At 52.7% G+C, this 115343-nt stretch carries 93 protein-coding genes (1 of these 93 running past the window's edge); 42 read left to right on the forward strand and 51 right to left on the reverse strand.

The window, feature by feature from the left end:
- The coding region (locus tag CRP01_RS17875; protein WP_143473427.1) for a hypothetical protein at window positions 1–614 on the reverse strand (614 nt) is incomplete at its 3' end.
- Window positions 615–784: 170 nt separating this feature from the next.
- The gene (locus CRP01_RS17880; RefSeq protein ID WP_170110427.1) at window positions 785–3775 is read right to left on the reverse strand and encodes an ATP-binding protein; all 2991 of its coding nucleotides are present in this window, start codon (window positions 3773–3775) and stop codon (window positions 785–787) included.
- Window positions 3776–3886: 111 nt separating this feature from the next.
- Between CRP01_RS17880 and CRP01_RS17885 the strand changes: the two genes are divergently transcribed.
- The 9 genes from CRP01_RS17885 (at window position 3887) to CRP01_RS17925 (ending at window position 11729) form a co-directional block, all read left to right on the forward strand.
- Entirely contained in the window at window positions 3887–5164 is a 1278-nt protein-coding gene (locus CRP01_RS17885) for a dihydroorotase (protein WP_099151456.1), read from the forward strand.
- Window positions 5165–5243: 79 nt separating this feature from the next.
- Window positions 5244–5816: a DUF4199 domain-containing protein gene (locus CRP01_RS17890; protein ID WP_099151457.1), complete on the forward strand. Its 573-nt coding sequence runs from the start codon at window positions 5244–5246 to the stop codon at window positions 5814–5816.
- A gap of 96 nt (window positions 5817–5912) precedes the next feature.
- Entirely contained in the window at window positions 5913–6359 is a 447-nt protein-coding gene (locus CRP01_RS17895) for a DUF4199 domain-containing protein (protein WP_099151458.1), read from the forward strand.
- A 52-nt stretch (window positions 6360–6411) separates the two neighbouring features.
- On the forward strand, window positions 6412–7365 hold the full coding sequence (locus tag CRP01_RS17900; protein ID WP_099151459.1) for a glycosyltransferase family 2 protein: 954 nt from the start codon (window positions 6412–6414) through the stop codon (window positions 7363–7365).
- A gap of 76 nt (window positions 7366–7441) precedes the next feature.
- Window positions 7442–8482, forward strand: a complete 1041-nt coding sequence (locus CRP01_RS17905) for an NAD-dependent epimerase/dehydratase family protein (protein ID WP_099151460.1) — start codon at window positions 7442–7444, stop codon at window positions 8480–8482.
- Window positions 8483–8552: 70 nt separating this feature from the next.
- Window positions 8553–9854, forward strand: a complete 1302-nt coding sequence (locus CRP01_RS17910) for a glycosyltransferase (protein ID WP_099151461.1) — start codon at window positions 8553–8555, stop codon at window positions 9852–9854.
- Window positions 9829–10323, forward strand: coding sequence for a hypothetical protein (locus CRP01_RS17915; RefSeq protein ID WP_099151462.1), 495 nt, complete (start codon window positions 9829–9831; stop codon window positions 10321–10323). Before CRP01_RS17910 ends, CRP01_RS17915 begins: the two co-directional genes overlap by 26 nt.
- Window positions 10324–10487: 164 nt before the next feature.
- Window positions 10488–11081: a D-sedoheptulose-7-phosphate isomerase gene (locus tag CRP01_RS17920; protein WP_099151463.1), complete on the forward strand. Its 594-nt coding sequence runs from the start codon at window positions 10488–10490 to the stop codon at window positions 11079–11081.
- A gap of 141 nt (window positions 11082–11222) precedes the next feature.
- Entirely contained in the window at window positions 11223–11729 is a 507-nt protein-coding gene (locus CRP01_RS17925) for a hypothetical protein (protein ID WP_170110428.1), read from the forward strand.
- A 9-nt stretch (window positions 11730–11738) separates the two neighbouring features.
- Here CRP01_RS17925 and CRP01_RS17930 read toward each other — a convergent pair whose 3' ends face one another.
- The 8 genes from CRP01_RS17930 to CRP01_RS17965 all read right to left on the reverse strand — a co-directional run bounded on the left by CRP01_RS17930 (window position 11739) and on the right by CRP01_RS17965 (window position 25514).
- Entirely contained in the window at window positions 11739–14195 is a 2457-nt protein-coding gene (locus CRP01_RS17930; RefSeq protein ID WP_170110429.1) for a penicillin-binding protein 1A, read from the reverse strand.
- 365 nt (window positions 14196–14560) lie between these two features.
- Complete coding sequence (locus CRP01_RS17935; protein WP_099151465.1) at window positions 14561–16513, reverse strand: alginate lyase family protein; 1953 nt, start codon at window positions 16511–16513, stop codon at window positions 14561–14563.
- Between the two features lie 78 nt (window positions 16514–16591).
- Window positions 16592–18697: a polysaccharide lyase 8 family protein gene (locus CRP01_RS17940; protein WP_170110430.1), complete on the reverse strand. Its 2106-nt coding sequence runs from the start codon at window positions 18695–18697 to the stop codon at window positions 16592–16594.
- 109 nt (window positions 18698–18806) lie between these two features.
- Window positions 18807–19541, reverse strand: coding sequence for a LytR/AlgR family response regulator transcription factor (locus tag CRP01_RS17945; RefSeq protein WP_099151467.1), 735 nt, complete (start codon window positions 19539–19541; stop codon window positions 18807–18809).
- Window positions 19542–19571: 30 nt separating this feature from the next.
- A complete protein-coding gene (locus CRP01_RS17950) occupies window positions 19572–20681 on the reverse strand; it encodes a sensor histidine kinase (protein ID WP_099151468.1) in 1110 nt (369 codons plus the stop codon).
- Between the two features lie 139 nt (window positions 20682–20820).
- Window positions 20821–23151, reverse strand: a complete 2331-nt coding sequence (locus tag CRP01_RS17955; protein ID WP_099151469.1) for an FG-GAP repeat domain-containing protein — start codon at window positions 23149–23151, stop codon at window positions 20821–20823.
- A 105-nt stretch (window positions 23152–23256) separates the two neighbouring features.
- Window positions 23257–24054 (reverse strand): SDR family NAD(P)-dependent oxidoreductase, encoded by a 798-nt coding sequence (locus CRP01_RS17960; protein WP_099151470.1) that lies wholly within the window; start codon window positions 24052–24054, stop codon window positions 23257–23259.
- Window positions 24055–24461: 407 nt separating this feature from the next.
- Complete coding sequence (locus tag CRP01_RS17965) at window positions 24462–25514, reverse strand: hypothetical protein (protein WP_099151471.1); 1053 nt, start codon at window positions 25512–25514, stop codon at window positions 24462–24464.
- Between the two features lie 166 nt (window positions 25515–25680).
- On the opposite strand from CRP01_RS17965, the gene CRP01_RS17970 reads away from it, so the two are divergent.
- The 9 genes from CRP01_RS17970 to CRP01_RS18010 all read left to right on the forward strand — a co-directional run bounded on the left by CRP01_RS17970 (window position 25681) and on the right by CRP01_RS18010 (window position 34409).
- A complete protein-coding gene (locus CRP01_RS17970) occupies window positions 25681–26550 on the forward strand; it encodes an AraC family transcriptional regulator (protein ID WP_099151472.1) in 870 nt (289 codons plus the stop codon).
- 21 nt (window positions 26551–26571) lie between these two features.
- Window positions 26572–27450 (forward strand): 5-oxoprolinase subunit C family protein, encoded by an 879-nt coding sequence (locus CRP01_RS17975; RefSeq protein ID WP_099151473.1) that lies wholly within the window; start codon window positions 26572–26574, stop codon window positions 27448–27450.
- 419 nt (window positions 27451–27869) lie between these two features.
- Window positions 27870–29315, forward strand: a complete 1446-nt coding sequence (gene sufB / locus CRP01_RS17980) for a Fe-S cluster assembly protein SufB (RefSeq protein WP_099151474.1) — start codon at window positions 27870–27872, stop codon at window positions 29313–29315.
- Window positions 29316–29389: 74 nt separating this feature from the next.
- Window positions 29390–30148, forward strand: a complete 759-nt coding sequence (gene sufC / locus CRP01_RS17985; RefSeq protein ID WP_099151475.1) for a Fe-S cluster assembly ATPase SufC — start codon at window positions 29390–29392, stop codon at window positions 30146–30148.
- A gap of 197 nt (window positions 30149–30345) precedes the next feature.
- Complete coding sequence (sufD, locus tag CRP01_RS17990; RefSeq protein ID WP_099151476.1) at window positions 30346–31686, forward strand: Fe-S cluster assembly protein SufD; 1341 nt, start codon at window positions 30346–30348, stop codon at window positions 31684–31686.
- Window positions 31687–31825: 139 nt separating this feature from the next.
- Window positions 31826–33076: an aminotransferase class V-fold PLP-dependent enzyme gene (locus CRP01_RS17995; RefSeq protein WP_099151477.1), complete on the forward strand. Its 1251-nt coding sequence runs from the start codon at window positions 31826–31828 to the stop codon at window positions 33074–33076.
- Between the two features lie 47 nt (window positions 33077–33123).
- Complete coding sequence (locus CRP01_RS18000) at window positions 33124–33543, forward strand: SufE family protein (RefSeq protein ID WP_099151478.1); 420 nt, start codon at window positions 33124–33126, stop codon at window positions 33541–33543.
- A 4-nt stretch (window positions 33544–33547) separates the two neighbouring features.
- Window positions 33548–33862, forward strand: a complete 315-nt coding sequence (locus tag CRP01_RS18005) for an SUF system Fe-S cluster assembly protein (protein WP_099151479.1) — start codon at window positions 33548–33550, stop codon at window positions 33860–33862.
- Between the two features lie 79 nt (window positions 33863–33941).
- Entirely contained in the window at window positions 33942–34409 is a 468-nt protein-coding gene (locus CRP01_RS18010) for an RrF2 family transcriptional regulator (RefSeq protein ID WP_099151480.1), read from the forward strand.
- Window positions 34410–34461: 52 nt separating this feature from the next.
- Here CRP01_RS18010 and CRP01_RS18015 read toward each other — a convergent pair whose 3' ends face one another.
- On the reverse strand, window positions 34462–34980 hold the full coding sequence (locus CRP01_RS18015; protein ID WP_099151481.1) for a GAF domain-containing protein: 519 nt from the start codon (window positions 34978–34980) through the stop codon (window positions 34462–34464).
- A gap of 279 nt (window positions 34981–35259) precedes the next feature.
- A complete protein-coding gene (mnmA, locus tag CRP01_RS18020) occupies window positions 35260–36366 on the reverse strand; it encodes a tRNA 2-thiouridine(34) synthase MnmA (protein ID WP_099151482.1) in 1107 nt (368 codons plus the stop codon).
- Between the two features lie 478 nt (window positions 36367–36844).
- Between mnmA and CRP01_RS18025 the strand changes: the two genes are divergently transcribed.
- Window positions 36845–37768 (forward strand): septal ring lytic transglycosylase RlpA family protein, encoded by a 924-nt coding sequence (locus CRP01_RS18025; RefSeq protein WP_099151483.1) that lies wholly within the window; start codon window positions 36845–36847, stop codon window positions 37766–37768.
- Between the two features lie 62 nt (window positions 37769–37830).
- Here the strand turns inward: CRP01_RS18025 and CRP01_RS18030 are convergent, their stop codons facing one another.
- Together CRP01_RS18030 and CRP01_RS18035 are read right to left on the reverse strand one after the other, a co-directional pair.
- Complete coding sequence (locus CRP01_RS18030; protein ID WP_099151484.1) at window positions 37831–38487, reverse strand: hypothetical protein; 657 nt, start codon at window positions 38485–38487, stop codon at window positions 37831–37833.
- 55 nt (window positions 38488–38542) lie between these two features.
- Window positions 38543–39235, reverse strand: coding sequence for an RluA family pseudouridine synthase (locus CRP01_RS18035; protein WP_099151485.1), 693 nt, complete (start codon window positions 39233–39235; stop codon window positions 38543–38545).
- A 226-nt stretch (window positions 39236–39461) separates the two neighbouring features.
- On the opposite strand from CRP01_RS18035, the gene CRP01_RS18040 reads away from it, so the two are divergent.
- Window positions 39462–40289, forward strand: a complete 828-nt coding sequence (locus CRP01_RS18040; RefSeq protein WP_099151698.1) for a menaquinone biosynthesis family protein — start codon at window positions 39462–39464, stop codon at window positions 40287–40289.
- A 57-nt stretch (window positions 40290–40346) separates the two neighbouring features.
- On the forward strand, window positions 40347–40883 hold the full coding sequence (locus CRP01_RS18045; RefSeq protein ID WP_099151486.1) for a DinB family protein: 537 nt from the start codon (window positions 40347–40349) through the stop codon (window positions 40881–40883).
- A gap of 2 nt (window positions 40884–40885) precedes the next feature.
- On the opposite strand, the gene CRP01_RS18050 is transcribed toward CRP01_RS18045, so the two are convergent.
- Window positions 40886–42214 (reverse strand): NupC/NupG family nucleoside CNT transporter, encoded by a 1329-nt coding sequence (locus CRP01_RS18050; RefSeq protein ID WP_099151487.1) that lies wholly within the window; start codon window positions 42212–42214, stop codon window positions 40886–40888.
- A 263-nt stretch (window positions 42215–42477) separates the two neighbouring features.
- On the opposite strand from CRP01_RS18050, the gene CRP01_RS18060 reads away from it, so the two are divergent.
- Window positions 42478–43125 carry a uridine kinase family protein gene (locus CRP01_RS18060; protein WP_099151489.1) on the forward strand — a complete coding sequence of 216 codons (648 nt, stop codon included), beginning with the start codon at window positions 42478–42480 and terminating at the stop codon, window positions 43123–43125.
- Between the two features lie 44 nt (window positions 43126–43169).
- Here the strand turns inward: CRP01_RS18060 and CRP01_RS18065 are convergent, their stop codons facing one another.
- Both CRP01_RS18065 and CRP01_RS18070 read right to left on the reverse strand, forming a co-directional pair.
- Window positions 43170–44015 carry an HAD-IIA family hydrolase gene (locus CRP01_RS18065; protein ID WP_099151490.1) on the reverse strand — a complete coding sequence of 282 codons (846 nt, stop codon included), beginning with the start codon at window positions 44013–44015 and terminating at the stop codon, window positions 43170–43172.
- Window positions 44016–44017: 2 nt separating this feature from the next.
- Window positions 44018–45061, reverse strand: coding sequence for an aminoglycoside phosphotransferase/kinase family protein (locus CRP01_RS18070; protein ID WP_099151491.1), 1044 nt, complete (start codon window positions 45059–45061; stop codon window positions 44018–44020).
- 106 nt (window positions 45062–45167) lie between these two features.
- Between CRP01_RS18070 and CRP01_RS18075 the strand changes: the two genes are divergently transcribed.
- Window positions 45168–45800 (forward strand): polyphosphate polymerase domain-containing protein, encoded by a 633-nt coding sequence (locus tag CRP01_RS18075; protein ID WP_099151492.1) that lies wholly within the window; start codon window positions 45168–45170, stop codon window positions 45798–45800.
- Between the two features lie 49 nt (window positions 45801–45849).
- On the opposite strand, the gene CRP01_RS18080 is transcribed toward CRP01_RS18075, so the two are convergent.
- Window positions 45850–47247, reverse strand: a complete 1398-nt coding sequence (locus tag CRP01_RS18080) for a PQQ-dependent sugar dehydrogenase (protein WP_099151493.1) — start codon at window positions 47245–47247, stop codon at window positions 45850–45852.
- Between the two features lie 265 nt (window positions 47248–47512).
- Here CRP01_RS18080 and CRP01_RS18085 point away from each other — a divergent pair, with 265 nt between their 5' ends.
- From CRP01_RS18085 to CRP01_RS18095, 3 genes are all read left to right on the forward strand, one after another.
- Window positions 47513–48412, forward strand: coding sequence for a TolB-like translocation protein (locus CRP01_RS18085; RefSeq protein ID WP_099151494.1), 900 nt, complete (start codon window positions 47513–47515; stop codon window positions 48410–48412).
- 840 nt (window positions 48413–49252) lie between these two features.
- A complete protein-coding gene (locus tag CRP01_RS18090; protein ID WP_099151495.1) occupies window positions 49253–50221 on the forward strand; it encodes a PorP/SprF family type IX secretion system membrane protein in 969 nt (322 codons plus the stop codon).
- 82 nt (window positions 50222–50303) lie between these two features.
- Entirely contained in the window at window positions 50304–56174 is a 5871-nt protein-coding gene (locus tag CRP01_RS18095) for a cohesin domain-containing protein (protein ID WP_170110431.1), read from the forward strand.
- Between the two features lie 444 nt (window positions 56175–56618).
- On the opposite strand, the gene dnaK is transcribed toward CRP01_RS18095, so the two are convergent.
- The 4 genes from dnaK to CRP01_RS18115 form a co-directional block, all read right to left on the reverse strand.
- Complete coding sequence (gene dnaK, locus CRP01_RS18100; protein WP_099151497.1) at window positions 56619–58550, reverse strand: molecular chaperone DnaK; 1932 nt, start codon at window positions 58548–58550, stop codon at window positions 56619–56621.
- Window positions 58551–58771: 221 nt separating this feature from the next.
- Window positions 58772–59113 carry a transthyretin-like family protein gene (locus CRP01_RS18105; RefSeq protein WP_099151498.1) on the reverse strand — a complete coding sequence of 114 codons (342 nt, stop codon included), beginning with the start codon at window positions 59111–59113 and terminating at the stop codon, window positions 58772–58774.
- Window positions 59114–60466 carry an Nramp family divalent metal transporter gene (locus tag CRP01_RS18110; RefSeq protein ID WP_099151499.1) on the reverse strand — a complete coding sequence of 451 codons (1353 nt, stop codon included), beginning with the start codon at window positions 60464–60466 and terminating at the stop codon, window positions 59114–59116.
- Window positions 60467–60524: 58 nt separating this feature from the next.
- Window positions 60525–61736, reverse strand: coding sequence for a redoxin domain-containing protein (locus CRP01_RS18115; RefSeq protein WP_099151500.1), 1212 nt, complete (start codon window positions 61734–61736; stop codon window positions 60525–60527).
- A 384-nt stretch (window positions 61737–62120) separates the two neighbouring features.
- On the opposite strand from CRP01_RS18115, the gene CRP01_RS18120 reads away from it, so the two are divergent.
- Together CRP01_RS18120 and CRP01_RS18125 are read left to right on the forward strand one after the other, a co-directional pair.
- On the forward strand, window positions 62121–63056 hold the full coding sequence (locus CRP01_RS18120) for a dihydrodipicolinate synthase family protein (RefSeq protein WP_099151501.1): 936 nt from the start codon (window positions 62121–62123) through the stop codon (window positions 63054–63056).
- Window positions 63057–63157: 101 nt separating this feature from the next.
- Window positions 63158–64789, forward strand: coding sequence for a sialidase family protein (locus tag CRP01_RS18125; protein ID WP_143473428.1), 1632 nt, complete (start codon window positions 63158–63160; stop codon window positions 64787–64789).
- A gap of 53 nt (window positions 64790–64842) precedes the next feature.
- Here the strand turns inward: CRP01_RS18125 and CRP01_RS18130 are convergent, their stop codons facing one another.
- Window positions 64843–67482: a T9SS type A sorting domain-containing protein gene (locus CRP01_RS18130; protein WP_170110432.1), complete on the reverse strand. Its 2640-nt coding sequence runs from the start codon at window positions 67480–67482 to the stop codon at window positions 64843–64845.
- Between the two features lie 455 nt (window positions 67483–67937).
- Here CRP01_RS18130 and CRP01_RS18140 point away from each other — a divergent pair, with 455 nt between their 5' ends.
- Both CRP01_RS18140 and CRP01_RS18145 read left to right on the forward strand, forming a co-directional pair.
- Window positions 67938–68675: a LytR/AlgR family response regulator transcription factor gene (locus CRP01_RS18140; protein ID WP_222845766.1), complete on the forward strand. Its 738-nt coding sequence runs from the start codon at window positions 67938–67940 to the stop codon at window positions 68673–68675.
- A 6-nt stretch (window positions 68676–68681) separates the two neighbouring features.
- Window positions 68682–70637 (forward strand): tetratricopeptide repeat-containing sensor histidine kinase, encoded by a 1956-nt coding sequence (locus CRP01_RS18145; RefSeq protein ID WP_099151505.1) that lies wholly within the window; start codon window positions 68682–68684, stop codon window positions 70635–70637.
- A gap of 10 nt (window positions 70638–70647) precedes the next feature.
- Here the strand turns inward: CRP01_RS18145 and xerD are convergent, their stop codons facing one another.
- Complete coding sequence (xerD, locus tag CRP01_RS18150; RefSeq protein ID WP_099151506.1) at window positions 70648–71562, reverse strand: site-specific tyrosine recombinase XerD; 915 nt, start codon at window positions 71560–71562, stop codon at window positions 70648–70650.
- 253 nt (window positions 71563–71815) lie between these two features.
- A complete protein-coding gene (locus CRP01_RS18155) occupies window positions 71816–72721 on the reverse strand; it encodes a mechanosensitive ion channel family protein (protein WP_099151507.1) in 906 nt (301 codons plus the stop codon).
- 221 nt (window positions 72722–72942) lie between these two features.
- On the opposite strand from CRP01_RS18155, the gene CRP01_RS18160 reads away from it, so the two are divergent.
- Complete coding sequence (locus CRP01_RS18160; RefSeq protein ID WP_099151508.1) at window positions 72943–73962, forward strand: threonine aldolase family protein; 1020 nt, start codon at window positions 72943–72945, stop codon at window positions 73960–73962.
- Between the two features lie 150 nt (window positions 73963–74112).
- On the opposite strand, the gene CRP01_RS18165 is transcribed toward CRP01_RS18160, so the two are convergent.
- The 7 genes from CRP01_RS18165 to CRP01_RS18195 form a co-directional block, all read right to left on the reverse strand.
- Window positions 74113–75120, reverse strand: coding sequence for a hypothetical protein (locus CRP01_RS18165; RefSeq protein WP_143473429.1), 1008 nt, complete (start codon window positions 75118–75120; stop codon window positions 74113–74115).
- Between the two features lie 252 nt (window positions 75121–75372).
- Complete coding sequence (pgeF, locus tag CRP01_RS18170; RefSeq protein ID WP_099151510.1) at window positions 75373–76134, reverse strand: peptidoglycan editing factor PgeF; 762 nt, start codon at window positions 76132–76134, stop codon at window positions 75373–75375.
- A 12-nt stretch (window positions 76135–76146) separates the two neighbouring features.
- Window positions 76147–76962 carry a universal stress protein gene (locus CRP01_RS18175; RefSeq protein ID WP_099151511.1) on the reverse strand — a complete coding sequence of 272 codons (816 nt, stop codon included), beginning with the start codon at window positions 76960–76962 and terminating at the stop codon, window positions 76147–76149.
- 9 nt (window positions 76963–76971) lie between these two features.
- Window positions 76972–77670, reverse strand: coding sequence for an SDR family NAD(P)-dependent oxidoreductase (locus CRP01_RS18180; protein ID WP_099151512.1), 699 nt, complete (start codon window positions 77668–77670; stop codon window positions 76972–76974).
- A gap of 138 nt (window positions 77671–77808) precedes the next feature.
- Window positions 77809–78408 carry an OmpH family outer membrane protein gene (locus tag CRP01_RS18185; protein ID WP_099151513.1) on the reverse strand — a complete coding sequence of 200 codons (600 nt, stop codon included), beginning with the start codon at window positions 78406–78408 and terminating at the stop codon, window positions 77809–77811.
- A 118-nt stretch (window positions 78409–78526) separates the two neighbouring features.
- Window positions 78527–79771 carry an S-adenosylmethionine:tRNA ribosyltransferase-isomerase gene (locus tag CRP01_RS18190; protein ID WP_099151514.1) on the reverse strand — a complete coding sequence of 415 codons (1245 nt, stop codon included), beginning with the start codon at window positions 79769–79771 and terminating at the stop codon, window positions 78527–78529.
- A gap of 110 nt (window positions 79772–79881) precedes the next feature.
- A complete protein-coding gene (locus CRP01_RS18195) occupies window positions 79882–80799 on the reverse strand; it encodes a hypothetical protein (protein WP_099151515.1) in 918 nt (305 codons plus the stop codon).
- 213 nt (window positions 80800–81012) lie between these two features.
- On the opposite strand from CRP01_RS18195, the gene CRP01_RS18200 reads away from it, so the two are divergent.
- On the forward strand, window positions 81013–81555 hold the full coding sequence (locus CRP01_RS18200) for an NUDIX hydrolase (RefSeq protein ID WP_099151516.1): 543 nt from the start codon (window positions 81013–81015) through the stop codon (window positions 81553–81555).
- A 352-nt stretch (window positions 81556–81907) separates the two neighbouring features.
- On the opposite strand, the gene CRP01_RS18205 is transcribed toward CRP01_RS18200, so the two are convergent.
- Both CRP01_RS18205 and CRP01_RS18210 read right to left on the reverse strand, forming a co-directional pair.
- Window positions 81908–82852, reverse strand: coding sequence for a DMT family transporter (locus tag CRP01_RS18205; protein WP_099151517.1), 945 nt, complete (start codon window positions 82850–82852; stop codon window positions 81908–81910).
- A gap of 52 nt (window positions 82853–82904) precedes the next feature.
- Window positions 82905–84167, reverse strand: coding sequence for a cation:proton antiporter (locus CRP01_RS18210; protein ID WP_099151518.1), 1263 nt, complete (start codon window positions 84165–84167; stop codon window positions 82905–82907).
- Window positions 84168–84402: 235 nt separating this feature from the next.
- On the opposite strand from CRP01_RS18210, the gene CRP01_RS18215 reads away from it, so the two are divergent.
- The 3 genes from CRP01_RS18215 to CRP01_RS18225 all read left to right on the forward strand — a co-directional run bounded on the left by CRP01_RS18215 (window position 84403) and on the right by CRP01_RS18225 (window position 87805).
- A complete protein-coding gene (locus tag CRP01_RS18215; RefSeq protein ID WP_099151519.1) occupies window positions 84403–85347 on the forward strand; it encodes a bifunctional helix-turn-helix transcriptional regulator/GNAT family N-acetyltransferase in 945 nt (314 codons plus the stop codon).
- Window positions 85348–85889: 542 nt separating this feature from the next.
- Window positions 85890–86426, forward strand: coding sequence for an RNA polymerase sigma factor (locus CRP01_RS18220; RefSeq protein ID WP_099151520.1), 537 nt, complete (start codon window positions 85890–85892; stop codon window positions 86424–86426).
- Window positions 86423–87805 carry a hypothetical protein gene (locus CRP01_RS18225; RefSeq protein WP_099151521.1) on the forward strand — a complete coding sequence of 461 codons (1383 nt, stop codon included), beginning with the start codon at window positions 86423–86425 and terminating at the stop codon, window positions 87803–87805. The genes CRP01_RS18220 and CRP01_RS18225 overlap by 4 nt, the downstream gene beginning before the upstream one ends.
- Window positions 87806–87916: 111 nt before the next feature.
- Here the strand turns inward: CRP01_RS18225 and CRP01_RS18230 are convergent, their stop codons facing one another.
- From CRP01_RS18230 to CRP01_RS18270, 9 genes are all read right to left on the reverse strand, one after another.
- Complete coding sequence (locus CRP01_RS18230; RefSeq protein WP_099151522.1) at window positions 87917–88810, reverse strand: DMT family transporter; 894 nt, start codon at window positions 88808–88810, stop codon at window positions 87917–87919.
- Window positions 88811–89023: 213 nt separating this feature from the next.
- Window positions 89024–89575: a GNAT family N-acetyltransferase gene (locus CRP01_RS18235; RefSeq protein WP_099151523.1), complete on the reverse strand. Its 552-nt coding sequence runs from the start codon at window positions 89573–89575 to the stop codon at window positions 89024–89026.
- Between the two features lie 204 nt (window positions 89576–89779).
- The gene (locus tag CRP01_RS18240; protein WP_099151524.1) at window positions 89780–90703 is read right to left on the reverse strand and encodes an SMP-30/gluconolactonase/LRE family protein; all 924 of its coding nucleotides are present in this window, start codon (window positions 90701–90703) and stop codon (window positions 89780–89782) included.
- Window positions 90704–90769: 66 nt separating this feature from the next.
- The gene (locus CRP01_RS18245) at window positions 90770–91555 is read right to left on the reverse strand and encodes an SDR family NAD(P)-dependent oxidoreductase (protein WP_099151525.1); all 786 of its coding nucleotides are present in this window, start codon (window positions 91553–91555) and stop codon (window positions 90770–90772) included.
- A gap of 142 nt (window positions 91556–91697) precedes the next feature.
- The gene (locus tag CRP01_RS18250) at window positions 91698–94226 is read right to left on the reverse strand and encodes a DUF7133 domain-containing protein (protein WP_099151526.1); all 2529 of its coding nucleotides are present in this window, start codon (window positions 94224–94226) and stop codon (window positions 91698–91700) included.
- Between the two features lie 32 nt (window positions 94227–94258).
- On the reverse strand, window positions 94259–95011 hold the full coding sequence (locus CRP01_RS18255; protein WP_099151527.1) for an SDR family oxidoreductase: 753 nt from the start codon (window positions 95009–95011) through the stop codon (window positions 94259–94261).
- The gene (gene denD, locus CRP01_RS18260; RefSeq protein ID WP_099151528.1) at window positions 95008–95982 is read right to left on the reverse strand and encodes a D-erythronate dehydrogenase; all 975 of its coding nucleotides are present in this window, start codon (window positions 95980–95982) and stop codon (window positions 95008–95010) included. Before denD ends, CRP01_RS18255 begins: the two co-directional genes overlap by 4 nt.
- Window positions 95983–96130: 148 nt before the next feature.
- The gene (locus tag CRP01_RS18265) at window positions 96131–97519 is read right to left on the reverse strand and encodes a GntP family permease (protein ID WP_317048818.1); all 1389 of its coding nucleotides are present in this window, start codon (window positions 97517–97519) and stop codon (window positions 96131–96133) included.
- A 21-nt stretch (window positions 97520–97540) separates the two neighbouring features.
- The gene (locus CRP01_RS18270) at window positions 97541–98359 is read right to left on the reverse strand and encodes an arylamine N-acetyltransferase family protein (RefSeq protein WP_099151530.1); all 819 of its coding nucleotides are present in this window, start codon (window positions 98357–98359) and stop codon (window positions 97541–97543) included.
- 216 nt (window positions 98360–98575) lie between these two features.
- Between CRP01_RS18270 and CRP01_RS18275 the strand changes: the two genes are divergently transcribed.
- The gene (locus CRP01_RS18275) at window positions 98576–98914 is read left to right on the forward strand and encodes a hypothetical protein (protein ID WP_099151531.1); all 339 of its coding nucleotides are present in this window, start codon (window positions 98576–98578) and stop codon (window positions 98912–98914) included.
- Between the two features lie 28 nt (window positions 98915–98942).
- Here the strand turns inward: CRP01_RS18275 and CRP01_RS18280 are convergent, their stop codons facing one another.
- The 3 genes from CRP01_RS18280 to CRP01_RS18290 form a co-directional block, all read right to left on the reverse strand.
- A complete protein-coding gene (locus tag CRP01_RS18280) occupies window positions 98943–99890 on the reverse strand; it encodes a nitrilase family protein (RefSeq protein WP_099151532.1) in 948 nt (315 codons plus the stop codon).
- A 199-nt stretch (window positions 99891–100089) separates the two neighbouring features.
- The gene (locus CRP01_RS18285; protein WP_099151533.1) at window positions 100090–100479 is read right to left on the reverse strand and encodes a VOC family protein; all 390 of its coding nucleotides are present in this window, start codon (window positions 100477–100479) and stop codon (window positions 100090–100092) included.
- 155 nt (window positions 100480–100634) lie between these two features.
- On the reverse strand, window positions 100635–101579 hold the full coding sequence (locus tag CRP01_RS18290) for a hypothetical protein (RefSeq protein ID WP_143473430.1): 945 nt from the start codon (window positions 101577–101579) through the stop codon (window positions 100635–100637).
- Between the two features lie 220 nt (window positions 101580–101799).
- Here CRP01_RS18290 and CRP01_RS18295 point away from each other — a divergent pair, with 220 nt between their 5' ends.
- Both CRP01_RS18295 and CRP01_RS18300 read left to right on the forward strand, forming a co-directional pair.
- Window positions 101800–103854, forward strand: a complete 2055-nt coding sequence (locus tag CRP01_RS18295; RefSeq protein WP_099151535.1) for a hypothetical protein — start codon at window positions 101800–101802, stop codon at window positions 103852–103854.
- Between the two features lie 414 nt (window positions 103855–104268).
- Window positions 104269–105807: a carboxylesterase/lipase family protein gene (locus tag CRP01_RS18300; protein WP_099151536.1), complete on the forward strand. Its 1539-nt coding sequence runs from the start codon at window positions 104269–104271 to the stop codon at window positions 105805–105807.
- 11 nt (window positions 105808–105818) lie between these two features.
- On the opposite strand, the gene CRP01_RS18305 is transcribed toward CRP01_RS18300, so the two are convergent.
- Window positions 105819–106550, reverse strand: coding sequence for a LytR/AlgR family response regulator transcription factor (locus CRP01_RS18305; RefSeq protein ID WP_099151537.1), 732 nt, complete (start codon window positions 106548–106550; stop codon window positions 105819–105821).
- Window positions 106547–107596, reverse strand: coding sequence for a sensor histidine kinase (locus tag CRP01_RS18310; RefSeq protein ID WP_170110433.1), 1050 nt, complete (start codon window positions 107594–107596; stop codon window positions 106547–106549). Before CRP01_RS18310 ends, CRP01_RS18305 begins: the two co-directional genes overlap by 4 nt.
- A 257-nt stretch (window positions 107597–107853) precedes the next feature.
- Here CRP01_RS18310 and CRP01_RS18315 point away from each other — a divergent pair, with 257 nt between their 5' ends.
- Both CRP01_RS18315 and CRP01_RS18320 read left to right on the forward strand, forming a co-directional pair.
- A complete protein-coding gene (locus CRP01_RS18315; RefSeq protein ID WP_099151539.1) occupies window positions 107854–108279 on the forward strand; it encodes a hypothetical protein in 426 nt (141 codons plus the stop codon).
- Between the two features lie 124 nt (window positions 108280–108403).
- Complete coding sequence (locus tag CRP01_RS18320) at window positions 108404–111175, forward strand: outer membrane beta-barrel protein (RefSeq protein WP_099151540.1); 2772 nt, start codon at window positions 108404–108406, stop codon at window positions 111173–111175.
- A 95-nt stretch (window positions 111176–111270) separates the two neighbouring features.
- Here the strand turns inward: CRP01_RS18320 and CRP01_RS42345 are convergent, their stop codons facing one another.
- From CRP01_RS42345 to CRP01_RS18330, 3 genes are all read right to left on the reverse strand, one after another.
- Entirely contained in the window at window positions 111271–111420 is a 150-nt protein-coding gene (locus CRP01_RS42345; RefSeq protein ID WP_170110434.1) for a hypothetical protein, read from the reverse strand.
- 69 nt (window positions 111421–111489) lie between these two features.
- Window positions 111490–112959 carry an aldehyde dehydrogenase (NADP(+)) gene (locus CRP01_RS18325; RefSeq protein WP_099151541.1) on the reverse strand — a complete coding sequence of 490 codons (1470 nt, stop codon included), beginning with the start codon at window positions 112957–112959 and terminating at the stop codon, window positions 111490–111492.
- A 363-nt stretch (window positions 112960–113322) separates the two neighbouring features.
- Window positions 113323–114246 carry a dihydrodipicolinate synthase family protein gene (locus tag CRP01_RS18330; protein ID WP_099151542.1) on the reverse strand — a complete coding sequence of 308 codons (924 nt, stop codon included), beginning with the start codon at window positions 114244–114246 and terminating at the stop codon, window positions 113323–113325.
- A 275-nt stretch (window positions 114247–114521) separates the two neighbouring features.
- Between CRP01_RS18330 and CRP01_RS18340 the strand changes: the two genes are divergently transcribed.
- On the forward strand, window positions 114522–114935 hold the full coding sequence (locus tag CRP01_RS18340) for a transposase (RefSeq protein WP_170110435.1): 414 nt from the start codon (window positions 114522–114524) through the stop codon (window positions 114933–114935).
- Window positions 114936–114937: 2 nt separating this feature from the next.
- Window positions 114938–115343 carry the 5' end (the start) of an IS3 family transposase gene (locus CRP01_RS18345; RefSeq protein ID WP_170110436.1) on the forward strand. It continues 464 nt past the right edge of the window, so 406 of the gene's 870 nt are visible here — the first part of the coding sequence; the start codon lies at window positions 114938–114940; the stop codon falls past the right edge of the window.

Genomic DNA, 115343 nt, shown 5'->3' on the forward strand with positions numbered 1-115343 from the left:
TTACTGCAATTATCAGAGATGCCATAGACGATCTCTAAGTCATAGGCCTTCACCTTGTGCTTAATCTTTTGGGCCAGTTGGGCTGAACTCCACGAGGGCTGGACTCCCAGATCCAATACTTTTACATCCTCCATCGTCAAGGGCTCGATCGGGCTATAAACTTCTATTGGCACCACATAGAGTAAAGCCAGACGCTCCCGACCGATCTCTATACTTTCATCACTGATCAATACGTATTTACCTTTTGCCAAGGGTTGGTTTAAACAATATAGTCCAAACTTCAAGCACCAGTTTCTAACACTCATATGGCTGAGCTTAGGAAGGGATAAGCCGTATAGCTCCCCTAACTTCACTACGCTTTGGCTGACCCCTCTCAAGCTAACATTAAAATTAATGTGCATCAAAATAGATATCCATATCAATTCTAATGGATAACTATAGTTCCTCACTGGCCTGACTGATTGCGCTTTTTTCAATTCATAATAGGCCGATCGCCATTTTGTAGCCTTAAGCTTTTGACGCTTTAGCTCTTGCTTGGCCCTGTTTAATTGTTTACCTCGCAATACCGCTTTTTCTTTCCAAACTTTATTACTAGCTTTAGATGGTGTTCTCATAATGGTGACTTGTGATTTGGCGATTTCAAGATCACTAATTTTGAGAACATTTTTTTTAAAACCAACCGCAACTTTTACCCCTCAGATTGTACACCCTACCTCTCTGAGGTCATACACCGCCTTTTGTAAAATCCGGGGTGATTCATGTTTAAAAATTCACTACCGGCCGCTCAACCCAGATAAGTGGAGGGGCGTCGCCCGAAGCGATTGTGGAACAGGTCCGAAAAATATTCCTGGCTACTGAAGCCGACCGCCCTGGAAACCGCTTTCACACTTTTCACCTGGCCCGATTCCAACAATTGGCGGGCGTGGTGGAGGCGGATCTCCTTGATGTATTCCGAGGGCGTCAGACCGGTGGTTTTTTTGATGTGGCGCTGAAAATTCCGCTCACTCATGTTGGCGTAATTGCTAAGGAAACTGACGCTAAACTGGCTGTCCGCAATGTGCTTGACGGCGTATGCTTCCAGATCTTTCAACCATTTCAGTTGCTCTCCATCCAGTGACGACCGGTTCTGACCGATCCCCTTGGGGCTGGGATTATCGTGCCGGGCATCTCCGGCCGTCGGATACTGCTGGGCTTTCTCCCGGTTGCGGGTGATCAGGTTTTTGATCCGAATGAGTAATTCCTGATTGTCAAACGGCTTTACCAGATAATCGTCAACCCCTACGGCGAGTGCCTTCAACCGCTCGGATCGTTCCCGGTGGGCGGTCAGCATGATCACCGGAATGCTGTGGTACTGTTCATTCTCTTTCAGTACCTGCAGCAGTTCGAACCCATCCATCACCGGCATCATGAGGTCCGAAATGATCAGGGCCTGACCGGGGATGAGCAGGGGAGAATCTATCGCCGAGATCAGATCGATGGCTTCCTGTCCGTTGGAAGCGGTATAGACCTGAAAATAACGACCCAGCAGTTTGGCCAGATAATTACGTAGTTCCGCATGGTCTTCCACGATCAGGATGTGGTTGGAATGCTTGTCGAGGCTTTCCATCTCACTGAAAATATCCTGGGTGATCATTTTGCTTTTATCGGTCTCTTCGCTGCCGTTTTGCTGGTGCGGCAGATCGGATGTTTCCGCCAGTGGAAGGGTGAGGCAGAAGGTACTGCCCGTGCCGCGTGCACTTTCCACGGTAAGTTTGCCGTCCATCAGATGGGCCAGTTCCCAACTTAGAGACAGGCCGATCCCGGTACTGTTGTTGCGGTGTACGTCCTTATGGCTGGACTGGTGAAAGCGATTGAAAATATTGGGCAGGTCATCCGGATAAATACCGGGACCCTGGTCCTTTACCGAGAGGATGGCCACGCCGTTCTGAGCCTGGAGATTGACTGTGATGGAGGTAGCCGTACTGGAGAATTTGATCGCATTACTGAGCAAATTACTGAGGATCTTCTGGAATGCACCCTGATCGGTCCAGGCCATTACCGGCGAGTTTTCGGGGCCTTGCCAGATCAGGTCAATTTCATTGGACTGTGCGAGCGGTCGGAAGCTTTCCAGGAGTTGAAGTATTAGTACTTCCAGATCGTACGGGCGCAGGTTCAAGCGGGATTTTCCGGATTCGATCTTACTGAAATCCAGGAGTTCGTTCACGAGTTGTTCCAGGCGACTGGTATTGCTGAGCGCAGTATTCAGAAAAAAATCACCACCCTGGCTGATGCTGAATTGTTTTTGCAGGTATTCCAAAGGAGCTTTGATCAGGGCCAGGGGCGTTTTTAACTCGTGCGATATATTGGTGAAAAACTGAGATTTCATATCGTCCAGTTCTTCCAGTTGCTGTTTTTGCTGGATGATAATGGCATTGCGGGTGCGCAGCTCATTCCGGTTTTTGCGGGCCTTGAGGAAGCTGTAGAGCAACAGACCAAGTAATACGATCAGGATCAGGGTGCCCGCCAGCAGTTGCCGGTAATAATCGTTCTGTTTGATCAATTCCTGCTGCTTTTCAAGGATCTCCTGTTGCTTTTCTTCCAATCCATACTGGGCTTCCATACCCATCAGGAGGCGGTTCCGATCGTCGATGCCTCCCTGTTTTTCCAGTTGGAATAAGGTTTCGTGGGCGGCCAGCGCCTCGGCGGGATTATTGAGGCCTTTTTGGGTAGCGTGCAGCAATGTATAGATATCCTTCAGGTCCATGATCGATCCCACAATGGGGGCGAGATCGAGGGCAGACATCAGTTGCGACAAGGCCGCCGCAAATTGCCCCTGCCGGTGTAAGACATCCCCGAGGAAGTAGTGGGTTTGCATCATCCGGGTGGTGTCCGTGTTTTGGGTGAACTGATCCAGAGCGACCTGAAAGGTATCGAGGGCTGCCGCATAATTCCCCCTTTTGGTGAGCAGCTGCCCCCGGAGGTACCAGTTCTGGGCGCGAAAGTCATCGTAGATGCTATCCGGCGTGATGTACATGGACGCCGTATCGAGATAGGCTTCCTCCCGCGGGAAGATGGTATCAATGGCCAGATTGATGGAGGTGATAAAGTAAAGATTGAGCAGGGTGGCATTGGTATCTTTCCGGGCGGCATTTTCCCGGAAAGAGTATTTGTGGTATTCCAGAGCGTCCCGGTAATAAGATATTTCGTTAGGCGGTTCCAGATAATAATCGCGGCGGATATTGCCTTTGCAGTTCAGACAATGGGCGAGTGGGAACCAGGCCTCCAGCTTTCGGGCGAGCAGTATGCAGCTGTCGGTAGCCGGAATGGCTGATTCCAGATCCTGCAGGAACAGCGATAAAGCGGCAATTCTTTCCAGGATAAGCAGTCGCAGGGGGGCAGCCTGAGCGGGCAATTGCCTTCTGGCTTTCCGGTAGTGGGCCAGCGCTAATTCAAACTTTTGCAGATTGACATTCAGGAACTCTCCGATCAGGAAACTGGTAGCAGCGGGTACGAGCGGATCGTGGGAAGAAAGGCCGTAGAGAGCTTCTTCCAGGTATTGTACCGTCAGGGAATTCATGCGTTTGGCATTGTCCCTGGCCAAATCCAGCAGGACCGGGAATTGCTGGCTTGGATCGGTCTGGTTGATAATAAGCTGCAAGCGAATATCCAGAGAGTCAGCGGTGTTTTCCTGATCACTGGATTGTCCCCTTAAAAAGCTACTACTGGGAATTAGTATGCAAATTATTATCCCCCAAATAAGATGGTTGCGCTTTTGGTAGAATTGGCTTATTTGCACGGGATTTCTGGGTTTAACCAAACAAAGGTACATTTCTGGGGCTATTAAAACGAAAGTCACTCTTACTAATCAGCCCCTTTTTACTATTTTTGGCCAAATTTTTGGACTTTTATGAAGTTGCTAATTCGCAATGCCACCATTACCGATCCCAACTCTTCCCACCAGGGAGAACAACTGGATCTACTGATCGACCAGGGCGTGATCACCCGGGTCGGCACCGGAATTTCCGTTTCCGACGCTGATGATTCCTGGGACCTGAAAGGGGCTTTGCTTTCTCCGGGCTGGCTGGATATCGGAGCCCAAACCGGAGACCCGGGACTAGAGCACCGGGAAGACCTGGAACACGCCGCCGAAGCCGCCATGGCGGGTGGTTATACCGGGGTGGCCAGTTTCCCGAATACGCAACCCTGTGTGCATTCCAAATCGGAAGTGCACTACATTCTCCAGCGCACCCGCGATTTTTTGGTGGATTTTTATCCGATCGGAGCGGTCTCCCAGGACTGTGCCGGTAAGGAGATCACCGAGATGCTCGATATGCAGGCTGCCGGTGCGGTGGCTTTTTCGGACGGCAAATTGCCCGTGGCCCACGCCGGCCTGCTCATGCGCGCCCTTTTGTACGCCAAGGCATTCGGAGGCGTTATCCTCAATCATCCCCACGAGACGAGTATCATTCCCGGCGGACAGATGCACGAAGGGGTCGTGAGTACCCAATTGGGCATGAAAGGCATACCCGCCCTGGCCGAATCCCTGATGGTACAGCGCGATATCGATATTCTGGCTTACAGCGAATCCCGCCTGCACCTGCACAACATCTCAACCACCCGGGCGGTATCCCTGATCCGGCAGGCCAAGAAGGAAGGGCTGCAAATAAGCTGTTCGGTGCCCGCCCTCAACCTGTTTTTTACCGAAGAGGATCTCAAGGGTTTTGACTCTATGCTGAAGGTGCTGCCGCCCCTGCGCACGGAAGAAGACCGGGATGCACTTATCGCCGGATTGCAGGACGGAACGATCGATCTGATCACCAGCAACCACGTACCGCTGGAGGTGGAAGCCAAGCAACTTGAGTTCTCCTACGCCAAGTTCGGGGCGGTGGGCCTCGGAACGGCCTACGCGGCCGCCCGTACGGCACTGGCCGGCAGGCTGGATGCGACCCAGCTCGTGGAGAAGTTCAGTATTGCTCCACGAAAATTGCTGGGATTGCCGGTACCCGTGATCGCGGAAGGCGAAACGGCCAACCTGACGGCTTTCGATCCGGAAATGAACTGGACGCTGGAGAAAAAAGATATTCGGTCCAGGTCCAAGAACTCTCCTTTTATTGGCCGGGAACTGACCGGCCGGGCTCTGGCGGTTGTCAGAGGCGATCAATCAAGGATTTTGGTGGATTGGTAGAATTAATTGGCGAGGCGCTAAATAATTGCGAAATTGATGGGGAAATCTATCTTTCACACACACATCAAATTCCTAAATTATGAACACTTTGGATAATCCGAATATGATTGATCCGAGCACCGTTCCTTATGCGAAAAAAGCTTTCACTCAGGGGCTCATTGCCTCTTTGATCCTGATCGCACTGAATTTGTTACTATCTATTACCGGACTGGTTAAACCCGGGGACACGGGGGCTATGACCTGGATCAGTAACATTCTGATCTGGGGATTGATCGCTTATTTCATCTATGCCGCCCAGACCAGCCACCGCGATGAGGATCTGGGAGGATACATCAGCTACGGCCGCGCCTTCAGCGTTGGAGGGATCGTCGTACTGGCCATTACCCTCATCACCATCGTTTGGAGTTACATCTATTTCTCCTTTATCGATCCGGATATTTTCAATACCATCCGGGAGACGTCCATGGAGCAAATGATCAACCAGCAGGGGATGTCCGAGGAAGAAGCAGAAAATGCCATGGAAATGATGAGCTTTATGTGGAATCCGGGTATGATGTCTATCTTTGCGGGCATTGGAACCGTAGTAGCCGGTCTGATCATTGACCTCATCGTTTCGGCGGTGGTTAAAAGAGACAATCCGGCCTTTGCCTAACGTGAACGATGGGTGGTAAGTGATGACTGATGGAGCGCTCCGGCGGAGCAATGACCATCGCTTATCACGCATCATTTATCATTCATCATTTATGACATGAAGCACAGACAAGGAATAATTAATGGAATCATAGCAGGAGTACTCACCGTAGGGTATTTCCTGCTGTTTTATTTTATAGACCGGGCTTACCTGCTCAACCCCTGGATCTGGTGGGGCTCGCTGGTGATCTACCTGGTATTTATGTTCAGAGCCGTCCAGCAGGTGGACACTACTGCTTTCCGACGCAGCCTGCAGTCGGCTTTTTTGGTTTTTGTGATCGCAAATGCCATCTTTTACCTTTTTTATTACCTCCTTTTTAGTGTTTTCGATCCCGGACTGGTAGATTTGCAGCGCGAATTGCTGGCGGAAAATCCGCTGTGGCAGGGCGACAATACGGAGCTGGACCTTTCCGTTACAATTGGTCGGGTTTTCTTAAGCTACGCCTATAGCCTGATCGGTGGCTTTATTCTGAGTTTGCTGGTCGGTGCGGTAGCGCGGAAATAAGCGGTTGCCGTTTCATCGCCATTCAAATGAATCTATTCTGATATTAAAATTTATGGATCTCTCTATTGTTATTCCCTTATATAATGAGGAAGAATCCCTGCCGGAACTGGAGGCCTGGATTCGACGGGTTGTGGAGCGCGAGCAATACCAATATGAGATCATCATGGTGGATGACGGGAGTAGTGACACTTCCTGGTCTGTGATCGAAGAACTGGCCCGGAACAACCCGAATGTCGTTGGCATTAAATTCCGGCGCAATTACGGTAAATCAGCCGCCCTGAACACGGGATTTGCGGCCGCCAAAGGAAAGGTGGTCATAACGATGGACGCGGATATGCAGGACAGCCCGGATGAGATACCGGCCCTGCAAAAAATGATCAGTGAAGAAGGTTACGATCTGATCTCCGGCTGGAAAAAGGAGCGGCACGATCCGATCTCCAAAACCATTCCTTCCAAATTTTTCAACCGCATCACCCGCTGGATCAGCGGTATCGAGCTGCACGATTTCAACTGCGGTCTGAAGGCCTACCGGCACGAAGTGATCAAGGGGATCGAAGTTTACGGAGAGATGCACCGCTACATTCCCTTATTGGCCAAATGGTCCGGTTTTCAGAAAATCGGTGAAAAAGTGGTGGAACACCGCGCCCGCAAATACGGCACCACCAAATTCGGACTGGAACGCTTCGTGAACGGTTTCCTGGATCTGCTCTCGATCACTTTTGTCGGGCGTTTCGGCAAACGTCCCATGCACCTGTTCGGTACCCTGGGAACGGCTATATTTATTCTGGGACTTTGTTCCTCCCTCTACATCGGGGTCAATAAGCTGTACCGGCTCAACGCCAACCTGCCGACCATCCTGATCACCGACAACCCCTATTTCTTTATTGCTCTGACCTGTATGATCATCGGAACGTTTTTGTTCCTGACCGGCTTCCTGGCCGAACTGGTTTCCCGGAATGCACCGGATCGGAACCTGTACCTGATTGAAAAGAAAATTAATGGATAAGGACGCTGCATAGGGCGTCTCTGCCCGCGGCAATGCATACGACCGTTGCCCGGTAGCTCAAGACCAAATAGCACAGATGAAAAAAACACATTTAGTAAGCGGGGGCTGCGGATTTGTCGGCCGGAATATGGTGAAACGCCTCTACGCGACCACTGAGGATCGTATCGTTTTTGTGGATGACCTCTCCGTTGGGACCCACCCCAGCACCTGGCTGGATGCCGAAATGGGCGAAACTTCCGGCAACGCCACCTTTTTCGGTGAGTCGAACCGGCTGATCTTTATTCAGCAGGATTTCCGGGAAACGCTGCGGGACCTGGCCGATACTCCAAAATATTTCAAAGATCGCTTCGGTATCGAACTGGAGCGCTTCAGCGATGTCTTCCACTTTGCGGCCATTGTCGGCGGAAGGGCCAAGATCGACGGCGATCCGATGATGGTGGCCCTGGATCTGGCTATCGACGCTGAATTCTTTTTCTGGATCTGTCGCCACCAACCCGAGCGGGTCCTGTACCCCAGCTCCAGCGCGGCTTACCCCGTTGATCTGCAAACGGAAAGCGACGCCATCGCTCTGAAGGAAAGCGACATCAATTTCAAACGCATGGGCCAGCCGGATATGACCTACGGATGGAGCAAGCTCACCGGGGAGTACCTGGCGCATATCGCGGCTACCTACTACAATGTTTCGGTAACCTGCATTCGTCCGTTTTCTGGCTACGGAGAGGACCAGGACCTGACTTACCCGATCCCGGCTATCGCCGCCCGTGCGGCCCGTAAAGAGGATCCTTTCGAAGTCTGGGGTTCCGGTCATCAGGGGCGGGATTTCGTGCACATCGACGATGTGCTGGACTGCATCCTATTGGCCATGGATCACATTCACGACGGCACGGCCATCAATATCGGCATGGGCCGGCTGACCAGTTTCCGGGAGATCATCGGTATTTTCACCGAATTTGCCGGCTACAACCCGGAGATCAAACAATTGCTCGATAAACCGGTAGGGGTGCATTCCCGCTATTGCAACATGGATTTTGTGAAGGAGAAACTGGGGTGGGAAGCGAAGATCTCCCTGCGGGAAGGCCTGCGCCGGGTGTACGATAAAGCCGTGGAAAACAACTGATGCCGGATCTCGTGACGGAGCGATCACGCCAATGCAATAACCGAAAATTACCACTTTACCTGATTACCGTATGAAGATCATTTGCTTCGGTCCCGGACCAAAATTTAAAGGCGGTATTTCCAATTACAATACTTCGCTGGCCAAATCACTGGATAGCCAGCCGGATACCGAAGTACACATCGTTTCCTGGACGCAGCAATACCCGGCCATCATACCGCGGGAGTTTGTCGATAAAACCAGCAAGCAGGATTTTTTGGAAGGCACCGATATCGAAGTGCACTACATTACGAACTACAACAATCCACTGAGCTGGTACCAGACCTACCGCCTGATGTTGGACCTGGAGCCGGATAAGGTGGTCTTCCAGTGGTCGATCGCCGTCCAGGGATTGCCGATCGGGCGGATCATCAACTGGCTGGGCAAACACCCGGAAATTGAGGTGATCGTGGATTTGCACTTCGTCGTTCAGAAAGAGAACAGTAGCCTCGATCGCTTTTTTACCAAAATGGGCATCGGCGCGGCGGATACCTACATCGTGCACGCACTGAAGACTTTTCGCGAGTTAAAGACCCTGTTCCCGAACAAACAATTCTACCTCAACGAGGACGGCAGCCGGGAAAATACCGGCAAGACTCATACCGTGCTGAAGCTGTACCATCCGATCTACGATCTGTTCCAGCCCCAGCCGGATTTTGATATAGAGGCCTTTAAAAAAGCGCACGGCCTGCGGGAGCATGTCTTTTTGTTTTTCGGATTCATCCGGAAGTATAAGGGCCTGCACCAGGTGATCCCGGCCTTTAAAAAAGTGGCCGAACAACGGGACGATGTTTCGCTACTGATCTGCGGAGAATCTTTTTGGCAGACGCTGGACAATACCAAGCTTTCCACCAAAGTGAAAACGGCGCTTTTCGGCCTGGCCAAAAGCCTCTTCCTGAAAAACCAGGACAATGAACGGGATTACCGGCCGCTGGAACTGGTGCAGGAGCTGGGACTGGAGGACCGGGTGGCCGTCTTCAACGAATTCATCCCGAACGAAGATGTCCATAAATACTTCCAGGTGAGCGATGTGGTGGTGTTGTACTACGAAACGGCTACTCCTTCCGGGATTGAATCGCTGAGTTATAATTTTTCTCTGCCTATATTGGCCACTAAAGTCGGGCATTTCCCGGAGACCATTCAGGACGGGTACAATGGATACCTGGCCGAAGGGGGCGATATCGACTCCATGGCCGAACAGATGATCCGGTTCCTGGATAAACCGCTGCCGCGGGAACACGTGGCCGAAAAGGCCAAAGACCTGAGCTGGGACAATTATGCCAAAACCGTATTAGGGAAAAAAGCAGATAATGGAAGCGAATCAACTTCTGAATAAACAGGTCTTACTCAAGACCATTTTAATCTCTTCGGTCCTGCTGGGATCACTCCTGTTCGCACTGGACGGGATCTTTCACAACTGGATCGGCGAACTGAACCGCTTCGGCCGGGGTATGAAAGTGGGCCTGAGCCTGCTGATCTTCTGGCTGATCGTTACCGCCTCACTGCGTTCGATCAACCGCCTGGCCGAGGATATTCCCGCCTTCAGTTTACTCATTGGGGGCGTCGCCATTGCAGTTTTGGGCACCTTGCTCGGCCAGCTCATCCTGCAGATCCTGACCTGGTTCGAAGAACCCTGGGCGCCCGAACCCAACTATCGTACCTTCATGTTCTACGGGGTTGGCGGACTGGTCGCTTCGGTTATTTCCCTCATCAATTTGCGGGTAAAGGACAAAACGGTGGGCAATGTGCTGGAGCTGATCTTTATCGTGGTGGTGGCCCTGCTGTTCTTTTATTTTGCCCGTTAGGCATCCGGACGGCCGCGGAGTACCGTCCCGGAAGATTATTTACCGGATCGGCGCACGGCTTGTAGGGGCTGCCGATGGTTTTTCTCGTAATCTTAGCAGCACGCTATTATTGTGCAACCGGAGCTCAATCCCTCTCAAATTCCGGTCATTTACCAACAAATTTTATGAAAGACCTGATCCAGAAAGTCATTAACGATAGTATTTCCGTCAAACAGTCCATTCTGCAGGATGAACAATTATTGGCCACAGTGGAGCGGATTGTTGATATCTGCACCGAAAGCCTGCGGGCCAGGGGAAAGATCTTGTTTGCCGGCAACGGGGGCAGTGCGGCGGATGCCCAACACCTGGCGGCTGAGCTGTCCGGCCGTTTTTACATCGATCGCGAGCCGCTTTTTGCGGAAGCCCTGCATGTCAATACTTCCTACGTGACGGCTGTTGCCAACGATTATGCTTACGATGAGATCTACGCCCGTCTGGTACGGGCCATGGGGCAGCCGGGAGATGTGCTGTTTGCGATCTCCACCTCCGGCAATTCTTCCAACATTATCAAAGCGGTCGAAGCGGCCAGAAAGATCGGCTTCACGGTAGTAGCCATGACCGGGGCAGATGGCGGTAAACTCCTGCCACTGGCTGATCACCTGATCAACATACCGAGTAAAACTACACCGCGCATCCAGGAAGGCCATATGTTGCTGGGACATTTGATCTGTGAGCTGATCGAAGAGAAAATGTTCGGCGAAGCTGCTTCGGCAGTTTGAGACTTCGGGGAAATGGTTAAATTTAGGGCAGAGGGGGTGATTGTTCAATGATCTGATTATTTGATGATCTAATGATTCAAAGATTTGATGATCTTTCCGAAGGCCTGATCTTATTCGTCCGATTATTTTAAGTGAATTATTATGAGCGAAGAAAAACCTGATCTCGAACCGGTATTAAAGCAGCTTTATAACAGCCTCTTCATGTTGTTGGGTCTGGCCGCAGTGGTCCTATGCGTAGTGCTGCTCTATGCGATCGTTGCTCCGAGTATGGATTTTTCCAGTCCTCAGCCGGCGGCTAATCCGCAAAACCAGGGTACGCCCGTTGCCGCAGCCCCCGCCGGAGTAGAGGAAGAGGAGATCGTTGATGGCGTGCACGTCGCCAGCGGACTGATCGTGGCGGAAGGTTTTGAAACGGTACGGGCCCAGTGTACGGCCTGCCATAGTGGGAAACTGGTAGCCCAGAACCGCGCCACCCGGACGGGATGGAAGGAAATGATCACCTGGATGCAAAATACCCAGGGACTCTGGCCGCTGGGCGACAACGAACCCATCATTCTGGATTATCTGGCCACCAATTACGGTCCGGAAGAGACCGGTCGCCGGGCCAATCTGGAAGAAGTGGAATGGTATATTCTGGAATTGGACTGATAAAGAAGTCTATCGATTCCCCAGATCCGTCGGATCGTTCGGCTCCAGAGGCGGCAAGGTTTCAACCTGCAGACTATCGATCACCAACTGATCAAGACTATCCTGCCGGGCTTGGGCGATGGAATCCGCCAGCATTTCTTCCGGTGATTTGATCCGCATCGGACAACCCAGACGCTGCCTTTGCTCCGGGCTCAACTCCGGAAATTCTCCTCCCTGCCATTCCTCATACTCCGCTTTTCGAAGGATATCCTGCATATACAGGGCCCATACCGGTAAAGCCGTGGCGGCGCCCTGTCCATTCTCAAAGTTGCGGAAGCGCACCAGGGGCGAATCACCACCTACCCACACGCCGCTGACCAGCTTGGGCGTGTAGCCGATGAACCAGCCGTCGGCGTGGTTTTGGGAGGTACCCGTTTTTCCCGCAATGGGAAATCCATACAGGCGGTATTTCCAGCGCAGCCGGGCGGCCGTACCCATGGTGGAAACGGATTCCAGCATCTTGGTGATAACCGCTGCGGTTTCCGGTTCGATCACCTGCTCCTGGGGTACCTGCTCGCTGAAATCGACCAGTACATTCCCTTCGTGATCGAGGATCTGACTGATGACCCGCGGGTGGACCATTTTACCTTTATTGGCCAGAATGGCAAAAGCCCGGGTTAGATCGTAAACGGACATGGACGCGGCACCCAGGGCAATGGACGGCTCCTGCGGGATGTCTCCGGTAATACCCATATCCCGGGCCAGTTGAATGACGGAATCCACGCCGATGCGCATGATCAGGTCCACCGTGATGGTGTTGACCGAATTGGTGAGCGCTCCTTCCATGGAATAACTGCCGCCGTATTTACCATCGGCGTTCTGGGGGATCCAGTCGTCAAGGTCCGTTCCGTCGGTATCGAAGTGAGGTTCGGGATCGTCCCGCCGGTAGTCTTTAATACCCCAGTCGTATTTGGCATATTCGTGGTACACCCGCAGCCGGTTATCGATCTGCTGACAGGGATTTATCCCGCTGCGGAGGGCCTGGGTATACACCACGGGTTTGAATACCGAACCGGATTGTCGTTTGGCGCGGACGTGATCGTACTGGAAAAAATCATAGTCTATGCCACCGACCCAGGCGCGGATAAAACCGGTTTCGGGTTCCATGGAAAGGAAGCCTACCTGCAATAAGCCCAGGTGGTATTTGATGCGGTCCAGCGGACTCATGACTTCTTCCCGGGCGCCATCCCAGGTGAAGATCGTCAGGGTATCCTTTTCGTTGAACTTCTCGACAATTTCTTCATCGTTGAGATTCTGCGCCTTCAACTGCTGGTAATAAAGCGAGTTGCGCATGGCGAAATCAATGGTATTGACATCGTGCCAGGGAGCGGTATAGCCTTTCCAGTGCTGGTTGAATTCATTCTGTACGGCCGTCAGGTGCTCCCGGATGGCTTCTTCGGCCTCGTGCTGTAGGCCGGCGTCCAGAGTCGTGTAGATCTTCAATCCATCCGTATAGAGATCGTAGGGATCTCCGTCGGGATTTTCCATATTGGCCAGCATCTCTTCGATCTGCCTTTTTACGTATTCCCGGAAATAAGGGGCCAGACCTTCACTTTGTACTTCCCGGTTGTACACCAGATTGAGTGGAGTCTCCATCAGGGAATCCCGTTCCGCTTCGGTGATGTATTGGTTTTTGGCCATCTGCTGAAAGACCACGTTGCGACGTTGCAGGGCCCGCTCCTCATTGCGGACGGGATGATAAAAGGACGTGCCTTTTAGCGTGCCCACCAAAAGGGCACCTTCTTCGGGACTCAGACTGGCCGCCGACTTACTGAAAAAGCGCTGGGCCGCTACATCGATGCCGAACATATTGTCCGGAAAAGAAACGGTATTGAGGTACAGCGCCAGCAGTTGTTTTTTATTGTAAACCCGTTCCAGCCGGGTGGCCGTTACGATCTCCCGGGATTTATTGACCAGTAGGGAAAGCAGGAAAAAATCCTTGCGGGGCAACAGGTTTTTGGCCAATTGCTGGGAAATGGTACTTCCGCCGCCACCGGAACGATCTCCCATCAGCACGGACCGGTACAACACACGCCCCCAGGAACGATAGTCGATACCGCGGTGCTCGTAGAAGCGTTCGTCTTCGGTAGCCACCAGGGCGTCAATCACAAAATCGGGGATACTGTCGTAGGGGACCAGCAATCGGTATTGATCGTAATACCGGCCGATAAGTACACTGTCGGCGGTATAGATCTCGGAAGCCACGTCCGTCTGCAGTTGCCGGAGTTGCCGGGCCGTCGGGACGGTCAGGGATATAATGAAAATAAAGAGCCAGAATGCAAAGAAGAGGCAAATGATACTTACTCCGGTCCACTTGATAAATTTGGCAAGCCTGGGCTTCTTTTCGGCAAACCCCTGCCATTTTTGCCGATAGGGGCGCAGGAAACTTCGGATCGAGGTTCCAAATTTGCGGAGTTGAGTATTCATTTTTTGGAGTAGCGTTCTCATGTATTTCTCCAAGTCGTTATAGGGTTGGAGGGATACAAAAGTCTGTGAATTTGAGTTTAGACCTTTGCAATACCGATCTGAGCCGGCATTTGTTCGCTCGGGCTTATCGATCGATATGTATTCCCTTCACCGGAGTAGCCCAGGGCCAGGGGACTCGGTGCTCCGGTGGAATCAGTTCGGGAGGTATTTGCTTAAAAACGCTAAATCTCCCGGTTTTAATACATGAAAATACACAAATAAAAGATCGGGGGCTGCTTAATGGGCCGTAATTTCAACTGTTATCCCATGAAATTTACCGCCGTGTCGCCTAAATCAACCCGATATTCGTTGTATGCTGCCAGTGCTTACTCCAATTCATAGCTGATCACACTGACCTTGTTGCCCTCCGTGATCTCCACCTTAAAGCTATCTCCTGTAGTATTTTCATCTTCCAGAATGCGAACCTGTAAATCCGGTACTTTCGCCCGGAAGGGGACCACGAGGCTTACAAAACGGATCGCGCTCTGGCCGGCGTTCTTTATCCGGCGGTAGCGAAAAGCGGGGCGATCTTCCTTTTGGGTATAAATGAAGGATACATGCCCCTCTTCTTCGGCCAGACTGAGCCCTTCCCGTACCAATGGCCGGACGAGCACGTTCCAGCCCTCCGAAAACCCGGAAGCCACCTGGAGTTGTTCTTGGTCGAAGACCGCTTTGCCCGGTGCCAGTTGGAAATGAAGGTCTACCTCTCCGGCGGCTTCACCGATGGCATCATCTACGATTACGAAATAGCTTTTATCCACAAAAATTACCGCCCGCCGGTGGGTGAGCCCTTCGTAGCTCTCGTTCTGTACCACCAGAATATCCAGATCTTCACCCGGTTCCCAGAGCAGGAGGCTGGGGGCATATTCCGAGTTGGCGCCGTTGAGCGTTAGCGTCTGGTGGACGCTGGTTTGCCGGAACCAGGCACGGCCTTCCGGATTGCCGCTGTAGATATAGCTGCCCCCGTCGGGCATGAGGTTGCGCCCACCGGCGTATAGGTCAAAAGTTCCGTTGTCGGGTTGGCAGTGGCCGCCACCATCGGGGCCGCATTTGAGTACGAGACAGATCGCATCCTGGTCCCAACCGCTGCGCAGAGAATACAGGCCGCTTTCGGGCAGCGCATAAGCTGTCTCGGCCGGGGGCGTACCCTCGGCCCCCTCGGTAGCCAGATAGAGAAAGTCATCCCGCTCGAACAGCTCCGACCAGGTTTTGAAACGATCCCGGTGCTGACCGGGCTTACCGGCCCAGGCGTCGCCAAACTGTACATTGGTGCCGTCGGGCAGACACAGCTTCATCGGTACTTCGCTCATCTTTTCGATCCGTTCCAGATAACTGGCCGGAAAGGCGTCCGTCAGTCCGTTCATCTGGGCCAGCTCGTACGTACGGATGAACCACTGAATGCAGCCCAGATGGTAACCCATGGCCAGCTCGCGCTGGTGTCCGTCGGGATAGACCTGAAGATTAATCTCCTTATTCAGGCGACGGAATGCTTCTTCCCGCCAAACCGCTGCTTCTTTAAATTCCGGAAAGGTGATCGCAATGAAGGCCAGTCCTTCGGCTTCCATGAGCCCCCAGTTGCTGCCGGAGCGGTACTTCGTCATCAGAAAAGAGGCATGGTCATAGCAACTGTTGAGAAAAGCGACCAGCACTTCGGGAGTGAAGGAAGGCGAATCGATAAAATACTGGAACAAACCCGTCCAGCGGTATCCGCGGATGCCCGTTTCGATCGAACGCCAGGCGTAATCGTGCGCAGCATCATTCGGATTTTTTTCGGTCCAGTCGAACAGTTGTTCGCCCCATTCCCGGGCGTATTTTTCGTCGCCGGTATGCCAGTAGGCGCGGGCCATGGCATCCCAGAAATACATGCGGTTCAGTTGCCAGACCCATTCATTGTCCGGAACGGGGCGACTGTTCCAATTGATATCCTCACCGCAAAAGTGCGGCGGGTAGGCCGGCTGACCGACGAAAATATGGTCCAGCGCATTGTTGGCCGTCGTGAGATCCGCTTCGGAAGCGGCTTTTCCCCGCTGGCCCGCTTTTTCCGCTCTGACGACGGGATGCTGCACGGATTGCCGTTTCCTGTAGTAGGAGAGGAGTGCTTTGGCCGCCCGCTTTTTGCTTTTGAATGCTTTGGCGTAATCGGCCAGTCCTGGAGCGTCGGTATCCAGGCGGGAAAGCAGTTGTTCTATCGCCGGGTCGGGAGCGTTCCCATTATTGTGGGCGCTGGTGATCTGGGGAAGAAATGAGATGCAGCAAGCAATGAGCAGGATCTTTTTCATGTGTAGAGGTTGGTCAGGCACCGCCCACCGGCGGCCCTTCTTTTTCGCAAATTGGAATTCATGAGCGTTAATGGGTACTTATCGGTGCGTCAGAGTAACGTTAATCGTACTGCCGGCCGCTTCGTCCTGCGGCAACGGTACGGTCAGCTGGGTCTGTCCGCCAGAATTGGTAGCGTACGGCCCATTGTAATCTCCGGAGATAGTCAAATGCAGCTCTTCTAATTGCTGGGTCGGATCCGCTACGGATACCTGTAACTGCCCCTTATCTTTTTTCAAGAGTACGATGCAGGCTTGGTCCGCCCGGATGCCTCCGAAAAGATCGCTGCTTCCGGCTTCGTAAAAGATGATACCCGCCTGATTGCCCTTCGCCGTGCTGACACTTTGGACCGCCGCCTCATTGCGGATCGTGAAGGGCGCTTTTCGACTCAACTTTTTCAACACTTTTTCTTTGGCCCCGGGCACCAGGATATACTGGTAATTTTCATTCTGAGGATCAGTTCCGTGTTCCATCCACAATTTGAAGATCGGTGCCGTCTGATAATCTTCCGGATAGCGGATGGCCACCCGGTGCCAGGAACCGCTTACTGGTTTCGTTTCCAGTCGGACCTGCCCTCCCGCCGGGAAGAGGTAGCCGAGCTTATCGTGCAGGATCCAGTCCGGATCCTGTAGCGCTTCGGATGCACCGGCGGTATGTTTTTGCTTGCCCGCCCGAACGAGTACATCGCCCTGCAGGTGGGCTTGGTTGATGGCGGTGGTAACGGAGAATTCCGTATCCGCAGTGATGCCGTTGCCCAGGCAGACCACTTTATCATCCAGCATAAACCAGGCTTTATTGGCGCGCAGTCCGTCCCGGTTGTAAGCCAGTACCGCCACCCCCGAACTACCGTCGGAAAGGCCGCCCACAAAATCACTGTCGATGTGATAACCGCTGCAGGTGAGCACGGGTAAGTCTTCATCGCTTTGGATGATGGTCGTACCGGGTACTTTTTTCCAATCCCAAAAGGGAAAGATGTTGGTGTATTCGGTACCACTCTGGTACAGCAGTCCGACGCCGTCTCCCATGTGGTAACCCAGCATATTCTCGGAATTACAGGATTCGGCACCGCTAACCCGTTTGGAACACATCTTTACCGAAAAGTAATAAGCCGGATTGCGGATCACCTGAAAATCAGACCGCCAGAAATGTTTGTGGCCGCTGAGGGTCTCGTAACGGTTGGCATCGCGATAGGCGGCGGCAAATTCCGGGTCCAGTTGCCCCATTTTTGCCGTTGTGGTGGCCAGGCTGCCGGCTTTTTGACTGGGAGAATCAATAAACAACTGCCGGCCACAGGCGCTGATGTCCATTTTGTCTTTCCAGCTCACCCAGCGTTGGCCGTCCAGCAGATAATTGCGCAGGATATAGACCTTTTCTTCGTCGAACTGAAAAGGCGTATTACGGAGTATTGCCAGCCATTTGGCCATATCCGCTGCGTAACTCAGCCCGTAATTGCCGAATTGTAACTGCGGCCCGTGCTGGTGGTAGGACCAGTCGGGCTGAACACCCTCAGACATACTCACCACCAGTTCCTCCCGGATGGACGCAGCGGCTTTGTCCACCATTTCCACGTCTCCGGTCAGTAGTGTCCGGAACAGCACATTGCCGGAAAGCCAGACTTTATTTTGTCCGGTCTTGCCGATCTCCGAACGGTTGAGGATATATACGCCGCGTTCCAGTTGCGTTTCACTCAGTTCGTCTTCCAGCAGGATGAGGATCGGCCCCAGTACCATCGGTACGCCAATATCCGGATACCACCAGTTGGGACTCTGAAAATCATTTTCCAGCCAGTAATTCAGCGCCAGGTGGATCTTGCGGGAGATCTCTTTTTGCTGGTAATAGCGGTTGCCGGGGCTGCGATAGGCCCGGGTGATGTCCAGCAGGCGGCTCAGGTGTTCCCGGGGTTGCCAGGCACCGCGCTCTTTACTGCTGTAATCAATATGGGGCCAGGTGCCCCGCCCATCCAGGGCATGGAGCGATTCCTCTACCTCCGCCATATCGGGCGGGCGATCGCCGAGGATGTATTGCCAGACGTTGGCGTGTAGTTGGGTTAATTTCACTGGTTTATCCGTGCTCACCTGACCGGAAGCGGCCGGGAGCATACCCAGGATAAACAGCAAGGATGGAAGTAAGGCATGGATTGTCTTCATAGCTATCCGTAGGACGAGCCCTGAAATCCGTACCATTAATGCGGAGAGGTAAAGTGTTGATCCGGTCCCGAAAAGGCAACCGGATTGCCGGGAGCCGCCGGCCTTACAACTAGACCTGGTTGAAACCCTCCAGATATTCCAGGAAGGCGTTTTTGTACATGCTGCCGATGGGGATCTCTTCGCCCATGATCTGGACGTGGTTCTTTCCGAAAGCCTCCAGTTTATCCAGTGCAATGATGTAGGATTTGTGGATCCGGAAAAAACGCGGATGGGGTAGGGCTTCCTCCATCTTTCCGATAGTCTGCATGGTCATAATGCGGCGTTCCGCGCAGTAGAGGCGGGAATAATCTTTCATACCGGCAATGTAGTAGATCTCATCCAGCCGCACCTTTACCATCTTGTATTCTGATCGCACCATGATGAAATCGGTATGGATCTGTTCTTCGTGGGTGATGATCTTGGTCGTCTCGCCGTGTTTTTGCCGCAACTGGTACTGTTGTTTGGCGCGCTCGCAGGCCAGTTGAAAACGGGAGAAATCGATGGGTTTGAGCAGGTAATCGAGTACATCCATTTCGTAGCCCTTCAGGGCGTACTCATCGTAGGCGGTGGTCATGATCACCATCGGTCGATCCTTGAGTACTTCCAGCAACTGGATGCCGGTCAGTTCCTCCATTTGAATATCCAGGAAGATCAGATCGACCGAATCCTTGCGCAGGAAGTTGATGGTGTCGATCGCATTATCAAAATCGGCTACCATTTCCAGGTAGGGGATGCGTTCGATATAATTGCGCATTTTCACCAATGCCAGAGGCTCATCATCTACCGCGATACATCTAATCTTCATATTGTAAATTTTGTGCGCCGGATCATCGTTCTACTTTTCGATCACCAGATGCTGATCCAGCGTAATGGCCGATTGTCGGGCCTGTAGTATTTCTCCTGATTTTTTAACCTGTTGGGGCAGGGTGAGCCGTACCTGGTAGGTGCCGTCTATTTCCGTTACGTCCAGTTGGTAATCTTCACCGTAGATCAGATCCAGCCGGCGGCGTACGTTTTGCAAACCTACTCCGGAAGGGACCTCGTAGGGTACGCTGGTTTTGCGCAGGCGGTTGCTCACTTTTAGAAAGTAGCTGTCATCCGTTACATGCAAAAAGATCGAAATGCCGGGGGCAGCGCCCTGCAGACTTCCGTGCTTGAAGGTGTTTTCCACAAAGGGCAGAAACAACATGGCCGGTACCAGATGGCCCTGGGTATTGCCCTGTACCTCAAACTCCACGAAATCCGGATTTTTCATCCGCAGGCGGTGCAGGTCGATAAAGTTTTGCAGACAGGCGATCTCCTTTTCCAGCGGTACCTGCTCGGCATTCGCATCGTACAACATATAGCGCATGATGCTGGATAACTTGACGATACTTTCGGAAGCTTTGTGCTGATCCTCAAAAACGAGGGTGTCAATATTGTTGAGGGTATTAAACAAAAAGTGAGGATTCACCTGGGCCCGCAGCAGGGCCAGTTCACTTTTCAGATGTTGTTTTTCCAGTTCCTGCTGTTCTTCCCGGTTGGTTTTCCAGACGCGGTATAGTTTTAGTCCGGAAAAGAGAAAAGTCACGTAATACAGACCGATACCGACCTGGATGATCCCCGGGCCGTAGAGCCAGGCGGGAGGCACCTGATCGGGATACACGGTGGGGATGATGGTATAATAGAAGACCGTCCAGCCGATGAGTGAAAAAACGACAGCGGAAAGCACCAGCAGAAGCCCCGCCATCCAGTAGCGTTTCTTCAACAGGAATTGCTCAACGATAACGTAGTAGGTAAAATAGGTGGTAAGCATGTCACTGGGGAGCTGCCGCACCAGAATGTATCCGAAGAGCTCGGGTTTGCCCCGCGTGGCTTCAATACTGTAGTACAACAAAACGATGGCCGTCCAAAATAGTAAATGGCGGCCGATGCTCTGTTGCTTAGGGCTGAGTCTAATTTTCACGCTTTTGTCCGGATTAAATGAAGATCAAATATACGTTAAGCCGCTCATAATCATTTTTTTGATCTACGAACGGGGAACGGATACCTACCAAACGGAATTTTTTGCGTCACTTAAATACCGGACGAAAGCTTCTTTCAGCCTATTTGTTAGATCCCTCGTTGATCCAGATATCGAGCCGCGGCGCTTCCCAGGTGTAGGGCTTGCCCAGCACATCCAGATCTCCGTCGCCATCCAGATCGATAAGTCTGCCTTCGTGGACCCCGAAGCCTCGGGCGACCACATGTTTCGAGAAGTTTCCTTTGCCGTCTCCCAAAAGAATGCGGATCTCCGCTTTCGGGTTCCCGCCATTCAGGCCCATTTCGGCATTGAAGATATCCAGATGCCCGTCACCGTTAAAGTCGACAATATCCAGCGTGTGGCCATTGTCTACATTTTCCAGGAGGATCGTGCTTTTCCAGAAACCATTATCCCAGTGGTACATGACCAGCGGCCCAACGCCGTCGCCCACCACCATCACCACTTCCGGGCGTTCTCCTTCGATCAATTGCCCGGCCACCGAGCGGGTGAAGGTATAGCCGGCATCGATGATGTGGATCAGGAAATTCTCGTCCCGGAATTCAAACCAGCGCCCGCCGCCGACGATGTCATCCACACCATCACCGTTCATGTCCATGGCGTACAGGCCCTCGTGTTCGTGGGTACGCCGCCAGCCCGGATAACTGCTGCGGGGCTCCATTTCTCCCTCATCAGTGTAGGTGTAGATCGGCAGATAATCCCATTCTTCCGCCTTTTTGGGATTGCGCGGTATTTCGGCGTAATAAATGCCTTTGGCCTGCTGGTTCCAGAAAACAAATTCCATCTGGCCATCGCCATCAAAGTCGATGAAGGCCTGATCGTGGTGTTTGTTGTAGCCACTGTCTTTGATCAGGTATCTTTTCCAGGGTTTGTCGGGTTGGAGATCGGGGTAGGGATTTTCCCACCACCAGATCTGATTGCTGCGTCCTTCTCCGCCGAAAACGATATCCATATCGCCATCGCCGTCGATGTCGTGGGCGGCCGAGCCGGCCTCAATGCGCAACGGTGAATCGTCGATGATGTGCCGTTCCCAGCCGTCCTTGGTATAGATCAGTCCGATGACCGAGGGAGAGACGGTCCGGTCGGTAATAAAAATATCGTTGGCGCCATCCTGATTGACATCGACCACCAGGGATGCAGTTTGCTGATCGCCGCCGTTGGTCATGGGCAGGTCACCCGTTGTGGTGCTCAGGTGGCGCCATTGGAAGCGCTGGTCGGTGAAGTCATTTCGCCAGAGGTGCATCTGTGCGTAATTGTCCCAGGCGGCACCGACCAGGTCGAGATCCCCGTCATTATCCAGGTCGGCCAGTTGGGTGCCGAGGTGGTTTTCCTTGCCGCTGTCGATGATCTTTTTGGTGAAATTCCCCTTGCCGTCGTTTTGCCAGATCTGGGTTTCCAGCCGGGGGCCTTTGTGTTCATTGGTGATCAGGTCCAGGTCATTGTCCTGATCAATATCGGCAAGGTCCAGATTATTCATGGAATACTGCGTGACGATGTGTTGCCGCGGCCATTTCCCGGCTTTGGCGTCGGCCGGTTGCTGGAACCAGAACAGGTTGGCATCGGGCTCCAGGCCGGGCCAGCGCTCTTCCGAGACGATAATGTCGGCCTTGCCGTCTCCGTTGAGATCGCCCACTTCTACCCGGTCTACCGGGTGGTTGCTGGTACCGATCTCCGTAGCCGGCCAGGCGGCGGTGGTATCCCCGTTATTCTCAAACCAGACGACCAGTAGAGGTTCGTCGCCTCCCTCGGGTCGGCGTCCGGCGGCGATATCGAGGTCACCGTCACCGTCAATATCTCCCAGTCCGATGCCTTCATCGCTGGTATTCTCTCCGATCAGCCGGATGGGCCAGGTACCGGTTTCCGGGAAACCGGGGATCTCGATCAGATAAATGTTGCCGTTGCCCGCCATTACGAGTTCTTCTTTCCCCCCGGCGATCAATTGTCCCTTTTCGAATCCCTGGCTGTTGGTATGGCTGGTAGCGGGAATTTCCCCGATCTTCCGGCCGCGCCAGCTTTTACCGGTCGCATCCATCGCTTCGAACCACCAGATATCCGGCAGGGCCTGGGCGATGAGATCCGCATAGGGATCCTGATCGACGTCTACGATGAAAATGCCGTCGACGTTTTGCGGGAGCTCCACACGTTCCCAGCGGCCCGTCATATCGCCGGCCGGATTCAGATAGAGATATTTGCCGGAAAGCACGTCCCGGTAGCCGTCACTATTAACATCGCCCATATCCAGGCCGAAATATCGCAGCCAGTTGGGTTGCCCCTCATCGCCCCATTTTCCCTTGCGATTATCGATCTGAATGTATTGCCAGTCATTGACTATGGCGCTTTGGGAAAAAACGAATACACTGCTCAGCAACAGCAGCAGGGAAAGAGTGATTCTCATGTTACGAAATTTTCATTTTGACTGCTTCAATATTCCGTATACCCGGGAATGGAAGGAGGTGACAAAATAGTCAGCCCCGATCAGCTTCCCCGGAGATTCCGGGATTTATTTTTTGAGCTGGGAGTGGATCACCACCTCGGGATTATTGCTAACCCCCGACCAGCCACCATCCACGACCACCGTCTGTCCCGTGATATGACGGGCATCGCCGGAGAGCAGAAAAAGGGCCGGTGCTGCCATATCCGCGGGCATACCCACTTTACCGATCGGGATCCGTTCGCTCCAGACCTCGGCGTAGGCCGGATCTTCCAACTCCGTACGTTCCGTCAGGGTGGCTCCCGGAGCGATGGCATTGATGTTGATCCCGTGCGGAGATAATTCCAGCACCAGACTGCGGGCCATGGTGCTGATCGCCGCCTTGGTCATGGAGTAGGCCGTAAGATAGGGATAAGCCCGCTGACCGATATTGGAGGACATCAGTAAGATCCGTCCGCCGGTGGCTTGCCGTTTCATCTGGCGGGCAGCCGCCTGGGTGAGAAAGAAGGCTCCCTGCAGGTTGAGGTTCATGATCCGCTGGAAATCCGCCGGACTGAATTCAAAGAAGTCGGCAAAGAGGGTCAGCCCCGCATTGGCCACCACCATATCCACGCGGCCGAAGTGGTCAATAGCGTGATCAACCAGCGCCTGGATCACCGGCAAGGAACCGGCGTCGCCGGGCAGGGGCAGGCAGTGCCCCCGGTACTCCGAACTGATGCGCGCGGCAGCGTTCACCGCCTGCTCGGCATCAACATCATTGAGGATGACAAAAGCTCCTTCGCGGGCCAATTGCCGGGCGATCTCAAATCCGATACCCGCGGCGGCACCCGTCACGATGGCCACCTGATCGATAAATCTTCGGTTCATTAAATATGCGATTTCAAGCGAGGATTCAAATTCCTATATATTTGAGGTGCTCCTGAAAGAGTCTTTAAACAAAAATCAACTCCACCATCCAAACAAGCCCCCCTGACCCCTAGGGCTGTTTAGTTCTCAAATTATTGAATATAAAAAATGGCAATTTCAATGGCAATAGTAATTTCAATAGCTCAAAATCAGGCGAAAAAGTCAAAATCGGAGCAGAAAGCTGCCTTTTACTTGCTATTGCTATTGTGCTTGACATTGTAATTGAAAAATTCGCATTGCGTTTTTATAGAACTGAACAGCCCTGCCCCCCTGACCCCCGACACCTCTCCCCTGACACCTGGCAACTCCCCCCTGACACCTGACCCCTCTAACCCTGACCCCTAACAACTCCTCTGACCCCTCACCCCTCAAATCCCCACCACCCAAACCCCATGGATCGTCACATCCGAATTATGCGGAACCAGGCACAACGCCCCCGAAGGATAATCATCCGCTTCCAACCCTTCCACATCCCATTCCGCCGGTTCGGTATCGTCGGCCATCCATTGTTTAAATCGGTAGCGGGTACGACCATCGGCCAGCGTGGCCACCTGTGTCTTGACGTACATTGGCCGGCCGAGCGTCAATCGGTTCCAGCGGGCAGCGTATTGCTGCGGTTTGTCCCGTCCGCCGTCGAAGAGGATCCGGAACTGGCAGCTGTCTTTATTTTCCCGAATGAGAAATTCCCCCTGAGCGCCCAGCGGGTACCATTTGCGACTCGGTTGCCGGTCATCGGCATGGTGACCCCGCCACCGCATCGCTACTCCGAAGTGGGTAACATTGTAGGTCGGCGGCCCCGGCTCGGAGGGCGTATAATCATGGATCGTCAGGTGAACGGTGATCTCATAATTGGTCCAGGAAGTATCGCCCATACTGAGTACCCGGTCGTAATAGCGTTCGAGTGTCCGGACGCCATCGGCTTCCAGTGCCCAGTGACCGTCTACAACCTGGACGACATCCGCTAAGCGATCCACCTGGGAAAAATCAATACGATAGGGTAGGGGCCAGGTATTGCCCCGTTCTACCTGGATAATCATGCTGTCGGTGTAGGCAGTTCCCTTCCGCGGATAGGCGGTTACCCGGAGGTGGTTATCTCCCGATTGTAATTCGCCCCAGTCCAGCTCGACGTTGAAATCACCGGTACGGGCCAGACGGTGGAGATCACTGCCCAGACTCAACGGGCGCTCCGGCCCCCGATTGAGGGAGAAACTGGCGGAATCGAGGGACTCACTTTCGGCAATATTACCCAGCACGTTGATCCAGCGTTGCGGTTCGCCCAACCGGCCGAAAGTCTGTTTCGGTCCGTACCAAAAATGGATCTCTGCCGGTGCGGCTGCCTGCTGGGGCGTACTTTGACAATGGCTGCCCAGAATGAGCTGCAGACCGGCAAGCAATAAACAGAAAAGACGACTATAGTGCATGGATCAGGCCCCGATTTGGTTAGGCAATAGGGAAGATGGTTGTCTTTGGTAAAATTAGTAGACTACCGGACAGCGCTTTTTCACTCATTTTGCCAATTTTTGAACTATATTGAATCTTTACTCAATAATTATCCGAATTGTCCGCCATTAAGTACAATTTGCAGTCATGCATCCCATTTTAGAAAAAGTACAGCCGACCTCCCGCCAGTCCTTCGCGATCAAGGAGGAGATATTGCCGTACATCCGGATCGGCTGGCATTTTCATCCGGAATACGAACTGACGCTCTTCACCCACAGCACCGGTCGGCGGCTCACCGGTGATCATATCGGGAATTTTGGACCCGGAGACCTGCTGTTGATCGGCCCGAATCTTCCGCATTATATGCGCAACGATGAGCTCTATTACGAGGAAAGGCCGGATCACTACATCCGCGCCATCGTCGTTCATTTTGCCGAAGACTTTCTGGGCGCGGATTTCTTTTCCCGACCGGAACTCTGGGAGATCCGAAAGTTGCTGGCCCAATCCGCCCGCGGGCTGCACATGCACGGGGCGGTCCAGGCGGCAGTTGCTCCCCTGATGGAATCCCTGTTGGCGCAGGACGGCTACGAACGCCTGCGGACGCTGTTGGACATTTTACAACTCATCGCCCAGTCCGACGAGCGCAGCGCATTGGCCTCGGTAGGTTACGAAAATGCGATCCCCGAAAAGGATGCCCGGCGGATCAATATCGTTTATGATTACCTCTTTCAACATTTTGCAGAGGATGTCAGTTTGGGAGAAGTGGCCGCTCTGGTTCGCATGAATCCTTCGGCATTTTGTAAGTTTTTGAAAAAGCGCAGTGGCAAGACCTTTTCGCAGTTGCTGAATGAATTGCGGATCGGGCACGCCTGCAAGCTGTTGCTGGAAGAACGATTGCCGGTTTCGGAAGTTTGTTATCGCTGTGGCTACAACAGCCTGAGCTATTTTAACCGTAAATTCAAGGCGGCGACGGGCTATTCGCCCCTGCGGTATCAGCAGAAGGTATGGAGTGTATAAACGCTCATTAATTTTTTCAATATGAAAGAACAAGCGGTAACCTTACAGATCATTAAGTCCGGACTGCTGACCCTGGTACAGGATGGCGGTCGGCTTGGGCAACAGGCTTTCGGTTTGCCCACCGGTGGGGTAATGGACCGGCGGGCGGCGGCAACGGCCAACTGGCTGACGGGGCAGCCGGAGGACTACCCGGTGCTGGAAATTACCCTGCAGGGGCCGGAAATCCAGTTCGATGGCTCGCTACAGATCGCCATTACCGGAGCAGATCTCAGTCCGACGATCGACGAGGTGCCGGTTGCCAATTATCAGACCTTGGATGTAAAGGAAGGCCAGACGTTGCGTTTTGGCGCGGCCAGGTCCGGTTGCCGGGCGTATCTGGCTATTCGCGGCCGGTGGCAGATCAAGGAATGGCTGGGAAGTTTCAGCGGGCTGGCGGTGGCGGGCAAATACTGGCCTCCCGGCAGCCGACTGGAAAAAGATACCCGCATAAACATCTGGCCGGGAGAACCCCTAGCCGCCCGAAAGCTATCATCCAGAGAGCAACCCCATCATTCCCACGAACTGAGCGTACGAGTGATGGAGGGGCCGGAGGTGGACTGGTTTCCCGCGTCGGCGATCCAATTTTTTACCAGCCATGCGTTTACCGTTGGTCCCGATAGCAACCGCATGGGCTACCGGCTGCGGGAAAATCTGCCGGATTATCAACCGCAGCTGGAACTCATTTCCAGCGGGATCGTTCCGGGGACCATTCAGGTGTTGCCCGCCGGCAATCCGGTGGTGCTGCTGGCCGATGCCCAGACGAGCGGTGGTTATCCACGCCTGGGCAATGTGCTGAGTCGGGATCTGGATTTTCTCGCTCAGTTGGTACCGGGAGACCGGATCCGTTTTGTGATGGTTTGACGGCAATTATGGTGCAATTGCATGGACTATTTTCCATCCATTCTCTTTTCTCCGTCTGGATAGTCTTTTCACCGGCTTAAATGCTACCCGGCTGGTATTTTTTTAACTATAGTGTGCTGCTTAGTCAACCACCGATGATAGGATCCTGTTATTATTTGGCATTATGATGATACATTTGCGGAGAGAATTTAAAAGTGCTTGTAAAGATTTGTTTTTCAGTTGTTTAATGCCTTCGGCACTCGCCAATATTCTTATCTGATTTCCCGGTCTGGGAACTCTTCCTTTTTTTTGTCAAAATTTTTAAACCTTATTTATACTTTTTTGTATAAATAACATCTACCTTTGTGTAGAATTAGTCTAAATAAGTAAGTATAAGGTGGTTTGAAGGCCACCAGATCCTTATCAAAACATACGCTATTATGAGTGATTCGATGCAAACCCTTGAAGCGCATACCAGGAGCGACTACAAGTACGGTTTCACGAGCAATATTGATTCCGAAACCTTACCCAAAGGTTTGAACGAGGACGTTGTCCGTCAGATATCAGCAAAAAAAGGTGAGCCTGAATTCTTGCTGGAATGGAGACTGAAAGCTTTCCGCCAGTGGCAAAGTATGGTGGAGCCCAAGTGGCCCAACGTGGATTACCCGCCCATCGACTACCAGGACATCATTTACTACGCGGCTCCCAAGAAGAAGCCGGTCCTGAACAGTCTGGACGAAGCCGATCCCGAACTGATTCGCACCTTCGAAAAGCTGGGTATTCCCCTGGATGAGCAGAAGATCCTGGCCGGGGTTGCGGTAGACGCGGTGATCGATAGCGTATCTGTTAAAACGACTTATAAAGAAAAACTGGCCGAGCTGGGAATTATCTTTTCCTCTTTCAGCGAAGCCGTGAAAGACCATCCCGAACTCATCAAGAAGTACCTGGGTTCGGTGGTGCCACCTACCGATAATTTCTTTGCGGCCCTGAACTCGGCCGTATTCAGTGACGGATCTTTCGTCTATATTCCCAAAGGAGTACGCTGCCCGATGGAGTTGTCCACTTATTTCCGGATCAACGAACGGAATACCGGACAGTTCGAACGGACGCTGATCGTTGCCGAAGAGGGTAGCCACGTAAGTTACCTGGAGGGTTGTACTGCTCCCATGCGCGACGAGAACCAATTGCACGCTGCGGTTGTGGAACTGGTAGCCATGGACGACGCAACCATCAAATACTCTACCGTACAGAACTGGTATCCCGGGGATAAGGACGGTAAAGGCGGTATCTACAACTTCGTGACCAAACGCGGCGTTTGTGCCGGTGATCGCTCCAAGATCACCTGGACGCAGGTGGAAACCGGTTCGGCCATTACCTGGAAGTACCCGAGCTGTATCCTGAAAGGTAATAATTCCGTTGGTGAATTCTACTCCGTAGCTGTGACCAACAACATGCAACAGGCGGATACCGGTACCAAAATGATCCACCTGGGTAAAAATACCCGCAGTACGATCATTTCTAAAGGTATCTCCGCCGGTAAAAGCCACAACTCCTACCGCGGACTGGTGAAAGTGGGTAAAAAAGCGGAAAACGCACATAACTTTTCCCAGTGTGACTCCCTGCTGATGGGGGATCGCTGCGGTGCGCATACCTTCCCTTATCTGGAAGTGGAGAACAATACCGCCAAAGTAGAACACGAGGCGACGACTTCCAAGATCGGTGAAGACCAGCTGTTCTACCTCCAGCAAAGAGGGATCAGCGAGGAAGATGCGATCAACATGATCGTCAACGGATACTGTAAGGAAGTATTCAACGAGCTGCCCATGGAATTTGCGGTTGAAGCTCAGAAACTACTGGCCATTAGCCTGGAAGGTAGTGTAGGATAAATTTTTTAGTTGCCGGTTTCCGCTCTGGTTGCCGACTGCCGACTATTCACTATAAATTCAAAATTTAGTTTTTCATGCTGTCTATAAAAGACCTGAAGGTAAACATCGAAGATAAAGCAATTCTGCGTGGACTTAACCTGGATATCAAACCGGGTGAAATTCACGCCATCATGGGCCCCAATGGTTCGGGTAAAAGTACACTGGCCAACGTATTGGCCGGTCGCGAAGAGTACGAAGTAACGGACGGTTCCGTCACTTTTGAAGGCGAGGACCTGCTCGATATGGATGTGGATGAGCGCGCCCAGAAAGGCGTATTTCTCGCTTTCCAGTATCCGGTGGAGATCCCCGGTGTAAGTACGGCTACCTTCCTGAAAAGTGCGGTAAATGCCGTACGCGAAGCTCGTGGCGAGGAAGAACTCAAGTCCATCGATATGCTGAAATTGCTGCGCGAAAAGACCGCCATGGTCGGCATGGATCAGAAGTTCCTGCAGCGTTCGCTGAACGAAGGCTTCTCCGGTGGTGAGAAAAAGCGCAACGAAATGTTGCAGATGGCCCTGCTGGAACCCAAACTGGCCGTACTGGATGAGACCGACTCCGGTCTGGATATCGATGCGTTGAAGATCGTGGCCGATGTGGTCAATCAGATGCGCGATGCCAACCGTTCTTTCCTGATCGTAACGCACTACCAGCGTCTGTTGAACTACATCGTTCCCGATCACGTACACGTGCTGGTAAACGGCCGTATCGTGAAGTCCGGCGATAAGTCGCTGGCCCTCAAACTGGAGGATCAGGGATACGACTGGGTGAAGGGGGAAGCGGCATTAGCTGAATAATGTGGAAATGTGGAAATGTGCTGAAGTGTTGATGTGCTGAAGTGTTGGGGTTTGGTTTCAAATTCAGCATTCCGCTAACATAAACACCACAACACCACAACACCACAACACCCCAACACTGCAACACCCCACCACTGCAACACCCCACCACCCCCAATCAATACTACTTTTTTAAAAAACTCTTTAGAGCGATATATATGTCAACTGCAACCTTACAAGATCGATATGCTGAAGTTAAAGATAGGTTTCGCTCCTTATTTAACGTCTTTGAAGGTGCACTGAACGGCCACCGCGATCAACCGATGCATACGCTGCGCAAAGCGGGGATCGAGCGGCTGGACGTCATGGATTTTCCTACCCGCCGGGATGAGAACTGGAAATATACCAGTCTCAACCAAATGCTGCGGCTTCCGTTACAGGATAGCTATCAGGTAGAAGTGGATGCCGCGACTATCGATGGTCTGGCCATCCCTGGACTGGATGCGGCCCGTATCGTACTGGTCAACGGTTTGCTGCAGACCGAACTTTCCGACCTGGATAAGATCCCGGAAGGAATGGAGCTGCTGCCCGTCGATCAGGCCCTGGAAGATGAAGCGGTTAAAGGCCAGATCAGCGAGATGCTGGATGCTGCCGTGAAAAACGATCACAATCCCTTCTCTGCCCTGAACGTAGCTTTTGCCAAAAACGGCTTTGTGCTGAAGGTAAAAGCCAAGGCGGTAGTCGAAAAACCGGTGCATATTATTCATCTGGCCGCTCCGACCGGTGAGCCTGTGTTCATCAACCCGCTGTTGCTGGTGCTGACCGGAGCTCACAGTGAAGGTGCCGTGGTAGAAACTTACGATGCGCTGCCGGGTGCCGACCAGGCGTATTTCTCCAATATTCTGACCCGGGTGCATGTAGGCGTCAATGCCCACTTCCACCACTACCGGATCCAGAATGATTCTGCTGCCGCTACGGTAGTTAGTAATATCGAAGCTCACCAGCAGCAGGACAGTACATTCTCGTCCTATCTGGTGGACCTGGGCGGAGATGTGGTACGGAATAACCTCAGCACCATCCTGCAGGGACAGAACACCATGACCAACTATTACGGGGTGTATCTGGCAAAAGGTAAGCAACACATCGATAATCAGACCTTCATCGATCACGCGCTGCCGCACTGTGGCAGTAACGAGTTGTACAAAGGGATCCTGGATGACCGCGGACGCGGGGTGTTCAACGGTAAGGTGATCGTGCGCCAGGATGCGCAAAAAACGAATGCCTTCCAGCAGAACAGCAGTCTCGTACTGTCCAAGACGGCGGAAATGGATACCAAACCACAGCTCGAGATCTTCGCAGATGATGTGCGTTGTAGCCACGGCGCTACCATCGGGCAACTGGACGAAAGTTCGGTATTCTACCTGCGCAGTCGTGGATTGAGCGACCTGCAGGCCCGTCAGCTGTTGCAACAGGCATTCCTTTTCGACGTGGTAGAAAATATGCCACTGGAAGCCGTGAAGGACTACGCGGAACAACTGATCGAGAAGAAACTGAAGTAACTCCGTAACTCCGACCTCCGGGTCGGAGAATAAAGTGCATCACCGACCCGGAAGTCGGAAACCGAAACCAAAGTAAACCACCGCTCCGTCCGGATGATCAAACGCATCCAACCGGAGATCGGATTTACGATAGAACGTTATGAATAAAACCGCCACAGACATAGCCAATCCGGTACTGGATATTCAAAAGATCCGGGCCGATTTTCCGCTACTGGAGCGGGAAATGAACGGTAAGCCCATTGTTTTTCTGGACAGTGCGGCTTCCAGCCAGAAGCCCCGGCAGGTGATCGAGGCGATGGACGAATATTACCGGCAGCAGCACGCTAATGTGCACCGGGGGGTATACCAGCTCAGTCAGGAAGCGACCGATGCCTTCGAACGCGCCAGAGAACTGGTGCGCGCGTTCATCAATGCGCCCACGGACAAGGAGATCATCTTTACGCGGGGTACCACGGAAGGGATCAACCTGGTGGCGTCCTCGTTTGGACGGCAGTTCCTGCGGGAAGGCGATGAAGTGATCGTTTCCCATTTGGAACACCACTCCAATATCGTCCCCTGGCAACTGATCTGTGAGCAGCAGGGAGCCAGCCTGCGGGTGATCCCCGTAACGGAATCCGGCGAATTCGATATGGCCGCTTTCCGTGAATTGCTATCCGATCGGACGAAGATCGTGGCGGTCAACCACGTTTCCAACGCCCTAGGTACGGTGAATCCGGTGGAGGAGATCATTCGCGAAGCCCACGCCCGCGACATTCCGGTGCTGCTGGACGGGGCCCAGGCCATTCCCCACATGAAAGTGGACGTGCAGGAACTGGATGTAGACTTTTACGCCTTTTCCGGGCACAAGATGCTCGGACCTACCGGCATCGGTATTCTGTACGGCAAGTCGAAGTGGCTGGAAGCGATGCCGCCCTACCACGGCGGTGGCGAAATGATCCATACTGTTTCTTTTGAAAAGACCACCTACGCCGAACTGCCCCACAAGTTTGAGGCCGGCACCCCGGATATCGCCGGAGCAGTCGGTTTGGGTGCGGCGGTAGAATATATGATGGAGATCGGACCGGATGTGATCGGTCAGCACGAACACAGTCTGCTGGAATACGCCACGGCGCAGTTGCTGGAGATCGAAGGTCTGAAGATCTACGGTACGGCGGATAACAAAGCCGGAGTGATCTCATTTCTGGTAGAGGACATTCACCCTTACGATCTCGGTACTTTGCTGGACAAGCAGGGAATTGCCGTGCGTACGGGCCATCACTGTGCCCAGCCGCTGATGGATCGCTACGGCATACCCGGTACGGTGCGGGCTTCCTTCGCCGTGTACAATAACCGCGAAGATGTGGACAAACTGGTAGCCGGGGTAAAGCGGGCTGTCAACATGTTGAGGTAAGCCGTCCCTGCTGCCTATAAACCAACTACGGATTTAGAAGTTGAAAAATGACGATTAACGAAATACAAGACGAGATCATTGGCGAATTCGCCTTTTTCGATGACTGGATGGATAAATACGAATACATCATCGAACTGGGAAAGGATCTGCCGCTGATCAACGAGCAATATAAGACGGAGGATCATTTGATCAAAGGTTGTCAGAGCCTGGTGTGGCTGCACGCCGATGAAAAGGACGGTAAAGTGCAATTCACGGCGGATAGTGACGCCATCATCACCAAGGGCCTGATCGCTCTGATGATCCGGGTACTGTCTGATCAGGAACCGGCGGATATTGCGGCGGCCGACTTGTACTTTATCAATAAGATCGGTTTGCAGGAACACCTGTCCCCGACGCGGGCCAACGGCCTGCTGAGCATGGTGAAACAGATGAAAATGTACGGACTGGCCCTGCAAGCGAGAAATTGAGATTATGCCAGAAGAGTTAACGATGAAGGATAGGATCATTGAATCCATAAAGACGGTGTACGACCCGGAGATCCCGGTTGATATCTACGAGCTGGGCCTCATTTACGATATTGACATCAAGGAGGATGGGCAGGTAGCCGTGCGGATGACACTGACGTCTCCGATGTGCCCCGTGGCGGAATCCCTGCCGATGGAGGTACAGGAAAAGATCATCGCGGTAGACGGTGTGACGGATGTGGACCTACAGGTGGTTTTTGATCCGCCCTGGAGTAAAGAATTGATGAGCGAAGAAGCCCGCTTCGCTCTGGATATGTTGTAACGGCAAAGGGTAACAGCCACAACGATCGGGGAATATCCCGGTCCGCCATGTTGTTCCCGGCCTAACCAAAAATAGAACCATGAAGATCTCCGCTCAGGACGAATACGGACTAAGAATACTGCTTCAGATCGCCAGGAGCGAGCCGGAAGAGGGCTTAAGTATCGCTCAACTGAGTGAACTGGAGGGACTTTCCAATGCCTACATCGCCAAACTGACGCGCACCCTGCGCATCGCCGGTTTCATCAGCAGTACCCGCGGCCAAAAGGGCGGCTACATCCTCGCCAAACCGGTGAATGAGATCATCATCAAAGATGTACTGGAAGCACTCGGTGGAGCGCTTTTTCAAAAGGATTTCTGCCAGGATTATACCGGCGGACTGAAATTGTGTACCAATTCTGTGGACTGCTCCGTTCGCTCGCTGTGGCAAATGGTCCAGATGGCCGTAGACCGGGTGCTGGAAAAAGTTACGCTGGAAGATCTGATCGGCAAAGAAAAGGATTCCATCTCCGCACTGAAAAAGTTGCTGGAAGCGAATGCGCTCGTCTGACGATCGCCGCTCAAGCTGATAAATGACTTACCTCTGCTGATCCATTCCCGCACTAGTCGGCAAACACCCGCAGGATCTGTTCCAGATAGCTCTGATCCACTTCATCAAAGGACCCTTCCAGGGTACTATCCACATCGAATACGGCGATTAATTCTTCCTTCCCATTGAATACCGGTACCACAATTTCCGAAAGGGAATTCGGATCACAGGCAATGTGCTCGCTGCCCTGCGCCAATGCGTGCGTATTTGGCACGAGCTGGGTTTTTCTTTCCGTAGCGGCCTTACCGCATACTCCCCGTCCAAAATTGATATAGAGGCACCCCAGTGTTCCCTGGTAGGGCCCGACGATCAATCGGCCGTCCTGCACCAGATAAAAGCCGGTCCAGTAAAAATAGGGGAGATAGGTCTTCAACAGACAGTTGATCGTGACCATTTTGATCATATCCTGCGTCTCTCCGGCCAGATTGGCATCGATCGCGGCAATTGCTTCCCGGTAGGCCCGATGCTTCTCTTCGGTACTCAGATTGATCGAAGGCTTGATGAAATAGGGCATTTCGGCACTGGCGCTCATAATTAATTTGTGTTAAGGTGTTGATGTGTTAAAGTGTTAAGGTTGGTTGGAATGTGTTGAAGTGTTAAGGTTTGGATGTGTTAAGGTTAGTGATCGGCTTGGGAAAGGGATGATGGTGTTGACGTCCTTTCTGCTATTTTATGATTTGTAGTATAGCAATTAATTGATTTTCAACCAACTGCCCCAAACCTCAACACCACAACACCTCAACACCCTAACACATTTCAACATTCCAACGTTTCCACATTCACACATTTCCACGTTCAAACATTCACACGTTTAGCTATTCAAATTACTCCCGTAAATAATCCCGCCACCCACGACGTCATCACCTTCGTAAAATACGGCCGACTGCCCCGGAGCGACACCCCGAACGTTGGCGTAAAATTCCACGAAGACCTGATCATCGGCGATCGGACTGAGTCTGGCCAGGGCACCCTGATCCTTGTAGCGGATCTTGGTGGTCGTTTCCAGACCTTCCGGGATGGAGGCGTACTTCATGCTGTTTACCTGGCCGACCGTCATACCGTTGCGGACCAGATCATCTACCGAGCCGAGTACTACCGTATTGGTAGCCGGCTGGATCTCCGTCACGTACATCGGCTCTCCGAAAGCTACTCCTAATCCTTTACGCTGGCCGATGGTATAGAACGGATAACCTTTGTGCTGGCCCAGTACTTCGCCCTGTACACTCACGAAATTGCCGCCCGCAACCTGCTCTTCCAGGCCATCGACCCGGCGCTTGAGAAAACCGCGGTAATCGTTATCCGGGACAAAGCAGATCTCATAGCTTTCCGCTTTTTTGGACAGTTCTTCGTAGCCGAAGTCCTTGGCCATCTGGCGAACCTCCGGTTTGGTGTAGGGCCCCAGCGGGAAACGACTGCGGTGCATACACTCCTGACTGAGTCCCCAGAGTACGTAGGACTGATCCTTATGGCTGTCGGCGGATTTGCTGATGTATTTCCGTCCGTTCAGTTCATTGATCTTGGCGTAGTGTCCGGTAGCGATGAATTCACAATCCATAGCATCCGCCCGTTTCAGCAGGGCATTCCACTTGATGTGCGTATTGCAAAGGACACAGGGATTGGGCGTCCGCCCGGCCATGTACTCATCCACAAAATTATCGATCACGTAGTCCCCGAACTCATCCCGGATATCTATAATGAAATGGTGGAAGCCCATCTGCACGGCTACCTGGCGCGCGTCGTTGATGGAATCCAGACTACAGCAACCGGTCTCTTTCTTGGAACCGCCGCTGTTCGCATAGTCCCAGGTTTTCATCGTGATCCCGACTACCTCGTACCCGGCATCGTGCAGCATCATGGCCGTAACCGTGCTGTCAATGCCGCCACTCATGGCCACCAGTACTCTTCCTTGCTTGCTCATATCACTTTATTTAGAAATGAGGAAGGATGTTTCCGGCCCTTGTTCCCGGATCCCGCCTCATTACAAATTCATGCTATCGTTGTGTCACGTTGTTAAAAACGCCCACAAAATTACAATTTTCAACAGGAAAGAGTTCAAACTTATATCAGGCCAGGGTAATAATCTTGTTTAAGCAGGGGCTTATACTTAATTTTGAACCAGGACGTTTTATATTGTTGATCCGGATTGTCGGTTAAATACCGTTTAGATGGCACTCTGCGGACCGTAAGATCGAAGTGATCTAGCCCGTTGACCCGGGCGCGCAGTTGCGTCACTCAGCGTGATGCACCTCTGGTACAGCAGAAAAAATACACTGCCGCCTCCGGGCCGGCGCATCCCTGTTGGTAAAAGAAATAGTCCGCCCACTAAACACGAATAACTGATAACCGATTACTTAGATATAGACATCACCTACTATTCTATCATTAAATAATTCATTATGAAAGCCATTACCTTTCTTTTTCTAATCCCAGTTTTTTTACTGACGGTCAACCATCTCAACGCACAAGAAGAAGAATTTGGGCTAGCCTCTTACTACTCTGATGATTATCACGGCCGGCCAACCGCCTACGGCGATTATTACGATAAAGACAAATTAACGGCTGCTCATAAGAAGTACCCGTACGGTACCAAAATTAAGGTAACCCGCCTGGATAACAATAAATCGGTAACCGTAACGGTAACGGATAAAGGGCCATATATCAAAGGTAGAGTAGTGGATCTCAGCCGCCGGGCTGCGGAAAGCATCGGTCTGGTTGCCGATGGGGTCGCGCAGGTGAAAGTTGAACTGGTGAGCCGAAGTAACCGCCAGACGGATGTTGCTTCCAATACCAATGTACGCAGAGAACCTACCCGCCCTACAGCTTATGATTTCACCGAACCCGAACAGGAAGCTCCCAAAGCCCGGGAAGTAACCGCGGTGAAGCGGGAAACGCCGACTACCACTACCACCACCACTAAACCGGCTACTGAAACGGCCAAGTCGCCCACCACTACGGCCGCCAAACCGGCTGCCACAAAAGAAGCGACTCCGGGTGAGATCAAATTCAAATTGGTACAACAGGATTACAACCAGTACGGCCTCTATAAGATCGTATTGCAAAAACCGGAACAAAGAGGTTTCGGCGTACAGATCGCTTCCCTGAGTAGCTACGAAAATGTACTGAAGCAGGTAGCCGACCTACAGGCCAAATGGTTTGACAACATTCTGATCAGTGCGGAAAAAACCGGACAGGCTCCGGTGTACAAAGTGATCCTGGGCCCGTTTGTAGATGAGAAAACGGCGGAAAATTATCAGTCCAGCCTCAGCAAGAAATATAAGATCAAAGGTTTCGTCGTAAACCTGGAAGAAATAGAGTATTAGCAGATAGGAGAGAGGAATGCGTGGATCTCTTCCGCGCATTCCTCACTCCTTGTTTTTTCGTTCTAATTAATGGTCACGCGTCCCGCAACGCCTTTGATATCCACGACTTCCTCCTTCAGGTTAACCACTTCAAAGGGCGTCGGACCGTCGGAAAACATTACTTCCGTAGTTTTGCCGGAAGCACCTACCACATCATAACAGATCTGATAGATCGTTGCGCCGTCCGCCACGGTAACTCCCTGCAGGTTTTCGTCGATCCATACGGAGGTGAGTGTACCTTCTGCCGCCCGGTGGGCACCAAAATCTTCGGGCCCCAGACCGGGCAACTGAAAATTCTGCACACTTTTGAACTTCAACATCGTCGGATCCCACTTCACCGAATACTGCATAGATAATAACTGATCGAAATCCGCCACCTGGATATCCAGGCAAAGCGGAGCGCCGCTTTTGACGCGCTGGTTGGAAACGCCCAACGTGAGCGGGTTCTGAGTAGCTTTGGGCGGAACGTAAGCCGGACGGGTACCTACGGGCGATTCCGAACTGGTAGCAGCTGGGGCCGCAGTTGCCGGTGCTTCCGCATCGGCCTGAGGTGTTGTGGCGGCTGTTTCCGCACTTTGTTCTTCCTGACTGTCCGTTTGCTTACAGCCCGTAAATGCAATGCTGTTGAGCAGGAGCAGCAAAAGGGCAATACCGGAGAATATGGTTTTTGCTGTTTTCATGTAGATCGTTTTTTATGGCTGATAATGAGTGAAAATGTTTTTGCAGATCCAGGGATCATTCCGAATAAATGTCGAACATTTCCCAGACCTGATCGCGGGGCGGTTCGGCGGTGATCACCACCGGCTCTTTTTTTACCGGATGTTCAAAACTCAACTGTTGGCAATGCAGGTGGATGGATAGATCCTGGTTCAGTTGGTGGAATCCGTATTTCACATCGCCACGGATCGGCCAGCCCATTTTTCCCAACTGCGCCCGGATCTGGTGCGGCCGACCGGTGATCGGATTGACCTTAAGCAGATGGTGCCCCCCGAGTTCGCCGATCAGTTCGTAATCCAGTTCGCTTTTTTTCGCACCTTTGGCCCGGTTACTCATCCGGTCGTAAGCTTTCGCTATATTGCGTTCCCGGTCTTTGGTCAGATAATGCGTGAGCTGGCCTTTGAGCGGGTAGGGGCGTTCGGTCGTTACGGCGAGGTAGGTCTTTTCCACTTTACGATCCCGGAAAAGGGCATTCATGCGCTCCAGCCCTTTGCTGGTACGGGCAAAGACCACGACCCCACTGACGGGGCGATCCAGGCGGTGGATGATCCCGAGGAACACATCGCCGGGTTTTTGGTAGCGGTTCTTGATATAGACCTTTACCCAGTCCGCGAGCGTGGTATCTCCGGTGGCGTCGCCTTGAACCAGCCAGCCGGCCGGTTTGTTTACAGCTATTAAGTGGTTATCCTCGTAGAGGACTCGTATTTCCATAATGATCAGGGTTGAATAAAATCTTTACCTTAATAAGGGAGATCTTTTAATCAGGAGCAAGATCGCAACAGTTCGTTTGAATTGGCCTTTCAGTTGTCTCCCCCTAAACCATGGGGTAGATCAATTGAGTACCGGAGCGATCGCCTTCGGGTGCTCCTTTTGGATCGGATTGCAGGCAATAGTTGTTTGCCCGAAATACCGGATCTCCTCAATGAACGGCAAAATTATGAAATTATCCTTGGGCTTTAGCCCTTGTCCTAATGACACTTTTATTTTTGACGCCTTAATGCACGGTAAGATAGATACCGAAGGCCTTACATTTGAGGTAATTATGGAGGATGTGGAGGCGCTGAACGAGGCGGCTTTCCGGTCCGATCTGGATATTACCAAGCTGAGTTATCACGCTTATGCCTATCTGCGGGACAAATACGTGCTCCTGGATGCGGGCAGTGCGTTAGGTAACAACTGCGGGCCCCTGCTGATCGCGAAAAGTGAGATCTCGGCCGACCGGCTACAGGAGGCCGTTGTGGCAATACCGGGTAAGTACACGACCGCTAATTTTCTGCTCGGCCTGGCCTATCCGGAGATCACGAATAAAAAAGAAATGCTGTTCTCCGATATCGAAGGTGCCGTACTGCGGGGCGAGGTAGATGCCGGGCTGATCATCCACGAAAACCGCTTCACCTACGAGGATAAAGGCCTGGTCAAAATCAGGGACCTGGGAGAATACTGGGAAACCACCACCGGAATGCCCATCCCACTGGGCGGGATCGTGATCCGGCGTGATCTGCCGGAACCGGTCCGGCAAAAGGTCAACCGGGTACTGGCCCGCAGCGTTGCTTTCGCTTTGGAACAGCCGGAACAGACGCTGGAATTCGTCCGTCAGTACGCCCAGGAAATGCAGGAATCGGTGATGATGGCCCATATCGGGCTTTATGTGAATGACTACACGCGGGACCTGGGAGAAAGGGGCCGGGCCGCGGTGCAGCATCTTTTTAAAACGGCCGACGAAAAAGGCATCATCCCCCAGCACCGGGAATCGATCTTTATGTAATGCAGGCTTTCTGTATCTTTGGAAGGATCCCAATCACAACCACCCAAATAAGCGGCTATGATACCCAAAAGAGAGGAACAGCAATTGCACCGTTTGAACGCCGATCTCGACCAGCTCTTCCAGCAACTGGACGGCTATTCCGACGAGCAGCTTAATCGCCAGCCCAGTCCGGAAACCTGGTCGCCGCTGATGGTAGCCAGGCACCTCATGCTGGCCGAGGCCTACTCCCTGCAGTATATCCGGAAAAAACTGAGCTTTACCGATGAGTTGCCCCCGGCCGGGATCCGCAGCCGCCTGCGCAGTCTGGTCCTGGAATTTTATTTCGGTTCGCCTTTTAAGTGGAAAGCCCCCAAAGCGATCGGGGATAGTGCGCTGCTGCGGGAAGCACCTTACGAATTGGGAACGATCAAAAGCGAATGGCTCGAACAAAGGGCCCAACTCCGGGAACTACTGGAAAGTTTTCCGGCCGGCCGCTACCGGGAAGAAGTTTACAAACACCCATTTGTCGGACGTTTATCGCCAACGGGTTTGCTGCGTTTCTTTCAGGGGCATTTCAACCGCCACAGCAAACAGATCAGGCAGCGTCTGGCTTAGTCCTACACCGCCAGTACACCGGCAATAGCCGCCGTGAGGAAACAGGCGATCGTACCACCGATCAGTGCCTTGATACCGAATTCCGTCAGCGTCTTCCGCTGACCGGGTGCAATGGCACCGATCCCACCGATCTGAATACCGATGGAAGCGAAATTGGCAAAACCGCAGAGTGCGTAGGTCGCAATGATCACGGATTTGGGCGAGATCTCTCCCTGCACGCCTTCGAGGGCGGCGTAGGCAAAAAATTCGTTGAGGGTCGTTTTCAGGCCGAGTAACTGCCCGACAACCATTACATCGTCCGAAGCTACTCCGAGTACCCAGGCGACCGGCGCGAACAAAATACCGAGGATAAACTGGACATTGAAGCCTTCAAAACGACCTTCTGTGACATTCTGTACGTAGCCGTTGAGGTTGGTCCAGTTGCCCACCATATCCTGGAAGAAGTAGTTGATCATGGCTACAAATGCCGTAAATACCAGCAGCATGGCACCGACATTGACGGCCAGTTTCAGCCCGTCCGTGGTGCCGCGGGAAATGGCATCCAGTACGTTGTCGCCGACTTCCTGGGGCGGAATATCCAGATTTTGATCTTCCAGTTCGATCTTCCTTTCTTCCGGGAACAACATCTTAGCGGCAACAATGGCGGCCGGGGCCGACATGATGGAAGCGGTAAGCAGGTGCGTGGCGAAGAGCTGGCGGGTCTCCAGATCGGAACCGCCCAGGAAACCGACGTAGGCGGCAAACACTCCACCGGCAATCGTAGCCATGCCGCCCGTCATCAGGCAGAGCATTTCCGAGCGGCTCATGCCTTCCAGATAGGGTTTGATCACCAGCGGCGCTTCGGTTTGTCCGATGAATACATTGGCTGCCGCCGCGAGACTTTCCGATCCGGTGAGCCCCATAGTCCGGGACATTACCCAGGCAAAACCCTTGATGATCTTCTGCAGAATGCCGAGGTAGTACAGCAGGGCCGAAAGTGCGGAGAAGAAGATAATGGTGGGCAATACCTTGAAGGCAAAGATATAGCCGACCGTGACCATCTCCCCGGTGATCCCGTCCGAGATCTGGGCGACCTCCGGCCAGGAACCCAGTACAAAATCCGCACCGGCATCCGTAAAATCAAGCAGCACCACGAAAAAACTGGCAACGTAATCAAAGATCGTCCGTACAAAAGGAACTTTCAGAATGAGAACAGCCAGTACCAGTTGCATGGCCAGGCCGATGCCGACCAGCCGCCAGTTGATATTGCGGCGGTTGCTACTGAGCGCATAACAAATTCCCAACATGATCACGATCCCCAAGATCCCTCTTAAAATGCTGATGAAATCCATAAAGCTGAATTGACAATTAGAAAGTTTTAAGGTCGGCTGCCGATAGCCATTTTCTGCACGATCTGCCAAATGTAATAAAAAAGAGGATCATGGAGGGAATATACTGTTTGCTGCCCGCCCACTTTCCGTGGGTTCGTGGATCCGTAAAAATTGGATTCCGCCCGAGCCGTCTGGCGAAAAATGCCCTCCCCGTCGGTGAATCTGCCAAATCCGGTGAACTTTAGCATTTAATTCCTATTTTTGCGTGCTGTGAAATAAGAAGTATGCAACCTTTTTTAGTTGGAATTACCGGAGGAAGTGGGTCCGGCAAAACATCTTTTATCAATCGTATCCGAGCGGCCCTGCCTCCCGAATCGCTATGCGTTATTTCCCAGGATGATTACTACCGTCCGATCGAGCAGCAGAAGAAAGACAAGAATGGGATCGTCAACTTTGACCGGCCCAAGTCAATCAATAAAAAAGCCTTCGGGGAGGACATTCAACGTCTGATCGAGGGTGAGACCGTAGTCCGGCCGGAATATACTTTCAACAACCGGGAGGTCCAACCCAAAATGCTCACCTTCCAACCGGCTCCCATCATCATTGTGGAAGGGTTATTTGTTTTCTACTACAAGAACGTCAACGCCAAACTGGACCTGCGGGTGTTCCTGCAGGCAAAGGAAAACCTCAAGGTGATCCGCCGGATCAAGCGGGACCGGGTGGAACGGAACTATCCGCTGGAAGATGTGCTGTATCGCTACGAAAACCACGTCTTACCTACCTTCGAAAAATACATCAAGCCCTATGTAGACGATGCGGACATTGTGATCAACAACAATCACAGTTTTGACCGCGGGATCGAAGTGCTGATCGGCTACCTGCAGATGTTGCTGATCAATCGTTCCCTGGAGCGGAAAGAGGCTTTTGAGTAGGGGAGAAGCGAATCGACATCACTGTTCTTCCTCCTGTGCTAATGTCAAAGTACAGCGGAGTTGCAGACGTAATCCGGAATGATGCCCGTGGATTTGATCAGGAATTTAGCCTGTTCCGGTGAAGTATTACCGGTGAGGACCAGTGCGGTATCGACCCCGAATTTATTGCCGCCCATAATGTCCGTATAGAGGGTATCACCCACCATCAGTATCTCCTCCTTGCGTACATCCACCCGCTTGAGCATGTACTCGTAGGCAAAAATGAACATCTGCGAACTGGGTTTGCCGAAGCGGATCACCCGCTTACCGACGATGGTCTCCAGCATATCCGCAATGCCGCCGATGGCGATATTCACCTCGTATTTGGATACCGGATAGGTCTCATCCGAATTGGCGACAATGATGGGAATGTTTTTCCGCCGCAGGAGATTGATGGCCTTATTCAGGTCCTTATTCCAGTCGAAACCCTCTTCATCCAGCAGCACCAGTGCGCGGATATCTTCGGAATTTTGCGAATCGAAGGTGCCGATCGGAATTCCCTCCAGACCGGTACCTTCGAGATAATAGGCAGATTTCTCCGTACCCAGGTAGACGACCTTGCCGTCCCGTAGCTTGTGTTTGAAATATTCTCTGGCCAGCATGCCCGAGGAGATCATATGGTCCGTATTGATGGCCTCGATGCCCGCCGAGCGGTATTTCTCCGCCAGCAGTTCCGGACTCCGGGAAGAGTCGTTGGTCAGTACAAAGAACTCCATCTCGTTTTCCGCCAGATAATCAAATGTCCGCTCGATCCCCTTGATCATACCGTTGTAGTTCTTCAATACCCCGAATGCATCAAAGAACACCGCCTTGTATTTGGGCAGCACGGTTGAAAAATCTGTCTTTTTCATAATTAAATTTTCAGTGCCCGAAGCAATGGCTCGGGATTAAACTTTTTATCCAGTTCGGGAAAATAGGATTGGTAAGCTTCCGCTTGTAATTTGGAGGCGTAGATCTCGTGGAAGAAATAACGCCCGTCTTTGATCACGTAGTTGATAATGAAAAAACGGTACACTTCTCCCAGGAAGCGGATCTCTGGTTCGGTTAGGGGATAAACTTTGTGGTATTCCTGTAAAAATAGAATAAATCGCTCTTCCATCAGCGGATCGATGTTGTAGGAAAACACCGTACGGTCGCCAATATCGGATACGATCCGGCTCAGAAAATAAAAATCCAGTATTCTCGAGCTCATGCGGAACCAATCGTAATCCCAGCGCGAAAATAGCTTATAAGATCGAGTTACCGAAAAATTGCCGATATTCCAGTCCACAAACACCGGTATTCTTTCCCACTCCTTAAATTTCACCTTCTCGGCCTTTTCCAGAAACAGGTCGCACTGCTCCCGGATGGTACTTTCGTTCATCCGGTGTTCGTAGCGACCCAGTTCCGAATCCATCAAACGCTGCAGATGCTCAATATCGGAATGCAGGGTCTTGGAGGAAGGCGGCAGGGTATTCCTGACTTTGGAACAGGTTTGGTGCAGTTTGGCAAACTGCTTTCCCAGAGACCGGATATGCTCTTCTTCCAGTCGACGGGGCAACTTCTTATCGATCTTGATCGGCCGGTAGAATACCACCCAGGCGTCGATCAGGGCGTTGCGAAAGCGATAGGTAAAGAGGTTATTGCCCTTCATCAGCGACCGCGAGAGGAAATTCTCGTAGGGTTCCGGCAGGTTGTTGGCCAGCACATTGATGATGGTATGGTCCTCCACGAAATGTTCGTACTGTCCAAAGTAGGATAACTTGGCGATCACAAAGCCCTTATCCTCAAAGATCACCTTGTAAACGTGATTGGTCGAGACTTTCGCGCTGATATCGGAGATAGATTTGATATTTCGGCTGGGATCGTAATTCGCCCAGGCCTCTTCAATGATCTCTGAAAATTGAATAAACATAATGTCTTGCTTTTTAATACTGCTGCAACCGGCCCGATGATGAAACGGTGAAATGCTTCAAATTTTCACCTGATCATCGTATCATTGCAGGATCAGATCATCAAAAAAAATGCGTTACGAAAGGAAATTTCCTTCCACCGTACTAACTGCCAATGCCCTCGAACAACTGGTACTGGGCCATCCGCTCGGGTTCCGGAAGGTCTATCCCGACCGGCGGATAAATAACGTGTATTTCGACACGCCGGGATGGCGCACCTTTCACGAGAACCTGGCCGGAGTGAGCCATCGCACAAAATACCGGTTGCGGTGGTACGGACCCGCTTCCGGCCTGATCGAGCACGCCCGATTTGAGCTCAAAAAAAAGGAAAATTTACTGGGGACTAAAATAATTCACACAATTGCGGGAAAAATTACTTTAGCGGACGCAGCCGCCATTCCGGGTAGCCTGCCGACCCTGCTGCAGAATGCCCTGTTCCCGACTTTGGTCAACAGTTACCAGCGGGCTTATTACGAATCCACCGACGGCGCTTTTCGCCTCACGGTAGACGAGGATCTGAGCTGTAATGCCTTTGATCCGAAGATCTGGGCCGGCCGTTCCTTTCCGCCCGAATTGCGCGTTGTGGAACTTAAATACGGACGGGAAGATGACCAGCGCCTCGACGAATTTACGCAGTACTGGCCACTCAGGTTGCACCGTTTTTCCAAATATGTGATGGGGATGCAGCTGGCCTTTTCGGTTTAACAAGCCTCCGGAATGAGCCGGGGCATTTCTCATTCCGGAGACTCCCCATCTATTCTTTGATCAGTTTGCGCATCAGACCGGCACCGTTCCGCTCCAGCCGGAAAAGATAGACACCGGCCGGCAGGTTTTCCGTATCGATCTTTTCCTGAAACTCCGTATCCAGCCGGCGGGTCGTTTCCCAGATGGTCTGTCCCTGGGCGTTGAGCAGTTGCAGGCGGTACGTTCCGCTTTCGGGCAGCCGGCCCTCTACCCAGAACGCGCGGTCAAACGGATTGGGACGCAGCATCAGGTCGGCCTCCAGGGGAACTTCCCGGGTAGGAGTGGTGATGTCGCGGACCTGATGAACTTTACCTTCGATACTGAGCAGGTATAATTCGCCCCCGGCATCTTCACCGAAAGAAACGTACTGAAAATTAGGTCCGTCGAACAACTCGGTATTGATCCATTCTTCCGCATCGTTCCGTTCCAGGGCCCAGATCTTTCCACTGCAGTAGTCGGCGTAGATGTATTTGCCGGACAGCAGCGGGAAGCTGGCCCCGCGGTAGACAAACCCGCCGGTGATCGAACAGCCGATGGGTAGTTCGCTTTCGTAGGTATAGACCGGGAAGGTATAATCCGTGGCGGAACCGCAGTTGGCGGTGTTGAAGGTGTCGTTCCCTTCGTAGCAGCGCCAGCCGTAATTTTCTCCACCGCTGCTACCGGCGGGCTGGAAATCGATCTCTTCAAAATTGCCCTGCCCCACATCGCCGATCCACATATCACCCGTCAGGCGGTCAAAGCTGAAGCGCCAGGGGTTGCGCAGGCCCAGCGCCCAGATCTCATCCAGGGTCTCGTCCGTTTGGGCGAAGGGGTTGTCGGCGGGTATGCCGTAGGGATCACCGGTGTTCACGTCGATACGGAGGATCTTCCCGAGCAGAGACTGGCGTTCCTGTCCGTTGTCTCTGGGGTCCCCGCCGTCGCCGCCGTCACCCAGTGCGATGTAGAGGTAGCCGTCGGGCCCGAAGTTGAGGTCTCCACCGTTGTGATTGGGAAAGGGTTGGGTAGCGGTCAGAAGTATCACGGCACTGCCGGCATCGGCTACCTCCGGATCGCCGGCGGATACCTGGTAACGGGCCACTACGGTGTTACCACTGTTGTTGGTATAATTCACAAAAAAGTATCCGTTGTCGGTATAGTCCGGGTGGAAGGCCAGCCCGAGCAGCCCCCGTTCGCTCTGCGTACTGACCATGGAACGGATGTCCAGAAAAGGCGTGCCGTTGACCTGTCCGTCGGGTTGCAGGATGCGGATCCGTCCGGCTTTTTCGACCACGAACATTCGGTCGTCGCCGGCATTGGTAATGTCCACCGGACTGGAAAAGGCGTCGGAGATCTCTACCAACTGGAGATCGATCTGCGCCTGCACAAATGTGGTGATGAGCAATAATACGGGAAGCAAAAGTGTTTTCATAAGCGTAATGGTTTTTGAAGAGCTTAATCGTGATTATAAGCCGGCGCTAGGCCGGATTTTAATTGTAAGTAGTTGGAAACCAGTTATCTGGAAAGTAGAGTGGCACTGAGGGGATAGTCGGATGACCGTTGTTTAACTATTTGTCTATCAACAGCTTGATCTATACCTCTTGAATGATCGTAAAAAAAACTGCAGGGGGTGTCCTATTACTGATAAGGGAATAATGATGAAGATTGTTTACTTTTACCCCTAAAATTTGGATCATATGTCCATTAGACTAACTATCGCCTTAGTGTTTATTCTGGGATTTCTGCAGCTGGAAGCCCAGCAATTGCCGCGTTCCAATGTTTATCTGTTCAATCTGCTCCAGACGGATAGCAGTATGCAATTGCGAAATCCTCAATATTTGACCAACTTCAATCCGGAGGGTTACAACAACCATCCGGTGTTCTTTTCCGATAATGAACTCTACCTTTCGGTACAATCTCCTTACGACCCACAACCGGACCTGTATCTCCTGGATCTGGATCGCAAGACCAAGACCCGGGTGACGAGCACACCCTCCGGAGAATTCTCCCCCGCCCGGATGCCGGACTTTTACAACTTTTCCGCTATCCGCCAGGAGATTGCCGGCCGGGATACCGTACTGCGTCTGTGGCAGTTCCCGGTAGACCGTCTCACGAACGGCAAACCGGTCTTCAAATACCTGAACGGCATCGGCTACTACCTGTGGCTGAGCAGTTACGAAGTAGCGGTATTTATGGTCGACAACCCCAATTACCTCGGCATTGCGGACACCCGCTCGGATGATGTCCGCCCGCTTGCCACCAATGTAGGCCGGTGTTTCAAGAAACTGCGGAATGGTCACATCGCATTCGTACAGAAGAGCCAGTACGGTGACTGGCTGCTGATGCGGAAGAATCCTTATACCCGGGATCAACCGCAGAAGATCATCGAGACCCTGCCCAATGCCGAAGATTTTGCCGTTCTCGAAGACGGTACTTTCCTGATGGGTAAGGGCAGCAAATTGTACAAGTACAACCCCAATCTGGACGAAGGCTGGGTAGAAGTAGCCGATCTGCGATTCTATGAGGTGAAAAATATATCCCGGCTCGCAGTGACCGGATACGGCCCCAACCAGCGCATCGCTATCGTTGCCGATTAGGAAAGGTGTGGACTGCTCCTGACGTAGATTTTTCGATCGCAGGGTCAACGGCCGCCACAGTAGCCGGTAAACGGCCACTGCTGCTCCATTATTGACCCGATTGGCTGATGGGCATGTCTATTGCCCTTGAGTCGGCCATTTTTTAATTACTAAAATTCGGCAACTGAAAGCCCTGCCGGTAAAGTGAAGTACAAATTAACCCCACAGGCGGTATCCATAAAATGATGTTTATGGGATATATTTGAGGCAGAGCCGGGTACGAAAAACAACAATTACCAAAAAAGTTGCGTTTTGACCATTATCTACCTCAAAAAAGCCAGTCCCGAAATTATTACCACCTTTCACTAAATCAAACGGGGGGGCTGGAAAAATGTATAAAGCATTTCTCCGGTAATCCAAATCAATGCGCTAACTTTGGGGGCGTTTTTCTACATCTTCTGACCAATACCCAAAAAATACGTACAGGCATCAACAACTTTGCCCTAGCATAATCCCAAAAACGAAAGACAAACTCTTAATTTGCCCGTATGATTTTTTGCTTTTTCGGGCGCATCAAATTAATTCCGCGAAATCCATTGGTTTAAAACTACTCTTATACGCTTCCGGCATTCCGGAACGAACGAGCTAGTTATATATCACTTTTGGTATTTAACTAAAATGCTTATACAAAAATTTAATTCTATACGTTAGAGACCGGATGACCGGTGTATAAAAGAAGTAGTCTGCATGAAATTCCTAAGACGCCTAAAAACCAGGTTCTGCAACCTGTGGAATGACACGTGGCCACTTCAGTACCAACTTTATTATTAACTAACTTTGAGGGTCATAAAAATGTATCCCATGATTAGATATTTTTTACTCCCAATTCTTCTACTGATCAGCCTTAGCGTGTCCGCCCAACAACTTCCCCTATTCACACAATACCGGGAAAATGCTACGATCATCAATCCGGCAGCGATGGAAAGTGATTTCTTCGCTTACGGCAATAATGTCACACTGGGAGCTTCCTATCGCGCCCAGTGGGTGGGTATTTCGGGCAGCCCGCGCACCCAGACCATTCGTGGTTCCTTTTTGAGCATGGGCGGCGCCGGGGTCAACCTGACGGCCGGCGGTTATCTCATCAACGATGTAACCGGTCCTACCGGTTTCACCGGCTTTTACGGAAGAGTTGGTGGCGTACTGGGCGCCGATCCGGAATACAGCGGCCTGGCCATCGGTATCAGCGGTGGTATGGTACAATACCGCATCGATGCCAATAAAGTGAATGTGCGCGATGTGGGAGATCCCGTTGCCGCGCAGGATAACTCGCAATTGTTTCCCGACCTCGGGGTAGGGATCTATTTCTATAATACTGTCGGCGACAACAACTACTTCTACGTTGGTGCCTCCGCACCGCAACTCTTCGGGCTCAACCTGCTTTTCGAAGATGAGAACGGTGATTTTTCCGTAGAGCGGATCCGGCACTACTACGCCCAACTCGGATATTATATCTTCTTCGACAACGACAGTTTTGTCGAATTGTCTTCCTGGGGTAAATACGTGCAGGGGGCTCCATTCAATATTGACTTTAATATCCGCTACCAGTTACCGACTGCGCTCTGGATCGGTACCGGTATGGGCAAAGGCTCCACTTCTACGGGGCCCAAATCCACTAATTTCCATATTGATGCCGGTGTCGTGCTCGGAGAAGCGGCCGGATTTGACAGTACCATACGTTTCGGCTACGGGTTTGATTATTCTTTCAGCTCGTTTGGCCCTACGGCCGGTAGCACCCACGAGGTCAACCTGACTTACTCTTTTAGCCGATAGTTATTCATCATCCTTTAGATTTGATAATATCATTCCAATGCGAGGAATTCAAATCCCTATATTTCAGCAACCTACTGATCTCATGAAAAGATTATTGATTATAATGATGCTCGGGTTTAGTGCATTCGTTGCCTCTGCCCAGCCAGAAATATACATGGAAGACAACACCGTTGATCCCGGTGAAGAAATTTGTGTACCCATACGTGGGCGATTTTTTACGGATATCGTAACCATCCAGTTCTCCGTAAACTTCGATACCGAACAACTGCAGTTCAACAGTGTAGGGAATTTTGGTATTCCGTCTATGTCCAACGCGAACTTCGATCTGACCCAATCGGACAACGGGATCATCACCTTCAGCTGGCGGGACAGCCGCACCTGTGAGGATTCCAACGGCGGCAATCCCATGTTTACCATAGATAATAATGAGGTGTTGTTCGAGATGTGCTTTACGGCCAAAGAGTCGGCCGGCTACGGAGACGTCACGGAGATCCATATTACCGACAACCCCTTGCCGATCGTAGTGGAACGTCTGGGCTCCTTTAGTTCGACCTTCGGCTGTAATAACCTGGGATTCCTCGATGAAGACAAGGATGGTGTGGAACCGGGCATCATCTCGATCAGTGTCCGACCGGTACAGGTCAACATTTCGGAAGAGGTCGGTAATGCCGGGGATCTGGTTTGTGTGAATTTTGCCGCTTCCGGTTTCGACAACCTGCAGAGTATGCAGTTCAACGTCGTCTGGGACAGTACGGTGATGGAACTCGAAAGTATAATACCCAACGGGGATATACCGAACAACGGCTTGAGTAACTTCGGTTCCGGTGGGAATATACGGGCCAACCGCTTAACGTACAACTGGCTGTATACCATACCCGACCAACCGGGGGTCACCCTGCCGGACGGCACCCAGCTGTTCCAGGTGTGTTACCGGCTGCTGGACAATTCCTGTGAAAAGAACTCAACGGTCAGCATCGTCAGCTACCCCACGCTGGGGATTGAGGTGACGAACGAAGAAGTGGCCGGTTTCAATATCTTTTTTGAAAGTGATGACGGTATCGTAGAAGTAAACGATTGTGATCCGGAAGGTATCCAGGTAACCGTGGATTGCGGAGATCCCGTTAATCTGAACGACGAGATCTGTGTGCCCATCCGCGCGGGAGACAACTACAACCGGGTAAGCTCCCTGGAATTCATTCTGAAGTGGAACTCCAGCATCCTGGAATTTAAGCAGGTCAATCCGGTCGCTCCGTTTTGGACCAATGCGGACTTCGATGCCGCCAATGCCGCCAACGGCTTCCTGGGTGTAGCCTGGGAGAACTCGCCGACACCGCCGCAGGATCTCGATCCGGGCGATATCATCTTTGAAGTATGTTACGATGTAGTCGGTCTGGGCGGTAACAGCCCGATCAACGTCAGCACGCCCTGGCGTGGTCGTTCGGGCAACGGCCCCAATATTGGGGTAAACCCGACCAACTGTGAAGTAGATATCAATCAGCCGGATGGAGTAGCCATCAGTATCGGAGAAGGCTCCGCCGGCCCTGGTGATAATTTCTGTGTGGATTTCAATGTATCCGGTTTCCAGGATATCACCAGCCTGCAGTTCTCGCTGGCTTACGATCCGGGCCTGTTCCAGTTCACTGGTTTGCAGAATATCAATATCCCGGGTGCGAATAGCTCTAACTTTAATTCCTCCGGTGCGGGATCGGGATCGCTGTTCTTCGATTGGGAATCAGCGACGCCGCAGAACCTGGCGGACCAGACTTCTGCCTTCCAGCTGTGTTTCACACCGCTGGGCGATCCGGGAGACTGTACCGCTCTGGAAGGGGTCAACCTCCCGGTTCAGATGCAGGCAACGACCGCATCTTCCGGCGATGAGAACATCGGCCTGACCATCGCTGCCGGCGAACTGTGTACGCTTTTTCCCGACGGTTTCGGTTTGAATATTGCCGAAGCGGAAGGCGATTGGCTGGATACAGCCTGCGTAGCGGTCAGCGTTGTGGAATTCGACAATATAACGGAAGCCAATTTCTGTATTTCCTGGGATCCTTCTTCACTGGAATACACGGGTATTAATTTCTCCGGCGCCTGGACTGGCCTGACCGATGCCAACATCGATGCCAGTTCCGCCAATGTCGGTTTGCTGTGTATCGACTGGTCCGGATCCGAACTGGCTATTCCCGATGATACGGATATCTTCGATCTGTGCTTTAAAATGATCGGAGACGCCCTGGAGTGTTACGATATCAGTATGCTGGAGTCGCCGGCACCTACCGTGACCACCGCCAACGGGCCGGGTAGCATAGTGCCGCAAAACGGTAGTCTCTGCGTCAATGATAAATTTTACATTATCGATACCCTGATCACTCCGGCCAGTTGTCCGGGAGCCTGCGACGGTTCCGTGGAAATTACGGTCATCGGTGGACAGGGACAACTGGGAACCATCTGGTTTACGGAACCCAACAATCAGTTCAACCCCTCCAGTGCGCAAAACCTGTGCCCGGGGCCGCTGACGTTCCGTATCTCCGACGGTAACTCGCCCAGTCTGGTAGAAGAATTCACGATCGAGATCCCACTGGCGGACGGTGTGCCGGAAGCCAATGCCGGAGAAGACCTTCTGCTGGGTTGTGATCCGCAATCCGTACTGCTGAGCGGTACCGGATCGGAAGGAGATTTCTCCTACGAATGGTTCCGGATCAATTCCACCGGACAGGAAGTATCCATCGGTACCAACCGCAGTGTGGTGGAATTTGTACCGGGTACCAAGATCTTCCGGGTGACCAATAACCAGACAGGTTGTTCTTCTTCGGATACCACCTTTGTGACCGCTCCGGAAGTTCCCCTGGCCAATGCAGGACAGGACTTTGAATTTACCTGTGCCGAGGGCGGTTTCCAGCTCAACGGCAGTGGATCGGACAGCGGTGACAATATCACCTACACCTGGATCTCGATGAACAACGGTAAGATCACCGAAGGGCAGCAAACGCTGATCAATCCCCAGATCGAAGCACCGGGCAGTTACATCCTGCGCGTAGCCTACGAGGACACCGGCTGTTTTGATGCGGATACCGTGCGGGTAACGGACGGCCGGCTGGAACCGGATGTAGTAGCCGGACAGGATCAGATCCTGGATTGCGGTATCGGGACCGTTACGCTTTCTTCTTTGAGTAATAACCCGGATCTGCAGGTAAGTTACGAATGGTACGATCAGAACAACCAGTTGCTGGGTACCGGTGAGACTTACGAAGCGGATCAGCTGGGTAGCTATATTCTGCTGGTGCGGGATAACGAAACGAACTGTAGCAGTACAGACACCGTAAGGGTGTTGCCGGATGCCAATTATCCGGATGTACTGATCGATCCCGCCTTACCGATCACCTGTATACGCGACAGCGTAATGATCTCCGCGACGGTTGGTCCGGATACGATAGATTATACCTTTACCTGGACGGCTTCCATGGGTGGGCAGCTGGTACCCAATAGCGATACCAGCCTGAACCCGATCGCACTCAGCCCGGGTACCTATACATTGGCCGTCACCAATACCGCTACCGGCTGTATTGCCGAAGTGGATGTGGTGGTGAGTGAAGATATGACACCTCCGACGGCCATGGCCGGAGAGGATCAGCTGATCACCTGTGAAACGAGTTCCGTATCCCTGTCGGGCGCCGGTTCCGATACCGGTGACGGATTTGCTTACATCTGGACGAACATGGAGGGCGATACAGTCGCTACTACCCTAATGGCCGAAGTGAGCTCCCCGGGTACTTATACCCTGGAAGTGACCAACCTGGAAAATGGTTGTACCGCAACCGATGAGGTGGCGGTTACCCTGGACGGCAATGTGCCGCAGGTGAGCATTACGGGGGCCCAGGACATTACCTGTGAGGTGACCAGCGTCAGCCTGAGTGGAAATATTACGCCGGCCGGTCCGGCCTACCAGTACCAGTGGTTCCAGGTTGTCGGCGGAGATGCCTTCACGCCGGTGGGCGACGGAACGCCTAACCTGACCGTAACCCAGCCGGGAGTTTACGTGCTGGAAGCGAGAAACCCAGCCGACGGTTGTACCGGAAGCAACCAGGTGACCATCAACCTGAACAACGAAGCTCCGATCGCCGATGCCGGTGAGGCTTCCCAGATGATCACCTGTGATTCGCCGACACTGACGCTGAGTTCAACGGGCTCTTCCGAAGGAGAGACCTTCACCTACGAATGGTTCCTGCTGGATGGCCCGTCCGTGGGCACCGGCGCTACCCTCGACGTTACCGAGCCGGGTACTTACACCCTGATGGTAACGAACACCGAGACCGGATGTACGGCTACTACCGATGTAGAAGTGGTAGACGGCCTGCAATTGCCGGCGATCAGCTTCAGCAATCCTGAACCCGCTCTGGACTGTATCAATACTTCCATCGAAGTAGAAGGTCTGGTGGACGGTGCAACGGATCTGAGCGTGACCTGGAAAGGTGTGGACGGCGGAATGCCGAGCCCCACCGATGCTTTGCTGACTACTTTCAGCCAGGCGGGTACTTACCGACTGGTTGTTGAAAATAACCTGACCGGTTGTGTCGATTCACTGGAACTGACCGTAGTTGATAATTCCGGTAATCCTCCGGTGGTTTCAATCGCCGAACCGATCCCATTCACCTGTACGACGCCGACCATCAACCTGGACGCCAGCGCAACGGGTGCCGCCAGTGACTTCAGTTCCATTAGCTGGGTATCCACCGACGGTAATACTGTAACGCCCGCGACCGGATCCCTGACGGTTTCCGTTGACGGACCGGGTACTTATGAACTGACGGTAGTGGATGCCAATACCGGTTGTGCGGGAACCAGTATGGTGACCGTGGTACCGGATAACGATACGCCCGTAGCGGCTGCCGGTGCAGACCTGGGCATTGAATGTAACGAGACGGGAGTTTTGGATGCACTTTCCAGCAGCCAGGGCGCTCAGTTCTCCTACGAGTGGGTAAACCTGGAAGGCGGCGCGGTGCCGATGCCATCCGACGACCTGGAAGCTTCCGTAACCGAACCGGCCAGCTACCTGCTGGTCGTGACCAACACGGACAACGGTTGTGTGGATACGGATACGGTGACGGTAAGCCGGATATTCCCGGATGCGGCTGCAGCCGGTACGGATATTTCACTTTGCCAGGATGAGACCACGGCTTCCCTGAGCGCTAACCTGCCAACGGGTACCACCGGTATGTGGACCAGCGGCGGCGGTGCGTCCGTAGGCTCAACAACCGATCCGGCTACCGGTGTGAGCGGACTGCAGAGTGGTGCCAACGTATTTACCTGGACCCTTTCTGCCCCCGGCTGTGAGAATTACAGTCAGGATCAGGTGACCGTTTACATCGAAACGGCTCCAACGGCAGTGGAAGACCTGCTACGTGTGGACGCTGATGACCGGAGTGTCGATATCAATGTGGCCCAGAATGACGTACTGACCAATGTGGATGAATACAGCGTTACGCTGCTGGACGCTCCGGAATTCGGTACCATTGACAGTTTCAGCAATGGCCGGGTATACTACAGCGTTCCGCGCGGTTTCGTCGGTATCACTCAGGTTACCTACGAGATCTGTAATCTGGATTGTGACGATCTGTGTGCGACGGGTACGCTGCGCATTGAAGTTACCGACCCGGATTACGAGCCGACCATCATGAACACCATCACTCCGAACGGAGACGGCATGAACGACAATCTGGTATTCGACGTACTGCTGTTCACTCCGGCGGAAGAATTTCCGGATAACGAGATCATCATCTTTAACCGTTGGGGAGACATCATATTCCAGCAGCGTCCTTACAACAACGACTGGAATGGCTTCAACAACAATGGCGATCGCCTGCCCCAGGGTACTTATTATTACATTCTGCGTCTGAACCTCGCCGACGGGGTCATCATTCGCGGGGATGTAACCATCCTGGATAACGGAGAGCGATAAAAGCAAAGGCAACTGCCTTTCTGCCCTTTCAAAGGGGCAAATGGCTGAATGGGACCTAAACCATTCAGCCATTTTTTTATAGGGTAACCTGGTAAGGATGAGCGATGGCAATCATAATGTGTCTTTAGGCACAAACTGGAGGTAGCAAAATGGCCATTTCCTGGCTTAGCGTGCCGTAGGTATGCCATGTAAAACCATATTGCGTACCTACGGCACGCTGAACCTCCCGGATTATTGGACGGGCTACCTATATCTCGTCCCTACGGGACTTTTGCCTCCTGATTCGCATGACCGGCAGAAGCGATAAGTATTGGTCGATAACTCAGAGCGGCCCGGAAATAAAGCGATCTTGGTACATGTACATACGCCAAAAAAAAAACGGATGCTCCCGTTAAGGAACATCCGCTTTTATAGTTTATGTCGATTTGTGAATCCGACCGAAGCTTACTTCTTGTCGTCCACTTCTTCGTATTCAACGTCGGTTACGTCTTCCGCATTGGTGCTGGTATTGCCACCGCCGGCGTTAGTGTCCGGTCCGGCACCTGCACCGGCATCAGCAGTTGCACCGGCATCCTGAGTTGCCTGGTACATTTCCTGACTGGCAGCCTGCCAGGCCGCGTTCAGGGTTTCGGTTGCTTTATCGATGCGGTCGAGGTCCTGTGACTTGTGTGCTTCTTTCAAATCGGCAACGGCAGATTCGATAGCACCTTTTTTATCCTCCGGCAATTTCTCACCGAATTCTTTCAATTGTTTTTCCGTCTGGAAGATCAGGGAGTCAGCCGTGTTGATCTTTTCGGCACGCTCGCGGGCCTTGCGATCTTCATCCGCGTTGGCGGAGGCTTCTGCTTTCATCTTTTCGATCTCCTCTTTGGACAGGCCGGTAGAGGCTTCAATACGGATCTTTTGTTCTTTACCGGTACCTTTATCCTTAGCGGATACGTTCAGGATACCGTTGGCGTCCATATCGAAGGAAACTTCTACCTGGGGTACACCGCGCGGTGCGGGTGGAATGCCATCCAGAATGAAGCGACCTACCGTCCGGTTGTCTTTCGCCATCGGACGCTCACCCTGCAGAATGTGAATTTCTACAGAAGGCTGGTTGTCCGCAGCGGTAGAGTATACTTTCGACTTCTTGGTCGGGATCGTTGAGTTGGATTCGATCACTACGTCGTATACACCACCCATGGTTTCGATACCCATGGAAAGCGGCGTAACGTCCAGCAGCAGTACATCCTGTACATCACCACTCAGTACACCACCCTGGATCGCAGCACCAACGGCCACCACTTCGTCGGGGTTAACCCCTTTGTTCGGCTTTTTACCGAAGAAGTCTTCAACAGCCTGCTGGATGCGTGGGATACGGGTAGAACCACCTACCAGGATCACCTCGTCGATCTCCTCTTTGGACAGACCGGCGTCTTTCAGTGCGTCTCTACAAGGACCCAGCGTTCTTTGTACCAGGTTATCGGCCAGTTGCTCGAATTTTGCGCGGGACAGCTTCAGCACCAGGTGCTTGGGCACTCCGTCTACCGCCGTGATGTACGGCAGGTTGATCTCGGTTTCCGTAGAAGCGGAAAGCTCGATCTTGGCTTTCTCAGCGGCGTCTTTCAGGCGCTGCAGGGCCATCGGGTCTTTACGCAGGTCAATACCTTCCTGTTCTTTGAAAGAATCAGCCAGCCAGTTGATGATCACCCGGTCAAAGTCATCACCACCCAGGTGCGTATCACCGTTAGTGGATTTTACTTCAAATACACCGTCGCCAAGGTCGAGGATGGAAATATCGAAAGTACCACCACCAAGGTCAAATACGGCAATGGTCATTTCTTTATTCCGCTTGTCCAGACCGTAAGACAGTGCGGCCGCAGTCGGCTCGTTGATGATCCGCTTGATGGTCAGTCCGGCAATCTCACCGGCTTCTTTGGTAGCCTGACGCTGGGAGTCATTGAAATAAGCCGGAACGGTTACTACCGCTTCGTTCACTTCGTGACCCAGAAAGTCTTCCGCTACTTTTTTCATCTTTTGCAGTACCATCGCAGAGATCTCCTGCGGAGTATAGAGACGTCCGTCGATATCTACGCGGACGGTATCATTTTCTCCTTTTACAACTTTATAGGATACGTTGTCTACCTCGTCCTTCACCTCGCTGTAGCGCTGTCCCATAAAACGTTTGATGGAAGAAATGGTCCGTTTGGGGTTTGTAATAGCCTGGCGCTTGGCGGGATCGCCAATTTTTCTTTCACCATTATCCATAAATGCCACTACAGACGGGGTGGTTCTTCTACCTTCATCGTTCGGGATCACTACGGGTTCGTTACCCTCCATTACAGCTACACAGGAGTTGGTCGTACCCAAGTCTATTCCGATTATTTTACCCATGTTATATACGTTTAGAGTTTTTTGTCTTTGGTTTACGTCACTTCTATTGCAAGCCTTGTGCCAATGTGGAAAAGGCCCATTCCGGGTGACAAATTGCCATTTGTTTGAAAATAACGTGACAGAAGGAAAGCTTGTTCGCTGGAAGAAATTGGCAGACTGACATAGTGGCAGACTCCCTTCCGTGAGGAGCGGCAGGCACTGGATGTAGTGATAAAATTAACTCACCGGCTCAGGTCAAAATTGATGGTTTGTTTCCGGAGACCGATGTACCGGTCGTGGTAAAACCGGGAGTTCCATTTGCGGGCGGTATCGATCTGAATATAGGCGCTCCGGGGGAGGTCAATTGAAAAATATCCGGCCCGGTCGGTCGTCAGCGTATAGTGTTCCGCCGGCATAAAACTATCGTAATCGCCACCTTCGTAATAATAATTGGTCAGATAGAGGTGCAGGCCCGCTACCGGTTCTCCGGCATCGGTTACGCGACCGGTAATACGAACATCCAGCGTATCCTCGTTACAGGCGAGGAGAAGGAATAGAAAAGCAATCCATTTTAATCGCTTCATTCAGGAAAAGACTTTGATCAGTCCGTAGATCCCGACCCCCACGATCGTCAGAATACTGACCCACAAAAGGATATCGTAAGTAATGTTGGGACGGAAATCCGGATGGAGTCGTTTGTAGCGGAAGTGCAGACTGGCCGCAACGACAATAAACAGCAGGAAGGAACCCGCTATCCCCCCGGAAATGACCATCAGTACCGGCAACTGGATGAACAGAAAAAGCAGCGCCCATAGAAATGGGATCACCCAGGCCAGGATGGCGATCGCCTTTTTCCGCACCGCCAGATTGTAAAAGTCGATGAGCCCGATCTGCCCGAAAATATCCGCCCACTGGCGGGTCCAGGCGGCGAGGGCGGCAAACAGGGTGGAGAACAGTACCACAAAGGCGCCCAGCAAAAATGCCGGTTTAGCCTGCGGACCGATGGATTCGGTATACATCATCGACAGGGATTCGACCATCTGGTAGCCTTCCGGTACAGTGCCCTGAGCGTGCAGCACCGCCGCCCCGAGTAGATAAAAAGCCGCTGTGACCACAGTGTAGACGATCATAGCCAGGAGTGCATCCAGGTACATCACCCGGATCCAGCCGCGGGCCCTGGCTTTCCAGGCCTCCGAATCGTCCCGTGGGCCGGTATGGGCTGCATAACCTTTCTCCAGGCACCAGTAATTATAGTGGATGATCTCATCTCCACCAACACCGGTAATCCCAAAAGCACCAAAGGCAATGGCGACGGCTTCCGGCGGTAACTGAAAGCTCAGACCGGAAGTAATATCCGACCACTCCATGGCGTAGGGCGTATACCCCAGAAAATACAGCGAGGAAAAGGTGAACAGCGTAAAAAAACCGATCATTCCCAGCGAGAACTTTTCGATAAAGCGGTAATAGCCGCGAAAGATGAGCAGGGCTACCGCCGTGGCGGTCAGCAGCGCCCAAATGGGCATGCCGATCTGCGGGAAAGTCATGTTGAGAATGATCGCGACGCCACCGATGATACCGCCCACCTGGAGCAGTTTGATAAACATGAACAGGAAGATCAGCCATACCGTCCAGCGGGCCCGGCCCAGTTTCGGGCCCGGGAGCTGATTGAATGCCTTCATGGAAGTTTCGCCGGTGAGGATGGTGTGCTTACCAAATTCAACCTGTACGGCCACCTTCACCAGGCAACTGATAATGATCACCCAGAAAGTAATGAACCCGGCCCGGGCACCCAGCGTAGTAGTTGCGATCAGTTCCCCGGAACCGACGATAGAGGCGGAAAGGATAAAACCGGGGCCCAGATGTTTGAGCTTTTCCGAAAAACTGGTGGGCGGCTCCAGGATCTTGGCCGTGGTCAGAACGTAAGGGTCAGTGTTCATTGTTGCATTTTACGGTGCTCGCCGGGGGGAGCGCAGGTGTTGCACTCCCCCTAACGGTCTAATAATAACGGCCGATCATCTTATGGTCGACGATGGTGCGCTTCAGTTCCAGAAAGTCCACTTCGCCCTGATGGGCCCAGACGACCTCGCCACCGGGTTCCACGAGCAGGGTGTAGGGAAGTGCTCCGTTCCAATCCGGATCGATAGCCTCGATGAGCGCATATTTATCATCCTGATCAAAGATATAATTGGTGACGGCGGAATTTTTACTTTCCAGAAACTTCAGGGCTTTTTCCTGCTGCGTGGGTTTATCGGCCGATAAGGAGACGAATTCAAAATCGCGGGCCCCGTACATCCGCTGCAGTACGATGAACTCCGGATATTCGATGATGCAGGGACCGCACCAGGTGGCCCAGACGTTGATCAGGCGCAATTTATCCGAGTCTTCATTTTTAACGAGGGCCTTGATGCCGTCTTCGCTGATGGGGGAGAGGCTGACGGGTTTTTCGGCCCATTCTTTCTCTATTTTTTTCCGGTAAGCCGTTTTCCAGCCCCATTTGGTGGAACAGCCGAAGGTTTTGGTGGTCTGCACTTCTGGGGTCCGGCCGGCCAGCAGGGCGTCGATCGCAGCGCGCAGATCTTCGGAATTGGCGGAGCCCGGTTTCTCCGAATCGTCCAGTCGCCCAATGTACTGCAGGCTGCGTTCCTGGTCGAAAACGTAAACATGCGGCGTGGCCACGGGCCCGTACTTCAAGGATGCTTCTTCGGTATCGCCGTCGTAGAGATACGGAAAGTTGAAATCCATATCGTCGGCCCGGATCACCATGGCGTCGAATTCGTCGTCCAGGTCCGTGTAACCCAGTTCCTCGTAGAGTACACCGTTCGGGCTGTTGGGCGAGATCGCGACTACCTGAACGCCTTTATCCTGATAGTCCGAGGTGACCTGCTTGATGCGTTCCTCGTAGGCCTGGGCAGTGGGACAGTGGTTGCAGGTAAAAACGATCACCAGTACTTTGGCATCAGCAAAATCGCTGAGGCTATAGAATTTGCCGTCGACGTTGGGCAAATTGAAATCCGGCGCTTTGGCCCCGATCGGCAGGGTAGTGACTTCCTGTTCGGCTATGGGTTGCGGATTGGCAACGAAGGTTGCCGCCGGTTCGGTAGCGGGAGTATCCGCCTGTTGGTTATCCGCGGCGGGATCGGATTGACAGGCCTGACACAGGAGCAGAAGTGTGGCCGTCAGCATAATGGCTTGCAGTAGGTTTTTCATTTCGTTCGTGTTTTGACGGGCGCAATGGATTGCACCTGAGTATGAAGATAGTAAATACTTTGGGAAAGGATGAAATGCGGGCCGGCTATTCGGCCGGTACAGGAACGATCCCGGCCGTAGTTTGCCGAAGGATTGCTTGGTGTGCTCCTGTTCATTATCTTCGTCACAAAAGGATGGTATCCCCGGCCGGAAGGATCTTTCTGTTCCTGGTAAAAACATCTGCCATCGTCCAGGTATTACTGGGCTGATTTAGAGGGTATCCGTCACCCCAAGACCGCGATGCTTACCCAAAACCGGTAGCTGCATACTTATTTCATCCCCTTCCTCTGCCGAGTGAAAAGCCATAAAAGTGAAAATAGAAGACTAACCAATTAAGAAGAAAAAATGGAAAAACTGACGGGTTTAATTGCCGCTCCCTTCACCCCTTTTGACGAAAAGGGAGCACTGGCTACCGATCGGGTAGCGGACCTGGCTGCCCTATACGGGCAAAATGGGGTCCGGGGTGCATTTATCGCCGGGTCGACGGGTGAGTGCGCATCACTCTCCCTTGCCGAAAAAGAAGCTTTGATGTTCGCCTGGGCGGATACCAAAGCCGTCAATCCCGATCTGAAGCTGCTGTACCTGTTGGGAGGCACCTGCCTGCAAGATATTCAGCATCTGGCCGGTAAGGCAGCGGAACTTAAACTGGACGGTATTTCGCTGGTGGCACCATATTATTTCCGCCCGTCCTCCGTAGAGACTCTGGTCGATTTTTGCCAGGAAGCCGCCGCGGCCGCTCCGGACCTGCCATTTTATTATTACCACATTCCGTCATTGTCCGGTGGGTTTTATTCCATGACCCGGTTTTTGGAACTGGCAGCACCAAAGATCCCTAACTTAGCCGGCATCAAATACTCTCATTCGGACATTATGGAATTCCAGGCCTGCCTGGCTTTTCAAAACGAAAAGTTCGATCTGCTGTGGGGTACGGATGAGGCCCTGCTTTCCGGAATGGTTGCCGGGGCGAAAGGCGCGGTGGGCAGTACCTACAATTACGCCGCCCCGCTGTACCACCGGATCATTCGTGCGTTTAACGAGGGTGATCTGGAGGAAGCCCGCCGGCTTCAGTTGCTATCCGTACGGATCGTGGAATTATTGGTAAAATACGGCGGCATCGGAGCCGGTAAAGCATTTATGAAACTGATCGGCGTGGATTGCGGCTGGTCCCGGCCACCGGTGGGCCATCCGAAGTCCGCTGACCTGGATAAGTTGCGGTCGGAGTTGGAAGCGCTCGGTTTTTTTGATTTTTGCAATCGTTACGAGACCCTGCAGTCTAAGTAATAATTAATGCTTTACTTCCTATGCTCCTTGTGACAGGATCGACTCGTGGCTGCCAGCGGCAGGCCGAAACCCTCGTTCAAAATCTCGCTTAAAATCTGAAAATGAAAAATCTACTATTGTTACTGTCCGGGATATTTCTATTGACGACCTGGAGCTGCAAGACGTCGGAATCGCCACTACCTCCTGCTGATCCCACCGAAAAGGACGTATACGATCCGATGGAGGTCTCCGGGGTAAAGGTCTGGTCTCCGGTATACCCGGTGCTGATCGGTAAGGAGAATAATCCCGTACTGCGGGTACAGATCGATGCGGTGGGTTCGAAAAAGGCCGTTGCGTTGGAAGGACTAACCCTTGATCTGGAGGGGACGGATCAATTGGGTGATATACAGGAGGTCCGCGCATTTTTCACCGGAGCTTCTTCCGATTTCAGCGTCAGACGGGCATTTGGCGAAAGCCAGGACGGGACAATCGATCCGCACTTTACCGGCAGCCAGTTATTGCAACCGGGCAGTAATTACCTCTGGATCTCCTTCGAACTAGAATCAACAGCCGATATCTCGCGAAAACTGAAAGTACAACTTTCGGAAATTACCGTCGACGGGAAAAAAATGCAAGCTACCCAAGCGACCGGTTCACCAACCAAAAGAATGGGACATGCCCTGCGTCAGCACCGGCAGGACGATATTCATACCTACCGGATCCCCGGTATGGTAACCACCAATGAAGGGACGCTGATCGCGGTATACGATAATCGTCACGACAGCAGTACCGATCTCCAGGGAGATATCGACGTCGGTATGAGCCGGAGTACCGACGGCGGCCAGACCTGGGAGCCGATGCGCGTGATCATGGACATGGGTGAATGGGGTGGGAAGCCCGAAGATCAGAACGGCATCGGAGACCCCTGCATTTTGGTGGATCGCCAGACGGGTACCATCTGGGTGGCGGGCCTGTGGATACACGGACATCCGGGGGCACGGGCCTGGAACGCTTCCCAGCCCGGCATCAGCCCGGAGGAGACCGGCCAGTTCATGTTGGTGAAAAGTGAGGACGACGGCCGTACCTGGTCCGCACCGGTCAATATTACCGAACAGATCAAAAGACCGGAGTGGCAATTGTTGCTGGAAGGCCCCGGAATGGGAATTACCATGAAAAATGGTACGCTGGTATTCCCGGCTCAGTTCAAAGACGGAAATCAGATCCCCCACGCTACGATCGTGTACAGCACGGATCGCGGCGAAAGCTGGCAGATCGGTACCGGAGCTAAATCCCAAACGACCGAAGCCCAATTGGTGGAACTGGCCGACGGGTCCCTGATGCTGAATATGCGGGACGACCGGGGCAATAGTCCGGGCGGACGAAACGGCCTGGGGGCCCGATCGGTGATGATCACCAAAGATATGGGGCAGACCTGGACCGAACACCCCACTTCGCGGGAGGCCTTACCGGAACCAGTCTGCATGGCGAGTCTGGTGCGGCATCAGACCCCATCGGAAGAGGTGCTTCTGTTTTCCAATCCCCTGCACCGTTACGTGCGCAAAAACATGACTATTCAACTGAGCCGGGACGAAGGGCAGACCTGGCCCCGGGAGCACCACCTCTTGCTGGATGAAGGGCAGGGTAATGGTTACTCCTGTATCAGCTCGATCGATGAAAATACGATCGGGATCATCTACGAGGGTAGCCAGGCGGATCTGATCTTTCAGCGGGTGGATCTGGCCGAATTGGAGTAGTCAAAAAAAAGGCAGCCCCATCGGGACTGCCCTGAAAGATCTTGCTTGTCCGGTTACCGCATCTTCACCAGTTTCCGGCTCAATATTTCGCTCCCCAACCGAAGCTGAATGATATAGATACCCGGCGGCAGGTTCGGGCCGTCCCATTCCATCTGGTGCGCGCCCGCTACCTGGGATTGTGGGGCTAACAATTGCTGCCGGACCTTACCGTCAACACTGATCAGCCGGATCTCTGCTTCCGCTTCCTGCTCCAGGTCAAAAGTCACGGTAAACCGATCATTGAATGGATTAGGGAATACCTGTAGATCAGTATCCTTATGATCAATCCTGAGATCCGGAACTGCGGCCAGTTCTACCACTTCCTCAGGTAAAGGGGCAACGCTGCTGGACACCAGCTGGCAATCCTCGATCCGGGCGGTGAAGGTACTGTTTGCTTTAGCGTGAAAACCAGCCTGCAAAGTAATCGATTGTCCGGCGGTGTAGGTCACATCGGCACCCAGTTCAATTATATTGGTGGCCTGGATCGTATTGGCGGCTCTTTTTAGCTGCAGATTCGTATAGGTTTGGGTAAGGGTCAGATCCGTATCTTCACACTGGGCACCGGCATTTCCAAAATAAAGACTAAGGTTGATCACATCCTCAATTTCCCCGTCACAGTCCGGACCGGTATTGAGCAACAATTCTATATTTTCGTAGACCAGCCCGTTGTTGTTATTCTGCGATACAAACAGTTGCGGTAAAGTGCCGCCATTATTGAAACAGGCACCGGCCGGAACGGTATAGGGGAAACCATCGTCGTTGGTATTCAGCTCAACGCCGTTGACTTCAAACTTAGCGCCGTTGACGTTGGTAGCGGAATTCAGTTGCAGGTAATAGGTACGCGCTTCATTGCTGTTGTTACAAATATTTAGAGGGATCTGCACACTGCTACCGTCCGGTATATTCGATACGGTCAGGTTTTTACGGTTCTGTCCCTGGTAAAAAGTATTGAGATCGGGCTGGTCCCGCTGATCACCGCCCTGATAGGGGCAGCTGGTCTTTGATCCTGCTTCCAGTTTGAAGATCGGTGTGCCGTACGCGGGGTCCCGCACTACCCGGATGTTGAACTGGTCGCCCCGATCGTCATCGTGCAGGGTATACCGCATGGTGGAGACGGTTTCCCCCGACTGGTTCTGGGTCTGTCCGAATCGTTTGGAACTTTTGAATTCATAACCGCCGGATATGCCCGAGCCGCCGATCTCCGCCAGCGTTTCGATACCCAGCGTGGTGGATGAATAATGCTCGTACGTGATCTCCGTAGTATTGATGGTGGAGACGGTTATCTCCTTTTGCACGGGAGAAACCAGGTCGTATTCCGTAGTGGGTTCCAGCAATTCATTGTCGGAAGCGTTGATATTGGCCTGGTTCATGGCCAGCACCTGATTCCAGACATCGATCTGATTTTGGTCGTTATTGCGCTGGGCCACCGTTCGGCTTTCATCAGCAACCTGAGCGGCCAGGACTTCTATCTCCTGTTGGATGGTCTTCGTACTTTTTACAAACTTTCGGGGCTCGCCGACCGGAGCGTATATCAGGCCGGTATCCATCGCCACGGTACAAGTATTTGGATCGATGAGATAACGTTCGTAGATCCCTACCTCGAGGTCCGTTCCGTAGCCGACGAAGACATCTCCGCCACCGACAAATTCAGTAGCCGCAGCGGTGGATAGACCCTGGGAAACCGTCACACAGGTTCGTTCGGAAGTGGTGGTCATTTCCATCTCGCCGGCACTGAAACCGGCGTTAAACTTGACATAAAATTCGTAATCAAGATTGATGATCAATCCGACCGATCCCTTACCGCCCATCTTTATGCCCAATTTGCCCGAATTGGAGGCATCCTGTATAGCGGAAGTCTCAAATTCCCGGCAGTTGGTAGTGGTCTCCGTAAATTCACTGAAACTGTTGGCGCCCGGCGGGGCGTGTAGTACAAGATAAGGGATCTGGGGTTCTTTGATAGTGCCCAGACTAGGTATTTCCACACCGACATCGACAGTAGCTCCCTCTACCGTGAAAGGAATAATGAATTCCTCGTATCGGGTATTCTGATCGTAGATGGTATAATTGTAGATGGGTACCGTGAGCATAATGTAAGCCGTTGGCGCTCCCCGTTGAAAGACTACATTTAGTACACAGCGGTATTTTCGCCAATAGGCTGTTTCTTCCAGCAGGGTTTTAGAAGCGATGAGAGTTTCATCGTAGAATTGCGGTCCGCCCAGAGTGCCGACCCGGGCTTCTACATTGTTGTTGATATAGTTGTTCATAGTGGTGGGTATGTTGGGTTGGTCAGGAAATCTTCCCACCCACAGATCAATGGTGAGTGTAGTAGGCACGCCGCGAGTGGCCTTAAACCGATTTAACTGAGGGGTATTGATGGCAGCGTTGGAAATGACGGGCTCATTATTCCAGCTCACCCCACCGGGTACCGGTTGTGTACCGGTTATGGTGTAGTGATTATAGATAAGGGGATTATTATTATCACAAACTGTACCGGCACTATTGGTGACCCGTACATTGGGGAGCGTCCCGAAGCTAGCATGATTACTATAAGCCCAGTTGCTGGTAGCTAATTCATTCTGGGCATGTCCCCGCTGCACGGTTATTTGCAGGCCGATGACGGTTAACAGTAATATAAAGTAGTTCTTCATTCGCATAAGTGGTGCGTTTAGAGGTTTTGACTGAAAATATTTATTCATCGCTTAAGAAGCGGCTGCCATTGACCCAATGGGGGCGTATATTTCCCGAACTGTCGGTTTGATTGACCGAAGCAATTGTGATCAGGGACGGATGGATCGGTTTGAATTAAAAGCTCTTCATACAAGGGAAGTGGAGGAATTGGATGTCCCAAAGATGTGGATAGGCACCATGAAGGGCATTCACTTATCCTTCAAGGACGGATACTTAGGTTGCGGAAGGGCTGAAAAACTTGGGACTTATATTGCATCAGCGTGTATGGCAGGTGCTAAAGTTTTGGTTAATAGGTGGTTATGAGTTTGATTTTAAATGCTTATTTTGGCATTCCAACAGCCCGAAAGTTTCCCAGTAGTTTGCTAGATTCGCATTGACTCCCCTACGATGTTTATTACTGTAATCCTGAGTTACTTATTTTATGTCAGATTATTCCATGAAGATCCTGGTAGTGGAAGACGAAATGATCATTGGCGCCAAGCTGTCGATGTATCTCACTGATATGGGATACGAGGTGACCGGCCTGATTCCGCGGGCGGAAGAAGCGTTATTGCACCTGAAAGAGAGCAGGCCGGATATGGTGCTGCTCGATATCCGTTTGAAAGGAGCCATGGACGGCATCGAACTGGCCGGTATCCTGCAAGAGCGAGACATCCCGGTGATCTTCCTGACCGCCAATTCGGATGATGCAACCTTCGATCAGGCCAAAATGACCAGACCCTACGCCTTCCTGAGTAAACCGGTGGAAAAACGAGAACTGAAACGGGTGTTGGAACTGGCCGCCAACCTGTATGCAGGAAAGGAACAGCCGGCGGCTAAAAGAAAAGAGGAATCACCGAGTCCCCTTGCCGACCGACTGTTTGTACACGATGGTGACAAACGCGTGAAACTATTGTTTGATTCCATCCTTTATATTCAGGCGGAAAGGAATTACTGCCGGATCGTGACCCGGGAGAAAGACCATCTGCTGTCCATGCCCATGAAAAGTCTGGAAAGTGAGCTCCCCGCTCAATTGTTTCAGCGCATTCACCGATCCTACATCGTCAATCTGAAGCAGGTGGAGGAAGTAGATGACTCCTCCGTACGGATCGGCAAATCGATATTGCCCATGAGCCAGTCGTACCGAAAGGATTTTTTACTACGCATCAAATTAGTTTAACGCAAGATGAGAATACTACCGATTCTTTTTAGTCTCCTGGGAATATTTCGGCTAAGTGCCCAGTCAGATTCACTAGATCTGTTGCCGCTGGATAGCGTATTCACCCTGTTGAAAAATGATATCTACAATACGAATGAGCAATCTGGTTATGAGGCCATCTACGGTAAGGCATTCCGGGCACTGGAACGCGCTCAGGAAACAGGAGACCCCGAAAAAACGGCCACGGCCCACGGGCTCCTGGCCCTCTGGCATTATTACAGCGTTTCCTCTAACAATCCGGATTCCAGCTACTTTCACTTCCATCAATCACTGGAATATTTTAAACAGACTGACGATCAGCTCCAAATCGCCAAAGCACACGACCGGGTCGGTAAATCCCTGATCGAACTCGGCCGCTATAAAGAAGCGGAACAGCAACTTTTCGAAGTGATCCGGATCTTTGAAAATTTAAATATGCCGCAACGGCTGGGTAGTGCCTACGCCAGCCTGAATTACCTGTACCGCGAAACCAAAGATTACGAACAGGCGCTGATCTACGGTGAAAAATCACTCGTACTGTTCGAGGAAAACCCCGAGGAGGAGGAAGATCTCATTGAGCCCCTCTTAGGTTTGATCAAAACCTATCCGGAAGTGGGACAAGCCGAACGGGCCCTGGAAAAAGCACAACAGGTCGTAGATATCATTGCCCGGGCCCACCCGGAGGAATACAATGTCCATATGGCTAATGTGCGGGTGTGGAGGGGAGAAGTTTACGTGGCGCTGGAGGAATACGACAAGGCTCTGGATGATTTCTACTATTCCTGGGAGGCGATCAAAAGGATCGTTCCGAGCGAGGAAGATGCGAACGGCTGGAAGGGATATATCGGTAATGTGCTGCGGCTGCAGCGGAAATACGCCGAAGCGATCCCCTACATCAAAGATTGTCTGGTGCACCACCTGGAAAGAAATATACAAGCTTCGGATGTAATAGAGGACAACCAGTTCTGGCTGGCTGAGTGCTACGAAAATACCAATCAGCCGGATTCTGCGCTGTTGTATCTGAGTCAGGCACAAACCTCTCAGAACAATAGACTGACGGGTGAACTGGCGGCCGTGAAAAATGAACTTCGGATCAAATACGATACGGACCAGAAAGAGGAGACCATTAATAGCCAACAGGCAACTATCGAACAACAGGCCAAGATCCAGTATCTCAGTTTTGGAGTGGGGGGACTGTTGCTCGCTTTACTGGGCGGAGGTTTGTTCAGCTATCGCAATAATCACCAAAAAAACCGTCAACTTCAACTGCTTAATAAGGACCTGGTTAAGACCAATCAACAGCTCGACGAGCGCAACGCCCAGAATGAACTCCTGCTTAAAGAGATCCACCACCGCGTCAAGAACAACCTGGATATTGTATCGAGTTTGCTGGAATTGCAATCCCGCCAAACGAAGGATAAAGTAGCCCAGTCGGCTATGAAAGAAAGCCAGAGCCGGGTGAAATCCATGGGAATCCTGCACCAAAAACTGTTTCAGGGTAAAAATCTGGTGGCTATCGAAATGAAGGATTATTTCCAAAAGCTGAGCGGGCATCTGCTGGACGCATTCGATGCCTCGGAAAAAGTGGAAGTGGACTTCCCCATGGAGCCCTTGGAATTGGATGTCGATACCGCTCTCCCGATCGGACTGATCGTTAATGAGCTGATGACGAATGCCCTAAAGTATGCCTTCCCGGAAACGGCAAATGGGCGGATCAACCTGAGCCTGAAAAGTGTTGATGAGCAGTACCTGGACCTGTCGATCGAAGATAATGGCGTAGGTAAGCTATCGGAAATAAGTTCCAATGGTACCGGATTCGGCTCCCAACTGGTTTCCTTACTGACCCGCCAACTGGAAGGGGTGATGAAAGAATACGTAGCCAACGGAACCAGGATATCCTTTCGGCTGAAAAGAGTGAATCCGGTGGCATTCAGTACCAATTAGGGCGAAGCTGCTAGCCGCGCTTCCTGCTGCGCGGATGAAACTGCATCACCGTTTCCCGCAGGTAATCCGTATCCAGGTGCGTATAGATCTCCGTGGTGATGATGGATTCGTGACCCAGCATATCCTGTACGGCTTTGAGGTCCGCGCCCCCTTCGATGAGGTGGGTGGCAAAAGAATGCCGGAAGGTGTGCGGACTGACGTTTTTCTGGATACCGGCCGCTTCGGCGCACTCCTTGACGATCATAAAGACCATGACGCGACTCAGACTTTTGCCCCGGCGGTTGAGGAACAGGTAATTTTCGAAATCCTTGTGGATATTGGTCATCCGGCGGCGCACGCCTTCGATGTAGAGGTTGATGTGTTTGGCGGCTTCCTCGCCGATCGGCACGATCCGCTCCTTGTCGCCCTTCCCGATCACCTTGATGAAACCGATATCCAGAAAGAGGTTGGACAGGCGCAGATCGGTCAGCTCGCTTACGCGCAGTCCGCAGGCGTAGAGCGTTTCCAGCATAGCGCGGTTGCGAACGCCATGATCGGTACTGAGATCAATGCTGTGCAGCATGGCCTGGATCTCGTCGTAGCTCATTACTTCGGGGATCTTGCGGGAAAGCCGGGGGCCATCCAGCAATTCGGTCGGGTCGTCCACAATGATGTCCTCGGTGAGCAGGTATTTGAAGAAGGTCTTGATGGCCGACAGCACCCGGGCCTGCGTGCGGGCGCCCAGGCCCAATTCGTTCAGCCAGAATATAAATTCCGATAGTTGGGTAGTCCCGATCTCAGCCGGACCGAGCTTGTACTCCCGCAATTGCAGGAACTCGTCCAGCTTGTACAGGTCGCGCTGGTAAGCCTCGATGGTATTATCCGCCAGCGAACGTTCGAGCAGCAGGTAAGCTTTAAATCCCTTGATGTACGGTCTCCATGACATAGGTTGAAGATTGACCGCCCGGGCACGAAAGCGCCCCGGCAGAACTGCCTGAAAATAGTCATTTTATCCGAGCTGCCGTTTGCTGTCCGGGTATAAGCTACCGAACTAAACGAAAAAATACGGGTATACACAAGAAGAAATAGAAGACAAGTTGAATGGGCGAAACGCAACGCTCTCACCCCTTCTCCCTGCCTCTCAGTCTCCCTATCTTTGCTTGATTAATACAAGATGTTCAGTAGTGTGGTCCGGGTATTTAACCCTCCTCCACCTGGAGCGTTCCCGGCGTTTCCGGGGAAGCCGATTTCACCTTCTTAGTAAGTGACACCACTTTCCGGGCCATGGTGCGACGGATATTGCGTTCCAGTTCGCGATCCACCTTATGGAGCACATACTGGAACTTCAGTTGAAGAAAATCTTTTTTGATCTGTACGACCTTGAGGTTATAGGAATCCTTCTGGATGAATTTTCGATAGCTTTTGAGCGCCTCCTTCAATTCTACTTCCAGGGCTTCCACACTTTCCAGCGTATCCAGACTGATCTCAAATTCCGTATTGATCTTCTTGATCTCCCGCTGGGTATAGTTGATGATCTCGCTGGTAAACACCTTGGAGTTTGGCAGGATGATGACGTCGTCGTCCTCATTGATGAGGGTCGTCTTCATGAGGTTGATGTCGACGATCTTTCCTTTGTGTTCACCGATCTTGACGTAGTCGTCGTTATTGATCTGCCGGGAAAAACTGATGATGAAACCGCTGATGATCTCCGTGATCAGATCCTTGAAAATAATGGCAATAGCCGCGGCCACGATACTGAGCGTGGTGAAGAGCTCTTTGTAGTTGATCCCCATCAGGGCCAGTATCGTGAGCATACTGAACAGGAAGACGAGCAGAATATATAGGTTGGAAAGGCCGTAAATGACGTTATCATCCTTATCCGCCGGCATATTGTTGCGCTTGCGGTACCACCAGCCCGTCAGCCGGAGTATAACGCGCAGAGACAACAGGAAAATAAAGAATGTGATCAGGGTGTCGATGTAATCCTTGCCGGTCAGGAATTCCGGTAGGGTGACATCATGTACCGGCAATACCTTCACCGCCACCAAAAACAGGAGCAGCATCACTTCCAGTAGCACCTGGTACCATTTCGCTTTTTTTGCCATTTCGGATAATGCCTTTATAATGCGCAAAGGTAATGCTTTGTTGATTACAGATCTTGGGGAAGATGAAGTATTTTCACGCTTAAAAGTGTACCATTAGAAAAATTTGAATGGCGCGATCAGGCCGGACCGATCCGGAGACCGGACGCACGGACAAATCGCTTTAAATGCGGAGCTCCCGGCGAAAGCGTCATTTTTATCACAGGTTCTTAAAATAATCAGGAATGAGTACTATAAACTTAATGAGCGATACGGTTACCAAACCGACACCAGACATGCTGCAGGCCATGTTCGCCGCGGAAGTGGGAGACGATGTATTCGGAGAAGATCCCACGATCAATGCATTGGAAGCTAAAATGGCCAAACTCTTCGGCAAAGAGGCGGCTTTGTTCTGCCCTTCCGGTACGATGACCAATCAGATCGCCATTAAGGTGCACACCCAGCCGCTGGATGAAGTGATCTGCGACGAATACTCCCACATCTACCAATACGAGACCGGCGGTTATGCCAGCAATTCCGGAGTGGGGATCAATCTCATCCGGGGCACCAACGGCAAGGTGACGGCCGATCAGGTGGAGGCGGTCATCAAGCCGGTGCAGGACTGGTTGCCCATCAGTAAACTGGTCGTACTGGAAAATACCTGCAACAAAGGGGGCGGGAGTTATTACACCCTGGAAGAGATCCGGCCGATCCGGGAACTTTGTGAACGTCGCGGCCTGAAGTTACACCTGGACGGCGCCCGCCTGTTCAACGCCCTGGTGGAAACGGACGAGCCGCCCCGCGCGGTAGGGGAGTTATTTGACAGTGTCTCCATCTGTTTGTCCAAAGGGCTGGGCGCTCCGGTGGGATCGGTCCTGATCGGTGATGCGGACTTTATCCGTCAGGCCCGGCGGGTACGAAAAGTGATGGGGGGCGGCATGCGCCAGGCCGGCTATCTGGCTGCCGCCTGCATTTACGCCCTGGATCACCACGTCGATCGCCTGAAGCTGGACAACGACCGGGCCCGCCGACTCGGCGAGGTGCTGGAGAAACTTGATTTTGTAGAATCCGTTCGTCCGGTGCGGACCAATATCGTCATCTTCGATCTTAAGCCTCCCTTTACGGCGGATTCCTTCCTGGCCAAGTTGCGGGAAAAAGGTATTCTGGCGGTACCCTTCGGTCCGCAAACGGTGCGCTTTGTGACCCATCTGGACGTTACGGAAGCGATGATCGAACGTACGATCGAGGTATTGAAGCATATATAAACGGACCGTTCGCTCGGGGCCCTTTGAGGCTGAGTACAAAAAAGAAAGCCGCGAACGGAGCCGGAATCCCGGGAGTAGTCCCTGGAATTTTGCGCCCGTTCGCGGCTGTTAAGCATAAGTGCCGGCCGGAGATGCGGCCGGATGTATCATTTATTCGTCGATAATGGCATCATCGATGAGTTCGTCACCGTCGCCGTCAAGGTCTTCAAACCCGGCCGCTTTACCGTCTGGTTTTGGCTTTTCTTTGAAGTCCGGATTTTTACCGATGGTCATATCGCCCGGTTTTCCTTTTTTATCCCCCTTCATCTGGTAATCGCCGTCTGCGTATTTAGCGGCCTTATCGAAGAAGCTTTCGTGTTTACCCAGCAGGTCGTCGGTGGAGTCCTTGACCTTATCCATGGTATCCTGGGCCCGCTGCTCGGCGGTTTTACCCATTTCTTCGGCTTCCCGGAGCGTTTCTTCCATGGTGTCCTTTTCGGCTTCTTCCTGGGCTTTTTGCACCATGTCTTCGGCCTTGTCGAACATCTTGCTACCGAAATTTTTCGCTTTTTCGATCGCTTCCCCGGATTTTTCCAGAATGGTACCTCCTACTTTTTCGGCGGTATCCATGATCTTTTCTTTGTTGCCTTCGGTAGCTCCCAGGATCTTTTCTCCCAGTTTTTCGGCCGTGTCCATGATCTTGCCGCCTACCTTGTCGGCCGTATCCAGTACCTTCCCTCCGACGTCCTCGGCGGTATCCATGATCTTTTTGCGGGGTCCGCTGGTTTTCTCCATCAGGTCATCACCGATCTCGCGGATCTTATCGCCGGCTTTTTTGGCGGAACTTTCGAAAGTACTTTCCGCTTCTTCGGCAACATCCTCCACTTCTTCGGCTGTATCCTCTACGGTTTCATCCAGGTCTGCAAACAGGTCCTCAGCTTCTTCCCGGACCTCTTCGGCCTCTTCTTCTACTTCCTCTTTCACCACTTTATTTTTGGCTTTGGCTTTATCGGAGAGTTCGTTCATGGCTTCTTTCGCCTTGGAAGTCGCGTATTCGGCCTCTTCCCAGATCTTTTCCGCAATGTCTTCGATCTTGTCTTTTGCTTTATCCACTATATCACTCGTTTTTTCTAAGGCATCCTCACCGAGATCTTCGGCTTTTACTTTGGCCTTTTTCATGAAGTCACTTGATTTTTCAAATATTTCCTGTCCGGCCTCCTTGCCGGATTCGGCGGCTTTATCCGCTGCTGATTTTACAACAGATTTTGCACCAAAAAGTGCTTTCTTGATTTCATTGAGGAATCCCATGGTTCGATTTAATTGATTAAGAATCGGTAATGCGTTAAGACCCAAAAATTACAATAATTCGGCGAAATAGAGGCATTTTTTCGATGGGCCTAGGAGAATTTCGGTCCGAAAGCGTCACTTTCTTTAAGAACGCAAACCGATAGCGGCCAGCATGCGTCCGGTTTTGCCTTTTTCGAAGCGGTGGGAGAAAAAATCCCGGTGTCGGGAAAAAGTAGAGTAGGGGGAGCACTCGATCTGCTGTCCGGGCAGGCCGGCTTGCTGCAGGTGATCCCGGTTGGTCTGTTTCAGGTTGACGAGGAACTTACCTTTAGCCTCATCCCAGTGTTTGTGGGTATCGGTGAAATGGTCGGCCACGTCGGCGTCGACCTCAAAGTCACAGTGATCGATACAGGTGCCGATATAAGCCCGGCAATCGGCCGGCTCGGTGCCGTAGTGTTCCCGCATCGCGTCCAGCGCGCGTACAACGATTCGGGAAACCGTTCCCTTCCAGCCGGCGTGTACGGCCGCCATGGCCCGGCGCACCGGATCGTACAGCAGGATCGGAGTACAGTCTGCGACAGTGACGGTCAGGAGAATGCCTGTCTGATCGGTGATCAGGGCATCGTATCCGGTAAAATAGCCGGCTGCATCCACTTTCAACACCTCGGCGCCGTGTACCTGATGGCTACCGGCGGTCTGATCGGGCCGAAAGCCGCAGGCTGCAAAAAAGCGCTTTCGGTTTTCGAGTACGGCTTCGCGATCGTCCTCGGTATGCAGGCCCAGGTTGAGGCTGTCGTAGGGCGGCTGACTAACACCGCCGTATCGCGTACTCTGGGCGGCAGCCAGGGTCGGAAAGTCGGCAAAAATGGTGGGATAGTGCAGTTGCAGCGATTCGTCGGCGGTCATGATCGAATGGACTTAAGATTCGGCTTCATCGTGCAATACTAGCAGGGGGATTTTCGAGTGGAAAGCTTCTTCCGTCGTGACGCTCTGGTGAAATATGCTTTCCAGAAAGCTTCTTTTCCGGCGTATCATGCAGAGCAGATCGGCCTGCTTTTCCTCCACGAACTCGTCGATACTATCGGTAATATGCTGCTCGTCCAGACTGAAATGGTAGCTGGCTTCGACGGGGTCGAGGAATTGCCGGATCCGGGCTTTGATCCCCGAATCCCGGCCGCCGGTATCCTGGTGGAATACATTGATGCGCGTGTCGAAGATCCGGGCGATCTTCAGTAGTGGCTCGACGACCTCCGTGCCTGAGATCTCGTCCTGATCGATGGCGAAAACCGCGGTTTTCAGGGGCTGGTAAGGACATCCTTCCGGGATCATCAACAGAGGTGTTCTGCTGGCTTTGATCACCCCGTTGGTCGTACTTCCTGTAAAGATCTCCTTAAGGCCGGAGGCTCCCTGCGTACCCATGATGATCAGATTAAAACCTTCCTTATCGGCTACCGAAGCGATCACCGGCGCCGCATCGCCCCGGTAGAGTTTGTGTTTGACCGTGGCTCCGTTTTTCAGTTTGGGTTTGGTTTCCCGGATCATCTCGGCCAGGTCTTTCCGGGCGTCGTCCTCCATGTAGGATTCCACGGAAATAAACATCCCCGTTGAGCTGTACAGCTTGAACGTGTGGATCAGAAAGATCTCGCTACCAAACTCATTGGCGAAAGCGATAGCGAAGTTCAGCGCATTGTAGGCATTTTCCGAAAAATCAGTGGGGACGAGTATCTTTTTCATGACCTGGATTTAAATGGTACTCAGTCCGCCGTCAATCCCCATCACCTGTCCGGTGATCCATTGGCTGTCCGGTCCGAGTAGATAAAGGGCCAATTTAGCAATTTCCTGTGGTTGGGCATAACGCTTAAGCGGGTGTCTTTCGGCAGCCGACTTTTTTCGCTCCTCCGAAGAGAGCAGGCGTTCGGCCAGTGGAGTGTCCGTCAGGGAAGGTGCAACGATATTCACCCGGATCCGGGGCGCCCATTCGGCCGCCAGGGAGCGTCCGAGTCCTTCAATCGCCCCTTTGGCCGCTGCCACCGAAGCGTGGAAGGGCATACCGCGCCCAACGGCTACCGTACTGAACAGCACCACGGAAGCAGTGCCGGCTTTTTTCAGCTTTTTCTCTACGGCCTGGAGCACTTTTACCGCTCCCAGGACATTGATATGCCAATCGGTCTGAAATTGGGCCGGATCCAGGGAACGGAACGGCTTGAGGTTGATGGTGCCGGGGCAGTAAGCGACCCCGTCGAGTTGATCGGGTAGGTCGGAAACGGGAAATTCGTCTCCTTCGACATCGACCGCCTGGTGGTGAACGCGGTCCATTTGCTGCAGAGCGTCGCCGGTACGGGACCACACCCAGACGGATGCTCCCCCGGCCTGTAATTGTTCGACTAATGCGAGTCCGATCCCCGAGCTTCCGCCGACGACCAGATAGTTCTTATCCTCCATTGATGAATCCTGTTTTTAAATTTTCATAGGCAAAACAGTGATTGCATATGATTGTTCATCGGCGGGAGGACGAACTGCCGGTAGCCGATTCCATAGGCATAAAGCCCGGGCCAGCGGCTACCGGTGGATCGGGATAGGCTAGTTAACTTCTGCCTTGGGCTTATTCAGGCGGGCCAGTACGTCATCGGTAATGTCCAACTCGTCGTTGACCATCAGTACTGCCGTGCCCGGGCCGTAGCTCAGGATGAAGTCATAACCGCGTTCGGCCTGCAGATCTTCGAGGATCTTGGTCAGTTTTTCCTGGAGTTCCTGGTTGAGTTTCTGGCTTTCCAGCATGAGCTCCTGGGTGATCTTTTCCCGTTCCATCATGAGTTCCTGCTGTTTTTGGCCGATGCGCTGTTCTTCCCGCGCAATCTGGTTTGGTGCCAGTAGTCCCTGTTGTACTTTATTCTGGATGGCTCTCACCTCCTGCTCGATCGCCCGGCCTTTTTCCTGGAGTTTGGCGGTTTCCGCCTGCTCGCGTTGCGCCAGCTCGGCTCCTTTCTCCTGAAATACATCATATTTGGCCAAAATGGTGTCGGCATAGATAAATACGACGCTCGAAGCGCTCTTGTCCATACTTTCACCCGCTGCACTTTCCTGGGGTGCATTCTGCTGGCAGGCATTCAAAAACAGCAGGCCGGCGATCAGGGCCGCAAAACCCAAAATGGGGAAACGAAAACGGTTTGATTGATTCATATAAATTGAATTGTTGTAAGTCCGATTAATGCCCGTAGGCTTTTGATTTAAAGGATAATGATGCTAAAAATTGTGCCGCAAAGCTAAGAAACTCCTGAAATTTCAGGCAAATCATTTCTCAGGCTCCGGTTGGGGCGGCTGCCCAGAGCAGACTACCATCCCCGTAGCTTAAAAAACGAAAATCATGCTCCAAAGCGTATTGGTATACCTTTTTCCAGTCCGGACCGATCAGGGCGGCCACCAGCAGCAGCAGGGTACTGTTCGGTTGGTGAAAATTCGTGATCAGGCCGTCAATGATCCGGAATGTATAACCCGGAGCGATCATGACCTGGGTCTGTCCGGTGAGCAACTGATCGGGTAAGGCGCGAATCTGTTCCCGCACGGCCGCCAGTGCCTCGGTGGCACTATATTGATGGGCGGCCAGTTCGTAGGGCGCCCATTGGGGAACATCGATGGGAGCATCCGGAGCGCTTTGTTGCTGCAGCAGCATACAGCCGTGCCAGTAGATGCTTTCCAGCAGGCGGGTACTGGTAGTGCCCACGCTGATGATCTTCCGGCCTGCGGCTACGGAATCCAGCAGCACCTGAACATCATCGAGACTGAGATAAATGCTTTCCTGGTGCATGTGGTGATCCCCGATCTTTTCGGATTTAACCGGTTTGAACGTACCGGCTCCCACGTGTAGCGTCACGAAGAGGCGATCGATCTGTTTGGCATCCATATCCCGGAAAACGCGATCGGTAAAATGCAGTCCGGCCGTCGGAGCGGCTACCGAACCATCAAGGCGGGCGTAGACCGTCTGGTAGCGATCCGCGTCGGCTGCCTCCGAAGCCCGTTGCATATAAGGGGGCAGCGGGATCACGCCGGCGGCGTGCAGCACTTCGCCGAAACTCAGGTCTGCCGTCCAGGAGAAAGCCACTTCGAAGGCATCCTCGAGCCGTCCGATCCGTTCGGCCTGCAGTGTAAAAATGCCTTCCGGCCCCGGAATGCTGCTTTCGATCACACCGCTTTTCCATTTGCGATTCCCGCCGATCAGGCATTTCCAGCGGACACTTCCAGAGGCTCCAAAATTCTGTTGGTATTCGGCCGGTTGCAGGGGTTCCAGACAAAAGATCTCCAGCAGTTTGCCGTTGGGCAGGGTAAAGTGCAGCCGGGCGTGGATCACCCGGGTATCGTTGAATACGAGCAGGGATCGGTCCGGCAACTGATCCCGTAAATGTTTGAAATCGGAAGCACTGATCTGCCCGTCCCGGTAGACCAACAGGCGGGCATCGTCCCTTTCCGCAAGGGGGTACTGCGCGATGCGATCATCCGGCAGATCATAGGTGTAATCTGCAATCTCAATATGTTTGGGTGTAGACATGTAAATGGTCGGTAGTTTGCTTACTTTTGACTATTGCTTTTTGTTTTCCGTGATAGGTAACGCCCCGGAGCCGCCGGGTGTTGCCTGTGACCATTTTCCACCCCAGAAATTTACTGATTATCCATTCGTACGTATTGCAGCGCATCCGGCAGATACCGGTAGTAGGTAGTGCGGGGTTCGGCTACTTCTTCCGGCTGACCGCTCAGCACGGTGGTATACTCGTAGAGCGCCAGATCCGTGGGTAAATAAGGATCCTGGTTGGGGTGTTGGTACAGTTCGCCTTTGCGTTCGTAGAGATAGGGCGTGTCTTCCCCACCGTTGCTTTCGTAACGCTCCACCTGCAGAATGGGACGGAAGTCGTCCAGATCGTATATGGTGGTGCTGTCCAGCGTGAGTCCTCCGCGGGTATAGGCGGTCGAGAAAAGCAAGGCCTGGCTGGGGCCCAGATCGATCAGACTGATCTGATCGCCGATGGCGCCGTAAGCGCCGAATTTGAACAGGGCCCGTTCCGATCCGCGAATAACGATGGTGGCGGGATCGGCGTTTTGAGCCCGAAAGCGGATATAACCGATGTAGGGCGCGCAGGTCCGGCAATCGTTATCCTGAAAGTTGCTGGCGAGTAAAGCGATATTTTCGGTAGCTCCGGTTGAATCCGTCCGGAGAGTCTGAATGCATTCGATGTAGGTTTCCCAGGGGCCCGCAAACTGGCGGGCAAACAGCGTGTCGATCTGCGGATTGGGTGTCCAGATCGCTTCCTGGAAACGATTGAGACTATCGAGGCGAAAATATTGTTGGAGAAGAGCGGTAGCCAGGGTCTCGTTCTGGTCGGATAGTTTGAGCGGGCAGTTGTTTTCGGTCAGGAGCGTATAATTGGGCACCGGGGAAGCCAGATTGGTCGCAAGTTCGCCCGGATTGGATACATCGGTGCGGTTGGCGCAGTATTTCGCAATGGCGAAAACCCAGGCCAATGCAAGGAAGATCAGAACCAAAGTCAGCGGATTGGTCCAAAGCGAGGAAGATTTACTCATAATAGGGTTTTTAGGTGAAGCGGATAGTGTTTGCCGGATTCCTGTCAATCTCTTCTCAACAAAGTAAAGGGATTGACCGCAGAGAATGGTAATTGAACAGGATTTTTTTATTTTTGGCTGCGAAACAACTCCACTCCGGTTTTTATCTTCTAGCTCTAGCCAAAGATCATAGTGTCACTCATTCGCACAATTTGTGCAATTAAAAAAAAATTTATGGCTACAACTGATAAAAAATGGAAACGCCTAAGCTCAGAAGTTGGACCCGACCTGAAACTCTTTCGCGCTCGCTGGGATGAAATGCAAAACCCCCGGAATGAGAAAAGCCAGAAAATGATCATCCTGCAATCCAAGGATGCCGTTAATGTGGTGGCCGTCAGTCCGCAGAAAACCATTGTCTTCGTTCGTCAGTACCGTTTCGGCATCGAAGATTTCACGCTGGAACTGCCGGGAGGTTTGCTCAACCACGACGAAGAGGTGATCCCCGCCGCCAAGCGGGAACTGCGGGAAGAGACCGGTTATGTCTCCGAAAACTGGGAGGAACTGGGTAAGGTCGCTTCCAATCCGGTCTTTATGGATTCCTACATTTTCCACTATCTCGCCGAAAACGCCAACGCCAAATTCGAACTGGCGCTCGACGACGGTGAGGATGTCGAGATTGTTGAGATCCCGATCGAAGAAGTGAAAAAAATGCTGAATGCCGGAACATTCCAGCATCCGCATACGATCAGCGCCCTGGTTTTGTACTTTGCCCGCTGATCAGTCCGACCGGTAGGATCTTACCCGAAGAACGGATCGGGTGGGCCCGGGGCTGTGTCCCCACACGGTCCGGTCGCAGATACCCTGAGAGACTGTTTGAAAACCTCTCACTGGGTTCCAAAACGCGGCTTTTGCCCCCACTTTGCACCTATTTTTAACTCCGTAGCTGGGCTATGCAGTGAAAAATAGCTTTCAATTGACGCCAAAATCCGGGTTTTTCTCCGGCAGCAGAAGTTTTCAAACAGTCTCTGAAGGAATACAAAAAATTAGAGCGTAGAAGGATATCAATCGCTGGTCCTTCTACGCTCTTGCTTTTTCAGGGAAAACCGACAGCCGTCTTAACACAATAGTATCAGCGCCGGTGTTTCCGAAAGCTGATCCAGAAAACGCCGGCGATCACCAGCGTTGCCCCCACCCACTGCCAGGTTCCCAGGCGTTCACCCAGAAAGATATAGGCGAGGATGATCGTCGAAATAGGACCGACGCTACCGATAATGGCGGCATTTCCCGCTCCGATGAGGCGGATACCTTCGGAGATCATAAAGGCCGGCAGCACCGTCGATAATACGGCCATCACGATACTGAGCTGGTAAACTTCCGGCGCAAAATGGAACAGGCGCCACTGGTACAACAATCCGTGGTGGATCAATACCCCGAAGCAGGCCGACATCATGGCGTAGGACGTAAACCGCAGGGTGCCTACCTTAGGCAGCAATTTACCGCTGCCGATCAGATAGCAGGCGTAGACGAATGCACTCAGGAAGATGAGCCCGCCTCCCAGGAAGAGATCCCGCTTTTCGTTTAACTCAATCCCCCCGATAAAAGCCAGGGCTACGCCCACATAAGTGAGGGTCAGAGCAATATACTGATCGCGCTGGATGGGCTGCCGGAGAAAAACGGCCGAAAGGATCAGGACCATCGTGGGATAGACAAACAGAATCAGGCGTTCCAGACTGGCGCCAATGTACTGCAGGCCCAGGAAATCCAACATACTGGCTAGGTAATAACCCAAAATACCCAGCAAGACGATGTACAACCATTCCCGGCGGGTGGGTTCGGTGTAGGCGGATTGTTTTTTGCGCAGGGACCACCAGGCCAGAATGAGAAAGAGCGGCATGGAAAATACCATCCGCAGCGTAAGTAGTGAAATGCTGTCAATATTGTACTGGTAGGCCAATTTGATGAATACCGCTTTGGCCGAAAAGCAGAGCGCGCCGGTAAATACCAGCGCGGCGGCAATGAGTTGTTGTCTGCGGCTGACGATCGGGTCCTGGTGGGTGCTCGTGTTAGAATTCATGGGGCAAAGGTAGAGCACCCGTGCTTACGCCGCTCTTTAAAAAGCGGCAGAATTACGATTTCCTAAAGCCAGCTTCCTGCTCCTGCAGGCGGGTGACCAGATTGCCCACGGTGAGCCCCTGGACGATAATGGAAAAGACCACGATGATGTAGGTGATGGTCAGGATCAGGTCCCGGGGCATGTCGCTGGTCAGAGACAGCGCCAGGGCAATGGATATTCCACCCCGTAATCCACCCCAGGTCATGATGAGGTTCGTTTTGGGGACGAAGCCCAGGCGTTTGCTGAACAGCGCGACCGGCGGGGCCAGAGCAACATAGCGACTGAGCAGAACGATCGGAATGGCCAGAATACCCGCCAGTACGTAGTTTCCTTCAAAGTTCATAACTACAATCTCCAACCCGATCAATACGAATAACACGGCATTGAAGAGCAGGTCCATCAGTTCCCAGAACTTGTCGACGTAGGTCTCGGTAATATCGGACATCGTGGAGGTACGAAAACGTTCATTGCCCACCAGCAGGCCGGCTACGACCATCGCCAGCGGCGCGGATACGTGCAAATAACTGGCCGCCACCGTGCCGCCCATTACGGCGGCCAGGGTGATCATGACTTCTACCTCGTAATCGTCAATGCGTTTCATCAGTTGGTAGGCGCCGTATCCCAGTCCCAGACCGAGCAGGATGCCGCCCCCTACTTCTTCCAGAAAAAGCAGCCCTACTTCCGAAAATTCAATGGTGCCGAGACCGGCCTGGGCGAGCTGAAAGATGGTCAGGAAAACAACCACTCCGATACCGTCGTTAAACAGGCTTTCCCCCACGATCTTGGTCTCCAGCTTTTTGGGTACCCCGGCTTTTTTCAGGATCCCGAGGACCGCAATCGGGTCGGTAGGGGAGATGAGCGCCCCGAACAAGAGACAGTAGATAAACTCTATCGGCATGCCCACAATGATCAGCATAAAGTAGGTAGCTCCCGCGATGAGAAATGTGGACGTGATCACGCCCAGGGTGGCAAACAGGATGATCGGCCAGCGCTGGGCCCGCAACTCGGCGAAATCTACGTGCAGGGAGCCGGCAAAGAGCAAAAAGCTGAGCATTCCCTCTAGCAATACTGAAGGAAAGTCGATGGAACTCACCAGCATACGTTCCCACTCCAATAGTCCCGGACTGATCTGCCCGGCCAGGAGTACCAGAAAGGAAAAGACGATGGAAATGATCATCAGGCCGATGGTTACCGGCAGTTTCAGAAAGCGAACGTTGATGTAGCCGAAAATGGCCGACAGCACGATGAGAATAGTCAGAATGGTAAATAGATCCATAGCTGGTGTTGTGTGGGTTGCTTGGTTTGGGGCGTAAAAATACACAAAGGAGCGGGCTATCGGATATTTAGTGCCGGTTTTCGTGTCTGGCGGCTGGTTTCAGAGCACAGCTAACAATTTCTACTGTCTATCTTTTGACATTGATAAGCACAAAAAATATCGCCGGTATTTCCAGAATCAGTGGCAATTTTTATATTTGCGTAAGCACTTACGTAATCTATTTAATAATTCGTTTATGGATTTTTTTGAACAGACAGGCGTGATGGCCCTCGGTAGTCGCTTACGGCAGTTGAGTGACCGCATCACCAAAGATTCCGCCAAGACCTACCAGCTGCAGGGTTTGGAATTCGAGCCGCGCTGGTTTCCGGTATTTTTTGTGCTGTCCCGCGAGGGAGCCACACCGGTTTCGGTCCTGGCGGAGAAGATCGGTCAGTCGCACCCATCCGTCAGCCAGATCTCCCGGCAGATGAAAAAGCAGGGACTGATCCGAAAACGGCCCTCCGAATCCGACGGTCGCCAGAGTGTACTGGAACTAACCGAAAAGGGGCACCAATTGCTGGAACCGATGGAAGAACTCTACCGTCACGTGGAAAGCGGGGTGGTGGACCTGCTGGCGGAAACGGATCACCACATCTGGCAGGCGATCAATGATCTTGAAAAGGCACTGGACCGCAAGGATCTGTTCACCCGGGTGCGCGACATCAAAAGGGAGTTCGACGCCGGGCAGGTGGCCATCGTTCCCTTTACCTCTCAATACCGCGACGATTTCCGGAACATCAACATCCAGTGGATCGAGACTTATTTCAAAATGGAGAAAGAAGACTACAAAGTGCTGGATGATCCGGAAAATTATATTCTCCAGCCGGGAGGGGCCATTCTGATGGGTCTGTATAAAGGCCAGGCCGTCGGTACCTGCGCGCTCGTCCGGCGTGGAGCAGACACCTTCGAGCTGGCTAAAATGGGCGTGCTGCCCGTGGCCAGGGGAAAACAGATCGGCTGGCAACTGGGGCTGGCTGCCATCGAGAAAGCCCGTGAACTCGGTGCCCGCCGAGTCTATCTGGAAAGCAATACCTCCCTGACGCCGGCGCTAAAATTATATTACAAACTCGGGTTCCAGCGAATCATTGGTGCTCCTTCTCCGTATGAAAGGTCTGATATCCAGATGGAGTTGTTCCTGTAAGTGAAAAATGTCCGGTAGGGTGTGGAAAAATACGGGAAGTTGCCTAACTTGTTGGGATCGTAGTTGTTTAGTTTAACAAGTCTCAGGCGCTACTAGAGACTGTTTGAAAACCTCTCACTGGGTTGCCCATACGGGCCCGTACCGGGCAAAACGCGGCTTTTGCCGCCACTTTGCACCTATTTTTAACTCCGTAGCTGGGCTATGCAGTTAAAAATAGCTTTCAATTGACACCAAAATCCGGGTTTTTCTCCGGCAGCAGAAGTTTTCAGACAGTCTCTTAAAATTTAGCTGCTGAACTTAGTTTCGGGAAATATTTTCGTTCAGGTAAGACCCAAAACCGGAATCTGGCCATGGCCTTATGAGGTTTTTGGGAACGAAATGGGATGGAAAAAGAAGCATGGAAAAGTCTGAGTGTTAAGCTAAAACAGCTTCTTAAATGTTAAAATCAGAATAATTTCCCGGTGCAGGCAGCGTTATTGGTATCAACTGCATCTTTTTGTTAAACCCACGCTCGTTAAATTCAGCGTGCGCAAACATTGGTTGTGACGGAGCATGAACTGATTCAGGGTTGTGTGCGGGAAGACCGCCACTGCCAGCAAGAAGTCTTCCGCTTGTATGCCGGAAAGATGATGGCCGTCTGTTTGCGTTATGCACGCCACCGCATGGAGGCAGAAGATATTCTGCAAGATTCCTTTATCAAAGTTTTCGATCATATTCATCGCTTTGAAAACAAAGGCTCCTTTGAAGGCTGGATCCGTCGTATTGTGGTCAACACCGCACTGAAGTTTTACAGCCGGAAGAAAATAATGAACGAGCAGATTGGGGTAGAGCATGTACCCGAAGTAGCCGTGGAACCGGAAGCGTACCAGTTTTTTGATGAAGCCGAACTTCTGGGTTTCATCTCGGAACTACCGGATGGTTACCGACTGGTATTTAACCTTTACGCCATAGAAGGATACAATCACAAAGAAATTGCCGAGATGCTGGGGATCCAGGAAAGCACATCGCGCTCACAATTAGTAAAAGCGCGAAAGATGCTGCAAGCCAGGGTCACCGCCGCACAAAAAATTGCGGTATGAAAAATGACAAACATCCCATTGATGACCTTTTTCAACGCGGTTTGAATCAACACGCCGTTCCTCCTCCTATGCATGTATGGGAACGGATTGAGGAAAGCCGCGGTCGCAGCCATCGCCACAAGCTGGTGTTTATGCGACAGAAGTTCACCATCATTTCCAGTGCTGCCGCCGTATTACTGCTGGGCGTATGGCTGGGCTGGTCCGAAACGCCGGCTCTGGGGAGTTTCCCACTGGCCGGTAACCACGGCGCTTTTGCCCAGGACCTGAACGGTCACGCCCTTACCGATCAGCCGCTGGAACTACTCGCCCAACAGGCCGGTATCCTGCCGGATGTCGGAGCGATCATCCAGAAAAAACAGACTGCTCCCAAGCCGGTGGCCATTGCCGAAGTGCCCGCTGCGCCAATCACCACGGCTCCTGCTTCCTACTCTTTAGCCATCAAAGGCGCCGTTCCTGCTGAGAACACGATAGCATCCATTACCCAAAAAGAAACTACCGCCGCTTCCGAAGCACCGGTAAGCCCGGCACCCGTCAGACAAAGTGTAGCCCTCCCGGCTGCCCTTGATCAGTCGGAAAAAGACGGCGGAAAATATATACCTACTTACCTCAATACCATCGCCGCTACGCCCATTCCGATCCCCGAGACCGGTTGTGCGCGTTTCAGCGAAGGCCGCCCGGCTATTTTTCTGGCCGTTACCGCAGGACCGAGTTTGCTGAACCGGACGTTCTCGTCCAAATCCGATGAGTATCTGGATTACGCCAACCAGCGGTCCACCACGGAAACGCCCCAGTTATCCTACGGGGCTACCGCCCGGCTGTCCATCGTATTCCCCTGGGGAGGCGCTATTCGCAGTGGGGTAGGGTATACGCAGTTTAACGAACGCATGGTCTACCGGAACTCCAAAGTCCGGCAAACCACCATTACCGATATTTACGGACCGAACGGTGAAGTGATCGGTTCGGATACCACCTATCTCTACGAGGATACGGTACTCAAATACGGCAACCGCCACCGCATGATCGATATTCCTTTCCAATTAGGATACGAAGTGCGCTACAATAAGGTCACCCTGGCGGCTAATGCCGGTGTCAACCTCAACGTGGCCTATTCCGGTGAGGGTAGCTATCTGGGCCCGCGCGATCTGTTGCCGACCCGCTTCGACAACGATGATACCGCGCTGGAACCGGTTTATAAGACCAAGGTCGGATTGAGCTGGCAGGCCAGTCTCGGTCTGCATTACCAGCTGAACGACCGGTTGGATCTGATGGCGGAACCCTATCTGCGGTATTATCCGGAATCTTTCACCCGGAGTGACTATCCCCTCAGCCAGAAATACCTGGTGGGTGGTGTAGGCCTGGGACTGCGGGTACTGTTGTAATCAGCAATCTTAAAATAAAAGGTAATATTTTACGATTGGGCCAGCTTAATAAGTTGGGCACTGTAGGCTATAATTGCCGCTTATCTTAGCATCTTTCTCTAGTATTTCTGCTTACGCCTGGGCAACCGGCTTATTCCGTTTTCTGCCCTTTAACTGCATGATCACCACCCCGGTGATAATGGCCAGACCGCTAACGATGTGATAAAAGCGGATACTTTCGCCGAAGAACAGGGCAAAAACGGCGGCAGATAAGGGTACCATATTCATAAAAATACCCGCCTGGGGTGCGCCGAGCTGAGCGATCCCCTTATTCCAGAAATAATAAGCGAGGGCGGTACCCACTCCTCCCATCCCGATTGCCGCGATCCAGTATTGGGTCGGATACTCGGTAATAGCACCGAATTCGAGAAAAGGCAGCAGGAATACAAATCCGAGCAGACAGAAAAAATTGGTCAGAAAGGTAAAATGCCGGTTGCTGAGCACCCCGCCGTATTGCTTGACCCACACACTGTGCAGCGCAAAAACAAAATTGGCCAGCAGGATCCAGGCATCACCTTCGTTGAGTTGTAAATTCAGAATGGAAAATATTTCCCCTTTCAAAATGAGGAAAATAACGCCGAATAGCGCCATGATGATCCCGGCGATCTGTGCTTTGGAGATCGGGGTCTTCAAAATAAAACGGGAAAGGATGAGTGTAGTGGCGGGGTTGAGCCCGGCGATCAGGGCCGCATTGATGGCGGAAGTTTTAGATAGCCCGACAAAAAAGAAGTAGTTGAAGCCAAACAGCCCGATAAACCCGACCAGGAACAAAGGGCGTAACTGCGATCTGACCGCGGACCACTTCGGCCAGTCTCCCCACAAAAAGAATAGCAGCACCCCAACGCCGAAAATGTAGCGCCACAGCCCGGCTTCCATAGCGGTACTGTCCTCCAGCATCATTTTTGCCAGGTGAAAGTTCAGGCCCCAGGAAATGGTGGCAAAGGCAAGAAAAAACCAGTACTTCATGGATCAATGCGGGCGTTTGGAAAAAGGGTGCAAGATAGCGCAGATTTTTAAGGGCGCCTACCTTTTGCCGTCTTCTAATCTTGGAGGCTGCCGTAAAAGCTTTTTCCGAGGTAGTTGCAGGAATGGGGTTCTGGCCGCATGAATCCCTACCGTGAAATTGCCATTGCCATTGGAATTCCCATTTTCAATTTGAGAATTAAATGCCCGTTTTTTCTACCGGGCAGCTTCCAGTACATAGGCCACCAGTTGCATATCGGCTTCTTCCGCAAATTTTTCTTCGTCCCCTACTTTCTTCAGAAATTTAAAACCATTGCGTTCCAGCAGGCGGACGGATGCCCGGTTGCCCGTTTGCAGATAGGCTTCGATCCGTTGCAGTTTCATGGTCTCAAAGGCATATTGCAGGATAGCCTCGATGGCTTCCTGCATGAACCCCTGCTTTTGGAAATCGGGATGTAACTCATAACCGATCTCAGCAGTAAGGTCTTTGAAAGACAGATTCCAGAGACAGATGGTACCCATCACCGGGCCTGAGGGCAGGGCAATAGCCCAGTAATACAATTCCTTTTTCCGGATACCCTCGATGATGTTCTCGATAAAATCGCGACAGCCGGATAGACTTTCCTCCAGCGGCCGACTCAGGTAGCGACCGACTTCTTCGTTGGAACGGAAACGGAATACATCCCGGGCGTCCTCCGGGACCAACTGACGTAATTCGAGACGAGGTGTCGTAAAAACGGGAAAGGTCTGATAGGTGAAATGTTCCATGAAATGCGCGTTTGGTCGGTGTGCCGGTGTGAAGTTAGCAGATTCCGGCAGTTTTGAAGAAATCGGAAGGGAAATATTACCCAATTGGGTTTGCAGTAGAGGTGACCGGTATGGCAAATTTGCGTAAAACCCGGATTCAATTGCAGGAATAAGAACGGAATTGAGATCCGGACCCCGGGTAGTCGATCCGGATCTCAGTTTGATCTAGCGTACGCCTTTTATTTTCATATCCAGGCTGTATAGCGATTTGGTAGCCGTGATAAACAGCGTCTTCTGTTTTTTGCCACCGAAGGTAACGTTGGCGGTCCAGCCGTCATCCGTTTTGATGTGCTCGATCTGTTCGCCTTTTTTATTAAAGACCGTAACCCCCCGTCCGGTGAGGTAAACGTTGCCTTTTTTGTCGATCGTCATGCCGTCGGAGCCCATCTCCGCAAATAAGGTTTTATTCGCCAGACTACCGTCCGGTTGAATATCGTAGCGGTAGGTTTTCCGGTCCCGGATATCCGCTACGTAGAGATTTTTCCCGTTTTTGGTACCGATGATGCCGTTGGGCTGCACCAGGTCATCCGCAACGATTTTCAGGGTGCGGCCGTCCGGAGCCAGATAATAGACCCGTTCCTGCTCGATCTCTTTCTCGCTGTGTGACCAGTAGTCCCTTTTGTAGAATGGGTCTGTAAAGTAAATACCGCCTTTGGGATCTACCCAAATGTCGTTCGGCCCGTTCAGCCGCTTACCTTCAAAATCATCGATCAGGACCGTGACGGATTTGTCGGGAGCGATGCGCCAAAGTTCGTTTTTCTCATCGGCGGCGGCCAGCAGATTTCCCTGATGGTCAAAATAGAGTCCGTTGGCGCGGCCGGCCGGTTGCATATAGGTTGAGATATTGCCGTCAGTAGACCACTTCAGGATGCGATCGTTGGGCTGGTCGGTAAAGTAGACATTACCCATTTCATCTACCGCCGGGCCTTCCGTAAATTTATAATCGGCAGCCAGCAGTTGTAATTCGGCGCCTTTGGCCACGATCTTACTCTTAGTCATTTCCTGGGCGAAGGTGCAGAGCGGCAGAAAAGCCAGTAACCCAAAGGCCAGGACGGACCACCGTCCATTTTTGCAGATTGTTGTTTTCATAATTGTGGTAAGGTTTTTCGTTCTCAATTCCGGTAAACTCGTCTAAACGCTATCATCCCGCGTTCCCTACTTTGCCGTCCAGCCACCGTCTACCGTGAGCATGGAGCCCGTCACATAGCTGGAGGCATCGCTGGCCAGAAAGATGGCTACGCCCTGGATCTCCTTCAACTCACCCCAACGAGCCATGGCGGTAGCGCCGACGATAAATTTCTTAGCTTCTTCCGAATCCGCAATGGGCAGGTTCATCTCGGTCAGAAAGGGACCGGGGCAAATGGCATTCACACAGATATTGAAGGGGGCCAGTTCCAGCCCAAGTGCCCGCGTCATCTGAACCACGGCTCCTTTACTGGAAGTGTAAGGCGTCCGGTTGGCCAGTCCGACCAGGCCCAGGGTACTCGCCAGATTGATGATCCGACCCCAGCCCGCTTTTTTCATGTGGGGTACTACGGCTTTGGATGTCAGCCACAGCCCGTTGACATTAACCTCCATCACTTTCTGAAACTCCTCGTAGGTCAGCTCATCGATGGATCCCCGAATATTGATCCCGGCATTGTTGATCAGCACATCGATCCGTCCGAAAGTATCCATAGCCTTTTTAGCCATGGCATCTACCTGCTCGGGATTAGTTACATCCGCGCCGAAGGCAATCGCTTCGGTATTGTAGGTTTTGGCGAGCTCTTCGGCAGCCTGCTTTCCTTCTTCGGCATTCCGGTTTACGATCATTATTTTGGCGCCGGCGGAAGCCAATCCGGCCGCCATGGCTAAGCCCAGGCCTTTGGAACCACCCGTTATGATGGCTACCCGATCCGTCATTTCAAATTGCTTAATGCCTGGTAGTGCTTGCGTACTCATGTATTGTATTTTAGTTATTTATTTTCATTTAAGGAGTTAAGACATACAGTCCGAAAAACCATCCACCGTCCACCATCGACCATCCACCATCAACCGTCGACCGTCAACCGTCGACCGTCAACCGTCAACCATCCACCATCAATCAATCAATCACATCATCCACCGAAACCCCCAGCAACTCCTCCGCTTTCCAGGGCGTAACCTTCCCCTGAGACCGGTAGCGGATCCCCCCCACGGTGCCCGCAGTGACCGGATCGGCGGTGTGGCCCCATTCCCTGCGAATATAAGTCATAATAGCCGCCAGGTCCACATTATCCATGGTGGAAAATGAAGGCATGACCGGTAGGATCTCGGGAGCATCGTAGGCTTTACCGTTTACTTCTACCGGCCCTTCCATGCCGTGCAGCAGGATCAGGCTTAGGCGTTTTTCATCACCCAGCACCCATTCCGACTCGCGGAGGGGCGGCGCAAAACGGCGGATGCCGCCACCGTCCGGTCCGTGGCAGCCCGAGCAGACATTTAAGAATTGCTGCCGTCCGAGGGCGAATTGTTTGCGATCCACTTCCGCCAGCGGCTGTGTATTGGCCTCATCCTGGGCAACGGCCGGTTTACCCGGCCAGTCGACGAGTTGGGCCAAGGTACTCAGGCGGGATTGTACCACCTTATCGTACTGTTCCGCAGCGGCGTAAATAGCCGGTTTCTGCGGGAGGGCAATTTTTATAGAGTCATCGATACTGTAATTCGCCAGACCGGCCAACATAGCCGATTCCCGCCAGCCGAGGGCGGAGTCCTCTTTTTGAGGAAGCAGGGCCAGCATGGCGGCCAGTTCCTGCGCATCTCCCTTATTGGCGATCGCAGTAGCCAGGGCTTCCAGGAAGATGGCCTGGTTGGGATCAGCTTCGCTTAGATCTGGCAGCAGGGCCCGCAGCAACTCGTATTCCCGGTCGGCTAAACTACTGAGTATGGCGTCCCGCATGACCGGAGAACTACTTTTGGCCAGAGCCATATCTTTCAGGAGCGGGATGGCCTGTTCCGGTGTGAAATGGGCTGCGGTCAGTGCCGTTTGCAATTGGACCACCGCCGGGGCCGATTGCCATTCGGGAATTAAGGTAGCACTTAGTCGGGGCATGATGTCGGCTTGTTGTTCCGACAAGTCTTCCAGCAAGCGGATCGCCGCTGCCTGTACCTGTGGGTCCTGGTCCGTCAGGGCCGTAAAATAAATTTCGGCGTTCTTATTTTCCAGTCCGGAAAGTGTCCAGAGCGCGTGGAGGCGTCCCAAGGCATTCGCTCCGGATGTAACTACGTCCTTCAGGGCCGGGAGTATATTTTGGTCTTTGCTTTCTACCAGCAGGCGTTGGGCCATATCCCGGTGCCAGCCATTTGGGTGGGAAAGCGTATTTATTAAGGTTTCGGTGGAAGCACCGGCCAGACTGGTAGCTTCGGGGATACTGCCTTCTTCCGGTACGATCCGCCAGATGCGGCCCATGTTGATCGGTTTATCCAGCTTGCGGGAGAGCGTCACTTCCCGGAGGTAGGGTGTCATATAAGGCCCGTGCTGAATAATGCCGCGATACATGTCGACCACATAAAGCGCGCCGTCCGGTCCGGACGCCAGGGAAATAGGGCGAAAGCGTTCATCGGTAGAAGCGAGTACCTCAAAATCCTGGTAAGCCGCCGCTGCGCTCAGCATAAAGCCATTTTCGTGCACGGTATTTCTTTTGATCAGGTTACCGGTGGGTTCGCAAACAAAAGCATTACCCTGAAATTCTTCGGACAGGGCATTTCCCCGGTAGATAAAGGGGGCGCAGGCGGAGGCGAATTCGATCAGTTTTTCTTCTTCGTCCAGGGTGCCTGGCACGTAGCCGCGATTGACGGCCGTATTGGAACGAATGGGGTAGATGCGCCGGTCAAGCGTGAGACCGTGATCGATCCCGCTGGTAGGAGAGTGGTGATCGTTCCGGCTCAGGTAATTGGGTGGAACGAGATCACCGTGTAGTTGCGACCAGTTGTAATTGTAGTGCAGCCGCCCAGCATTGTCGTGACAGATGCCCCACTGGCCACGGAATTCCGTTTCGTCCCGTACCCACTCGCCATCTATGCGGCGGTAGCGGTATTTGCTTTTGGCGTTGTAATACCAGTTGTCCATTCCCCGCCAGAGTCCGTTGGCCGAATGCTCGGGCAGGCCGCGGCCGCCGTATTCGGGATCGATCAGCGTTTTGGTATCGGCCCGGAGGTCGCCGTCCGTATCTTCGATGAACCACAGGGGAACATTTTCGGCAACGAGGGCTCCACCCTCCACTACGGCTATGGCGCGCGGCAAAACCAGGCTATCCAGGAAGACCACACTGCTGTCCATCCGGCCGTCCGCATCGGTATCCATTAGCACGGAGATCCGTCCTACGGGATCTTCCTCGCCGGTACCGTCAATATCCGGCATAAAGCCGAGCATTTCCACCACCCACAGGCGGCCGGCCTCGTCAAAGGTGATCGTAACGGGGTCCTGCACCAGCGGCTCGGCCGCTACCAGTTCGGCTTTCAGACCCGGGGCCAGCTCAAAACTAGCCAGCGCTTCATCCGGGTTGAGCGGCGGAGAAGGTTCTGACCCACAGCCGGCCAGCAGGAAAATGGCACAGATAAGGGAATAGATCGCAAGTTGTCTAATGCTTCGCATATTGGAGGATATTTAGTCAGTACGAATGGGCGCTAACCGCGACCGACAAAAGGCATATTGGTGGCCATGACCGTAATGAACAGCACATTGGCCTCCAGGGGAAGTCCGGCCATGTACAGCACGGCTTCCGCTACCCGGTCGACATTCATGGTCGGTTCGGGGGCTGATTCGCCGTTAGGCTGGAGTACACCCGTGCCCATTTTACCCGTCATTTCGGTGGAAGCGTTACCGATATCGATCTGGCCGCAGGCAATGCGGTATTTTCTTCCGTCCAGAGCGGTTGATTTGGTCAGGCCCGTCATGGCGTGTTTGCTGGCCGTATAGGGCGCGGAATGCGGACGGGGCGTAGTTGCCGAGATCGACCCGTTATTGATGATCCGCCCGCCCATGGGGTCCTGGTTTTTCATCAGCTTGATCGCTTCCTGCGTACAGAGGAAAGCACCGAGGATATTGGTGTCCAACACGGAGGTGAGTTGTTCAAAAGTGACCGTTTCCAGTGGTACGGCCGGAATATTGATCCCGGCATTATTGAACAGCAGGTCGAGCCGGCCGAAAGTATCTTTGGTCTGCTGGAACAATTCCCGGACCTCATCCGGCTGGGTGATATCGGTCTCTACCGCCAGGGCGTTTTCCGGCCCGGCTTTCGCCTCGGCGATGGTTTGTTCGAGAACGGCCCGGCGACGGCCGGCCAGCGCGACGGCATATCCGGCCTGAAGCAGCGCCAGCGTGACGCTTTTTCCGATCCCCGAACCCGCTCCGGTAACGATTGCTACTTTTTTAGTCATGACAGTTCATCTTCAATAAAGGCTTCAATAACTTCCCGGAAAGAGGCGTCCCGCTGAAAACCCAGCTGGAGGGCCCGCTCGGTTACAAATTGGGGTGGCCAGGTCAGCACAATGCTCTGAATAAAAGCATCGGGTTCCCAGTCGATGAGTTCGGCTTTTTCCGCACCGGCGACAGACTGGAGATCTGACACCATTTCGTCCACCGTAACGGTGATGCCCGGTAGATTGACGGAGCGATTGCGGCCCAGTTCAGCGGCGGGGATTTCCGCCGCGTGTACGAAATTTTCCGCCACTCTTTTCGGCGAAAGCAGCCAGACCTTCGTGTCCGGCCCCACCGGGCAGGAAGCCCGCTCTCCCTGGAGCGGTTCACGAATGATCGAGCTGGCAAAGGAAGAGGTGGCTGCATTGGGTTTGCCCGGCCGCACCACAATGGTCGGCAGTCGCAGGGCCCGTCCGTCAATGAATCCCCGGCGGCTGTAATCATTGACCAACAGATCAACGATCGCCTTCTGGGTCCCGTAAGAACTCTGCGGCGTTGGGGCGGTATCGTCGCGGATCGTTTCGGTTAGTTCACCGCCGAAAATGGCGCAGCTGCTCGCAAACACAAATACCGGCGTCCCCTCCATTTTGCGACAGAGTTCCAGCATGTGCAGACTGGCGTGCAGATTGACGTCCATACCCAGTTCGAAGTTCTTTTCCGCCTCCCCGCTGACAATGGCCGCCAGGTGGAAGATCACGTCGGGCGGTTCGGCCAGTAAAGCCTCGATGGCCTGTGTATCAGTAATATCACCGGCCAGTATTTTCAGCCGGGGATCGTCGGGAAGGCCGTTAGCCAGTTCCCGGTCAAAAAGAATGATCTGGGAGATGGGTTGGGGGGTATTCCCCTTAATAGCTAATGCGCCGACCTTTAGGAGTCGAAGGGCTAGTTTTTTTCCTAAAAATCCGGCACCACCAAATATGATGATCCGCATGGTTTTTCGTATGTAAATCCGACCTCCGGCCGAATTGATTTTATGTATGGTTTTTCGTCAGTAAATCCGATCTGTGGCCGGATTTAGATTTTCGTAAACTTCGGAGTTGAACCAAGCAAAAGTACGCCGACCGGAAGCCGGCGCTATACTATTTAAAAGGTAAAATATACGATAAAAGCACGAGTTGCGCCAGACCGGTCAGGGCAATCACCGCCAGCAGCACCGTCCAGGTTTTCAGGGCTTCCTGCTCGGTGAATCCACTCATCCGGGCCACTACCCAGAAACCACTGTCGTTCATCCAGGACAAGAACAGCCCCCCGAAGCCGATCGCCAACAGGATATACATGGGATGGTAAGGCAGCTCGGCACCCGTGCCGATCAGGGCGAACATGATGCTCGAAGTCGTGATCATCGCCACCGTACTCGAACCCTGGGCGGTTTTCATGGCCGCTGAGATCAACCAGGCCAGGATGATATAGTGAATGTGGAAATTCTGGGTGGCCAGTTCGATCGCATTACCGATGCCGCTGTGCTTGATCATAGCTCCAAAAGCGCCCCCGGCACTGGTGATCAGGATAATGATACCGGCGATCTCCAGCGGTTTGGCGCAAGCCTCCCAGAGTTGTTTGGCGCTGAGGTTCTTATTTTTGGCCCATAGCCAGAGTGCGATCACGGTACCCACCGCCATGGCGACGTTCTTGTTCCCCCAGAAAGCGATAATAGCCGGAGTACGGTTGCCCGTCATGACGTCGGTAATGGAAGCGATACTGATCAGGATAATGGGAATGAGCACGGGCAGCAAGGCTGCGATCAGTCCCGGTTGTACCGGCTCCGTTTCCGTCTCCGTCAGACCAACCCGTACAGGAATGTCCAGTTGGGCGTTCATCCGGCGGCTCACGGTGAGCGCCGCGATTGCCGGCAGGATACCCGCCGCCAGACCGGCCAGGATGGTCAAACCGAGATCGATCTGTAGGGTCTCGGCCATGATCAGCGGCCCGGGAGTAGGCGGTACGATACTGTGGGTAATAGCGGCACCGCCACCGATGGCCAGGACGTACAGAATATAGTTCTTCTTGGTTTTCAGCGCCAGGGTGATGGCGAGCGGGATCAGCAAAAAGAAAACGGTATCGAAAAACACCGGAATGGAGAGCAGAAAACCACTCATGAGCAGAGCCAGGGCCGCCCGACTTTCTCCCATAGCTCCGATGAGCCAACTGACAATACGCTGGGCCGCGCCACTTTCCATCATGGCGGCACCGATCAGTGCGGCCAGGGCGATCACCCAGGCGATCTTACCGGCCACGTTGCCAAATTCCACCATGGGCTGCTCTACGGCCCGCACCAGGTGGGGTATCGTTTCGGCACCGGGGACATTAGCGGATATCAACCCTACGGCGATGGCCGATAGCATCAGGGCGATAAAAGGGTGTATCCTAAACTTAGAAATCATCACTACTACAGCGATGATCCCAAATAATAATACGGCGAATGGCCAGTATGAAGAATTAACTAGTGCGTCCATTCGCGAAAGATACATTTCTTTCGGAAAAAATTACATTCATTTCTGAAATAGCTGCTCAATTTGCTTTTCCAGTCCCGCTATTCCGGAAATGTTGAGTTTAAATACTTCCCGGAGGGTATCCATCACCTCTTTTGTGTCTGAAAGTTCCTGCTGTTCGGAAGCATGTCCGAGACGGTGGGTGGATAAGGCCGTATTGCGCAGCGCATAGCGCCCTCCCGGGAAAGCCCGGGCCGCGATCAGGGTATTAGTAAAGTGAGAAGCGGGATGACAGGAAGTATACCAGTTCATCACTTCGTAATCCTGCTCAAAATGCGCTTCGACGGGGAATTTGTATAGGTGTTTCCATTCCTCTTTCACCTTGCTTTCGAGCCGGTAGTAATGGTCCTGCCGAAGTAGGCGATAGGATTCATGGGGCGTGCTTTGCTCCAGGTCCGGCTGTAAAAGGAGGGGGCCGGTAGGGGACATGCCGCCGAATCCCGAATCCGCCAGGTATTGCTGGCCGTCCAGGTCGATCAGCAGCAGCATGTGGCTGTAGGGACTAACGGCGTCCACCGCCAGGTTGAAGATCACCCGTGCCGCCAGGCCGGTAACCCGAAAGCCGATCTGTTCGAGGGCGGCCTTGAGCAGTTTATTCTGTTCGAAGCAATAACCTCCCCGGCCCTGTTGCACGAGTTTTTGCTCGACAGATCCCAGGTCCAGTTTGACGGGAGCGCCGGTGAATGGATTTAGGTTTTCAAAGGGGATCGCTGTCGGGTGGAGCTGCTGAATGGTCCGCAGGGTAGCCAGGTCGGCGCGGGCGGTTCCGGTGAAACCGATGCGTTCGAGATAACGGTCAAGTTGAATAGTATGGGGCATTTTTTGGATTTTAGGGAATTAAAGCTACACCGGCCGGTTAGCCGAAAGATCGAGTGCTTATCTTGTCATTACACGGTGAACGGCGGATAAGTTTAGCGGAGTCCTGTTTTTTAGTCCAAGGATCGCAACCGCCGCTTCGGGCCAACCCTTTGACCCGCAAAAACCGTCTATTTTAGTGCAACCCCAGTCCCAATTTGCAAAATGAGAACTATTGTTATGAAAAAAATAATTTTGGTATTTGGTGCCCTGCTGATCCTGATTGGCAGTAACGGTTGTCTTGAAGATGAAGACCAAAGTACATTTTTCTGGGCTCAGACCAAGTGTGCCGACCCCTGGAGTAAAGATCCAGACCTCAACCAGAATGAATTAGAGCCCCTGGTCATTCAGTTCCTGGACAAAGAGGGGATCGATGTATACGATACCTGGATAGAATTTGCAGCGGCGCTGAGTCAGGATTGCGAGGCCTGCTCCTGTACCACGGGCAATAAGATCTACGTACGCATAGACCAAAGTGACGAACCCGCCATTCGAGACCTGGGCTTTCAGACCGATTGATCCGGCCGGGATCATACCCTGACGGGAATCAGTCCTTTTTCATCCACACCGGTTTCGTCTCCGAGCGGTGCTCCTGCCCTAAAATATCCCGGTACAGTTCCGGACGGCGCGCTTTCCGGTAGCGATGGCCACCGGCCAGGGTAAGTTTGTCGCGCGTGAGAGCAGCAATGGCTATGTCGTCCCCAAAAGACCGCACTTCCGTCAGCACTTCTCCGTAGGGATCGAGGATCAGGGAATTACCGTTCTTGAGATGCTCCCCGTCGTAGCCGATCGGGTTGGTGAATACGTAGTAAACGCCATTGTCATAAGCCCGGGCGGGCAGCCAGCGCAGGATCCAGCCCCGACCTTTGGGGCCGTCGAATTCCATCCGCAGACTCACCGGATCTACTTCCCGGTTTTGCCAGAGGGCATCGTCCACATAACCACGACCCGGCATGGCGGAAGGGGTACAACCCGTCACGTGGGGCGCAAAGATGATCTCCGCTCCGGACAGCGCGGTGGCCCGAACGTTTTCAATCACATTATTATCGTAACAGATCAGGATCCCGCATTTCCAGCCTTTCAGGTCGAATACCACGTATTCATTGCCCGCCGACATGTACTGACTGATAAAAGGATGGATCTTCCGGTACCGCGCCACCAGACCATTTTCGTCCACGCAAACGTAGGTGTTGTAGATCCGGTCGTCCTCTTTTTCAACCAGTCCGGCCAGTATGGGCATACTGTATTTACGGGACAACTGGATCAGCCGCTGCACACTCGGACCGTCCGGAACACCTTCGGCCAGGTCGAGCATAGCTTCCCGGCTGAGGTCTTTGGTAAAGGTGTAAGCTGTAATGCACATTTCGTGGAAACTGATGACCTCCGCGCCCTGCGTTTGGGCTTTTTGGATGAGATCTTCCATCACGGAGAAGTTATAAGCTTTGTCGCCATCCCGGGGCTGGAACTGGGCAACGGCAATTTTCAGTGGGTCCATACCGATGAAATTTTCGCCAATAATACGATAATCACAATAAACCCCAGTGAGCTATTCGGCGGATATAACCCTTTTTTATTCACATCTTGGAATAGCCACTGGGGGTTTAACGGTCGAAACGTCTTTCAATTGCTGCAGCCCAAATGGAAAGGGTACGCTGCATTACTTTATCCCTCGAAAAACGTCCGCGTTTTATTTTTTACACAGTAATTTCAATCCGATTGCTCTCCGGGTCCAGTACCACGCTCTCGTAATAACCGTCACCGGTGCGCCGGGGCTCTCCGATCACCGTGTATCCGTCCGCCCGGAGGCGTTCGGTGAGCGCATCGACCTTAGCTTCACTGCCGACCGATACGGCAAAGTGGATGATACCGCGGTATTCCTGCCCGGCCTTGTCGCTTAGGGCCTGAATATCCGGGCGGTGCATGAGTTCCAGGCGGCACCCGTCGGTAAAGGACAAAAAATAAGAACTGAATTGCTTGCGGGGATTATGGTAACGGTCGTTGGACTGTGCCCCGAAATAAGTTTCGTAAAACCGGCGGGTAGCTTCCAGGTCCGCTACCCAGATGGCCAGGTGTTCAATCTTCATAATGTAAAATTAGGGTACTATGGGAGCTATTGATGGCAAAGAACAGCCCCCTTTATTAAGAACCTATTTGTAATCAGATTATTTCGCAATTCGGGTACGGTAACAACCGGAAGTTGCTTTTTAGTCGATCCTTCGGATTGGCAACCGAACGAGCATCATCGGAAAAAAATATCCCAACCGAAACCGAGGCTCACCAGATGCTCGTAACCAACGGGTCGGATCCGGGAAAACCGCCAGAAACTGGGACGGTAGAGGAATTTAAAGTAAAAATGGTCACCGGTGTAAAAATGGACCGGCATTTCCAGCCCGATCGCCAGGGTGGCCCGTTCCGCCGGACGCCGGGTAGGGGGAATGGGACTGCCGAAGGCCGGGGAGCGAAACTCCCAGGTATAATTGGAGAAACTAAGCCCATAGCCCACGGTAAAGCGCCCCAACCAGTGATTATTGGTAAAACTGACGCTTTCGGAGCGCATCACTTCGTATTCCTGCTGAATATCCACGACGGCGGGCACCGGGACGATAAAATTTGTCTGGGCCCCCAGGTTTAACGACAGGAACTGCTGCGGCTGGTGGTAATAATCCAGCCCGATCGCCAGGCCCCAGAATCCGCCGCTGGCCCTGATATTGGGTTCAAAATCCGGGCGGAGGTGAAAAAGGTTGATGTAGGGTATTTCGATGCGGAAGGTAAATTCCTGGTCGTGCAGCGGCGGCTGCCAGAGGGTATAATTGCTGCGGCCATCCAGGGGGTTGAGGTAAACACGCCGGGGGTAGGAGTAACGCCGGGGACTGTTAAAATCCACGATCATGCCGAGTCCGTAGTTGGCGTAGAGGTTCAGCCAGTAGGCAAAAGAGTTCCTCGAAAAAACGTGGTATTCATTGGCAAAATCTCCGGCCAGTAGTTTCACCACCAGCGGCTGCTCACTGCGGTCCACCCGGAGTCGGATGCGGGAATCGGAAAAGTGGAAGGTATCCTGACCCACTACGGCCCGTGCGGGCACCGGGGTGATGATATCGACCCGCTCCTTGCGACCGTTGAGAATGGTAGCACAGGAACTGAACCCGAAGGCCAGCGCCAGAAAAAGGATAATATACTTTGCCAAAGGATACGATTTTTGCTTCACCATGAGAGCGATCATTTCGATCTGGAAGATACATTTTTCCTGCTTATTCCAGCGAAAGCATTTTTCTGCTAACCATTTCAGGCATTCTTCACACCAAAACTTCTCCGGGTCTCCGTAACGGGTACGAAACTGGACGGATAAAGAGAAAAACCAAATACCATAACCCCCAATTAGAATTACCTCAAAAAACCAAAAAATTATGGTCACTCCCGTATTACTTCAGGGTGGACTCAGCGGTGCTATCGGCAGCGCGATCGACACCTTTCAGCAGAGACTCTATTTCGTTGAATTTGACGGAAAGATCTCCCGGCTGGACCTATTGCCCCAGAACGCAACCACTATTGCTTCCAGCAATTCCGCTACCCTTCAGGGGACTTTCAGTTTCAATTTTGATAACGGTACCCAAAATAGTGCGGGATCCCCACCGGGTGAGTGGGATGTGTTCTGGCAACAGCACACCGCCACCGAAAGAAGTATGACGGTCCGCAACGGGGCCCAATTTGCCTATCTGGGCAACGTCAATTTTAACGGTATTTCCTTCGCAGACCTCGCGGCCTACTACTACACTTCCGATCCCATCAGCGCCAATGACGACAGTAGCAACCTATTGACCAACGGAGCCGTTTTTGCGGTGCGGACCTCCGAAGGGAACTACGCCAAAGTACAGGTGATCAGCTACGGCTACGATCTCCAGTTCCGCTTTCGTACCTACCGGCTCAGCAACCCCTACCAGGTATTGGGAACGGGCTACAACCAACCGGAAGATATCGTACTGAGCAGCGACGGTATACACGCCTACGTCACCGAACGCAGCGGTAATCTACTCCGGGTAGATCTTGGCAATGCCGACCGCAGCCACGCCGTCGTGGTCAGTTCGGGGATGACCGCCCCGCACCAGATCGATCTGCTGGAAGACAGCGGTATCGCCTACGTGGTGGAATACGCCACTTCCGGCCGTCTGTTGCGGATCGACCTGACGGGAGGGGCGCAGACTACCGTGGTCTCCGGTCTGAACGAGGCGATCGGTCTGCTCGTTACCGGAGATCAGCAGTTTGCCTATATTTCCGAACAGGCCGGCAACAGTATCATTCGGCTCGATCTGGCTACCAATACCCAAACTACGGTGGTTTCCGGATTGATCAATCCGTTTTTCCTCACCTGGAGTGATGCCGGTGAAAGTGGTATCCTGTTTACCGAACGCGATCCGGCCAATACCGTAAAGATGGTGGACATCACTACCGCTACTCCGGAACTGCGGACCATCGCTACCGGCCTGCCGCTGCGCCCCTCCAGCGTTGCCGTGGTTAATCCTTTCCGTCTGACGGTCTGCTGCAATAATGAGATCAGTAGCCTGGATCTGTCGGGTTCGGTATTCCTGCCCGCCGGACCGGTATTTATGGGGATCGGTTTCGTGCCGGCGGATCGAATCAGCGGTGGCTACGCCGATACTACCGGTCTGACCGATTATCATTTCCGGGTTAAGGATGCACCTTTCGGCGGCAGTCTGCCCCTCATGATCAATCACGATAAGATGTATACCAGCGGCGCTCCTTTTTACAAGATCCTGGTGGATGGTGTCGTGCAGGAAGCGCCGTTCAGTACGCTGGTCTGGCGGTCGAGCCTCGGCCGGTTTGTCTCCGAAACCCGAAACCCGGTGGGCGCCGGCTTTTTCCGCACCCGACCGAATACCGAATTGTGGTATACCCCCTTTCACGGTTATGATCTGAATACCACGGTATTTACCAACGGCCTGCATACCATTACGCTGGAACTCTACGCGAGCAGTGCGGCGAGCGGCAGCCCGCTGGCAAGTCACAATCTGGCGGTAATGATCGATAACAGCTGGCCGGTGGTAAGCATCGATGAGATCCTGCACCACCACAGTACGGACGGCATCGTACCGGTGGGAACCTGCGGCATCGTAACCGAAGAATCGGATCAGTTTCAGTTCAATATCACCGCCCGCGACATGGAAGGGCACCTGAAGAGCTGGTCCCTGGTGGCACTCTGGGGCAACAATCGCTCCGCCGGAGTGGATTCGGATAGTTATACGCCGGTGGCCAGTCACCAGTGGGACGGACCGCTCGGAGCTACCGTGCCGGCTACACCCTGGGCGGCTACCGTCCCGGGAGATCCGACTTCCCGCCGCTGTGCCCATACCTTCCGCCTGATCGCCTGGGACCGGGTGATCGACGGCTACCGCCACCTGCACCGGCAATCGTATCATAAATCGATAACGCTCTTACTGGATTAAATGGTGATGAAAATGTGATAGATGAAGAATGAGAGATGAGTGTGGATACTGATCATTATGGTCCGGATGGATTGTAATGGTCAGTTTTTTTAACGTGTGAATGTTTGATAGGTGTGAATGTGGAAACGTGTGAACGTTTAATATGTGTGAATGTGGGAATGTTGAAGTGTTGGGGTTCAGTGAGTTTTGGTTCAGACCTATTGCTAGACACACCTGATGGATAGCGAAACCTATAATCTATAAAGTAGCAGAAAGGACGTCACCATGATTGTAGACTTCCGTCGTCCGATTACCAACATTTCCACTTTAGCACATTTCCACGTTAACACTTCGCAATAATGCGTAAAAAAGATTACTATTGTCTCAGTCTGTTACAATAAACGGTTTTGGAAAGAAACGATAGCCAATTTTAATATGAGAAGTTTACTTGCCTTATGTTGCTGCCTGCTTGCCGTAACCGCCTGGTCGCAGGAAAAGATCATCACGACTGATAAGGGGCGGATTGAAGGGTATACCTCGGCGGACAATAGTATTCGCATTTTCAAGGGGATCCCTTTTGCTGCGCCACCCGTTGGGGAATTGCGCTGGAAGGCGCCGCAGCCCGCCGCGGCCTGGGAAGGCACCCGGGAGTGTCGGGAATTTGGCCCCAGTCCCGTACAGGGAGCGCCGCGGCCATTTATGTTCTGGTCGGAAGAATTCCTGATACCGGAGTCGCCCATCGATGAGGATTGCCTCTATCTGAATGTTTGGACGGGAGCGCCCGCCGCGAGTGCACGGCAGCCGGTACTGGTGTATATATACGGAGGCGGTTTTCGGAGTGGGGGCAGTGGTTGTCCGATCTACGACGGGGAAGCGATGGCCCAAAAAGGCGTGGTGTTTGTCAGTATCAACTACCGGGTTGGCGTATTCGGATTTCTGGCGCATCCGGAACTGACGGCCGAATCTCCGCACCACAGCTCGGGCAATTATGCTTTACTGGATATGGTTGCTGCCCTGGAATGGGTACAGCGCAATATTGCTGCTTTCGGCGGTGATCCCAACAATGTGACGATCGCGGGCCAATCGGCCGGGGCTTTTGCCGTGAGTAATCTCACCGCTACGCCTTTGGCAAAGGGATTGTTCCACCGGGCTATTGCCCAGAGTGGGGGGAGTTTTGTGAGCAGTCCCTTGCGGTCCAGCACCAGCCTGGAAGATGCCGAGCAGCAGGGACTGGCCTTTGCCCGGGAAAAACTCAACTGCCAGTCTTTAGCCGAGCTGCGGGCCAAGCCGGCCGAAGCCATTCTGAACGCACCGGGCGGGCCCGCCGGTCCGATCCTGGACGGTTACGTGCTGCCGGCCGGTAACGCGGAGATCTACCGACAGGGGCAGCAAAATGATGTACCCGTACTGGTGGGCTGGAACAAGGATGACCGATTGCTACCCAGAGGCCGTCCGGCGACTGAATTCCGGGAAATGGCTAATCAGCGGTTCGGCGACCGGGCCGATGAATTCCTGGCGCTGTATCCGGCCGCCTCGGATGCTATTGCGGAACAATCGCAGTTTGATCTCAGTCGCGACGAGACTTTCGCCATTCAGGCCTACACCTGGGCCAAGATCCAGGAGCAATACGGTGATTCTAAGATCTACCTGTACAATTTCAACCGGCCGCTGCCGGCCCATTCGGCCGAATCGGCCTTTGGTGCTTTCCATTCCGGAGAGATCGTTTATGCCTACGATAATCTGCATACCCTGGACCGCCCGTGGGAAGCGGTTGATCACGAGATCGCGGATGCCATGTCGGCCTACTGGGTGAACTTTGCCCGGACGGGTAATCCGAACGGGAAGGGACTACCCAAATGGAAGGCATTCCGGGCCCGCAAACCCTCCGCACTGATCATCGACCGGGAGATCCGGACCCAAAAGCTGCCGGATGCCCGGCGGATGCTTTTCTGGGAACAGTATTTTGGGGAGTAAAGCGGCGGATCCTATTCAAACAGTTCGGCCATTACGGTAGTCCGGTAACTGCTGCCGATGGGCAGTTTTACCTGCCCGATGTGCACCATGTTGCCCTCCAGGGCGCTGACCTGCTTTTTGGCCACGATATAGGATTTGTGGATGCGCATGAACTGGTCGGATGGTAATTCCTGCTCCAGGCTTTTGAGCGATCCCAGCGATAGGGTCTTGCCCGTCGGGGTGTGAAAAGCAACGTATTCCTTCATGCTTTCGATGTAGAGGATATCCCGGTAGAAGATCCGGTAAGTTTTGAAATCCGCTTTTACCAGCAGGTAGTCTTTGGCGTCCGGCTTTGCTTCCCGGGTGGGAGATGGCGCTGCGGCTGTTTCCGGGCTTTCCGGTTCCAGCAATTTACCGGCCTTGTTCACCGCGTGCAGAAAGCGCTCGAAGCGGAACGGCTTCAGCAGATAATCCACTACATCGAGCTCAAAACCTTCCAGGGCGTATTCTTTATAGGCCGTAGTGAAAATGATCAGGGGTTTTACCGGCAGGGTTTTCAGGAATTCGATACCGGTAAGCTCGGGCATCTGAATATCCAGGAAGATGAGGTCAACCTTTTGGGAACGGAGCACCTGCATGGCTTCCAGCGGATTGGCGCACATACCGACATTTTCCAGATAGGGCACTCGTTTGACGTAGTTGTCCAGGAGTGCCCGGGCCAGTTCTTCATCATCTACGATCAGGCATTTTACGGTGGTGCTCATAACGCTAAACTTAGGTGAACCGAGAAGCGATCCCGGCCTTTTTCAATTTCCAGTTGGTGGCGATCGCCCGGATAGAGTAGGGCCAGTCGCTTGGCGGTATTTTCCAGGCCGACACCGCCGACTCGGTCTTTGGTGAATTCATTCGCGGGCAGACTGTTCTCGACCCGAAAGTCAACTGTGCGACCTTCCGTTCGCAGACTAATGTGAATATAACCACTGTTCAGGTCTTCGATCTTACTGTGTTTGAATGCATTCTCCACGAAGGGTATGAACAGTAGCGGAGCGATCATCAGATCTCCCGCGGGAGATTCCAGATCGAGGCGGATGTCCATGCCGCGACTGTCCTTCAGTTGTTTCAGGCTCACATAATTCTGAATATACAGGATCTCATTTTTCAATGGTACCCGGTCGGCGTCGGCATCGTAGACCATATACCGCAGGATCTCCGAAAGCTGCATAATGCTTTCCGGGGTCTGGGGGGATTCGACTACGCTCAGACTGTAGATGTTATTCAGTGCATTGAACAGGAAATGGGGATTCACCTGGGATTTGAGGAATTTCAGTTCGGTTTCCAGTTTCTCCTTGTCCGAGCGTATCGCCTGTTTCTCCTGCCGGTTGGCAAAGCGGGCGATCTCGATCAGCGTACTCCCCAGAAATGCGATCAGAAAAGGCATCATCAGCGCCATCCAGCGGAAACCATTGAAAGAATTTCTCCGGTCGGGCCTTTCTATACGGGGCCGATCTTCTTCCGTGGGATTGCGCAGCCAGTCCGACCAGGGCCAGATATCTCCGTGGATCAGGTAGGTGATGCCGATCAGAATGGCGACAGCGGCCAGAATAAAGAAGAGGTATTTTTTACGAAAGTAAAGCCGGGGTAGCAGTACCCCCAGGTTGATGGTGACGATCAGGGGGATACCGATCGCACTGGCCGTCGCGATATTGACGAAGCGGGAAAAGTTCTCCATCCCGTCGGTCAGGAAGAAGGAGATGACCAGCCAGGCGAACGTCCACAGCAGTAACTGCCACAACAGATGATGTCTTTCCATTTTAATCATACTACGAATCTCCTAAGCTTTTCCCTGATTTTAAAAACTGATCAATGAACACGCCTTTTCTGTCAATCAAGACCGGGATCGGCTCAATGACCGTGTTTTTGGAACCCAGATCCGGGAAATTGATCAAATCCGGCTAGTCCTCGATAAGATGATCCTCCAGGTTGAATTTCTTTGTCAGCCCCCGCCGAGCCCTGCATCTTGCAGTCATATTCAAAAAACAATCACCAAACTTTTAAAAAACTAAAGTTATGAAATCGACTAAAAAAGTAATCCTGGCGGCCACCCTATTTTTAATGATGGGCTTATCCGTCAGCGCACAAAGCAGAAAAGCCGCAGAGCGTCCGCGCCTGGATCCGGAAAAAGAAACCACCCAGTTGGTTGAAAAGCTGGATCTCTCCCAAAAGCAGGCGGATAAGGTGAAAAAGATCAATCAGGACTTCGCCAAAAAAATGGAGCAGGCGCGCACCGCCAAGGAAGATGGCCGTCCCGCCAGCCGGGAAACCATGGCTCAGCTCCATCGGGAAAAGACCGATAAAATGAAGGCCGTACTTTCCAAAAAGCAGTACGAAGCGTACGAAAAGGTCTACGCTGAGAAAGGTAAGCAAATGCGCCAGAAGGCAACGGGAGAAAAGCACCCCGCCGAATCTAAAACCAGAACCGGTACCCGGCGCTAGCCGGACGGCGAACGGGTAGCTACCACAAACAGCCGCTGCCCGTCGCCGGCCAACCTGATCGAATAACATTTTCCACGCCTGGCAGACCGGGAGGTTCCAGCTCAATCTATAAACTCCTTAAACAATGAAAAACTATCTGCTGCTGCTCGCAGCGCTCCTGACCACGATAACGGGCTTCGGCCAGACCTTCCCGATCACCGGCATGGCTACCGATGCTACGGACGGGCTTGCCCTGATCGGCGCCCACGTATCCCTCAATGACGCGACTTCCGGCCAGCTAAAAGCAACGGTCACCGATCTGGACGGCAGTTTCCAACTGGAAGCCGAACCCGGAAATTACACCCTGCACATCACCTACATCGGGTATCAGGACCTGACCCAACCGATCGAAGTGACCGACGGCACGGTGCCACTGGGCAATCTTACGCTCCAACAGGGCGTCGCGCTGACGGAAGTTGAAGTGATCGGCAAGGTTCTGCCGGTGCAACAGTACGGCGATACCACCGCCTACAATGCCGCCGCGTATAAAACCCTGCCGGACGCCAGTGCGGAGGATCTCATTCAAAAGATGCCGACCGTGGTCATGAGTGGTGGTACGATCCAGGCCCAGGGCGAAGACGTGAAAAAAGTACTGGTAGACGGCAAGCCGTTCTTTGGCGACGACCCCACCGCGGCCTTGCGGAACCTGCCGGCGGAAGTGATCGAGAAAGTGGAGATCTTCGATGAGCAGAGTGAGCAGGCCAAACTTACCGGCTTTGCGGACGGCGAAACTTCCAAAACGATCAACATCGTCACCAAACCGAATATGCAAACGGGCGTCTTCGGATCGCTCTACGGCGGTTACGGTACCGAAGGGGTATACAAAGTAGGCGGGAACGTCAATATTTTCAACGGGGATCAGCGGATCACCATCATGGGTTTGTCCAATAATATCAACCAGCAGAATTTCAGTACGGAAGATCTGCTGGGGGTGGTGGGTGATTCTGGCGGCCGTACCGGCGGACGCGGACGGCCCGGTGGTGGCGGCCCGGGTGGTCCCGGCGGTACCAGTGATTTTCTGGTAAGCCAGCAGGGCGGGATCACTCAGTCGGATGCACTGGGGATCAACTTTTCGGACCAGTGGGGAACGGATCTCTCCGTTACGGCCAGTTATTTCTACAATCGGGCCGACAACACCAGTAACCAGTTGCTGAACCAGGAATTCTTCGGTGCGGATACCACGAGTTCTTTTTACAACGAACAGAGCCTGACCCGGGGGATCAACACCAACCACCGCTTCAATCTGAAACTGGATCACGATATCAGTGAGCGAAGTTCGCTAAGCTGGAATGCCAAAGCCGCCTGGCAGGGAAATACCGGTAGCCAGTCCGTTTTTGCCCAGACGCTGTCGGGTTCCGACTGGTTGACACAAACCAACAACGAACTGCAAACCGATCTTTCGGCTCTCAACCTGAGTAATGACCTGACCTGGAAATACAAATTTGATCAGCCCCGCCGTACGCTGTCCGTTCGGCTGAATACGGGTTGGGCGCCCAAGATCGGGGATCGCTCTTTGCTCTCCGAAAGCCTGTACAGCGACGCGGCCGGGGCATACAGCTGGCTCGACCAGTACGCCACCCTCGATCAGCGCACCTGGAATGCTTCGGCGGATGTACAGTATACCGAGCCGCTGGGCGAAAAAAGCATGCTGCTCCTGAACTACCGCGCCAGCTACCAGCAGCAGGAAAGTAATACGGAAACTTACGATCTGGATGAAGCTTCGCAGGATTATGATCTCCTGAACGACGAACTGAGCAATACCTTCTCCAATGATTATGTCACCCAACAGGCCGGGGTGGGGCTCAACTGGAGATCGGGCGATCTGAGCCTGATGGCTCGCACCAACCTGCAGTGGGCCGAACTGAGCAACGAGCAGATCCTGCCGGAAGCGGGTGTTTACAACCAGAACTATGTGACGGTACTGCCGATGGCAAATTTGCGCTACAAGATCTCATCTTCGGCCAATCTGAACCTGTCCTACCGGACGTCTACGAATTTCCCGACGGTCAGCCAGCTACAAAACGTACTGGACAACAGCAATCCACTGCAATTGTCGATCGGTAATCCGGAACTGACACCGGCGTATCAGCACCGGTTTAATGCCAGGTATTCCAAAACCAGTACAGAGAATTCTTCGGTATTCTTTGCGATGCTCGGGGCGGATTTTACCAATAACTATATTGCCGGCAGTACGCTTTTGGCGAATGATGAGGATCCATTATTTGCGGACATGGATGTAGCGGCGGGAGCCCGCCTGACGATGCCGGTCAACCTGGACGGCCAGTGGAACATCCGGTCCTTTATGACCTATGGATTCCCGATCGGTTTTCTGGGATCGAACCTGAACGTGGACCTGATGGCCAATCTGAGCCAAACCCCGGGCATGGTCAGCAACGAACTGAACACTACTGATAAAAAGACCGCCGGTATCGGCCTTACCCTGAGCAGTAACATCAGCGATAAGGTGGATTTCACCGTATCCAGCCGGAGCAATTACAATACGGTTACCAACTCCCTGTCTCCGGGCGTACAGACCAACTATTTCAACCAGGATACCCGGCTGAAATTCGACTGGGTACTGGGTAGCGGATTCGTCTTTCGTACGGACCTGAACCACCAGTTCTACGATGGCCTCAGCGATGAGTTCGCCCAGAACTATCTGCTGTGGAACATGAGTATCGGTAAAAAAGTATTGAAAGGTGATCGGGGAGAGATCAGCTTGTCCGTATTTGACCTGCTGGATCAGAACAACAGTCTGGTGCGAAACGTAACGGAAACCTATCTGGAAGATGTCCAGACCAATGTGCTGCAGCAATACGTAATGCTGAGCTTTAAATACGACATCAGAAGCTTTTAAGCGGTAGAAACAGAAAGGGATCAGCCATTGCCGGGGAATTGGGTTTCCCGCTTACGCAATCGCTGATCCCTTTTATCATTTTGAATACCGCCGGATCAATTCCGCGTATGGTGGATCATTTCGGTCTCTTCCGTGGTGTTGATCACCTTAACGCCGAGATTCCGCAGGAGCACCGTCAGCAGGATCAGGCCGATAACCACCAGCATAATGATCTCCCAGCGGTTGAGTACTTTGCGCTTTGCCATATTTCGTTATCTGTATGCTATTACCAATAGCTCGTTGGTTAAGACGAGCGAATTATCAGCGGGTAACCCCTACCAGCCCCGCTTGGTCCATTCTCCGTTTACCTTACGCCACAGGCCCAGCGGATTGCCGTTGCGCAGTGCTGCCGGCAGCAGATGATCCGGGCAATCCTGATAACAGACCGGACGCAGCCAGCGCCGGATCGCACTGGTGCCCACCGAGGTATACCGGCTGTCAGTCGTTGCGGGCCAGGGTCCACCGTGGATCATGGCGTGCCCGACTTCCACACCCGTAGGTACACCGTTGAAGATCACCCGGCCGGCGATCTCTTCGGCTACCGGCAGGAGCTGGTCGTAATCATCCAGGTCTTTGGCGGTGCCCATAATGGTCGTGGTCAACTGACCGCCAACCGCTTTCCATACGGCCAGCAACTGGTCGATATCTTCACATTTTACCAGCAGGGCGAAGGGACCGAATATCTCTTCGTGCAGTTTTGGATTTTCCAGGAAATCGGCGGCCTGTACGGTGGCGAGCGCCGGTGGCGCTTCCAGGACGGCGACATCTTCTACCGGCTCGTGGACGGTAGTGACCCCCTTTTCCTGCAAGATATCACCCAATTTTTTCTGATAATTACTGTGGATGCCTTCGTGCAGCATTTTGTCGGCTGCTTTCTGGGAAAGCTCGGCACCCAGCGCTTCTACGAAGGTGTCGAGTTCGGCGCCTTCGATGGCCAGCATTAAGCCCGGGTTCGTACAGAACTGGCCTACTCCCAGGGTGATCGATCCGGCGTACTGGGCCGCCAGTTGGGCACCATTCTGCGTCAGGGTATCCGGAAGGAAAAGTACCGGATTGACGCTGCCCATCTCCGCAAAAACCGGGATCGGCTGTTCTCTTTCCTGCGCGTATTTCACCAGGGCCTGACCACCGGTGAAAGAACCGGTAAATCCAACTCCCTGCGTGATAGGATCCTGTACCAGGGCCTGTCCGATGGAGAAGGCACTACCGCCCACGTGCTGGACTACGCCATCCGGCATATCACAGGCTTTGGCTGCTTTTTCCATCGCGCCGAAAACCAGTTCGGAAGTCTTGGGATGGGCCGGGTGACCTTTGATCACCACCGGGCAACCGGCAGCCAGGGCCGAAGCGGTATCGCCGCCCGCCGTGGAAAAGGCCAGCGGGAAGTTACTCGCTCCGAATACTACGATCGGGCCCAGCGGACGCGTCATACGCCGGATATCGGCCCGGGGAAAAGGTTGGCGTTCGGGCATGGCCGTATCAATCACGGCATCGGCCCAGCTGCCCCCGCGTACGTACTGAGCGAACAGGCGCAACTGGCCGCAGGTACGGCCGCGTTCGCCGGTAAGGCGACCTTCCGGCAGGTTGGATTCCGCCATGGCGGTCGTGATCAGATCGGGACCAATGGCTTCGATCTCATCCGCAATGGTTTCCAGAAATTTGGCGATGGCTTCCGGTTCGGCCTGGCGGTAGATATTTGCAGCTGCTTTGGCCCGCTGCATAACGGCATGAATGTCTTGGGTCATTTTGGAGACTTTTTCGGTGGATTTCGTTTTGAGAAGCGGTCTGAATTAATGTTTCGTATCCATTTATCCGGGACCAAATATCCGGCAGCCATGAGCGTTTTCAGCATCCTGCATAGAAGAGGGCACAAAAAAGCGGAACCTACCGGAAAATCGGGCCTGATAAAATCGGACCGGCATCTGAGGCCACGAATTTACAAGAATGCTGGTATAAAGTAAAATAAAAGCCGGCAGCTTGCATGATCCGGTCCGGCCGTTGCCCTAATGGATGGCTATCCCGGGACTTTTGGAGTTTCGGAAATTGGGAAGGTAGGATGTCCGGCTTTTGGGACTCTTTTGGCGACCGGACATCCCTTCCCTTAGTTCTTAGTGAGCCGCTACTGCATCCAGCTCGGGTAATTCCGGCCGATTGGCCAGGCCTTCCCGGATGGTGCCGAGTACGCGTTCTCTTTCCGCACCGATCAGCGGCAACCGTGGCGGGCGGACCTGCTCGGAACCGATCCCTACTTCTGCTTCGGCCAGTTTGATATATTGTACCAGTTTCGGATGGATATCCAGTTCCAGCAGCGGCAGGAACCAGCGGTACAGCTGACGGGCTTCTTCCAGGCGGCCGGCTTTCACCAGCTTATAAACCGCTACCGTTTCGGCGGGGAAGGCGCACACCAGTCCGGCTACCCAGCCGTGGGCGCCGAGGCAGAGTTCCTCCATGGCCAGGGTATCCACCCCGCAGAGGATCTTATAACGATCACCGAAACGATTGATCAGGCGGGTAACGTTGGAAACGTCCCGGGTAGATTCCTTGATGGCCTGGATGTTGTCGCATTCGGTCAGTTCTTCGAACATATCCAGGGTGACGAGGATCTTATAATCCACCGGGTTATTGTAGATCATCATGGGCAGGCTGGTACTGTTGGCCACCGTTTTGAAATAGGTCACGGTTTCGCGGTGGTCACTCTTATAGCGCATGGGTGGCAGGATCATCAGTCCGTCGGCACCCCATTTTTCTCCGAGCTCGGCCTGTTTCAGGGCCTCCCGGGTGGAGCCTTCGGCGATGTTAAGCACCACCGGTACCCGGCCGGCAACCTGCTCGATCGCAAATTTTACCAGTCGTTCCTTTTCGTCTACCTCTAGAACGCTGCTCTCCCCGAGCGTACCGCCGAGGATGATCCCTTCTACGCCGCCGCTAAGCTGCGCTTCGAGGTTGTGGGCAAAAAGATCGAGATCCAGTTGATCATCGGCCGTGAACTTGGTGGTCAGAGCCGGATATACGCCATTCCATTGTACTTTCATGATGCTTTGATTTTTTTGACAAAGTTAACCGCAGATCCTACCGCTTCCAACGCCATAATTCACCGATCCTTTACGAATTTTAACTCAAATAGGGGTGGATGCTTGGAGAACTTGTTATTTTAGGGTAATTTAGTTGACGGTTGACGGTTGACGGTTGACGGTTGACGGTTGACGGTTGACGGTTGACGGTTGACGGTTGACGGTTTGTGCGCGCCTGAAATAGGTTGACAAAAAAACGAGTGTACATGCACTCAAAAAACCTTAAATTCAGGCACATGAAAAAGTCAAAGAAAACTCGATCTTACCTTCGGGAACGACGCTACTTCAGCGAAGATTTTCGTCGATCCCGCGTGAAAGAATATGATGAAGGTCAGACAAGTGTCAGCGAAATTTGTCGGGTGTATGGCGTTACCAAATCGGCAGTCTATAAATGGATTAAGAAATATTCGCCTCACTACCAAAAAAGCATTACCAAGGTAGTTGAGGAAAAAAGCGAGACGCAAAAACGCCTGGCTTTAGAACAAAAAGTCAAAGAATTAGAACAATTTATTGGCCGTCAGCAGGTTCAGCTCAGTTATTATGAGAAGTTGTTAGCCACGGCTGAACAACGATATAATATTGAGCTGGAAAAAAACTCCGACTGGAAGTCCTCGAATGGTTTTTCACACACCGATCCCAACACCAAATGAGTATGCAATCACTCTATCAGGTTGTGGGGATCAGCCGTCAGGGCTTCCATCAACATCGTCGACGCCTTCAGTGGCAAGAACAGCAAGTGGATCCCATTATTGAACGGGTGAAGCATTATCGCCAATTCCATCCCCGAATGGGAGCCAGGCCCATCTATCAACTGATGAGTGGCCATAAAAGTGATCAACAACTGATCGAGCATTTGGGGAGAGACAAGTTTGAATCGATACTGATTACCAACGGTTTAGGCATAGAACCGATCCGTGTTTTTCATATTACCACCTACAGTGGTGCCTTCAGGTTCCCTAATTTAACCGAAGGGCTGAAAATTAACGATATCAACCGAGTCTGGATTAGTGATCTGACCTATTACCGACTCTTGGACGGATGGGCCTATCTCACTTTTA

This window comes from Flavilitoribacter nigricans DSM 23189 = NBRC 102662, assembly GCF_002646595.1.
GTDB classification, from domain to species: Bacteria; Bacteroidota; Bacteroidia; order Chitinophagales; family Saprospiraceae; genus Flavilitoribacter; species Flavilitoribacter nigricans.

What these genes read in the sequence shown, in the direction of transcription:
- CRP01_RS17885 (WP_099151456.1), top strand. Translation starts at nt 3,887, where the DNA reads ATGAAGTTGCTAATTCGCAATGCCACCATTACCGATCCCAACTCTTCC.
- CRP01_RS17890 (WP_099151457.1), top strand. Translation starts at nt 5,244, where the DNA reads ATGAACACTTTGGATAATCCGAATATGATTGATCCGAGCACCGTTCCT.
- CRP01_RS17895 (WP_099151458.1), top strand. Translation starts at nt 5,913, where the DNA reads ATGAAGCACAGACAAGGAATAATTAATGGAATCATAGCAGGAGTACTC.
- CRP01_RS17900 (WP_099151459.1), top strand. Translation starts at nt 6,412, where the DNA reads ATGGATCTCTCTATTGTTATTCCCTTATATAATGAGGAAGAATCCCTG.
- CRP01_RS17905 (WP_099151460.1), top strand. Translation starts at nt 7,442, where the DNA reads ATGAAAAAAACACATTTAGTAAGCGGGGGCTGCGGATTTGTCGGCCGG.
- CRP01_RS17910 (WP_099151461.1), top strand. Translation starts at nt 8,553, where the DNA reads ATGAAGATCATTTGCTTCGGTCCCGGACCAAAATTTAAAGGCGGTATT.
- CRP01_RS17915 (WP_099151462.1), top strand. Translation starts at nt 9,829, where the DNA reads ATGGAAGCGAATCAACTTCTGAATAAACAGGTCTTACTCAAGACCATT.
- CRP01_RS17920 (WP_099151463.1), top strand. Translation starts at nt 10,488, where the DNA reads ATGAAAGACCTGATCCAGAAAGTCATTAACGATAGTATTTCCGTCAAA.
- CRP01_RS17925 (WP_170110428.1), top strand. Translation starts at nt 11,223, where the DNA reads ATGAGCGAAGAAAAACCTGATCTCGAACCGGTATTAAAGCAGCTTTAT.
- CRP01_RS17930 (WP_170110429.1), bottom strand. Translation starts at nt 14,195, where the DNA reads ATGAATACTCAACTCCGCAAATTTGGAACCTCGATCCGAAGTTTCCTG.
- CRP01_RS17935 (WP_099151465.1), bottom strand. Translation starts at nt 16,513, where the DNA reads ATGAAAAAGATCCTGCTCATTGCTTGCTGCATCTCATTTCTTCCCCAG.
- CRP01_RS17940 (WP_170110430.1), bottom strand. Translation starts at nt 18,697, where the DNA reads ATGAAGACAATCCATGCCTTACTTCCATCCTTGCTGTTTATCCTGGGT.
- CRP01_RS17945 (WP_099151467.1), bottom strand. Translation starts at nt 19,541, where the DNA reads ATGAAGATTAGATGTATCGCGGTAGATGATGAGCCTCTGGCATTGGTG.
- CRP01_RS17955 (WP_099151469.1), bottom strand. Translation starts at nt 23,151, where the DNA reads ATGAGAATCACTCTTTCCCTGCTGCTGTTGCTGAGCAGTGTATTCGTT.
- CRP01_RS17960 (WP_099151470.1), bottom strand. Translation starts at nt 24,054, where the DNA reads ATGAACCGAAGATTTATCGATCAGGTGGCCATCGTGACGGGTGCCGCC.
- CRP01_RS17965 (WP_099151471.1), bottom strand. Translation starts at nt 25,514, where the DNA reads ATGCACTATAGTCGTCTTTTCTGTTTATTGCTTGCCGGTCTGCAGCTC.
- CRP01_RS17970 (WP_099151472.1), top strand. Translation starts at nt 25,681, where the DNA reads ATGCATCCCATTTTAGAAAAAGTACAGCCGACCTCCCGCCAGTCCTTC.
- CRP01_RS17975 (WP_099151473.1), top strand. Translation starts at nt 26,572, where the DNA reads ATGAAAGAACAAGCGGTAACCTTACAGATCATTAAGTCCGGACTGCTG.
- sufB (WP_099151474.1), top strand. Translation starts at nt 27,870, where the DNA reads ATGAGTGATTCGATGCAAACCCTTGAAGCGCATACCAGGAGCGACTAC.
- sufC (WP_099151475.1), top strand. Translation starts at nt 29,390, where the DNA reads ATGCTGTCTATAAAAGACCTGAAGGTAAACATCGAAGATAAAGCAATT.
- sufD (WP_099151476.1), top strand. Translation starts at nt 30,346, where the DNA reads ATGTCAACTGCAACCTTACAAGATCGATATGCTGAAGTTAAAGATAGG.
- CRP01_RS17995 (WP_099151477.1), top strand. Translation starts at nt 31,826, where the DNA reads ATGAATAAAACCGCCACAGACATAGCCAATCCGGTACTGGATATTCAA.
- CRP01_RS18000 (WP_099151478.1), top strand. Translation starts at nt 33,124, where the DNA reads ATGACGATTAACGAAATACAAGACGAGATCATTGGCGAATTCGCCTTT.
- CRP01_RS18005 (WP_099151479.1), top strand. Translation starts at nt 33,548, where the DNA reads ATGCCAGAAGAGTTAACGATGAAGGATAGGATCATTGAATCCATAAAG.
- CRP01_RS18010 (WP_099151480.1), top strand. Translation starts at nt 33,942, where the DNA reads ATGAAGATCTCCGCTCAGGACGAATACGGACTAAGAATACTGCTTCAG.
- CRP01_RS18015 (WP_099151481.1), bottom strand. Translation starts at nt 34,980, where the DNA reads ATGAGCGCCAGTGCCGAAATGCCCTATTTCATCAAGCCTTCGATCAAT.
- mnmA (WP_099151482.1), bottom strand. Translation starts at nt 36,366, where the DNA reads ATGAGCAAGCAAGGAAGAGTACTGGTGGCCATGAGTGGCGGCATTGAC.
- CRP01_RS18025 (WP_099151483.1), top strand. Translation starts at nt 36,845, where the DNA reads ATGAAAGCCATTACCTTTCTTTTTCTAATCCCAGTTTTTTTACTGACG.
- CRP01_RS18030 (WP_099151484.1), bottom strand. Translation starts at nt 38,487, where the DNA reads ATGAAAACAGCAAAAACCATATTCTCCGGTATTGCCCTTTTGCTGCTC.
- CRP01_RS18035 (WP_099151485.1), bottom strand. Translation starts at nt 39,235, where the DNA reads ATGGAAATACGAGTCCTCTACGAGGATAACCACTTAATAGCTGTAAAC.
- CRP01_RS18040 (WP_099151698.1), top strand. Translation starts at nt 39,462, where the DNA reads ATGAAATTATCCTTGGGCTTTAGCCCTTGTCCTAATGACACTTTTATT.
- CRP01_RS18045 (WP_099151486.1), top strand. Translation starts at nt 40,347, where the DNA reads ATGATACCCAAAAGAGAGGAACAGCAATTGCACCGTTTGAACGCCGAT.
- CRP01_RS18050 (WP_099151487.1), bottom strand. Translation starts at nt 42,214, where the DNA reads ATGGATTTCATCAGCATTTTAAGAGGGATCTTGGGGATCGTGATCATG.
- CRP01_RS18060 (WP_099151489.1), top strand. Translation starts at nt 42,478, where the DNA reads ATGCAACCTTTTTTAGTTGGAATTACCGGAGGAAGTGGGTCCGGCAAA.
- CRP01_RS18065 (WP_099151490.1), bottom strand. Translation starts at nt 44,015, where the DNA reads ATGAAAAAGACAGATTTTTCAACCGTGCTGCCCAAATACAAGGCGGTG.
- CRP01_RS18075 (WP_099151492.1), top strand. Translation starts at nt 45,168, where the DNA reads ATGCGTTACGAAAGGAAATTTCCTTCCACCGTACTAACTGCCAATGCC.
- CRP01_RS18080 (WP_099151493.1), bottom strand. Translation starts at nt 47,247, where the DNA reads ATGAAAACACTTTTGCTTCCCGTATTATTGCTCATCACCACATTTGTG.
- CRP01_RS18085 (WP_099151494.1), top strand. Translation starts at nt 47,513, where the DNA reads ATGTCCATTAGACTAACTATCGCCTTAGTGTTTATTCTGGGATTTCTG.
- CRP01_RS18090 (WP_099151495.1), top strand. Translation starts at nt 49,253, where the DNA reads ATGATTAGATATTTTTTACTCCCAATTCTTCTACTGATCAGCCTTAGC.
- CRP01_RS18095 (WP_170110431.1), top strand. Translation starts at nt 50,304, where the DNA reads ATGAAAAGATTATTGATTATAATGATGCTCGGGTTTAGTGCATTCGTT.
- dnaK (WP_099151497.1), bottom strand. Translation starts at nt 58,550, where the DNA reads ATGGGTAAAATAATCGGAATAGACTTGGGTACGACCAACTCCTGTGTA.
- CRP01_RS18105 (WP_099151498.1), bottom strand. Translation starts at nt 59,113, where the DNA reads ATGAAGCGATTAAAATGGATTGCTTTTCTATTCCTTCTCCTCGCCTGT.
- CRP01_RS18110 (WP_099151499.1), bottom strand. Translation starts at nt 60,466, where the DNA reads ATGAACACTGACCCTTACGTTCTGACCACGGCCAAGATCCTGGAGCCG.
- CRP01_RS18115 (WP_099151500.1), bottom strand. Translation starts at nt 61,736, where the DNA reads ATGAAAAACCTACTGCAAGCCATTATGCTGACGGCCACACTTCTGCTC.
- CRP01_RS18120 (WP_099151501.1), top strand. Translation starts at nt 62,121, where the DNA reads ATGGAAAAACTGACGGGTTTAATTGCCGCTCCCTTCACCCCTTTTGAC.
- CRP01_RS18125 (WP_143473428.1), top strand. Translation starts at nt 63,158, where the DNA reads ATGAAAAATCTACTATTGTTACTGTCCGGGATATTTCTATTGACGACC.
- CRP01_RS18130 (WP_170110432.1), bottom strand. Translation starts at nt 67,482, where the DNA reads ATGCGAATGAAGAACTACTTTATATTACTGTTAACCGTCATCGGCCTG.
- CRP01_RS18140 (WP_222845766.1), top strand. Translation starts at nt 67,938, where the DNA reads ATGTCAGATTATTCCATGAAGATCCTGGTAGTGGAAGACGAAATGATC.
- CRP01_RS18145 (WP_099151505.1), top strand. Translation starts at nt 68,682, where the DNA reads ATGAGAATACTACCGATTCTTTTTAGTCTCCTGGGAATATTTCGGCTA.
- xerD (WP_099151506.1), bottom strand. Translation starts at nt 71,562, where the DNA reads ATGTCATGGAGACCGTACATCAAGGGATTTAAAGCTTACCTGCTGCTC.
- CRP01_RS18155 (WP_099151507.1), bottom strand. Translation starts at nt 72,721, where the DNA reads ATGGCAAAAAAAGCGAAATGGTACCAGGTGCTACTGGAAGTGATGCTG.
- CRP01_RS18160 (WP_099151508.1), top strand. Translation starts at nt 72,943, where the DNA reads ATGAGTACTATAAACTTAATGAGCGATACGGTTACCAAACCGACACCA.
- CRP01_RS18165 (WP_143473429.1), bottom strand. Translation starts at nt 75,120, where the DNA reads ATGAAAAAGGCCAAAGTAAAAGCCGAAGATCTCGGTGAGGATGCCTTA.
- pgeF (WP_099151510.1), bottom strand. Translation starts at nt 76,134, where the DNA reads ATGACCGCCGACGAATCGCTGCAACTGCACTATCCCACCATTTTTGCC.
- CRP01_RS18175 (WP_099151511.1), bottom strand. Translation starts at nt 76,962, where the DNA reads ATGAAAAAGATACTCGTCCCCACTGATTTTTCGGAAAATGCCTACAAT.
- CRP01_RS18180 (WP_099151512.1), bottom strand. Translation starts at nt 77,670, where the DNA reads ATGGAGGATAAGAACTATCTGGTCGTCGGCGGAAGCTCGGGGATCGGA.
- CRP01_RS18185 (WP_099151513.1), bottom strand. Translation starts at nt 78,408, where the DNA reads ATGAATCAATCAAACCGTTTTCGTTTCCCCATTTTGGGTTTTGCGGCC.
- CRP01_RS18190 (WP_099151514.1), bottom strand. Translation starts at nt 79,771, where the DNA reads ATGTCTACACCCAAACATATTGAGATTGCAGATTACACCTATGATCTG.
- CRP01_RS18195 (WP_099151515.1), bottom strand. Translation starts at nt 80,799, where the DNA reads ATGAGTAAATCTTCCTCGCTTTGGACCAATCCGCTGACTTTGGTTCTG.
- CRP01_RS18200 (WP_099151516.1), top strand. Translation starts at nt 81,013, where the DNA reads ATGGCTACAACTGATAAAAAATGGAAACGCCTAAGCTCAGAAGTTGGA.
- CRP01_RS18205 (WP_099151517.1), bottom strand. Translation starts at nt 82,852, where the DNA reads ATGAATTCTAACACGAGCACCCACCAGGACCCGATCGTCAGCCGCAGA.
- CRP01_RS18210 (WP_099151518.1), bottom strand. Translation starts at nt 84,167, where the DNA reads ATGGATCTATTTACCATTCTGACTATTCTCATCGTGCTGTCGGCCATT.
- CRP01_RS18215 (WP_099151519.1), top strand. Translation starts at nt 84,403, where the DNA reads ATGGATTTTTTTGAACAGACAGGCGTGATGGCCCTCGGTAGTCGCTTA.
- CRP01_RS18225 (WP_099151521.1), top strand. Translation starts at nt 86,423, where the DNA reads ATGAAAAATGACAAACATCCCATTGATGACCTTTTTCAACGCGGTTTG.
- CRP01_RS18230 (WP_099151522.1), bottom strand. Translation starts at nt 88,810, where the DNA reads ATGAAGTACTGGTTTTTTCTTGCCTTTGCCACCATTTCCTGGGGCCTG.
- CRP01_RS18235 (WP_099151523.1), bottom strand. Translation starts at nt 89,575, where the DNA reads ATGGAACATTTCACCTATCAGACCTTTCCCGTTTTTACGACACCTCGT.
- CRP01_RS18240 (WP_099151524.1), bottom strand. Translation starts at nt 90,703, where the DNA reads ATGAAAACAACAATCTGCAAAAATGGACGGTGGTCCGTCCTGGCCTTT.
- CRP01_RS18245 (WP_099151525.1), bottom strand. Translation starts at nt 91,555, where the DNA reads ATGAGTACGCAAGCACTACCAGGCATTAAGCAATTTGAAATGACGGAT.
- CRP01_RS18250 (WP_099151526.1), bottom strand. Translation starts at nt 94,226, where the DNA reads ATGCGAAGCATTAGACAACTTGCGATCTATTCCCTTATCTGTGCCATT.
- CRP01_RS18255 (WP_099151527.1), bottom strand. Translation starts at nt 95,011, where the DNA reads ATGACTAAAAAAGTAGCAATCGTTACCGGAGCGGGTTCGGGGATCGGA.
- denD (WP_099151528.1), bottom strand. Translation starts at nt 95,982, where the DNA reads ATGCGGATCATCATATTTGGTGGTGCCGGATTTTTAGGAAAAAAACTA.
- CRP01_RS18265 (WP_317048818.1), bottom strand. Translation starts at nt 97,519, where the DNA reads ATGTATCTTTCGCGAATGGACGCACTAGTTAATTCTTCATACTGGCCA.
- CRP01_RS18270 (WP_099151530.1), bottom strand. Translation starts at nt 98,359, where the DNA reads ATGCCCCATACTATTCAACTTGACCGTTATCTCGAACGCATCGGTTTC.
- CRP01_RS18275 (WP_099151531.1), top strand. Translation starts at nt 98,576, where the DNA reads ATGAAAAAAATAATTTTGGTATTTGGTGCCCTGCTGATCCTGATTGGC.
- CRP01_RS18280 (WP_099151532.1), bottom strand. Translation starts at nt 99,890, where the DNA reads ATGGACCCACTGAAAATTGCCGTTGCCCAGTTCCAGCCCCGGGATGGC.
- CRP01_RS18285 (WP_099151533.1), bottom strand. Translation starts at nt 100,479, where the DNA reads ATGAAGATTGAACACCTGGCCATCTGGGTAGCGGACCTGGAAGCTACC.
- CRP01_RS18295 (WP_099151535.1), top strand. Translation starts at nt 101,800, where the DNA reads ATGGTCACTCCCGTATTACTTCAGGGTGGACTCAGCGGTGCTATCGGC.
- CRP01_RS18300 (WP_099151536.1), top strand. Translation starts at nt 104,269, where the DNA reads ATGAGAAGTTTACTTGCCTTATGTTGCTGCCTGCTTGCCGTAACCGCC.
- CRP01_RS18305 (WP_099151537.1), bottom strand. Translation starts at nt 106,550, where the DNA reads ATGAGCACCACCGTAAAATGCCTGATCGTAGATGATGAAGAACTGGCC.
- CRP01_RS18310 (WP_170110433.1), bottom strand. Translation starts at nt 107,596, where the DNA reads ATGGAAAGACATCATCTGTTGTGGCAGTTACTGCTGTGGACGTTCGCC.
- CRP01_RS18315 (WP_099151539.1), top strand. Translation starts at nt 107,854, where the DNA reads ATGAAATCGACTAAAAAAGTAATCCTGGCGGCCACCCTATTTTTAATG.
- CRP01_RS18320 (WP_099151540.1), top strand. Translation starts at nt 108,404, where the DNA reads ATGAAAAACTATCTGCTGCTGCTCGCAGCGCTCCTGACCACGATAACG.
- CRP01_RS42345 (WP_170110434.1), bottom strand. Translation starts at nt 111,420, where the DNA reads ATGGCAAAGCGCAAAGTACTCAACCGCTGGGAGATCATTATGCTGGTG.
- CRP01_RS18325 (WP_099151541.1), bottom strand. Translation starts at nt 112,959, where the DNA reads ATGACCCAAGACATTCATGCCGTTATGCAGCGGGCCAAAGCAGCTGCA.
- CRP01_RS18330 (WP_099151542.1), bottom strand. Translation starts at nt 114,246, where the DNA reads ATGAAAGTACAATGGAATGGCGTATATCCGGCTCTGACCACCAAGTTC.
- CRP01_RS18340 (WP_170110435.1), top strand. Translation starts at nt 114,522, where the DNA reads ATGAAAAAGTCAAAGAAAACTCGATCTTACCTTCGGGAACGACGCTAC.